Origin of the sequence: Alcaligenes sp. CHO6 (assembly GCF_037120595.1) — a bacterium.
Classification (GTDB): domain Bacteria; phylum Pseudomonadota; class Gammaproteobacteria; order Burkholderiales; family Burkholderiaceae_B; genus Alcaligenes; species Alcaligenes ammonioxydans.
Window position 1 is genome coordinate 1,476,811 of record NZ_JBANCI010000001.1, and the last position, 114,266, is coordinate 1,591,076.

A 114,266-nucleotide genomic window follows, 5' to 3' on the forward strand; every position below is an offset into this window, starting at 1 on the left:
GCTCACCGTGCAGTACAGGTCGGCTGCACTTTTTCCTTTGTCGCTCCGCATTGTATCCGATCGCAGCCGCGCAAAGCCCGGGATTCAATAAATTAGCCACTTGACAATTTATTGCCAAGCATTACTTTGCCCTGCCCTTTTTATCCAAACGCCCACCCCCGTCCTGCCCCCGTCAGGGTCCGACTTTGCTCTAAATAGCCGGACAGGTTAAGATGGCTTTCTTTATCCGCAGGATTTTCTTATGGATGCCATCGTGCAAGCAGGACCGCTTCGGCACTTTCTGCAATTTCGCGACTTTTCTCACGACGAAATTTTATATGTGCTGGAACGCGCACGCCTGATCAAAGACAAGTTCAAACGCTATCAGCCGCACCACACATTGCACGACCGCACCTTGGCGATGGTTTTTGAAAAAGCCAGCACCCGTACCCGTGTCTCGTTTGAAGCCGGCATGTATCAACTGGGCGGCTCGGTCATTCATTTGACCACCACTGACTCGCAGCTGGGCCGCTCCGAACCCATTGAAGATACCGCACGCGTGGTTTCGCGCATGGTCGATATCGTCATGATCCGCACCTTCGAGCAGACCCGCCTGGAACGCTTTGCCTCCCACTCGCGAGTGCCGGTCATCAATGGACTGACTAACGAGTTTCACCCTTGCCAGATTCTGGCCGACATCTTTACCTTTATCGAGCATCGCGGCGATATCAAGGGCAAGACCGTGGCCTGGATCGGAGACGCCAACAATATGGCGTATACCTGGCTGCAAGCGGCAGAAATTCTGGGCTTCACGCTGCATGTGTCGGCCCCTAACGGCTACCACCTGGAGTCGGATCGCACCGGCAACCCGGACTCCAGCATTCTGCGCGAATTCGACGATCCCTTGGAAGCCTGCAAGGGCGCGCACCTGGTTACCACGGACGTGTGGACCAGCATGGGTTACGAAGACGAAAACGAAGAGCGTCGCAAAGCCTTTGCAGACTGGTGTGTGGATCAGGAGATGATGGATGTGGCGGACCCGAGCGCCCTCTTTATGCATTGCCTGCCCGCTCATCGCGGCGAGGAAGTCACCGGCGAAGTCATCGACGGCCCACAAAGTGTGGTCTGGGATGAAGCTGAAAACCGCCTGCATGTTCAGAAAGCATTGATGGAGTTCCTGATTCTGGGACGCCAGCAAGCCTGAACACCACAGAGCCACGCCAACGGCTCAACAATGTAAAAGGGGATACGTTGTATCCCCTTTTTCTTTTTACGCCTGAACTTCCAGACCCGCCAAGCGATACCCTACCTGCAGTTCCGTCAGCAGATGCTTGGGTTGTGCGGCATCCTGCTCCAGCTTTTGACGCAACTGCATCATGTACACCCGCAGATAATGCGGCCGGTCTGAGTAAGCAGGCCCCCAGGTTTCGTGCAACAAATGTTGATGCGTCAATACCTTGCCATGCCCCCGAATCAGGGCCGTCAGGAGACGAAACTCAATAGGCGTCAAATGCACGGCCTGCCCATCCCGCGTCACCTCATGAGACGCCAGATCGACCTGCACCCCTCCAAAGCGGACCCGCGAGGAGGCTACCTGCACGTTTGGCACCAATTGGGAGCGCCGCAACAAAGCGCGTATACGGGCCAACAGCTCCGGCACGCCAAAGGGTTTGGCCAGATAGTCATCCGCGCCGGCATTCAGGGCCGCCACCTTCTCTTCTTCTCGATCCCGGGCAGACAGGACCAGAATCGGAGAATAGACCCAGCCGCGCAGATCGCGAATCAAGTCCTTGCCGTCTCCGTCTGGCAGACCCAAATCCACAATCATCAAGTCGGGACGACGGGTTGCCGCGTCCATACGCGCTTGCGCCAAGGTGCTGGCTTCGATCACGGCCATGCCCTCCTGCTCCAGGGCAATCCGTACGAAACGACGGATATTGGATTCATCCTCCACGATCAGTATCTGGGCTTTGTTCATGTCGGTAGCTCGTCACTCTCCATACGGGGGGCCGCTTTCCAGGGCAGGCGAATCTCAAAGACCACCCCCTGCGGCAAGCGCGGCCTGGCGCTGATCGTACCACCATGTGCAGCAATAATCGTTCGACACAGTCCCAGCCCCAAGCCCACCCCCGCCACGGAGGATTCTTTCTGTCCCCGTGTGAAAGTATCAAACAATCGCTCGGGATCCCCTGGTGGCAAACCGGGACCATCATCGCTGATCAGCAAATACATGGACTGACCCGCCCACACCCCCCTCAGCCAGATCGTGCTGGTATCGGGCGTGTACTTGGCGGCATTATCCAGCAGATTCGTCACCACCCTCTCCAACATGACACCATCGACTTCGACTAACGGCAGGTCCGCAGCGAACTCGGTCACGACCTGACGAGGCTGCAAGGCGGCCGCGCAACGGGCAAGCGCAATCCCCACAATATCGCCCAAGGCATGCCACTCCTTGTGCAGTTTGACTCCTTCATTTTGCATACGGGCCAGGTCCAGCAAGTTGGACACCTGACGACGCAACTCATCAGACTCCACACGTATGGCCCTCGCAATATCGCGCTGTTCTGTTTCACCCAGGCCCTTGGGTTGCTCCAGGGTTTCAGCCAGACCCCGGATCACAGTCAAGGGCGTACGTAAATCATGCGAGACGGCCGACAGCAAGGTGTTGCGCATTTTCTCCCCCTCCATGCGCAGCACCGTGTCTTGGGCGATGGCCACATAGTGAATGCGTTCAAGAGCTTGCGCCAATATAAAGCAGCACGCATCCAGCAAGCGCCGCCCATCGGGTGTTCGTAACGAAGCTGCCGCGCCAGACTGTACCACCAGCACACCACGCGGGGCCATCGGGCCTTTCAAGGGCAAGTACAAGGCACTGGCCCCATTCAGGGTTTCAGTTCCCTTGCCCGCCGCTTCCATGTGGTCGAACACCCATTGCGCGACTGAAAGCTCCACAAAGCTCGTATGGCGAGTTGCGACCAGCTGATTATGCTGATCCGGCACAACCAGCACCATCGGCATCTCAAACAAAGGCTCCAGGGTATCGCGGCACACGGCCAGCACCTGCTCCAATGCCAGCGCCCCGGCCAGATCCCGACTGACACGCGTCAACGCGGCCGCCCGGCGCTCGCCATCGCGCGCCGCTCGTGCCTCGGCCTGCAAACGGGCTGCCAGCTGACCAATAATCAAGGCCACCACCAACATCACGCCAAACGTGAAGACATACTGGGTATCCGTAACCGAAAACGAATAGCGGGGTTCCACAAAGAAAAAATCAAAGAAGGCCACCGACAACAGCGAGGCCCACACACCGGCCAACCGTCCCAAGCGCAAGGCGGTAAAGACCACCGTGATCAAAAACAGCATGATCACATTGGAGAGTTCAAAAAACGGCAACAACTGCTCCGCCAGCAAGGTCGTCACCACACAGATGATGGAGGCAATCGACAGGGCTTTGCCCTGCGCCATGGGGGTCTCCAGCTCAAGGGGGCGGATAGGTCGCTGAACCGTATCCACACGCACGAGCAGCAGGCCAATCTCGGGGTTGCTACGCGCCAGCCGCTCCGACAAGGCAGGCCGCCAGGGCCAGCGCGAACGTGCCGAGGAGTTACCCAGAATCAACTTGGTGGCATTGCGTTGCCGTGCGTAGGCCAGGACGGTATGAGCCACATCCTGACCGGCAATATTGGCAAACTCAGCGCCGGCATGCTGCGCACTGGCCGCCAGGCGCACCAGCGCTTCCTGCGCCTTGATCTGACCGCTTTCCGATGGCGTGTCCACATGCAGCACGATCCAGGGCGTTTGCCATTGCTGGGCCAGCCGCGCCCCCTCCCGAATCAGCGCTTCCTGGGCACTGTCCGCACTGACGCACACCATTAACAGTTCACGAGTAGGCCAGACGGTTCGTATGGCATGGGAGATTCGGTAGACATGCACATCGGCATTGACCCGGTCCGCCACGCGACGCAAGGCCAGTTCACGCAAGGCAATCAGATTGCCCCGACGAAAGAAGTGTTGACGCGCCTGGGCCACCGAGTCCGCCAGATACACTTTGCCGGCATTCAAGCGAGCCAACAGATCATCCGGGGGCAGATCCACCAGCAGCACATCGGCCGCACGATCAAATATCCGGTCTGGAACGGTCTCCCGAACCCGCACCCCGACAATGCCCCCCACCACCTCATTCAGGCTGTCCAGATGTTGCACATTCAACGCGGTATACACATCGATTCCCGCATCCAGCAGCTCTTCCACATCCTGCCAGCGTTTGGCATGACGGCTACCCTCAAGATTGGAATGGGCCAGCTCATCGACCAGCAGCAACTGATACCCCGACACAAGGGCCGCATCCAGATCAAACTCGGTGACCACCCGTCCCTGACGCTGATACTCCTTGCGCGCCAGTACGGGCAGCCCCTGCAGCAACGTCTGTGTTTCCTGACGGCCATGCGTCTCCACAATACCAATCGCAACGGACACTCCCTCGGACTGACGCTGATGCGCTTCCTTGAGCATGGCGTAGGTTTTCCCCACACCGGCGCACGCTCCAAAGAAGATCTTGAGCTGCCCCCGGCGAGGCTGGTGCGGGTCCTCGCCAACCACCTGCAACAGCTCATCCGGGTCCGGCCTATCTTCAAGCGACATGGGTCTGTGTACTCCCTGCAGAAAACTGGTAATGATCTTACGCTCTTATCCAAAAAACGGCGTCAGCAGCAGATCAATCAACTTGATGCCGACAAACGGAGCGATCAGCCCGCCCAGGCCGTAAATCAAGAGGTTTCGCTTGAGTAAACGGCTGGCCGGTTCGGCACGGTATTTCACCCCCCGCAAGGCCAAGGGAATCAGAGCGATGATTATCAGGGCATTGAAAATGACTGCAGACAGAATGGCAGTGGCCGGGCTGTGCAACTGCATCACATTCAAGGCACCCAGAGCGGGATAAGTGACTACAAAAGCCGCGGGAATAATCGCAAAGTACTTGGCCAGATCATTTGCGATACTGAAAGTCGTCAAGGCGCCGCGGGTCATAATCATCTGTTTGCCCACTTCCACCACTCGCAACAGCTTGGTGGGATTGCTGTCCAGATCGACCATATTGCCCGCCTCTTTGGCCGCCTGCGTGCCACTGTTCATCGCCACAGCCACATCAGCCTGGGCCAGCGCAGGAGCATCATTGGTCCCGTCACCCGTCATGGCAACCAGTCGCCCTTCATCCTGATAACGCCGGATCAACTGCAGCTTGTCCTCCGGCGTGGCTTCGGCCAGATAGTCATCCACCCCGGCCTCGGCCGCGATGGCCGCAGCCGTCAACGGGTTGTCCCCGGTAATCATGATGGTCTTGATCCCCATAGCCCGCAGCTCAGCAAACCGCTCCTTGATCCCGCCTTTGACGATGTCTTTCAGCTCCACCACGCCCAGCGCTTTATTGCCTTCGGTCACCACCAGCGGCGTGCTGCCCCGTCGCGCCAGCTCATTGACCAGACCATCCAGTTCAGACGGAAAAATACCTCCCAACGATTCAATGTGAGCGCGCATCGTGCTCGCCGCGCCTTTTCGGATCTGACGACCGTCAATATCAATTCCACTCATGCGGGTATGGGCGCTAAAGGCAATGGTTCGCGCGCCATGCAGCTCACGGCCTCGCAAATGAAACTGTTGCTTGGCCAAGACCACAATGGAGCGCCCCTCGGGAGTCTCGTCCGCCAGCGAGGCCAATTGGGCGGCATCGGCCAGAGCCTGCTCAGACACCTGCGGCGCGGGCAGAAACGCCCAGGCTTCCCGGTTGCCCAGCGTGATCGTGCCGGTCTTGTCCAGCAGCAAAACATCCACATCCCCGGCTGCCTCGATAGCGCGGCCAGAACTCGCCAGCACATTGGCTTGCATCATGCGGCTCATGCCAGCAACCCCCACTGCCGACAGCAAGGCGCCGATGGTGGTGGGAATCAGGCACACCAACAAAGCAATCAGGGCTGTCATCGTGACAGGTGAACCGTGTCCGGTCAGCACCGTCGCAAAGCTGGAAAAAGGCAACAAGGTGACGCACACCAGCAAGAAGATCAGCGTCAAGGCCACCAGTAAAATCGTCAAAGCAATCTCGTTGGGGGTTTTGCCACGCCTGGCCCCCTCCACCATTGCTATCATGCGATCCAGAAAGGCCTCACCCGGTTTGGCGGTCACCCGCATCACGATCCAGTCTGACAGCACCCGGGTACCGCCCGTGACGGAACAGAAGTCTCCCCCGGACTCACGGATCACCGGCGCCGACTCACCTGTAATGGCAGACTCGTCCACCGAGGCGGCACCCTGCAAAATCTCCCCATCGGCGGGGATAATCTCGCCTGCCTCAACCAACACGTAAGCGCCCGGCAGCAGCTCGTCGCTGGGGACCGGCCAGGCACGGCTATCGCGCGCGGGTTCTTTCAATACCCTGGCCATGACCCGCTTGCGGGTGGAACGCAATGCATCGGCTTGCGCCTTGCCCCGCCCTTCCGCTACGGCCTCGGCCGCATTGGCAAACAGGACCGTAAACCACAACCAGGCCGACACCGACCAGATGAATCCGGCCGGAGCCTCACCCTGGCCCAGCAGAGCCTGCATGCCCAGCAAGCTGGTCACAATGCTGCCCAGATACACCACGCACATCACCGGGTTTTTGAATTGCGCCCGGGGCGAGAGTTTTTTGAAGGCTTCCTTGCACACCGTTCCCCACGGTATGGCGCGCAATGACGATGAATGTCCCGCCTCTTGCATGGCTTTCAGATCAGTAATAGACATAATGACACCTGTTCCTAACGCACGGCGGGCTGAACAGGCTTGACCCTGTCCAGTGCCAGATTAAGCTCCAAGACCTGCACACGCGGCTCGCCCAGCACTCCCCATTGACGGGCCTGGGTGTAGCGATCGATCAAGACCTGGACCTGAGCCAGCGGCATGTCCCGCATCCTGGCAATTCGAGCGGCCTGCAAACGGGCATTGGCTACCGAGATATGGGGATCCAGCCCCGATGCCGACGCCGTCACGGCATCCACCGGCACGGGTGCATCCTCTGCCAAACCGTTCATCAGGCGATAGGCCTTGCTGCGCTCCGCCACAGCATCCAGCAAACTGCTGCTTAACACGCCCTGATTGCCAGCCCCGCTGGCCGCGGCGTTATAGGGTTGGGCAATACTTTGGGAAGGATCTGCCGGGTCCACTCCCACAGTCGCGCTGGGGCGGCCGTGAAAATACGCGGGCTGGCTGAAGTACTGGCCAATCTGGCGGGAGCCTACGACCTGGCCATCACGTTGAATCAGGCTGCCCTTTGCCTGCTCCGGGAACAGGGCGGTGCCGATAAAGGTCGTGGCCAAGGGGTAGGCAATGCCCGTCAACAGCATAAAAAACACAGCAGACACCAATACCGGCCGCAACAAGCTTCTCATCGTCGGGGCAGCCAGTGTCGAAACCAAAAAGTGATGGGTAGACATGACGGTCAATCCTCAAAAAGTAATGCCATCGAGCATCAACAGGTGCTCCACAATCGGGCCCAGCGCCAATGCAGGCAGGAACGTCAACCCGCCCACCACCAGAACCACAAAAATCAACAGACCCGTAAATAAGGGGGTAGCCGTCGACAAGGTGCCTGGGCCCGCAGGAACCGCTTTCTTGGCGGCCAGCACACCGGCCAAAGCCAGCAAGGGCAGCAAGGTCAGATACCGCCCAACCAGCATCGCCAGCCCTATCGTCGTATTGAAGAAAGGAGTGTTCGCATTAAAGCCTGCGAAGGCTGAACCGTTATTGGCCGTGCCCGAGGTGTAGGCGTAAAGCACCTCGCTAAAGCCATGCGGGCCCATATTGGACAGACTGTCCAGGGTCGAGGGCTGCAGGCTGGCCAAAGCGGTAAAGCCCAGGATGCTGAAGGCATGCGCCAACATGGCCAGCATCACGTACTTCATCTCCCGCGCCTCAATCTTCTTGCCCAGAAACTCGGGGCTGCGCCCTATCATCATCCCCACCAGAAAGACCGTCAAAATGGCGTAGCTGACCAGACTGATAAAGCCCACCCCGATCCCGCCAAACACATTGTTCAGCATCATTTGGGCAATCGGCACCAGACCACCCAAAGGAGTCAGCGACGAATGCATGGCATCGACCGAGCCAGTGGTCGCGGCCGTGGTCACTGTGGCAAACAGACTGCTTTGCGCCACCCCGAAACGCAGCTCCTTACCCTCCAGGTTGCCTCCACCCTGCGTTCTGCTTTGTGTTTGGTCCACCCCCAGGGAAGTCAGCAAAGGATTGCCTGCCTGTTCGGCGCTATAAATCAGGGCCAGAAAGCCCACGAACATCACCAGAAAAGCGGCAAAAAATGCCCAACCCTGGCGACGGCGGCTCAGCATGGTGCCAAAGGCATAGGTCAGGGACGAGGGAACCAGCAACATGCTGAGCATGTGAATGGTATTGGTCAGCGGGGTGGGATTTTCAAAAGGATGGGCCGCATTCATGCCAAAAAAACCGCCCCCATTGGTTCCCACGTGCTTGATGCTTTCAAGGCTGGCCACTGGCCCCAGAATAATCTGCTGCTTAAGCCCTTCCAGCGTGTTGACCACGACATCAGACGCCAGTGTCTGCGGCATACCCTGCCAGATATAAAGCAAGGCCAGCAAGAAGCTGCACGGCAAGAGCAGGCGATACAAAGAACGAGTGAAGTCCACCCAGTAGTTGCCAATATCAGCCGAACTTTTCCGGCTTAAACCACGGATGAAACCGCCTGCCGCCGCCAGACCTGTTGTGGCACTGATCATCATCAGAAAGGTGATGGCCGCCATCTGGGAAAAATTGGACAGACTGGACTCCCCCGAATACGCCTGCCAGTTGGTATTGGTCGTAAAGGAGATGGCCGTATTAAAAGCCAGGTCAGGAGACTGGGCCACACGCTGCAGGCTGTCTCCCGGTATCCCGCCCTGCACCCGCAAAAGAACATATCCCAAAAGCAACATGGCGGCATTGCTTAACAACAGCGCCAGCGCATATCGCTTCCAGCACATCTTCTCGTCCGGGTTCACCCCCAACACCCGATACGTGCCACGCTCAATCAAACTGTGCTTCGGGCTACAGAAAAAATGGGCAATCCACTTGCCCACCACCACTAACAAGACCGTAGAGACGGCCAGAACCACCAGGAACTGCATCAAATCGTCCAGCATGACAGCCCCTCTTACAGTTTTTCAAGACCGAGCACAAATCCGGTCGCCATCGCAAAGAATGCGAACAGCACCGCTAAGAATAAAAAATCACTCATATGCACACCTGTTCCAAACAATGAACACTTGCCAACCTGAACTTAGAAGTTTTCGGCCTTGAGCAAGGCATAGAACAAATAGATAAACAGCCCCAGCGATACCCCTGCTGCCAGAACCGTAAAAAAGGACGCTGTCATCCTGAACTCCCGATCAATGCTGACTTGCAGCAGACAGAGACAGTCTAGGAGTGACGGCATAAATTCAGAGCAGTGTTTACTGGCCCACGTATAAAGACGGCATATGGATTTGGACCAGGGCGAGGCCGGCACGCTCCATCAACTGGTCTGTCCAGCGTTGATAGGCCTGTCTGGCAATAAGGTGCAAGGGGCTTAAATGCTGATCCAGGCCCCACAAGATATGTTGTGCATCCTGAGCCGCAGGACCGTATACCTGCTCCAGCTCGTGGCGGCCGTGGTCGCACCACTGTCGGATGCTATCGGCGGTCACTTCCAGATGGCCTTGAAAGGCCCAATGCGGACCCAGGCAGAAACCTTTATTCAAGCAATGAGGACCGTATAAAGTCCGGCTGGCCCCCGAGGGAATCTGGAAGGTGTCGTAATGCCAGTTAAACAGCATGGCACGCTTGGGCAGGCCCATGACACGCTGCGCGTAAGGGCTGCTCCAAACCTGGCCCCAACCTATGTTCGGATATGGGTTGCGCTGCACTTGAGCCCCAAGGCAACGAGCCAGCAGTTGCGCCCCAAAGCAATGGCCCAGAACCGGAACATGGCGCCGAACCGCGTCCTGCAATAGTTCGTGCTCCTGCTCTATCCAGGGCAAACAATCATGGACACTGCGATCACTGCCCAGCACGACCACCCCGCTGTAATCACGAGCGGATACCGGCGCCCCGCCCTCCAGCGGCGACATGCACAAGTGATGGGGAAGACCATGGCTCTCCAGATGATCCAGCAGCACTCCCGGCCCTTGCGTTGCCTCGTGCTGCAAAACAAGAATGGGTTTCATGACGTGAATGCCTGACCGCGCAGGCCTGTTGTTCAGGAGAACTCACTGTAGAACTGGCCGTATCAAGACCAGGATCTGTTTGCGATCAGGCTCGTATAAGTGGCATCAAGGGGATGTCTGCTGCAAACAAAAACACAGTTCGTCATTTGCCTGACATATGCCTTTGCTCAAATGTAATCGTTTTCATTTTGACGGCTGGGTGTCATGGCCAATGTAGGAATACTGGATGTCGCCAGAGCAGCCCAGGTATCGGTTGCCACGGTATCGCGCGTGCTCAATGAGCCAGAAAAGGTGGGCGAAAAGACCCGCCTTCGCGTGCAAGCCGCGATCGACGCGCTGGGGTATGAGCCCAATGCCTCGGCACGCAGTCTGCGCAGCCAACGCAGTCGGGTCATCGGCGTCGTCTTGCCTACCTTGCTCAACCCCGTTTTTGCCGAGTGTTTGAAAGGCATCGCCGATACGGCAGCCCGCGGCGGCTATGCCATCTTGCCCTTCTTTACCGACTACCACCTTGAACGTGAATCCCAGGCAGTCGCCTTGCTCCTGGCCAGCAATGTGGAAGGCATTGTGCTGGTGGTCTCCAACCCGGCTCATTCCCCTGCTTTAGTGCGACTGGGCAAGACTCGCTGTCCCTACGTACTGGCTTACAACCAGCACCCCGAGCATCCTTGCGTCACCGTCAACGGCGAGCAGGCCATGATTGAATTGATCCGCCATCTGGCCACACTGGGCCATCGCCGCATTGCCATGGTAAGCGGTCATCTGCATGTGTCTGATCGCGCCCAGCAACGCAGCCATGGCTATCTAAAAGGAATGGACAAGGCGGGTCTGGCGCCCATGCCACTGCTGGAAGTGCCGTTCATGGATCAGGGCGAAGAGGAGCAAACGCCACATTCTGACGGTGTGCATCTTGCCAGCGTCGCCCGACTTTTGCGCCAGCCCGAACGTCCCACGGCCTTGATTGGCTCCAACGATCTGATTGCCATTCGCTGTCTGCGCACAGCGCAACAGATTGGCCTGCAGGTTCCCAACGATATCAGCGTGATCGGCTTTGATGGCATTGCGCTAGGGGCTGAACTGTTTCCGCGTCCGGCCACCATCGCACAGCCCAATGAAGAAATTGGTCGCCAATGCATCGGCCTGCTGCTGGAGGCAGTGGCCCAGCAAAAAACAGTTTCCGCGCAGGCCTCGGTTCTGCTGCCCTACACCTTCGACCGGGGCGAGTCCTGCGCCCCTGCCCCTTGCTCACCAAGGGCCCATACAGGATGAGGCCCCTTTCCTTTGTGGGACTCTTTCCCACCACCCCTGCGTTCAAGCCATTCCCGGCTTTTGCCTGACACCACTTACTAACTGGAGTGATCAACCATGAAACATATGCTGAGCACATTGGCTTGCCGCGTGGCACTGCCCCTGGCCCTGATGACAATGGGAAGCGCAGTCGCCGCGCAGACCGCCATTTGCTACAACTGTCCCCCTGAATGGGCCGATTGGGCCAGCCAGATCGAAGCCATCAAGCAACATACCGGCATTACCGTGCCGCCCGATAACAAGAACTCCGGCCAGTCACTGGCTCAACTACTGGCCGAATCCGCCAATCCGGTCGCTGACGTCACGTATCTGGGCATCACCTTTGCCATCCAGGCCCAGAAAGACGGCGTGACCCAAGCCTATAAACCCGAAGGCTGGGAACAGATTCCGGAAGGATTGAAAGATCCGCAAGGGCATTGGTTCGCGATTCATTCGGGCACCATGGGCATCATGGTCAATAAATCGGCCTTGGGCGATGTACCGGTGCCCACGTCCTGGAACGATCTGCTCAAGCCAGAATACAAAGGTCTGGTGGGCTACCTGGACCCTTCCTCTGCCTTCGTGGGCTATGTCGGCGCCGTTGCGATCAACGAGGCCCTGGGCGGCAATATGGACAACTTTGACCCCGCCATCAACTGGTTCAAGGCCCTGCAACAGAACAATCCCATCGTCCCCAAACAAACCGCTTATGCCCGCCTGATTTCCGGCGAGATCCCCATCTTGCTGGACTATGATTTCAGCGCCTACCGCGCCCAATATAAAGACGGGGAAGATGTAGCATTCGTCATTCCCCAGGAAGGCACGATTGTGGTGCCGTACGTCATGTCGCTGGTCAAGAACGCCCCACATGCCGAAGAGGGACGCAAAGTACTGGATTTCGTGCTCTCCGAACAAGGCCAGGCTATCTGGGCCAATGCCTTCCTGCGCCCGATTCGCAGCAGTGCCATCAGCGAGCAGGCACAGTCACGCTTCCTGCCTGACAGCGACTACGCGCGCGCCAAGGCCGTTGACTACGCACGCATGGCACAAGGTCAGAAGCCTTTTGCTGAGCGTTACCTGGCTGAGGTCCGCTAAGCGGTCCAGACGGAGTTAGCGTATGCAAGCCACCTACCTGCTGCCCCTGTGCTCGGCACCTGCCGTCGCTTTTTTTGCCGCGTTCTGGCTGTTGCCGGCGATACAGCTTCTGGCATTGCCCGCTCAGGAAGGCATAGACACCTACTGGGTCGTGTTGACATCGGGACGGTACTTGCAGGCCCTGCTGCAAACGCTGCTCCTGTCCGCTCTGGTGACCCTGGCCACCTTGGTGCTCGGCGCCATCGTTGGCATCGTGATGGCCCGCCACCGCGTGCCTGCCAAACGCCTGCTGCTCGCCTTGATGACGCTTCCCCTCTCTTTTCCCGGCGTCATCGTGGGTTTTTTCATCATCTTGCTGGGTGGTCGCCAGGGGCTGCTGGCCCAGATCACCCAGGATCTGGGGTTGGGGCGGATCACGTTTGCCTATAGCCTGCTGGGTCTGTTTCTGGCTTATCTGTACTTTTCCCTGCCTCGCGCCATTGCCACCTACACCGCCGCGGCCCAATCCATAGACCGCAATCTGGAGGAAGCGGCCCGCTCCTGTGGTGCCACACGCTGGGATATTGCCCGGGACGTCTGGATACCGGAGCTGGCGCCAACGTCGCTGTCCTGCGGCGCCATCGTATTTGCCACTTCCATGGGTGCCTTCGGGACGGCCTTCACCTTGTCCAGCCGCTACGAAGTCTTGCCCATCACGATCTACAACGAATTTACCAACTATGCGAATTTCACCTTGGCTGCCAGCTTGTCCATATCGTTGGGGCTGCTGACATGGTTTACCTTGTGGCTGGCCCGGCGCGTGGTGCGCGACCCCGCGGTGGTGGTGTGAGGACGTCATGAGCACAAAAATGCTATCCCATCCTCAGCGGCCCGCTCCCCTGCTCCTGGCGCTTACCGGCCTGACCATCCTGTTCCTGCTGGGCCCCATCCTGGTTTCCGTCATGGCAGGACTGGTCAACAACTACCGCATCGGTCTGAAAAGCGGCCTGACGCTGAAATGGCTCGAACAAGTCTGGGCAAACTACGGCGGTACGGTCTGGCTATCGCTGCAACTGGCCCTGCTCTGTGTCCTGGCGGCCATCGTACTGGGACTGCCTTGCGCCTATGCACTGGCCCGTAGCCGCTCCCGCCTGGCTCGCAGTTTCGAGGAGCTGCTGACCTTGCCCGTGGCCGTGCCCGGCATGGCCTCCGCCCTTGCCCTGCTGCTGGCTTACGGTTCACTGCAAGGCTTTCGCCAGAGCTTCTGGTTCATTCTGGTCGGTCACATTGTATTTACCCTGCCGTTTATGGTGCGCACCACCACCGCCGCCCTGCAAAAACGCAGCCTGGTTGATCTGGAGGAAGCAGCCCGATCCCTGGGGGCCAGTTTCACTCAAATCTTTTTCGGGATTTTACTTCCCGCCATCTTGCCCGCCGTTGTCGCCGGCAGCCTGATGGTTTTCACCCTGTCGCTGGGGGAGTTCAACCTGACCTGGATGCTCCACACCCCCCTGACACGTACCTTGCCAGTGGGCTTGGCCGACAGCTACGCCTCCATGCGCATCGAAGTGGGTTCGGCCTATACGCTGATTTTTATGCTTGTCATCTTGCCCGTGCTCTGGGCACTGCAAGCCCTGGCGCGCTTGCTGGAGAAACAATATGGAAACTAAACACGTACCCGTGCGCATTGAACAATGCGCCAAAACCTATGCGGATGGCACACGGGGTTTGCACCCCAGCACCCTGGATATCGCCCCGGGTGAAGTCATGGCGCTGCTGGGCCCCTCGGGCTGCGGCAAGACCACCTTGCTGCGGCTGATCGCCGGTCTGGAAATGCCCGATGCCGGTAGCCGCATCCTGTTCGACGGACAGGACGTTACCCATCTGCCGATTGAAAAACGCGAAGTCGGCATGGTGTTTCAACATTACGCCCTGTTTCCGGCCATGACGGTTGAGGCGAACATCGGCTATGGCCCGAAAATCAAGGGCATGGCCCTAGCGGAGCGCCAGCAACGGGTTGGCGAGCTGGTCGATCTGATGCGCCTGAATGGTCTGGAAAAACGCCTGCCTTCTGCCCTGTCCGGTGGACAGCGACAACGGGTTGCGATCGCCCGCGCCATCGCCAATCAACCCCGTGTCCTGCTCCTGGACGAGCCCCTGGCTGCCCTGGATGCCAAGCTGAAAGTCTCGTTGCGCGATGAACTGGCCGAGCTGCTGCGACGCCTGCGCATTACCGCCGTTCACGTCACCCACGATCAACAGGAAGCCTTTGCCATTGCTGACCGGCTGGCCGTCATGCACGAAGGCCGCATTATTCAGATTGGCGACGGAGAAAGCCTGTACCGGCATCCCGCCCATCCGTTTGTCGCCACTTTCCTGGGGCGCGTCAACGTCCTGCAACGTAACGCACAAAGCCTGTTTCATAACGATGTGCGGCTGGCAGACCTGCGCCTGCCCTGCCCCGAGGCTTTACGCGGGTCACAGGAATTACTATTACGCCCAGAGGACATCCGTGTGTGCATGGAGGCACCGGCTGGCTGGGCACGGGCCCGTGTTCAGCAACGCAGTTTTATGGGCGGGCGGGTCCAGTTGACCCTGGAGGTCGCCGGACAAGCTCCCCTGATTGCCGAGGTAGATCGTGACCATGCCGCCGTGCTCGGCAGCACAGTGGGTATTCAGCTCAACCCGGACTCGCTGATACCTGGCTCGGTGCCGATGTCCTGAGGCAGTCACACCTTCCGGTCAGCCCAGGCCTGGTTCCCTTGGGCCCCCACCTGATAACAACACGGAGCGCACAGCGCGACCTGATACCGATGCTCAACACCCTACTGATTCAAATGACCGACCCGCATATACGGGAAGAAGGCCGACTGGCCTACGGACGACTCAATACCGCCCCCTATTTGCAGGCTGCCATCGACCATGCTCTGGCGCTGCCTCAAAGACCGGATGCCATCGTGCTGACAGGCGATCTGACTGACTTTGGGCGAGCCCGGGAATATGCGCAACTGCGCAGATTGCTCGCGCCGCTGGACTCGATTCCCGTCTACCTGCTGCCAGGCAATCATGATGACCGGCAGCAACTACGGGAAAGCTTCCCCGACCATACGTATTTGGGCAAAACCGGGCCGGTTTGCTACGGCGTCGATATTGGAGGGCTCAGACTGCTGGCGCTGGACAGTGCCGTCGCGGGAGCCAGCGCAGGCAGCCTGGATCAGGCGCAACTGGATTGGCTGGCTGCTGAACTGGCAAAGCACGCTACACGTCCCACTGTCATTGCCCTGCACCACCCGCCGTTCAACACCCTGATCGGTCATATGGACAGGATTGGCCTGCTGCAGGGCGCTGCGCAACTGGAAGCGATTGTTCGTCAGCACACGCAGGTCGAACGGGTCATCAGCGGGCATTTGCATCGTAGTATCCAGATCCGTTTTGGTGGAACAATAGCCAGCACGGCCCCTTCAGTCGCGCACCAGGTGTGTCTGGACCTGGCTGATGATGCCGCCTCTGCCTGGACGCTGGAGCCGCCGGGCTATGCCGTCCACGCCCTCGATAGCCACGGGCAGATTGTCACTCACACCGCTACGGTGGGCCAGTTCGACGGCCCCTTCGCCTTCCATGAACCCAGTGGCAAACTCATCGACTGATTCGCTGCGCAGCACTTTCTCTGGGTAGCGCGGCCTTGCTGCCCCCCTCAACCCCGGTTGAGGATAGATAGATGCAACCCATTGGCCCGGCGCGATCAGCAAACGCTGAAACGCTTAAACAGGATCGTTACCAGACACACCGGGACTCGCCGCATGCACAAAAATACCCCAATGCCTGATCCAACAGGGATTGGGGTATTTTGTTGGCGCTGCCTCAAACCAGGGCGCTCCGTTCAGAGACACCCCGATCTGCAAGGCAGGTCTTACTTCTTGCTGTCTTTCAGCTGAGGCACAGCCGAACCGGCCACAGGAGCCAACAGGCCAGCTTGTGTGTAGGTGAACAGCTTGTCGCGTGTGTCCACGATGTCCAGATTGCGCATGGTCAACTGACCGATACGGTCGCGTGGCGAGAACATGCTATCCACTTTTTCCATGCTCAGACGCTCGGCCTTGTAGGTCAGGTTAGGCGAGACGGTATCCAAGATGGAGTAGTCATTACCGCGGCGCAGTTCCAGCGTCACTTCGCCCGTCACCGCACGAGCCACCCAGCGCTGGGCGGTTTCACGCAGCATGATGGCTTGTGGATCGAACCAACGGCCTTGGTACAGCAGACGACCCAAACGCAGACCGTTGATGCGGTACTGTTCAATGGTGTCTTCGTTGTGAATACCCGTTACCAGACGCTCGTAAGCAATGTGCAGCAAAGCCATGCCGGGGGCTTCGTAAATGCCACGGCTCTTGGCTTCGATGATGCGGTTTTCGATCTGGTCGCTCATGCCCAGACCATGACGGCCGCCGATGCGGTTCGCTTCCAGCATCAGTTCCACAGGGTCGGAGAATTCCACACCGTTCAGAGCAACAGGCTGACCTTCCTCAAAGCGCACACGCACTTGTTCAGCAGGCACGGCCACATCGTCACGCCAGAACGCGACACCCATAATGGGTTTGACGATATTGATGCCGGCATTCAGGTACTCCAGATCCTTGGCCTCATGCGTGGCACCCAGCATGTTGGAATCGGTGGAGTAGGCTTTCTCGGCCGACATCTTGTAGTCGAAACCGTTTTCCTGCATGTACTCGGACATCTCGGCACGGCCACCCAGCTCATCAATAAAGGTCTGGTCCAGCCAAGGTTTGTAAATCTTCAGTTCGGGGTTGGTCAACAAACCGTAGCGGTAGAAACGCTCAATGTCGTTGCCCTTGTAGGTGCTGCCATCGCCCCAGATATGAACATCGTCCTCTTTCATGGCGGCCACCAGCATGGTACCGGTTACAGCGCGGCCAATAGGCGTGGTGTTGAAGTAGGTGACACCGCCCGTGGTGATATGAAAAGCGTTGCACTGCAAAGCGGCAATCCCTTCGGCCACCAGTTGCTGACGGCAATCCACCAAGCGGGCCAAGGTGGCGCCGTATTCCTTGGCCTTGCGAGGGATGGCATCGTAATCGGGCTCGTCGGGCTGACCCAGATTGGCGGTGTAGGCGTAAGGGATGGCGCCCTTATTGCGCATCCACAAAAGGGCAGCGCTGGTGTCCAGGCCACCGGAAAAGGCAATGCCGACCTTCTGGCCGACTGGAAGAGATTCAAGGATGGTTGTCATTATCGCGTCAGTAGTGGTGTGCAAGTACAGTTCCGCCTGTCAGGCTCTCGACAAGAGCCCTGCCCGCGGCCGGATCAATATGTCATTATATCGCCTTGACCGACCCTGGACACCTTTGCGTAGCTGGATTTAATTACCCGATGAACTAGAACACGCTTTTTTACTTGGAGACCTGCCATGCCCGAGACACCCGCTCACGCTGCCATCAGCCGCTACCCCGTCCCTGCCCTGGCCGAAATGCCCGACGATATTCGCAGCCGTATTGAAGCAGTGCAGGAAAAATCCGGCTTCATACCCAATGTGTTTCTGGCCCTGGCTCATCGGCCTGACGAGTTCCGTGCCTTTTTTGCCTATCATGACGCCTTGATGGAAAAACCCAGCGGCCTGAGCCAGGCTGATCGGGAAATGATTGTGGTGGCCACCTCGGCGGCCAATCAATGCCATTACTGTGTGATCGCCCACGGCGCGATTTTACGTATCCGCGCCAAAAACCCGCTGGTGGCAGACCAGGTTGCCGTCAACTGGCGCAAGGCCGACATTAGCGCTCGCCAAAAAGCAATGCTGGCTTTCGCTCTGAAAGTCTCGCAAAACGCCCAGGATATTGACGAGGCCGACTTCCAGGCGCTGCACGAGCACGGGTTTAGCGACGAAGACGCCTGGGACATTGCCGGCATCAGTGCTTTTTTCGGTTTGAGCAATCGCATGGCCAATTTCATGTCCATGCGCTGCAATGACGAGTTTTATATGCTGGGCCGTGTCCCACGCTAAACAATGATGCGCTACGCCCTGTTGTGCGCCGGGGGGATTTGTGTGGCGCTGGCCATTGCCGGCGCTATTTTGCCTTTGCTGCCCACCACGCCATTTGTCCTGCTGGCCGCCTGGTGCTTTTCGCGTAGCTCCCCACGTTTTCACCAATGGCTGCTGAATCAGCGCCATCTTGGCCCTTATCTGCGCAACTGGGAGAACGGCCAGGGGCTGACACGCCAGGCCAAGCGTCGAGCATTGATCATCTTGTGGCTGTCGCTGGCAGTGTCCGCGTGGTTGACCAGCCACTTGGGCTGGTACCGTCTGGGTTTGCTGATTCCCGGCATTTTTGCCACCCGTTATCTGCTCCGCAGCAAAACCCTGGATGACACGTCTTCAGGCCCTGTGCAAAAATAGCCTGCTTGAACCGATCCTGGCTTCCTTTTTTGCTTGAAGATTCCATGTCTCCTCCTGTCATCTTGCTGGCCGCGGCCTATATCACCAATCCTGCCGGACAAATCCTGCTGGTCCGCAAACGTGGCAGCACCTATTACATGCAGGCGGGTGGCAAGCTGGAGGCTGGTGAGACGCCTTTACAAGCCTTGCAGCGTGAACTGGAGGAAGAGCTTGGGCTGACAGCACAGGAAACCGCGCAGGCCCGCTATGAGGCGTACTTTGAAAGTCCCGCCGCCAACGAGCCCGGCCATATGGTTCATGCCCATGTGTTTACCCTATCAGTAGAGCGCGACATCCAGGCGGCAGCCGAACTGGAGGAAGCCCGCTGGGTCAGCCCTCAAGAAATCCGTTCTCTGACCCTCGCCCCCTTGCTGGCCAATCACATTTTGCCGCGCCTGTGCGCTCCGGCAAGCGCCTGAGAGGTGACTGGGTCTGAGGCGAGCTCTCTTGCGCGGCACAAACCACGAGCCGACTATTTTTTGGCATAATGTCGCCCTTGAGTCTCCTCTTGGGGGACGCAGCTATTTGCCCGGCCAGCCCGCCACGGCGGGCTTTTTTTATTGAGCGCTAATTTATGTCCTCTTTGCCCTGTCAAGGCGCAATCGTCACCTTTACCCTTCAGCAACTGCGTGCCGCCACGCAGGCAGGGGGAATTTTGGGTGTGTCCATCAAAGGACAAGGCAATCATTTTTTTGTACAGGTAGCCACGCGTGCCGGACAGGCGGTGCTGGTCACCGCCCGCAGTAAAGATCCACGCAGCTTCAAAAGCCCCCTGCAAGCCATGGTCTTGCTCAAGCAAGTGGGGATTGTGACCGGCCAGTTTGATCTCACCCAATACTCACCGGACCAACACGAAACCGCTCCTCGCAGTCGTCGCCGTCCTGCCAAGCCCAGCAAACTGGGTTTGCGCTGGAACCGGATTGCAGAACGCATCTCCAGCCCGGCGCAGCCATCCTTGGATGACCCCAGCCTGGATATCAGCGAGGAGCAGACACGCCGCCTGATCGCCCGGCAAGAAAACCAGCAATTAAGCCTGCTGGGCAACTAAGCGCAAGCCTACGGAGTTTTCGGACGTTTCCACCGCATAGGCCGCGTCCAGAGCCTGCGCCAGATCCTGCTGTAAGTGCCCGGGCTCCTCCAGCCCGACATGCAAACGCAGCAGTTGTCCTTCGCCAAACAAGGCACGCCCGTTGCGTTTGGGCATATCGATGGGCAAAGCCAGACTTTCAAAGCCGCCCCAGGACAGGCCAATACCGAACAGCTGCAAGGCTTTAAAAAAGCGTGAGAGCTGCTCGTGGCTCAAGGGCTCGAGCACCACGCCGAACAGGCCAGTTGCGCCGGTGAAGTCCCGCTTCCAGATAGCATGCCCGGGGTGCGATTCCAGTGCGGGATGCAATACCTGACGCACCTGCGGATGATGTTCAAGAAAACGCGCAATCTGCAAGGCGCTGGCCTGATGCTGACGCAGGCGCACGCCTAAGGTGCGCAAGCCTCGCAACGCCAAAAAGGCATCATCCGGCCCCGCTGTCTGGCCAAAATCATGTGCCGCACGGCGCAGCAAAGGCCAAGCCCGCTCATTGGCAGTCGCAACCCCCAGCAAGGCATCCGAATGCCCGGTCAAATACTTGGTGGCGGCCTGTATGGACACATCCACACCGTGCTCAAAAGCTTGGAAAAACAAAGGTGTGGCCCACGTGTTGTCCAGCAATACATAGGCCCCGGCTGCATGCGCGCAACGCGCGATAGCGGGGATATCCTGGATTTCAAAAGTGGCAGAACCCGGGGACTCCACATACACGACCTTGGTGTTGGGACGAATCAGACGAGCGATCCCCTCTCCGATGCAGGGCTCGTAAAACTGAACCTGAATACGCATCCGGCCAGCCAGCACCTGCTGCGCAAACGTGCGCATCGGACCATAAATCGAATCAGGCAAGAGCAAATGGTCACCCACTTCCAGCATGCCCAGCAAGGTGTGGGTACAAGCAGCCAGACCGGAAGGAAACACGCTGGCCTGAAATCCCCCTTCCAGCTCGGCCACGGCCTGTGTCAGGGTCTGCAAGGTGGGGTTGGTGAAACGACCATAAGAGGCGTACGGGTTATCAGGCTCTTTGCGCTGGGTCCATTGCTCCAGATTGTCGGCCAAAATGGTCGACCCCCGGCAAATGGGTACATTGACAAAGCCGCCTGACACACGGCTGTCCCGACCCATATGCGTCAAACGGGTATTTTGATAATCGCAATCCTGCATGCTGTTTTCCTGGTCCTGTTCACAAGAGATGAATGGAAACAGTCTACGCAAGAGCAGGCAGGCAATTATTGCCTTTTCACCCTAGGATAGGGAGAATAAATAGAATAAAAATCCTCATCCATCCTTTTTATTGGGAATTTTTTCTTATGCTGGATAAGTTCGACAAGCACATCCTGGAAATACTGCAAAACGACGCCACTTCGCCCATCCAGGACATTGCCGATCGTGTCGGTTTGTCCAGCACCCCATGCTGGCGTCGCATACAACGGTTGGAGCAAGATGGCTATATCGAAAAGCGAGTGGCGCTGCTCAGCCCGGAAAAGCTGAATGTGGGTGTCACGGTGTTTGTGGCCATCAAAACGAATCAGCACAACAAGCAGTGGTACAGCCAGTTTTCCGCCGTGGTCGAGGCCATTCCTCAGATCGTGGAGTTCTATCGCATGAGCGGCGATACCGACTATTTACTACGCGTCGTGGTACCGGACATCAAGAGTTTTGATCGTGTTTACCAGCGCCTGATCTCGGAAATTGAGCTGACCGATGTCAGCTCCAGCTTTGCCATGGAGCAAATCAAGTTCACGACACGCCTGCCCCTGGACTATGCCTGAAGCCTCTTGCCCGCCCCTCAGGCACTCAAGCCCGCCAGCGCCCTAAAAACTGTATTCCACATCCAGGGTCTGACCAATCGTTAGCCTCTGAGCGGGTGACTCGACCAGCATGGCCTGCATGCCGAACAAGGTACCTTGTGCAAACTGGCGACTTTGCGCCAAGGCCAGGCCTGGCTGCGTGCCGATCTCGGCGGTGAGCTGATTCACGTTAGGCATAGGGCAACGAGTACATTGGCGAACGAAGGCAAAACTTAATCCTTCGCTGCTCAGGCCAAGGACATAATCTTCCTCGTAGGCAGGCAGACCCTTGAAAACCACATTGGCACGGAAACGATCGACGGGCACGGCCTGCTCACCGGACTGCTGCACCAGACGATTCAATTCTTCCACGGACGCTTCATTGATAAACAAGAAAGGCAGTGCATCCGCAAAGCCAAAACCCTGTTGCTGATCGCCGATTGAACGCCAGCCCTGTGACTTTTCTTCCCAGGGACGCACACGTTCGGTCAAGACATGACGACGGGCCCGGCTATGCCTGCGCAGCACCCGACATGGGGTTTGCAAAAAATCACTGAACCAGTGTGCGACCAGGTCGCCCTCATCCCGGCCCAAGGTGTCCGAGCTCCAGATACGCACCGACACGGCGACGTTCTCGCCGACCGGCGCGTCCAGAGACCAGGACAAGGTTTCCATACCGGGCGCCTGGACGGTGATTCGCCCATCCTGCACAACAGGGCGAATCAAAGCCATTCGGGGCCAGCGGCGCTGGGTCATGAATACGCCTTGCTGATCGACCACCACCCACTCTCGGTCGTAAGCCAGGCCTGCCACACTCGCCAGCACCCCCTGCGGGTGCGCCTGGGCTGCGCAGGACTTGATGGGATGAGTAAACAAACCGGTAATGGTAATCATGAGTCGCGACAACAAAAGGCAAAAAGACAAGGAATCCATTCTAGATCAGCCAGAACAGGCAGCCCCAAATACCAAGACAAGCACCCCCACGACGTGGGTCAGAAACATCGCCCTCCGATAACTTTGCCGCTTTACATCTTGACAAAGCCATCGAATCATGTCTTAATAGACGACAGATCGCAGCAACACATCCATTAGATTAAAAATATGCGGTCAAATTTTTTTTGGAATGTACCCATCTACTTAGGTCCTGCTGACCTTTTGGCATGTCCCCCAAACATGCGGGTATTCATTCACTACGGCGACGACAGCCACATCCAGACTTATTTTTTGCATCGTAGCGGACTCGCTGCGTCCATTTGCTTGGCAAACGAATAAGGCGCTGTCCATGCCACCACAGAGCTTGTTTGTCTGGCGCATTTGTCGTCCAGTCAGCAAAGATCTACATTGAAATAGTAATGGCTTGGTCTCCGTGTGGAGTCCGGTCCATCATGGTGTCATCAAATCTCAATAAAAAAACGATGTAATGACGCCACACGATAAGGAAAAAAACATGAAAAATATCTATCCAACTGGCTTGATCTCGCGTCCTGAGCATATTGCCCTGAACAAAACCGATATTCGCATTGGCGATACGGTTTATCTACAACCCAAGAACGGCCCGCGCATGGCCGGCACGGTGATCTTCAGTTCACCCGTACATGGCTGCACGACCTACACGGCCGATGCTCACAGTCAGGATGCGAATGTGCGGTTCCGCTTCCGTTTGCAGGACGTGCATCACGTGGCGCCTCGTCATCCTATGCCCGCCTTGAACTAAATCGATGTGTGCCAGATAATGCGGGGTAAGCGGAATACCCCGCATTAATTTCATTTAAGAACATATAATTACAATTTGAAATAAACATTTCCGCTTTCATCCTAAAATAGTAGCGGCTTGAAACTTATCCGACGCTGTAAAGCGTCCACGACGAGCAGGCGCTCCTATGGCAACGGATATGAACCCAAAGCAGGCGTTCTGCTTGCGCCCATCCCGGCGCCACTCCTTTCTCTCTCGTTTTCTTCTATTCAGCCTGGTCTTGGTCTTGACCCTGCTGGGTACCCGCTTGCGCCATTACGACGCTCTGACCATTTTCTGGCCAGCCGAAGCGGTGCTTCTGGGGCTGTTTCTTCGACGCCCGGATTGGGGGCGGCAGGTTCTTAACTGGACCATTGTGGTAGTGGCCTACCTGTGTGCCGAACTGATTGCCGGCAACCCCTTGCCTATCGCCCTATTACTGACCGTGGCCGACGCCAGCGGCTTGGGCCTGGCTTATTGGCTCATCACGCACAACCCTTTGCTGGATCTATCTTTGCGTCGCCCCCAGGCCATGTTGACCCTGGCTGCCTACTGCAGTCTGGCTTGCGTGGTGTCGGCCTTGCTAGGCGGCCTTGCCTTGTATCTGCATACCTCCCAGCCTTTGTCACTGGCCATTTTGTCCTGGATGCTGACGGGCATGATCTCTTACGCGGCGATCCTTCCGGTCATTCTAACGGCCCCTTCCCGTCCCCTACGCCGCTTTCTGCAATACTGGAATGAACCCCACCTGACAAGCCTGGCCCAGTTGGCACCCGCTTTGTCGTTACTGCTGACCAGCTTATTGAGCCTGCTGATTGACGGCCCAGGCTCAATGGCCTTTCCCGTTCTGCCTTTATTGTGGTGTGCGTTGAGCTATTCACTCTTTTCCACCACGCTACTGACCTTGTTCTACGTACTCTGGACACTTTTCGCCCTGAACCCGCCGGTGTACTTTCTGCCCAGCCAGTTACACACATCGCTGGATTTGTTGTCCTTGCGGATTGGAATCGCTTCTATTGCCCTGGCCTGCATTACCTGCGCCAGCCTGATGTCGGCACGCAATCTGGCGGTGGAGAAACTCCAGCGACTGGCGCACCGCGATGCCCTGACAGGTCTGCTCAACAAACAGGCCTTTTACCAGCAAAGCCAGGATGCATTGACCCAATGCCGCCTGAAACATATCCCCGTCAGCGTCATTGTTCTGGATATCGACCACTTCAAGCCCATTAACGACACGCATGGCCATCATGTCGGCGATCTGGCCCTGAGCGCCATTACGCAACGCATTTCCTTGGCGTTGCGCGATACCGACTTATGCGGGCGGCTGGGAGGTGAGGAGTTCGGCATTTTGCTGCCAGACTGCGGGGCCGCTCAAGCGCATGCCGTGGCCGAGCGAGTCCGCAAAAGCATCGCCTTGCTGCCGTTTTCTCTGGACAATCAGCAGCAACTGACCATGACCGCCAGCCTGGGGGTTGCCACTCTGGAGCCTTCCACCCTGGATCTGCATGCCCTGCTTCGCCAAGCCGACAAAGCCCTGTATGAGGCTAAACGGGCGGGCCGGGACCAGAGCTTTTCCTACCCGTTCCCCGAACCCCAAACAGGGACTTGACGTTACCCGTAAGCAAACCGATACTGATGTGTCAAAACGAAACAAACCATCAGGGAGCGGTAATATGGCGTCAGTTTATGCCTCACCTTTGTGCCAGGCGTGTTTGACCTTGCCGCACGGAGTAAGCACCAGCCAAGCGCACGCTGATTTGCGCTTACTCGGTCAGCACCCCCCTTCTGCCGACGGGGCGCACGAAACTCAGTACCGTTGCCTGAGCTGTCAGACTCACTGGCTGTTGCGCACCAACCGCTGGGGCATTCCCGAAGGCTTCCGGCTCAAACCTGTATAGGCAAAGCAGAACACATGCACTACCATGACAGCTTTGTCTGTTAGCGATTGCGTATGTCTGCCCTGCTGTTTGATACTGAAACCACCGGCTCCGCCAAACCACAAGTCATTGAGGCGGCCTGGCTGCGTTTGAGCGACCCTGTCTTCTTGCTGGTCAACGAAGCGTTCGAACAACGCTACCGACCCGATGAGCCCAATACTCTGGGCGCTCTGGCCACGCACCACATTTACGACGAAGAGCTACAAGACTGCCCTTCTCATACCGAGTTCAAGCTGCCTGCCGACACCCAATACATTATTGGTCATAACGTCGATTATGACTGGGGTGTGGCCGCTTACCCGGCGGTCAAGCGCATTTGCACGCTGGCCCTGGCCCGTCACTTGATACCAGGACTGGACAGCTACAGCCAATCTGCCCTGATCTATCATATTGACCGCGCCAACGCGCGTGAGCGTCTGCGTCATGCGCACAGTGCATTGGCAGATGTGCGCAATTGTCTGTCGCTTCTGCAGCATCTGTTGGGCCTGACCCAGAATATTCATACTTGGGAGCAGTTATGGCAGCTCTCTGAACACGCTCGTATCCCGACCACACTGCACTTTGGCAAGCACAAGGGCATGGCCATTGCCGATGTGCCACAAGACTATAAAAACTGGCTGCTGCGCCAGCCGGATCTGGACCCCTATTTAATCAAGGCCTTGAAAGTCTAAGTCTTAAGCTTCGTAAAATCCCTAATGGCTGCCAACCGGCATATGCCCAATGATGAAGGTCCCAACAAGAACTTCATGAGGTGGCAAATGATCGAGGTTGCATACGTCACGAAAGATATGCGTCGGGACCCTTACGAACGAATCACCCATCTTGGAGGCGCAGGCTGGCAACACTCACAACCCGAGGTTGTCCGACATATCGAGCAAGGCCAGCAGGACTACTACATTTTGCTGGATGGCATTCCCGCCAAACTGATCGTGGCGCTTAGCCGTTTTGGTTCCAAGTACCTGAAAACAGAGCTGGAAGTTGAAGAGCCTCACATTTTGCTCAGCCTGCCCAACCAAGCGACTTGAACAGGCTGGCTTGTTCTGCAGTCTTTAACCAGAAAAAACGCGGCCCGAGCCGCGTTTTTTCATCGTAAGGCTTGTTTCTTAGGGCTTGAGCAAACGCCACTGGCCCTCTCGCACCGTAATCAGCTCACGCCCACGCTCGTCAAAGCCACTGTGATCCTCTGGCGTCATCGTATAGACACCTTGCGTAGCGATCAGATCACGCGTTTGCTCCAGAGCATCACGCAAAGCGGAACGAAACTCGGGGGTGCCGGGCTTGGCCTTGGCAGCAGCAACCGGAACCGCCTTCTCCAGCAACAGACCCGCGTCATACACATTGGCGCCAAAGGTAGCGGGAGCCTGACCGTAGCGTTCGGTATAACGCTGGATATAGTCCTGCGCAATGGGTTTGGCTGGATTGCTGTCCGCAATCTCTGGCAAGACCAGCATCAGGCTGGCTGCCAGAATCGTCCCCTCCACCTGTTCGCCGCCCAGACTCAGAAAAGCCGGTAAAGCAGCCCCGTGCGTTTGATAAATCTGCCCTTTGTAACCCTGTTTGACCAGGGTCACCTGGGGCAACACCGCCGCAGCACCCGTACCTGCAACCAGCACCGCATCCGGTTTGGCCGCATAAATCTTCAAGGCCTGGCCGGTGACCGACGTATCCGAGCGCACATAACGTTCGGTCGCCACAATGTCGATATTGTTCGCCTCGGCCAGCTCTTTGAACACCGTCAGCCAGCTCTCGCCATACGCATCGTTGAAACCCAGAAAACCTGCGGTCTTCACACCATTGTCGACCATATGCTTGACCAGGGCCTGCGCAATGATGTCATCATTTTGCGTGGTCTTGAAAATCCACTTTTTCTGCTCGGTCATGGGCAGCACCACCGAGGCCGCACCCACCGGGGCCAATACCGGCGTGCCCGAATCGGCCGCAAACTGAATCAGCCCCATGGCATTGGGCGAGCCTGTCGGCCCGATCAAGGCATCGATCTTGTCCTCGGAGATCATTTTCTTGAACAAGGTCACCGTTTGATTCGGATCACTGGCATCATCCATGGAGATGTACTCCACCGTCAGATCCCCCATCTTGGTCGGCAGCAAAGGAACCGTATTGCGCTGTGGCAAACCGACGACCGCCGTCGGCCCGGTCGCCGAAGCGATAACGCCGATTTTGACTTGGGAATGGGCCGGAGCGGCCAGGGCAGCCAGCGCAACGGATAAAGCAAAGACAGTTCGTGTCAGTTTCATAATATGCAGAGCCAGTTAAGCCCTTCCCCCCTTGATATCGGCGCGCCCGCGCCTATATGGATTGATCTGGACATACGATAGCAAATTCTCCGTGCCGCACGTGTCCTCTTAGGGCATCTCCTTCGGCAGGTCTGCTTACAATTGTACGCGGGCTTACCTAATAAAGTAGTTTATAACGAAGCTACTGTTTACCTCTGATAGAGCGAATCCATGTCACTACAGCAAATGTTGCAACAAATTCTGCAAAGCGGCCAAGGCGCGCTGAAACAGGGCCAAGGTCAGTTGAATTCTTCCGGACTGGGGAGAAAACTGAGTGAGCAGGCCAGCGGTTTTGGCGGCGGCGCCGTAGTTGGCGGCGTTCTGGGCGTACTGCTGGGCAACAAAAAATTTCGCAAAATGGGCGGCTCCATGGCTGCCTATGGAGGAGCAGCCGCGCTGGGCGCGCTGGCCGTCAAAGTCTATCAAAACTGGCAGGAACAGAATGCGGGTAAGCAAGCGACACCCGCGCCAGTGCAAGCTGTTCCGGCCGCGCCGCTACCAGTGGCAGCCACTGGGCAAGCCGACACGCACGCCATGGTCATCCTGGCCGCCCTGGTGTCCGCCGCCAAGGCAGATGGTCATATTGGTGATGCCGAGCGTGAACTGATCGATGCAGAGATCAACAAGATGCCCGCCCCCGAGCAGGCCCGTCACTGGTTCTCGCAAGAACTGCACAAACCTGTCGATCCTCAGGCCATTGCCCAATTGGCTCAGACCCCCGAGATGTCGGCCGAAATTTATCTGACCAGCGCTCTGGTGATTGACGAACAAAGCTATATGGAACGCGCCTATCTGGACGAGCTGGCACGTTTACTATCCTTGCCAGATTCCTTGCGCGAAAGTCTGGATAATCAGGTACAGGCTTTGCCTCAATCTTGAACCAGCAGCGGGGACTGACCGATCCGGCCACTCCCACCCTGACTGCCTATTTTCAACCCAGGGCTACCCCATCCGGTAGCCCGATGACTCATCAAGGAAACCACCCATGACAAAAACCCTCAAGTTGACGATTGGTTCACTGGCCTTAATGGGTCTGGCCGCCTGTGCGGCTCCAAACAGCAGCAATACCGCCCCTTCCGAGCGCCAGATGGACAAAGAAAACTCTTTACAGGCTTACCACTGGCGCCTGTTTGCGACCGCCGACAAAAGTGGCCAGCAAGCCCCTGGAATAACGGGTGCCAACGGAGAGCCAGTTACCCTGAATTTCACCGACAACATGATGTCAGTAGACAATCTGTGCAATGTTCTGGGTAGCGGCTACACCATCAAGGGCTCCAAGATCACGTTTACCTCGCCCGTGAGCACGATGAAAATGTGTTCAGACCCCGAGCTGATGCGCAATGAGCAGGCCGTGGGCAAACTGCTTCCGACGGCAACAGATTGGAGCATGGCCAAGGCGGATTCCGCCCCGGACAACCCCGCCCCCGTTCTGACCCTGAACTTCAAGGACGGTACCAAATGGCGCCTGAAGGGTGAACCGACAGCTTCCACCCGTTACGGCAGCGAACCCACCCGCGTGTTTCTGGAAGTGGCGGCTCAGCGCGAGGCATGTTCACACCCCATGATGCCAAACTATCAGTGCCTGAAAGTACGAGAAATTCAATATAACGATGCAGGCGTCAAAACCCAGACCGGTGAATGGATGTATTACTACGGTGATATCGAAGGCTACACCCATACCCCTGGCGTGCGTAACGTACTGCGCATCAATCGGTATGAACTAAAGAATGTGCCCGCCGACGCCTCATCCAAGGCCGACGTGCTGGACATGGTCGTGGAGTCTGAGCAAGTCAGCCAGTAAGGGGCTCGCCCCGACTGAACGAGCCAGAAATCGGTTCACCTGCCCCAAGGCTGGAGTTTGCTTCGGCCTTGGGGTTTATTGTTGAGGCAGCTTCGGAACTTGTGATGGAGCGGCATGCTTAGACCCAGACCCATTCCCCTGGGTCTGACAACGTTATGCGCATGAGCCACAAATAGTTACTCACTGCTATGCTTTGAACCTAGTCAGCGCCCCCGCCCGTCCGTAGTATGGAATGACCGGATAACATTTTTCACCTCCCTATTTATCCGGTTTGGGGCCTTGCATCATGCGAGGCTTTTTTTTATGCCACAGACACGCCCCCTATGGGCTACTTCAAGGGTCCGTAAAAAATAAAAAATGCCCCCGCACCAATCAACGTAAAGCCCAGCAGATGGTTGAGTGTGAAGCTCTCTTTGAGATACAGCACCGAAAACACGACAAAGACCAGCAAGGTAATCACCTCCTGCATGGTCTTTAACTGGGCTGCGCTATAGACGGTGTGTCCTAAACGATTAGCCGGTACTGCCAGGCAGTACTCCACCAGGGCAATGCCCCAACTGATCAGCACCACTTTAAGCAGGGGGCTGTTGGGATACTTCAAATGCCCATACCAGGCAATCGTCATGAACACATTGGAGACGACCAACATCAAGATAGGAAGGATCTTAGCCATGATGGACACAAAAAAGTAAAAACGGCCGGTGCCGCGACCCCAGCAGTGTAGCGTCACATTCAGACAGCGGATATGGGGATAATCAGGCAGCCCTATTCGCAAGCCGAAAGACTTTTGTTCAACCTACTCTTTTTTTGCACCATGCTTTCTCTTGAACAACTGGGCCCGCGCATCTGCATATTGGGCCCCTCCAATAGCGGCAAATCCACCCTGGCTAAAGCCATCGAACGCAAGCTTGCACTTCCCGCCATCCACCTGGATCCGCTCTACCACCTGCCGCACACGGACTGGGTACCGCGACCCGACGCTGAATTTGCCGCCTTACATGCTGCCGCAATTGCGCGGGAACAATGGGTGATGGACGGCAATTACACACGCTACCTAGCCCCTCGTCTGGAACGGGCCACCGGTTTTATCGTGCTGGAAATATCCACGGCAGCTAGTTTGCTGCGCTATTTTCGGCGCACCCTGTTGGAACGTAAACGACAGGGTGCGCTGCCAGGTAGCAAAGACCGTCTGAAATGGGACATGATCCGACACATCGCCATTGTCACCCCGCCCAATCGCCATAAATACCTGACTGTTTTCGAGAAAAGCAGTTTAGCTAAAGTCAGGCTGCGCAACCCGCGCGAACTGAGCTTGTTTTATCAGGCTAACGGCTTGGAGCGTTAAGGAGATGACATCACTTCGATTCGAGCACACGATGGATGACCCAAGCTAGCAATCGGGTTAAGGCGGGGGAGAGAGGGCCAGACAAAGCACAGACAGAGCATGGGTTTGCATTTCGCCACCCTACTTGTAAGCCCATAAAGGGCCTAGCGTTTTTTCAACTGCTGATCGACCTGCTCCATCCATGCCTGATCACACGGCACGGGGGTTTCAGCTATCTGGCCATACAAACGGAAATGGACTACATTGCACCATTCCTGCGAGGCGTAATCCGGCCCATGTCCCTGGCCATCGGACACGGCCAGTTGACGATCCACCTTTTCCAGCCAGGCGTAACTGCCCACCTTCTCAGTGGGTACGGCACTTTGGCAAGCGGCCAACAAAAATGCGGGAACAAGCATTAAGATTCGCATGAGCTCATCCATGAATAAAAATCTGCTTTATCGCAGAGCATAACAATCATTACTGTATCCGTGTCCTGCCAACCGCCATTGCCAGGGCAAAAAACGGACTTCCAGCGAGAGACAAGTATGAAGTGGCTATTCTTGTGCCTGATCCTGACCCTACTCCCTCTTGATACGCAGGCAAGAAACACCCCTTGTTCGGGAAAAAAAGGCGGCATTTCTCATTGCGAAGGGGAAGTCTTTGTTTGTCGCGATGGCTCAGCCAGCGCCAGCAAACGGTCTTGCCCAGCGTACACAGGTACTGCAGCAAGCAACACCAGGCCCGCCCCTCAAACCCTGCGCTCCACCAGCAGTTGCCCCTGCTCCAGCCAGACTTATTGCACAGGACCGCGAGGCGGACACTATTGCGAAACCAGCACGGGCAGCAAACGATATCAGCGCAAATAGCGCAGCAAACGCGGCACCGTTTACTAGCAATTGCCTTTTTTCGCTTGGCCAGGCGGGCAGTGACGTTGTCCATAGCCGCCATAGCCATCGGGATCGACAATGACAGAGCCTCTGGGCGTATAGACGGCACAGGCAGATAAAATAGCCGTCAAGGTCACGGCCACAAGAAGGGTTCTCATAATTTTATTTCCCCGGGTGAAAGACGCGCTCATTGTGCTACAAGGATCGACAACAAGGTGCTACCAATCGCGAGAAAATACTGTTCATTTTACAAACAGTTGAAAGTCCGGCTCGACAACTGGCCACGCTAGGCACAAACAAGGACTTTATGTAATAATTGCGGACTTGTTGCCCCTCTAGCTCATGCTTGGTTAGAGCAGCGGACTCATAATCCGTTGGTGCCGTGTTCGACTCACGGGGGGGGCACCAAAGAACTTGCGGGTTTCATGAGAATTTGGAATCTCGCGCAAAATAATAGTGGGGGAAAATTTGACGCCCTCGCCGGTAGCCCGCCATCGCGCGGGCTTTTTTGTTGGTACTCGCTCGCTCTGGACAAAAAAAGGGGCCAGGCAAGGCCTGACCCATAGGAAACGTGAACGCGGCACGGGTTCTGTCAGAACGGCGCCAGATGACGTGCTCATCGAGTAGGTTTCGTGTGTTTGGCAGGCGTGTGGCTGGTGGGTTTATGAGCGGCACGAGCCGCGGTCGCCTTGGGAGCCTCCGGAGCTTTGGCCTTGGGGGCCGTCGTCGTGGCAGTATGGGCGGGGGCATGGGGCATGGGCGCTGGCTTTTGGGCCATCGCGCTTGTACCGGCCAAGGCACCCGTCACGCTTATCAGTGCAGTACAAATCAATGTCGAGCGTTTCATGATAAAGCTCCTTGAGTAGGAAAGTCAGGCTTGTTCATACAAGCCTGGCCTTATTATGAGCACCACTATCTGAACCTGTTCTGAGATTTTCATTCAGACTGCGTTCATGAAAAACAGGGTAACGTCGTCGGTATGCAGGCCCCACAGGCTCAGGCCCCGATATTCTCGCACCACTACCTGCCGGGCTTGGCACCCAGTGCTCCTTCAAACCCCGCTCCCATCTGGTTCAGCGCCCATTCCGGCCCTGGCCGGAGGCACTGAAAACCTCATAAAAGCCTTATTTATCCCTTGGCACCAACGAGGAATGGTGACTGACAATTAACCACTGCTTGCCATCCCATTGGTAGGTATAGGTGTAGCGCGCTTTGACGTCCTCGCCGCTATTTCCCATATGGAAGGTATAGGAGCCCGAATCCACGGCCATGTTGCAGCCCAAGGTAATTTGCCTTTCGGTGACCTTACCCTGCGGTCGAGCGGCCAAGAAATGCTCAAAATAGTCTTCTTTCTCTGCGCGGCTGATACGGTTCACCCCAGACAAAGTTGGCAGCAAAATCGAACGCTCTGCGTAATTCTCAAGCACTTCCTCGGGCTGGCCGGTTTGCAGCGACGTGTTCCAGCGCTCAAACAAGGCGGCAACACTGGCCTCGTCAATCGGCGCGCAACGTTCACTGGTCTGGACAGCCGCATGCCGCTCCTGACGGGGTTGAGTCGTACAGGCCGTCAGTGCCACAACCCCTAGTAAGACTATGATTTTTTTACTCATTTACTTGTCCTCCCTGTCGTTTTTGTGAGTTTGATAGTAGCACTGCCCCCTGATAGGCAGCGTTTAAATTCACTCGGATCTGGCTCGCCGAAACTCAAGGAGGTCAAGGCCTGTCATGGTCAGGCCGATCCCCGTGGCCGGCATCACATCAGCCTGCCGGGTACGTTTCAGCGTCTCCTTTCCTTTGTGTAAGCACACCCGGAACAATGTTAAATATTGTTTTATAAGCCACTCCTTAGCCACCTCATCATTAAAATTCCGTCTCTTTGCATAAACAGAAGGGGAAGTTGATGATGTCTCGTATCGGAACATTGGCCGCAATGCTGGCCCTCGCTGGTCTGACAGCGGGCTGCCAAACCATGGACATGGGCGGCATGGTAGGCGCTGGCAGCAAGGCCGTGCAGGCATTCAGTCTGTCCGATCAGGAAGTGATCGCCTTGTCTGATCAATCTTGCCAACAAATGGACGCTGAACATAAAGTGGCCAGTGCCAACAGCAAGTACAACCAGCGCCTGCAACGTGTCGTCAAGCCGCTGACGAAACCGTTAAATGGCCAAACCCCGAGCTTCAAGGTCTACCAGACCCAGGAAGTCAACGCATGGGCCATGGCCAATGGCTGCATCCGCGTCTACGCGGGTCTGATGGACCAAATGAATGACGATGAACTGCGCGGCGTCATCGGCCACGAAATGGGCCACGTGGAACTGGGCCACAGCAAGAAAGCCATGCAAACAGCCTACAGCCTGTCCGCGGCTCGTGATGCGGCCGCCGCCACAGGCAACACCTTGGTGACTCAATTGAACGCCAGCCAGCTGGGCGAGCTGTCTGAAGCTTTTCTGAACGCACAGTTTTCCCAATCGCAAGAGTCCGATGCAGACGACTACTCGTTTGAACTGCTCAGCGAGCGCCAGCTCAAGACCCAAGGGCTGGTGACGGCATTTGAAAAACTGGCTGCCCTGGACGGCGGACAAAGCAGCGTCATGAGCTCTCACCCTGGCTCCAAGGAGCGTGCCCAACGTATGCAGCAGCGTATTGACGCAGCCCAATAAGCCGCTTTAAGGTGATCTGACATCTCGCCCTGACCCGTCCGCTTTTGCGGGCGGGTTTTTTGATACCGGGCTCCGTTACGTTTGGTCGCTGCCATTGCTCTAAAGCCACCGCTGCTTTCAGGTATGCTTGTGCCATTGTTCGATCTTGGCAGTAACGCCCTTGAAAAAGACTTCCTTTTCGAAAAACACCTGCCCTTGCGGCAACCCCAAACCCTACGAAACCTGCTGTGGTCCCTGGCACCAAGGCCCTCTCTATTTGCAAGCCCCGGATGCCGCTGCTTTGATGCGCTCGCGTTACAGCGCTTTCGTACGCGACGACCTGGACTACCTGCTGGCCACTTGGCATAGTTCCACCCGCCCGCACTCGCTTGAGCCCAATGCGGAAGGTTTGCAATGGCTGGGGCTGGAAGTGCGCCGTCATGAGCGCATTTCCGACACGCACGCTCTTGTGGAGTTTGTCGCCCGCAATCGGCTGCACGGACGGGCTAACCGTCTGCACGAGGTCAGCCGCTTTGTGCTGGAGCAGGGGCAATGGTTTTACGTGGACGGTGAGTTCTCATGAACCCGTCCCGCAAGCCGGGCCACCCACAGCAGGTACACGGGTCCAGCCTGCCCCTGTCGTTGCTCTTGCACGCCGACCCCAGCCCGCGTCTGATCGAGACATATCGACACACACCCCATGCCTGGCGTATCGACGATCAGGAGCACACGGCTGCGGCCGCCATTGTGCAGCCCCAGAATGCTCAGAGCTGGGAGTTGATGAATATCGCGGTAGCGCCGTCGCATCAGGGCCGGGGTCTGGGTGCGCAACTGTTATCGACTGTCATTGATTATGTACGTGCTCAGGGTGCCCATACGCTCACTGTTGCCACTGGGACCATCGGGTATCCGCTGTTTTTCTATCAGCGCGCCGGCTTTCGGGTCGTGGCGGTAGAACCTGATTACTTCCTACGCTATTACGACGAGGCTCTTTTTGAGGATGGTTTGCAGCACAAGGACCGTCTGATCCTGAGCCTTGCCTTGAAATAAAGAACGGCCTGTCGCTGTCACCTCTCCCTGATTGATATGCTGAGCACTTTAAGTAATTTTGCAGAGCAAGCCACGGCGCTGATCAGCGCCAACCCCCAATGGGTTGCCCCCGCCGTATTTGCCCTGTGTCTGATCGAATCCCTGCCCTTTTTGGCTTTGGTCATACCAGGCACCGCCATTCTTCTGTCCGTCGGCGCCTTGGTCGGTGCCGGTGAAATGAGCTTGCTGCCGGTTTGGTTATCCGTCACCTTGGGGGCTGGTGTGGGCAACGCCATCTCCTTTTACCTGGGCCAGCGTTACGGCGGCAACCTGTTCCATTTTGAATGGGCGCGCAAGCGTTTACATCTGTATGCCAAGGCACAAGCGTTTTTTGCCCGCTGGGGATGGTTTAGTATTGTGGCTTGCCGCTTTATCGGCCCCTTGCGCTCGACCGTGCCCCTGATTGCCGGCACCTGCTCCATGTCGCCCCTCAGCTTTCATATTTCTTCCTGGGCCTCGGCCGCGCTGTGGGCCAGTGTGCTGCTTTTGCCCGGCTGGCTCAGTTTTCAACCCTGATTTTCAATGACTCCCGCCAGCCTCGCCTACTTGCATTTGTGCTTCGCGATTATTTTTGAGATCATCGCGACCAGCTTGTTGCAGCGCTCTGAGCAATTCACCCGTCTGATGCCCAGCGCCTTTACCATTCTGTTTTACGCCGCTGCCTTTTATTTTCTGTCCCTAAGCCTGCGGGTAATGCCCGTGGGCGTGGCCTACGCCATCTGGAGCGGCGTCGGTATTGTGCTGATTTCCTTGATTGGCTGGGTGTTCTTTAAGCAGAAACTGGATTTGGCCGCTATGATTGGCATCGCCTTTATTGTGGTGGGCGTCTTGATCGTGAACCTGTTCTCTGAAACCGTCGGCCACTGATTTTACTGAAACACAATGATTGCCTTGATTCAACGAGTACGGCGGGCCCAGGTCGATATTGACGGCCAGACTGTCGCAAAAATCGGTGCCGGCATGGCGGTTCTGGTCTGTGCAGAGCACGGGGACACCAGTGAGCAGGCCGCGCGTTTGCTGGACAAACTACTGGCTCTACGCATCTTTTCAGATGAGCAGGGCAAGATGAACCTGAATCTGCTGCAAGCCGGGGGGCAACTGCTGCTGGTGAGCCAGTTCACCTTGGCCGCCGATACACGCAAAGGCAACCGCCCCGGTTTTAGCCGCGCCGCGCCACCGGCCATCAGCCAGCCGCTGTTCGATGAACTGGTGGCGATGGCTCGCGTGCGCGTGCCCGATACACAGTGCGGTGTGTTTGGCGCCGACATGCAGTTGAGCCTGATCAATGATGGCCCGGTCACCATTCCCTTGCATATCATCCCCGAGACCCGCCCAAGCTGACATTTGCCTTAAAGAAACTCCCTCCCTATAATTGCGCAGGGTGTTTTGCTGGCATGGTGCAGCAGGGCAGGTTAAATGCTTACGCAGGGTCGGGCCGCCTTGTGGAGAATTGCCGACCATGTCTCACCCCTCTTCCGGCGCGCCTTTACCGCGCGCCCATGTCCTGACCCGCCAACTACAGGCCCAACTTCAGCGTCTTTTGCACATTGAAGCCCTAGGCGGCGTCATCTTGCTGATGGCCGCCGCTGTCGCCCTGATCTGGGCCAACTCCCCGTTTGCTGACAGTTACTCGGCCTTATGGCATACCCAAATCACCCTGGAGCTGGGTAGCTGGCGTTTTTCGCAAGATCTGCATTTTTGGGTCAACGATATCTTAATGACCCTGTTCTTTCTAGTGGTCGGGATGGAGATCCGTCGTGAGATCCATGACGGGGCCTTGTCCGACTGGCGCTCGGCCATGCTGCCAATCTGCGCCGCCCTATCTGCCATCACCCTGCCCGCACTCATTTATGCGGCAATGAACCCCGAGCCGCAGGTTCTGATGGGCTGGGCTATTCCGACCGCCACCGATATTGCCTTTGCAGTAGGCGTATTGGCTCTGCTGGGTCGCTCCCTGCCCCCCAGCCTGCGCGTCTTTTTGCTGGCTCTGGCCATCATTGATGATCTGGTCGCCATTCTGATCATCGCCTTCTTCTACTCGGGTGGGCTGGACTACAGCGCTTTCCTGATCGCCGCCGTGGGCATTGCGGCAGTGCTGGGCTTACAGAAAATGGGAATAGGTTCGGCCTGGGCCTATGTGCTTCCTGGCGCCATTCTCTGGTTTGGGCTCTTGAAAACGGGTGCTCACCCCACGTTGGCCGGCGTTGTTCTAGGCATGATGAGCCCGGTGCGCACGCTGCCACTGCCGCGCAAGGCTCGCCATCTGAATCTGGAGCTGGCGACCAAGCTGGAGAGCCAGCATGACACACAGGAAATCATGCATACGCTGCAAAAAATGCAACTTGCTCAACGTGAGATCCTGCCCCCTGTGCAGCGTATTCCCGCGCTGCTGCATCCGTGGGTGGCCTTTATCATCATGCCGGTTTTCGCCCTGGCCAATGCCGGTGTCAGCCTGAACGGTTTAGACCTGAATGCAGCCGGTGCACATAGTGCTCTGTTTGGTGTGGCGATTGCCTTGATTGTGGGCAAGCCGCTGGGCGTCTTGCTGGGAACCTGGCTGCCTGTACGCTTGGGGCTATGCACTCTGCCAGCAGGCATGAGCTGGGCCGGCGTCACCCTGATTGGTTTGCTGGCCGGTATTGGCTTTACCATGTCGATCTTTGTTGCCAACCTCGCGTTTGCAGAGCCCGTTTTGCTGGATGCGGCCAAGCTGGGCGTGCTGTGCGGCTCCTTAGTCTCAGCCGTGCTGGGTCTGCTGTGGGGACTGATGGTACGTCGCCGTTATCAACGCTCAGCCGCTGAGCCGGTATACAGTCAGGCGTAAAACACACAGGCCCACGCAAGCGTGGGCCTGTCTGCAGCTTGATCAGGCAGCTTAATCAATCGTGAGAATTCGCTCATTCAAAATACGACGACAATCCATTTCGTATTCCAGATCCTTGACCGGAGGTCGTGCCAAGTGCCAGCCCAGACCATGATTGATCGCGCCGCGCTGGGCCAGCTCACTGGCCATGAAAGGATGCAGATTATGCACGGTGTAAGCATGAGTGGCCGTCGTATCGGCCCACTCATGACCCAGCACTTCCAGGCGACGCTCCATTTCATCGAGCACCCACTGGGCCTTTTTTAACAGGCCTTCGGGCGAGACGTCCTGATACGCCACAATGCTCTCTATGTAATCGTCCGGGGTTTCGGGAACCTCGCAACTGCCGGCGATCACAAAGGTGGCCTCTTCAATATCGGTTTCCACCGTGTAGCTGAAGGCATAAAAGCTGGGCTCGGCCGGAGCCCCCACCAAAGGCGACACATTGCTGCGCGCAACCGGATTATGTTTGCCTTTGAGCAAACCCCACTCTTTCAGGGTTTCCAGGTACAACTCATTGAATTTATTGAAGTCACTGTCGCTGACAGGCTCAGGCGAACGCAATTCACACGCGCACAAAGCCGTCAAAGGACGTTCTTCGGCTTCCAGCACGGCCTGAATCAAATCAAAACCCTCTTTCAGAGGGACGGGCGCGGAGAACACGACCCGACAGATCTCGTAGCCGGGCTGAGCGGCGACCCCGCCCGAAAAGCGATTCACGCCAGTCGGAATGAAGCGGTAGTTGCCTTTATCAAAATTAATTGCGGTGCTCATGGTGGTTCCTGGTCTTGTAGCGGACAAAATCGCCGTGTCCTGAACTTATCCTTTGAGTACAGGGGGCGAGAGCGGGCACTATAGCATCGCCGGCACCATAAAAAAGCCCGCGAACCGGGTCGGCGGGCTTTTTTACATTCAAGATACGCGTTTACCGAACGATAGTGATTGTCTTGACATCCACTTCATTGGTGCCAACGATGGCCTTGTCCATCTCGCCAACGATCTCGACGGTTGTGTTAGCATCCACCGGCTCTTGGGGGAAAATCTTGTCATCGATCTCGACCTGAATTTCGCCGGTTTCATCGGCAAAAAGATACGTTTCATCGGACAGTTTGCGCAGCAATTTGCCCCGCAAGGCGACCGGATCATCGTCCTTGGCGTTGTTCACAAGCTGTTCAACTTTAGTGAATGTTTTCTGGCTGGAGGGACCCACATATTGCGCTTGAGCCATTGGAATAACGGCTCCGCCCATCAATACCGTGATTGTCAGGGCTGTCAGTTTGGCCTTCATGTCCATAAGATGCTCCACTGGTTAACACTATTCGTATCCTAGCACCATTCTGGCCCAGGACAATCAATCCTGGCAGATCGTTACAAGAACCCCGCGCCCAACAGTCACCACGCCAAGCCACGACATTCCGTACTTGCACGTCCACTGGAGTATTGCATGCCCAAGCATCCATCTATTGACCTACTTGGCCCCCCCACTCCGATTGCCGATATTGTCCTGGCCTTGAACCAGCTCGAGCGCGGCCCCGCCCTGCTCGCTGCCCAGGAGCTGGACAATGAGCGACTGCAGGCTTTGCTGGAACGACCCGAACTGCGCTGGGCCAGCGCCATTGCGATGGAGCTGCGTCGGCCAGAACGCCTGCCTGTTCTGGAAACACTGGCTGAAGACCGCATGGCCGACCTGCTGCAAGACCTGGACCCGCAGGATCAGGAGCAGATTCTGAGCCGTTTGAGCCAGCCCACCCGTACCTCCGTCATGCGGCTGATGCACTACCCCGCCGATACGGCCGGCGGCATCATGACCACGGAGTTTCTACAGGTTCCCATGAGCTGGAACGTCGCCCAGACCCTACAGTACATCCGGGAGGTGGAAAGCACGCGCGAGACGGTCTATGCCATTTACGTCGTCAATGACAAGCAGCAGCTCCAATTTGTGGTGCCTTTGCGCAAGCTGGTGTGTGCTGCGCCCCAAGCGGCCCTGACCGATCTGTGGAGCGGTGACAGCCCCATCACGGTGCAGGCACTCACTGACAAGGAGGCTGTGGCCCAGCTTATTCGGCGACACGACTTTCTGGCTATTCCGGTGGTCGACGAGGCCCAGGTCATCATCGGCATTGTGACGGTAGATGATGTCATTGACGCCTTGATGGACGAAGCCGATGAGGACATGAACCGGTTTGGCGGCGCCGAGCATATAGGCAAACCCTATTTGCAGGCCGGCTTCAGCACCATGATCCGCAAGCGGGGGGGCTGGCTGGCCATTTTATTCCTGGGCGAAATGCTCACCGCCAGCGCCATGCAGTATTACGAAATACAGTTGGAAAAGGCTGTGGTGCTGGCCATGTTCATTCCCCTGATCATGAGTTCAGGAGGAAACTCCGGCTCGCAGGCCACGTCCTTGCTGATTCGTGGCCTGGCGCTCGGTGAGGTGCGGGTACGAGACTGGTGGCGTGTGCTATTGCGCGAGCTGCCGGTCGGTCTGGTGCTGGGCACCCTGCTTGGGGCCATCGGCTTTGTGCGTATTGAAGTCTGGCAACATCTGGGCTTGTACGATTACGGCGAACACTCCTTGCTGATTGCTTTTACGATCTGGCTGGCTCTGGTGGGCATTGTGACCTTTGGCTCCTGCATTGGCTCCATGCTGCCCTTTATCTTGCAACGCGTCGGTTTTGACCCGGCCAGCGCCTCGGCTCCCCTGGTTGCCACCTTGGTGGATGTGCTCGGGCTGGTCATTTACTTTTCAGTAGCGGCGCTGCTGCTGACCGGAACCTTGCTTTAAACATGAATATTTTTCGTCAATCCATGTAAAAAGCTGCACAGTAAGAGACAAACTCGATAACCTATCCGGGTTTCATCGTTACATTCCCTCTTGCTATGCAGAGGGAGCCTGACACATTTCGTCTAACTTGGCCCCGTGGGCCGCTTCGGACATCAGCACCTATGCGGATACTCGACCAGTTCTTCATCAGTGCGGACCCCATGGCTCCCTTGTTGGTTGGCAGCTATAACAGTGGCCTGGTCATCCTGTCCCTGCTGGTTGCCATCTTTTCGTCGGGCATGGCTCTGCATACCGCGCATATTGCCCGTATGGCCGATTTGCGTCTGCATCGCCAGATCGCCATTTGCACAGGCGCCATTGCCCTGGGCGGTGGCATCTGGACCATGCACTTTATCGGCATGCTGGCCTTCGAGCTCTGTACCAGCGTGCATTATGATCCGGCCATCACCATGTTGTCGGTGCTGCCCAGCGTAGGCGCGTCCTGGGTGGCCCTGCAGATTCTCTCGCAAGCCCGCGTCCAGCGCTCGCACCTGATTATCGGCGGGGTTCTGGTGGGGCTGGGCATCGGCACCATGCATTACAGCGGCATGGCCGCCATGCGCATGGCTCCCCTGCTGCGCTATGAACCCGTCACGTTCTTCCTGTCGATAGGCGTCGCAGTCATTCTGGCCACCCTGGCTTTGTGGATACGCTTTCGCCTGCACCGTACGCGCCTGACCTTGCTGCAGCGCGTGGTCATCAGTGGCATCGTCTTGGGGCTGGCCATCTCTGGCATGCACTACACCGGCATGGCGGCGGCCCGTTTTATCGGCCAGACTACCCCGCCCGATGACCTGATCATCTTCAACAGCACCTTTGCCTCCATGGTGCTGTCCACGTTCACCATTACCGTAACGGTGCTGGTGGCCGCCGCCAATGGCTTGCTGCGCTACCGTCAACTGTTCCTGAAAATGGAAGAGAGTGAATCGCATAACCGCGCGATTGTAGATACGGCCATTGACGGCATCATCACGATCAGCAGCAACGGCACCATTCTGGATTTCAACCATTCGGCAGAGCGTCTGTTTGGCTGGAAAGCGGGTGAAGTATTGGGGCGCAACGTCAATATGCTCATGCCCGAACCTGACCGCTCTCGCCATGACAGCTATTTGTCCAATTATCTGCGCAGCAATGACCCTAAAGTGATCGGCGTAGGCCGCGATGTCACCGGCTTGCGCAAGGATGGCAGCCTGATGCCCATGCGGCTGGCGGTGGGTCGGGTGCGCCAGCCGGGGGACCCCATTTTTGTCGGCTTTGTGACCGATATGAGCCGCTACAACGCCTTGACGGAATCCTTGCGTCAAAGCGCGGAGAAAGCCGAGCAGGCAGCCCAGGCCAAGAGCTCTTTCCTGGCCAATATGAGCCACGAAATAAGGACTCCGCTCAATGCGATTATTGGGTTTAGCGACTTGATGCTCAACGACGCGCTCACTGCCCAACAGAGCAAACACCTGAACATTATCAATCAGTCAGCGCGCTCCTTGCTGGCCTTGCTCAACGATATTCTGGACACCACCAAACTGGAGCGGGGCTCGGTCGAACTGGAACAGGTGGACTTTTCTCTGATCGACCTGTGCCAGCAGGTCGTCGCTTCTTTACGCTTGGCGGCCGATGCCAAGAACCTGGAGTTCCTTCTGAGCTGTGCGCCCGAGCTGCACCCTTTTTACAAGGGCGACCCGATGCGCATCCAGCAGGTGCTCAACAATCTGATCGGCAATGCCATCAAATTTACTCAAAGTGGTGCAGTGCGGGTCGAGGTCAACCCCGAGCCCGGACGCAATACAGTCTCCATCCGTGTCACCGACACCGGCATCGGCATGAGTCCTGAGCAGTTGCGTCATGTATTTACCCCTTTCACTCAGGCCGACGTTTCCATCAGCCGTCGCTTTGGTGGAACGGGCCTGGGCGTGTCCATCGCCCGCCAGTTGGTAGACCTGATGGGCGGCACGCTGGAGGTACAAAGCACCCTGGGTGTGGGCAGCGTCTTTGAAGTCCGCATCCCCCTGGAGCCGGGCAACGAACCCCGCCCGAGCCCGGAAAACCAAGCCGTGCCCCACCTGCCCCCTCTGCGAATTCTGGTAGCCGATGACATCAACCTTAATCAGGAACTGCTGACCCTGACGCTTGAACAGCACGGCCATTCGGTCACCGCCACCGACAGCGGCCACAAGGTGCTGGAGCTGCTGGACAAAGAAGACTTTGACGTCGTTTTACTAGACGTTCACATGCCTGAACTGGACGGACTGGAGACCGCCCGTCGATGGCGCGAACAGGAACGTCGTGAAGCACGCCTGCCTTTACCGCTGATTGCGCTGACAGCCAGTGTCATGGAGTCCGATCGCCACGCTGCACAGGAAGCCGGCATCAACGGCTTTGCCACCAAACCGCTGGACCTGCCTGCCTTGATGCAGGAAATTGCACGAGTCATGGGCCTGGCCACAACCAGCTCACCAGACGACAGCGTCGAGCCCCAGAAAAGCGGCCTGATCGACTGGGACCTGGGTCTGAGCCTGTGGGGCTCGCCAGTGCGTTTGCGCCGTGCGCTGCTTAGTTTCTTGTCGGATCTGCATACCCGCTACCCACTCGATGAGATCAAACAGGCTTCACCAAACTGGGAAGTTGTCTTGGGCAGTCTGCATGGTATTCGCGGCACGGCAGGCAATCTGGGCCTGCCACAGGTTTCCTTACTGAGCGCCGAGCTGGAAGAAAAAATCCGTCGTGGCCAGACGCGCCAGATGCGCGGACGCATCGAGCAGTTGCAAGACATGTTCAACCGCATTGCCCAGGAGCTCAGCCACCATGGTCCACCGGCCCCCTATACAGATTCACAAGCAGGCGTGGTACACAGCCCCGACGTGGTGTTGAATTACCTGCACATTCTGCATAGCAGCGTGCAACTCAATGAGCTCGATGAGCCTGCCTTGCAGGCGATCTGTCAGTACCTGGAAAGTACCGGACAAAGCGAGACGCTGAATAATCTGAATAAAACCATTGATTTGTTTGACTTTGTGCAGGCAAGCAGCATCTTGACTGCGCTAATCACGGAATTGAGTGCCAGCCTGGCCAAGGATCCGCCACGCCATGAATGAATTTAGCTCGCCACGCCAGACACTGTTGCTCATTGATGACGAGCCGGCCAATCTGCAGATTCTGCGCCACACCCTGCAGCAGGACTTCCGCCTGCTCTTTGCCAAAGAAGGCGCCAAGGCGCTGGAACTGGCTCAACGCGATGTGCCCGACCTGATTTTGCTCGATATCATGATGCCGCAGCTCTCGGGCTACGACGTGTGTCGGACCTTGAAAGCCGACCCCAGAACCCGCCATATACCCATTATCTTTGTCACGGCACTCTCGCAACCCCACGATGAGCAAATGGGCCTGGACCTGGGCGCAGTGGACTATATCTCCAAGCCCTTTAACCCGGCCATTCTCAAAGCACGCATACGCAATCACCTGTCCCTGGTACAGATGCAGGAGCTACGCGACAGCCGTCTGCAAATCATTCGTTGTCTGGGTACGGCCGCCGAGTACAAAGACAACGAAGTTGGCCGGCATGTGATCCGCATGAGCCATTACACCCGCATTCTGGCCCACTGGCTGGGGTATTCCAACGAAGCGGCCGACGAGATGCTGCATGCTGCGCCCATGCACGATATAGGCAAAATCGGCATCCCTGATTCCATTTTGCAAAAACCGGGCAAACTGACCCCCGAAGAATGGGACATCATGCGCACGCATACCCTGATTGGCGCGCGCATTATCGGCCAGCATTCACATGGTCTGCTCAAGCTGGCTCGCACTATTGCCCTGTATCATCACGAAAAATGGGATGGCAGCGGCTACCCCTACGGCTTGAAAGGCGAGAACATTCCCCTGCCTGCCCGCATCGTGGCTGTTGCAGATGTATTTGATGCACTGGCCAGCGAGCGGCCCTATAAAAAAGCCTGGAGTGTGGAGACATGCGTCAGCTATCTGCGTGAGCAGTCCGGTCAGCACTTTGATCCTCAACTGATTGCGCTGCTGGATAAGTGCCTGCCCGAAATGCTGCACATCAAAGAAAAATGGGCGGATGAACCGCAGCACACCACACCCTAGAACACCCAGCCCTCACTAACACGACCCTGACACCCTGGGCACCAGGCCACCGACCTTCTCTGACGTGAAATCCAACGTGCGTGCCCGGACAGGTAACGACGAGCAAAAGCGCGCCGACTAGGTCTGTACCGGATATCAGCGATAGCCTGCACGCCGACAGCCCCGAACTGTCGGCGCCTCAGCTTGGCGAGCTTGTCTTACAATACCGTCTTTCTCACCTATCGCTCGCTTTTCCATGGCCGCATTGCGTATTCGCCAGGTCCGACTTCACAAAAAACTGTCATTGCGCAAGCTGGCCGAGCTGGCGCAAGTCTCCCCTGGCCTGATCAGCCAGGTAGAGCGAGGTCTGACCCAACCCAGCCTGGACACCTTGCGCCAAATCGCCCGCGCACTGGATACGCCCCTGTTTTCCCTCCTGGAAGACGATGTGGAACAAGTGGCCGTGGTGCGTAAGAACGAACGCATGAGCATTCAGTCCGCCTCTGGCGTGCAATACCAGCGGGTGTCGCCGGGCTTTGGCAGTATTGAAATGCTGGCGGGCTTTTTACCGCCGGGCGGCAGCTCGGTTGGGCAGCGCTGGAGCCACCCTGCCGAAGAATGTGTGCTGGTCACCGAAGGCCAGTTACTGGTTGATGTCGGGGATGATCAACACTGCTTGCAAACAGGCGATAGCTGTTACTTCAATTCCAGTCTGCCTCACGCCTATCGCAATCCTTACGAGCAGGATGTGCGTTTTATTGTAGCGATCACCCCGCCCAGCTATTGAGCGCGAGGATCAGCCCCCGCGGTGCAACTGGGCCTGGATCAGATCCAGTTCGGTTTCGTGGCAACGCTGCAAACGCAACCACCGATTTTCATCCATATCCGTAGCGCGTGTGGCCAGCAGGATCAAGATGCAGGTCTGCTCATCCAGCGCCTGCACCATGGCGCTGATGCGCGGCGTACGTTGTATCGCGCTGCCCACCCAATAGCGGATCAGGCCTTGCTCAGCAAGAACCTCGACGCTGACGTGCGTCTGCCCACCATCAAACAAGGAAGTGCCCACCACCAGCCCAGGCCCCACACCTTGCGTATTCAAGCATCCTAAAGACCAGCGCCCCAATGCATCCAGATCGGCCATATAGTCCATTACGACCTTGGCTGATCGCTCGATACGACGGCTGGCCTGATGCGCCCAAGTTTGACTATCCATAGCCCTTCCTCCTTTACCAGCCGGCTTGCAAGGTGTCGCACAAGCGCAGCACATCCTGCTCGGTGCAGACATTGCCGGGGGACAGGCGCAAAACGCCATCACGCTGATCGCAATACAGTTCCTGCTCGCGCAACCGATCAACCATGGCCTGCGCACGCTGGGCACTGCTGGCACGCAACATGATGCTGCCGCCACGTTCACTTTCGGCCAAAGGCGTCAGCACCGGCCACTTGGCCTTGGCGGCGCGATCCAGCAAGATAGCCGTCAATGCCCGGTTTTGTTCCAGCAATTTTTCCACGCCGGTTTCCAGCACGAAACGCAGGCCGGGTAACGAGGCAATACTGCCCAAAACAGCCGGTGTGCCATGGTCGAAACGACGCGCACCGTCAGCATAGCTGAACTGGTCCAGATTCCAGTTAAAGGGATTTTCCTGGCTGAACCAGCCACGAAACTCGGGCTCGCACTGCTCGATCAAATCCGCACGCACGTGCAAAAGGCTGGCTCCCGACACACCACAAGCCCACTTCAAGGAAGCAGACAAGGTAAAGGCGACGCCTTCATGCACGGTAAACGGCACCAGACCTGCCGCTTGCGTCAAATCCAGCGCCATCAGGCTGCCATGCTCTGTCGCACACTGCGCCATACGGTCCACATTGACGCGGTGCGAGGAGGTAGAGCTGACCCAGGTCACCAGGGCCAGGCCCACGTTGTCATCCCAGGCATGGATGAAATCATCATCGGTCACATAGGACAGACCGGCGCTCAAAGGCACGGTGCGCAAGGTGAAACCCAGACGCAGGGCCAGCTTTTGCAGCAGGAAATGCAGGCTGGGAAAGCAATCGGCCGCCACCAGCACAGTACGTCCTTTCAGCACGTGCGCTGGCAAGGAGCCCAGAATGCTGTACAGGCCGCCGGTCACGTTTTCACTAAGCGCAATATCGTTGGAGTCAGCGCCAATCAGGCTGGCCCAGGCATCCATGAAAGCCTGTTTCTGGCCCAAGGCGTAGCCCCACTGCGCATCATCCGGTGCCGACCAGACCTGACTGAACTGATCCAGCTCGGCACGCATGGCGGCTTCCTTGCCCTCGAACATACCAATGGAGTGATACAAAAAATACCCAGACATCGTTTACATCCTTGAAAATCAATCAGCCAATTGGCGACCCGAGGTTTCTTGCACCGTGCTCAAGGCAACCATCCCGATCAATGCCACCACCATCACATAGAACGCAGGTGCCATGCTCGAACCAGTCAGACCTGTCAGCCAGGAGGCGACAAAAGGGGCCGTCGCTCCACCCAGAATGGTGGCGATGTTAAAGCCCAGCGACACACCGCTGTAGCGCACTCGTGTAGGAAACAATTCGGCATACAGGGGGTAACCCACGGCCTGGACCACAATGAACGGCAGAATAGACACGGCCACCGCAATGACGGCCAGCGGGAAGCTGCCCCAGGAGGCCACCCACATCGTCAAGGGAACCAGCACCAGATAACCGAGCAGGCCAATCGTCAGCAAGGGCTTGCGACCGAAACGGTCAGACAGGCCGCCGGCAAAAGGCATGATGAAGGCCGAGCACAAGGTGACCAGGGAAATCAGCCAGAACACCGCGGTGCCGTCGTATTTCAGGGTATGGATCAAATGGGTGCTCAGATACACCACGCCAACATAGCCGGCCGCATTCTGGGCAAAGCCAATGGCGATCACCTGCAATAAGGGGCGACGGTAATCACGCACAATCAGGGACAAGGGCGAATGCTCAGGGTGATGGCGCTTGAGCATCTCTTTAAATCGCGGTGAATCCTCAATACGCGAGCGAGCCCAGACACACAACACGATCAGGGGAATGGACAACAAAAAGGGGATCCGCCAGCCCCACTCCAGCATGGCGTCCTTGCCGACGATACTGGTGACCAGGCCCGCCACCCCCGTAGCCAGGGACAGACCCAGAGTCGCCGCGGCCGGATTGAATGCGCCGAAAAAACCGCGTTTGCCCACTGGCGAGCATTCCGCCACATAGGTGGCGGCCCCGGTAATCTCTCCCCCGGCAAAAAAACCCTGCAGTAAACGGCACAACAGCAACAAGGCGGGAGCAGCCAGCCCCAAGGTGGCATAGGTCGGCAGCATGCCCATCAAGGCGCTGGCGACCCCAATGCCCACAATTGTGAACATCAGAGCAGCGGTACGGCCATGCTTGTCACCAAACCAGCCAAAAAAGATGCCCCCCAAGGGGCGGGCCAGAAAGGCGCCGCCAAATACGGCCAGCGTGGACAGCAAAGCAGCGCTTTCATTACCCGTCTGGAAAAACAGCACGCTAAGCGTCACGGCCAGCACGCCATAGAGCTGAAAATCGTAGTATTCGATCATGGTGCCCAAGCCGGCTGCACTGGCAGCACGCCAGGGCGAAACGGGGGCCGTACCCTGAAGGGGCTGTTGCTTACTCATGTCTCATCCATCCTGATGCGCGTCACGCGCTTTTTTGTTTAGTGTGGCTAAACAAATTATACGGATGAATATTTCAGCTTTCAATCACTGGGAAAACCCTAGAAATCTGGCTCTTGCGCCCTGTCTTTATCCATGGCCTGTTGCACCCAGCGTTGTGCAGGGTGCAAGGTAATGCCCTGCTGGCGCAGGCGACGCAAGATCTCCAGCATCAGGTTGCTCCGGACCCGGCGCTGTACCCGCATGCTGTTGATGAAACAGCGCATGCTAAAAGCCAAACCATCGCCAAAAATCCCGTCACACGACAGGACGGGGGCCGGCTCGTCCAGAATTTCCGGTTCGGACATGACGGCTTCACGCAGAATCTGCATGATGGCATCCGCATCCACATCCAGCGGGAACAGCAGCCGGGACTCAATCGCCCCCAGGGAGCTAGGGGTGTAGGTCAGATTGCGAACCTGCTGACCCATCATCTGAGAGTTGGGAACCATCACCATCGTGCGATCAAAACGTTCCACATAGGTGGCCCGCAGGCGAATCTGGCGCACATTGCCTTCACTGCCCTGTACTTCCACCCAATCCCCCACTTTCACGGGGCGCTCGACCATCAGCATCAGACCCGACGCGATATTTTGCACAATGCCGCGCAAACCAAAACCCAGGCCCACCGTCAGGGCGGTGAAAACCCAGGTTACGGACTCAATCGGCACCCCCAGCATAGACAGGCAGATCACCAGCAGAACAAAATAGGCGATATATCCCACCACACCGACAATCGCATTTTGCAGGCCGGGCTCCAGCGTGGTGTTAGGCATGTAGCGCTGACGCAGCCAGACCCGCAAGCAGTGGATCAAGACCGCACCCACCAACATGACGCCCAAGGCAATCAGCCACAAATCCAGGCGCCACTGCACAGCGCCCAGTCGCAGGACATCGCGTGAAACGCCCAGGCCGGACTCCAGCATCTGTTTGGGTTCGTTCAACCAGTCCCCACTACCCATCCAGATGGCCAGACCCAGCACGGTCATACGCGCGAGCGCAAAGAAGACCACAACGAGCTGGCTTTGCACGCGAATCGGCGCCGCTTCCGGGTCACGACTGCGATTGCGCAGATAGGCCAGCAAGGAATCGGACATGTCCTGCAAACAGACCATGAACACATAGGCAAGCAGACCCAACACCAGCGGCATCGTCATGAAATGAGTCATCAAATCATCAGACAGGACTTGCCAGCCGCCAATAAACAAGCCCAAGACCAGAACATAAACCACGACAGCGCCTTTAAAGGCCAGACGTGCCCAACTGCGCCCCGTGCGAACCGCGCTTTGCCCCTGTATCTCGGTACGATCAAACAGCTCATCGCGCATGACCCACAAGCCATAGGCATACAACAGCAGATAGAGCACACTGCTCACCCCATCGAGCAGGGCCTGAAACGCATCCGACACGCCGATGGAACCGCGAAAGAAGCTCTCCGCCACATCCAGATAGGCGACCAGAAAAAAAGCGTAGGCAAAATAACGCAAGCGACCTTGGGTTTGGGCCGACACGGGTATCAAGCGCCAGGAAGAGCGAGGCTGTATGACAATGCCCTTGATCGATGCCAGCACCACCGCGGCAAGCCATGCCGCCAAGTTGAGATAGGCCAGCAGTTCATACTGTATGGTCGACAGGCCAGGCCGCTCCATCACCAACTCGACCAGTTGATCGACCAGAACCCAGCTGAGAATAAACCACAGAAAAAAATTGACGATCGTCAGACTGGATCGACGTAAACGTCCGGCTGGCAGGTAACGACTGATCCAAATGGGCGTCATGCGAAACAGGACCATCCCCAGCATCAAAACAGCAGCCACCAGCCACAAGGAGGCGCTGCTTTGCTGCCAACTGCTGTTTTTCCAGGTTTGCCGCCACTGCCCGGCCAGATCGGACAGCTTCTGACGATCCTCGGGCCAAGCCGCCCTTAGCTCGGGCAAACTTTCCAGCAAAACCAAGGAGGGACTGCGTTGCCAGCGTTTTTCTTTGGCATAACGAGCTGTCGCCTCATGCAGCAACTGACGGGTCTGTTGAGACTCCAACTGCACCAGGCGGGCGACACGCAAGTCCGCGCGCAAGGCGGCATCCGCACGTCGCAGGCGCATACGCTCATTGTGCAGTGTGAGTTGATCGGCCTCATCGCCGGCGTCCTCGCCCAACTCCTGAAGACGGGCCTGCAACAAGCGACTGCGCCGCTCCAGCGATTGCACCACGCGGCTGGACAAGTCCTGCGTTCGCTGCAGTTTCTGATCCTGCTCATAACTGCGCTCAGGTCGTATCGAGGCCTGATTGCCTTCCAGGCCATACTGCATCAGGCGCAGCTCGTCCTGGGCCTGCTGCAACTCGCGCATCATCTGACGCTCTTGCTCGGACTCGGACAGGGCTTGCGCCTGGACCATCGGCACCCAGCCCACCATCAAGCTCAGCAAAACGAGCAAGACCTGCGCACATCGTCGTAGCGGCTTCATGGCTTTTGCCTCCCGGGGACCGATCTGTTTTTTTAACGTTCAATTATTGAACAAGGGATTGCCGCCCTCGGTCTGGCTGGCCACCGGCAGGGTCGGCAATACCGTCATGGTTTGAGTGTGATGCAGCGCCAGACCTTCTTTTCGCAACCCATCCAAAATGTCGAACATCAGGACGCTGCGCACCCGGCCACTGACACGCGGCGAGGATACATAACAAGTGGCGGTGAACTGCAAACCGTTGGCATCAAATCCGTCCAGCGTCACTTCTGGCGCAGGATCGGCCAACACATCGCTGTAATTCTGCATCACCTCCAGCATGATAGAACGCACCCGTTTAGCGTCTGTGTCAATGGGCATATTGATCTTGACCTTCACCACACCCAAGGGGTTGCTCAAGGTCACATTGCGCACGGTCTTGGTGATGAACTCCGAGTTCGGCACAATCAGGGTCGAGCGGTCGAACATCTCAATTTCCGTGGCCCGCGCATTGATCTTGCGCACATTGCCCTCCACGCCGTTCAAACTGACCCAATCGCCAATCTTGATGGGACGTTCAGCCAGCAGGATCAACCCCGACACGAAGTTCTGCACGACTGCCTGCAGGCCAAAACCAATCCCCACCGACAAGGCAGAGATCACCCAAGCCATCCGCTCCAGGCCAATGCCCAAGGAAGAAATGGCCGTGGCCACCACCACAAAATAGCCCACATAGCTGAACAGATTCGCGGTCGAGACCCGCATTCCAGGGTCAATACGGGTGGCAGGCAAAAGCTGGTTAGCTACCCAGCGCTGCAGGGCTTTGACAAACAACACACCCAATACCAGAATCATCCCGGCCAGCAGCACGGAACTGGGCTTGAGCTGAACCTGCCCCAACGAAAAACCCGTGACCAAAAAGCCCAAACGGCGTTGCAGCCACTGCGTGGGGTCTTCGCCAAACGGTAGCAATACAAGGGTAACGGCCATAATGATCAGGCACAGGCGCAGCGCCCCCGACAGAACAATCACGATCTGGCTGCTGCCCCGCACCTGGGCGCTGGTCCACTCGTTGGAGGCCCGCTTTTCCTTGAACTGCAGCAACAGGCTCTGGCCAATATCGGCAATCAGCGCCACCAGCACATAGCAGGTACAAATGACCAGACTCAGCCACAGGACTTCCTGCACAATCAGACTGCTCAACGCGATGTACCCGAGCAAGAAGGCGATCATTCCCAGCCCGATCACCACTCCCAGAGTGATGGGAATGGCACGCAGCCAGGTCGACCCTTGTTGTACCGGGACGGTTTTCTGCGGGTCGTCACCCTCTTGAGGCACAGGGGGCTTTTCGCGCCCTTGACTCAAATTCCAGGCGGCGATGGCAATAAAAATGCTCAGGGTCAGCGTATTGAAGCTGTTGACCAGCAAGGTGGTACTCAGCGTCGCATTGACCAGCCCCAACAATTGCTGTGACATCCAGGTCAGGGCCACCATTACGCCCAGCGCAAGCGGCAGCCAGGCCAGTTTCAGCGCCACATTGCTGGGGATCGGAGGCAAGCGCCAGCTAGGCCGCTGTGCGGACAGCAGCACCCGCCCCATGCCGGTCACGAAGCCGCCCAGATACAGGGCAAACACCGATTTGGACACGAAGCTGGACAAGTCGGGAGCCAGATTTCCGTTCCAATAAAACAGGCCCGCCGCCAAGGAGGCCAGAACCCCGGGCACCAGGCTATAGAGCACAATCAGGGCCGCAGCGTAGAAAGAACGCCGCAAACGTGAGGGTTTGGTATGGCTGATGGTAAAGCGCTCCAGCCCGCGCACCGCCCAGACCGCCAGACCCAGCCAAACCAGCGCCAGGCCTGCTGCTGACCACAGCACATACGTGGGCAAGTCCAAGAGCCGTTGTGCCAGATCCTTGCGCATGCGATCGACCCGGGCCAGATCGCCGGGCAGGTCGCGCGACACATTGCTCCAGAAACGCGGCGTCAAAACCGACTGTGACTGCAGGCCCAGCTCGGCCTGAAAGATCGCCCGACGCTGCTTGGACACCAAATCCAGCCCTTGGGTGGTTTCTACGCCGATCAGGCGGGCCAGCTTGATCATGCCATCCAGCTCGGTGACCGACTGCTGCAGCTGCGCCCGCTGGCGTGCGATGTCATCGGACTCGCCCGCCGGGTCGTCCACCGGCCCCAACTGATTCAAACGGGCCGTCACACTGAGCAGTTCAGGCTCCAGCCGCACGCTCATTTCCTGGGCCTGTTCCTGTGCCGCCAGCAACTGATTGCGCAAGGCGACCAGATCAGAATCTCCCAAGCCGTCCTTTTTCTGCAAACGCTGCTGCACCGTTTGCAGCGTGTCCCGCAATTCATTCAGGGATTCACTGGCCTGTGCAGGCGTCCAGGCCGCAGTCTCGGCTGCTGCAGGGATAGGGGTAACAGCCAGCACCACGGCCAGCAGCCACAAGGCCAAAAAGGCACACAGGCGCGAACAGCGAAAAGCGCGCATTAATAAAACTCCGGCTAAACAATCAGGCCACGCCCCGACAGGGATACGGGCAGCACAAACATGCACAGAATACCGAAAGAATCATCCTCTTGGCACAAAACACAGAAGGGACAAACGAAAAATCCCTCTCTCTCAACCGGCTCAGATCGCCTTGCACTGCATGCCCTACCCATTCTGCCACGGTCAACTTCGAGTCGCCCCGGACAACAGACCGCTCAGTACGCGCAACCAAGCTCAAAAAACCACCCTTAAAACCAAGCGCAAAAAATATGAAACCCAAAAAAATAATCAAGGAAAATTAAAAAAACAAAACCCCCATAAAAAAAGAACTATCAACAATCATTATTTTGATTAAAAACCAAGTTATTCTTCTAGCATTTCTTAACTATAAGACGGCAAGAAAAAACACAGGACACAAGGAAACAGGCAATTAGATAGCAAACAGCAAAACGAAGATTAAAAAATTAGCCCTTAAATAATCAGGAAATGTGAAATAATTTTCTTAAACACAAAGAAAGAAATCATTGCGCCCCCTCTCGAACACAGCAACGCAACCAAAATGACATTCATCGTGTTTTTTAAGACCGTCACTTAGCCTCACTCTTTTATCTGCGGTGGCAGACCGCTTCGGGAGTTGGGGGACACTGAATAATGTCGATATCACCTGGGGCGGAATGAACCGGTTCCATCCAGATGTCGCGACCCTGACTGCCTGGCTTCTCTTAAGCGCCATTCTCACGCCAAGCTGCTCAGCCAGCACCTTTCTGTTACGGCAACTCGAAAACTACCGAACCTGCCCTGACGATAGTAAAACCCAAGGCTAAAACCGGCGTATTCACATGCTCGCCCCGACCCTTTTCCCACTGACAGGAGATCCCGTGTCTAAGACTCGACTTAACCCATCTAATTTGTCCCCCAACATCTACAAGACCCTCGTCAAGTACGACGCCCAGATCTACAGCGAGACTACGCTGAACAAAGAGTTGATCGAGCTGATCAAGGTCAGAATCTCGCAACTGAACGGTTGCGCATTTTGCATTGATGTCCATAGCAAACATGCACTGAGTCTAGGCATTTCCGAACGAAAACTCCTGCTTTTAAATGCCTGGAAAGAAGCCCCCCTGTTCACCGAGCAGGAGCAGGCGGCGCTGCGCTGGGCTGAGCAAGTGACTTTTATTCAGAATCTGGACGATAAGCAGACGCCACTGCATGAACTCAAGGCCCACTTCAATGACAAGGAAATCGTCGATCTGACGTATCTGGTCGGTTTGATCAACGTCTGGAACCGCTTGGCTATCAGCATGAACTACGAAATCAGCCTCTAACTAACGGAGCATTTTCCATACGCGACGCTGTGCTAGCACCTGGCGACCGTATTTCCAAAGCAGGTTTGAAGATGATCCTGCTGACCTGGCTTGCCGCCGATCCCGAGCGGCACGCCTTCCTGAGCCGGGAAAAAATGGCTCCGGTTGTGACGCGGTCCAAATCTGAGGCCGGCCAGGGAATCAGTCTGGCTGCAAAATTGCTGTGGCAGGAAGGAGCCGGACACTCGGCCGTCATCCACAGCAAAGATCAGGACGAGATTCATCAGTTTGCCAGCACCCTGCCCGCCGGACGCATTCTGGTCAATATGCCCGCTACCCAAGGCATGTTGGGCATCAGCTCGGATATTGCGCTCTCATTCATGCAAGGGTCGGGTTTTTGGGGAGGCAATATTTCCGAACCCGTGCATTGACGGCATCTGGTCAACATCAAGCGCGTGACATTCAAGCCATAAGCCTCAGGGCTGCAAGGCGCCCGCTTCTTCGGTGATCCGGCGATCGCCTTTCGGGGAGGATACGATGCCTGGACCGCCAAGCCTACCCCATGCAAACAGGCCAGACAGACCGCACGACGGTCTGTCTGGCCTGTTATGTTTTCCGAAACGTGCTTCCCTAACGAATCTGCTCCGCCACCATGAATCCGGACGCCCCTGCCAAGCCTGGACCTGGGTGAGTAGACGCACCGATGTGGTAGACGTTTTTGTACGGGGTTGCGTGGGAGCGCGCACCGTTACTGGCCGCAAAGGGGCGCATCCAGAAGAACTGGTCGGGCGAACAGATGCCCGAGTACGGGTCGCCGCCCACCAGATTGCAATTGATGGATTCCAGGTCGGCGGGCGAAAGCACTTTCTGGCCCACAATTTGTTGACGCAGACCGGGCATGACGCCTTCCAGTTGGTCGATAATGCGCTCGGCCACGGCCTTGCTGACTTCTTCGGACCATTTTCCGTCTTCCGGCACGTCGATCTTGCCAGCCGCATCGCCACGCAGCTTCGATGGCATGTCCTGCATCTGCATCCACAAAATCCATTTGCCTTGGGGTGCTCGGCTGGGGTCCACCGCGCAAGGCTGACCAATCGCCACGGTGAACCTGGCCGGAATCAGGCCGTTATTGGCCTGGGCCACGCTCATGCTGACGTCTTCCAGGCTGTCGGACAGGTGCAGCAACGGTACTTTCAGCAGCTCCGGATCGCTCCAGTTCGGCATGCTGTCCAGCGCCAGATGAATTTGCATGTCGCCACGGCCAAAGCGGTAGGCATTGGCTTGCTTACGCACTTGGGCAGGAGCGCCCGGCAACAGACGGCCATAGAGCTGTGGCGGAGTGACGTTACACACCACATGGCTGGCTTCGTAGACTTGGCCACCGGCACGCACGCCACGGGCTTTTTGTCCTTCCAGCACAATTTCTTCTACTTCGGTGTTCAGTTGAATGCGGCCACCGGCTTTTTCAATAATGGCGCATAGCGCACGCACCAGATTCTGGCCACCGCCTTTCACCACCGGCATACCACCGGCCACCACGGCGGCAAAGGTCAGCTTGCCGATCAGGGCCGAGCAGGCGTCGTCAGGGCCCAGGCCCGAGTGCAAGACCCAGGGAGCCATCATGCCGCGCACCCGGTCATCTTTCAGTTCACGATCGGCCCAGCGGCGGAAGGATTCCAGGGACTCACGTCCGTACTGAACCATGCCGTCCATGCGACGCTTGCGCCATTGCGAGAACAGCAAACCCAACAAGCCACGGCTGTAAGGCTCGGTGCCCAGCAAGCCAAAGGTCAGACCGGCATCGCGCTCGAACAACTGGCTGCACATGGCACCGAAGGCGTCGCCATCGCCTGCTTGCAAAGCATTGATACGTTGAATCGAATCGCCCACATCGTGACGCAGGGCCATGCCCTTGCCATCGCTGCCCACCACGCCGGTGGTATAGCCGTTTTCCAGAAACTCGACCCCTTGGGCAGCCAGATCATCCTTCAGGCGTGCATACGCCGCCCCGGAGGTAAACAAGGGATACCAGGATGACAGCAGCTCATGGGTAAAACCGGGGAACAGTTCCTCGGTGCGGATACACCCACCCGCACGGTCGTTACGCTCCAGCACCAGAACCTGCTTGCCTTTTTGCGCCAGCAAGGCCGCACACACCAAGGAATTAATGCCACTGCCCACCACAATGACGGCATATGACTTGTTATTTGTTGAATCTGTCATCCCACACCTTTTTGTAAATTGCCCTGAACGGGTTCAGGGCTTGTAAACATGCCGCAAGAAACAGCTGTCAACAAGCCCTGGGCATCTTTTACCGCACTTTTCTATTTATGAGCCAGACGACTGCGCCTGCCAGCGTTCAAACCAGTGACGGGGCGACTTGCCCTGCTCTGGCCCAAGCACGGAAAAGCCACCGTCGACGGGCAGGTCGATCCCTGTCATCCAGGAAGCGGCACCCGACACAGCAAACAACACCACCTGGGCAACCTCTTCGCCGGAACCGACTCGGCCCAACGGATGAACTTGTGCGCCCACCTGATTGGCCAGTTCACGCGAGCCACCGCTCATGCGCTCAACGGACGGCGACCAGGTCCAGGCGGGCGAAACCGTCAGGACACGAATCCCCGATGGAGCCAATTCCACCGCCAAGCTTTTAGTGAACTGCAAAATGGCCGCTTTGGACGCTGGGTACAGCGCGCGTCCGGCCACGCCAAACTTCCCACCGGTACTGCCCATATTGATGATGACCCCGCCTGGGCCCATATGCGGCGTGGCTTTCTGGGCCAGAATCGCGCTGGAGATCAGGTTCACATCCAAAGTCTGATGCCACAACTCGCGGCTGGAAGCCAGCCCTTCGTCCCCGTAGGAGCAGGCATTGTTCACCACAATGTCGATGCGTCCGGTTTGTGCCAATGCGGCCTGCACGCAGGCATCGAGCTGCGCATCATCACAAATATTGGCAGCCAGAAACTGGGCCTTGCCCACAGCCTGCAGGCGCACTTCAGTGCGCTGTCCCTCTTCCTGACTGCGACCCACCACCAGCACCCACGCACCGGCGGCACACAGAGCCAGAGCGATATCCGCTCCCAGCCCTTGGGTAGCTCCGGTCACAATGGCGACCTTACCGTGTAAATTCACCTGCATATCCTGTTGCATGGGCTTCTCCTACTCTGCTTGTGGCGCGCCAAAGACGGCTGCCCAATCTTCGTCACGATCAATATGCGCTATCAGGCTCATGCTGGCCAGGGAGGCTTCATGCGTGGCGGGCGGTGCGCCGCAGGCGCTGGCCACCACCGCCACTTCATAGCCCATATCCACCGCATGGCGCACCGTGCTTTCCACCACGGAATGGGTGGCCACACCGGCAATCACCAAACGCTCCACGCCCAAACGACGTACCACCGGCTCCAGCGCGGAACCAAAGAAAGCGTTGATGCGCGTGTGATGGACTTCAAACTCGTTGGGCAAGGGAGCCAGCCCGTCAAAGAACTGAGCTCCCCAACTGCCAGTCTGCATGGCGCCGATGCGTTTCACATTGTGCAAAATCGGGGCGTTGCACAGCAGATCGGCATAGTCTGGCCGGTAGCCCACCCGCACATGCACAATGGGCACGCCCTGTGCACGCGCCTGTGCCAGCAGACGGCCTGCGGCCTCGATCAGCGCCTGACGCTGGGGGCTGTCAGCCTCCACCCCCACACGAATCAGGCCATCAGCATGCAGGACGTCGTTTTGGTAATGCAGGGCCAGCAAGGCGGTGTGATGGGCTGCCGACATCAGATGTACACCTGAATGGCGCCGTGGACCGCATCACGATCGACCAGATTCACCTGCTTCATGCGCAGTTTCCAGCCACCCCCCTCCTGGGCCTGCAGCTTGTGAATCAGGCTGCCCACCCGGTGGACCGGATCTTTGCCGCGCCATTCCATGGAGTGAAAGCTGGAACGCACCACCAGATAACCTTCAGGATCGGTCCCGTCTATCATCACATTACCCAGCACGCGGCAGGACTGGGTAATCGGCTGCTGGGACCAGTTGCGGTGGTTTTCCAAGCGACGAATACGCAATTCACGCAGCAGCTTGTTTTCCCAGCACAGGGAAATGTGCTCGTACGGGCTTTGCTGATCGTAGCTGTGAGGAATCCAGTACATGCCTTCCTCGGTCCACAGATCCAGCCATGCTTGCCAGCGGCGCTCGTCCAGCAAGCGGGCCTCGTGATAGATGAACTGCTCCACTTCGCGGATGGCTTCCAGGCTCAGGTTCACAGGTGTGACCTGATCCACGCTGACGTCAAAATCAATATCAAACAACATAAGAATTCTCCTTGGCTCGGACAGCAGCCCGCTTAAGCCTGTGAGGCGGGGGCGATAGGCTCACCGGAAGCCGAACGCACCGTGGCTTTACCACTGTCTTCCGACTGCGCTGGCGCGTCGTACAGGCTGGTAGTCATGAAATGCTTCCAGGCGCGGAACTGGTTACGCATGGGCAGTTCACTGGTGCCATTGGTCGCCACCATACCGCCTTCAATTTCCTTGTCAGTGCCGTCATAGCGATGCATGCTGATCCAGTCGCCACCGTTGGTTTTATTACCTTCCTGGCAACGACCATAGACCTCAATGTCGTCCGGCATCACGTTGGACGAGGGGGAGTTGATCAGGTTGGCATACATCAGGCCGCGTTTGTAAATTTCATCCGGCGCCCCTTTCAGGCGGAACAACTGAATTTCGACATGTGTGCGATCCACCGCCACAGGACGAATCACGCGAAACTGCTGGAATACGGTATGGGGCGAGCCACTGCCGTAAATGATGCTGTTGTGGCGGTTCTCGCCCAGAATGTTCAGGGCTTTTTCTTCGCCATAGGCTTGTTTCAGGGTCTCGTAGTGCGCCTTGGTGACAGGATCAGTCTCAATGGCACCGGGATTGAAAATGCCTTCCATGTAGCCATGTCCGTTATCAAAGGCGTACAAGTCCAGCTTTTCCCAGAAACCGTAAGGCTCGCCGTTGCCGTCCATGATGTGCAGCTCCAGCGGCATGGAGCCATAATCTTTGGCCTGCTCGCGGGCCGCCACGTAGGATGACTCATGCGTGACATTCGCGTGCATGGTGTCGTGCAGATTCTCGTAGAACACTTTCCAGTTGGACGGCTGCCAGACCTTGAAGCTGCCGCCGGCCACTTCCACTTCCCCCACCGGCGAGCGATCGCACAGATTATCGATGGAACTAATGATGGGCCCCAGAAACTCCTTCAAATCCGGGCCGTGGGCACTTTGACAGGCAAACACAAAACCACGGTACGTTTCCACACGAGCCACACGGCGCATGGAAAAGTCCGGATGTTTGGGGTCGAAGCAGGTGCCCTCAAAGCCATTTTTCATGGGCGCAGCCAAATGCTGACCGTCCAGCTTGAACGTCCAGGCGTGGTAGGGGCAACGGAAGAACTTGCCGGCATTGCCACACCCATCGGCCACCACTTTGGCACCCTTATGGGGACAGCGGTTGTACAGCACGTACACCTTCTTGTCGCTGCCGCGAACCATGATGACGTCCTGACCACCCAACAAGGTCGTGTGGTAATCGCCCGGATTGGGCACCTGGCTGTCGTGACCAATGTAAATCCAGGCACGGCCATAAATGCGTTCCATCTCCAGACGGAAGATTTCAGGGTCGGTATAGACCGATTTATGTACGCTGTCTCCCCGCACCAGTGCGGCCAGCTGTTCGTTGCTATAGCTCATCATTAACCTCCTTGCTGCCGGATGCTTGACGCATCCTCTTTATGACTTTTCCATCTTGCACTGCGGCGCAAAATGATCCTGGAATTGCTCAAATACGGTGGACACAATCTTGTTGCTCATCTGGCCCTTGTCATTCGGGGCCACTTCGCGCATGTAATAGGTCTGCACCGGATATTGGTTGTTGTTGAAAGCAAAGGCCCCGCGCACAGACTCAAACGGTGCGCTGCGCAAGGCTTTACGCAAGGCCTCACGATCGGTTGCCGCTTTCGGGTCGGCCTTCAGTGCGCCATCGAGCAACAGGGCAGCGTCATACCCCTGAGAGGCATACATGGACGGCAAGCGGCCATAGGTTTTTTCAAAATCCGCTACAAAGCGTTTATTGACCGGATTATCCAGATCCGGTGACCATTGGGCGGCATTGGCCATGCCTTTCATGGACTCACCGATGGCAGCAATGGTGTCCTGATCGGCCGAGAAGCCGGGGGTGTACACCGCCAATTGCGTGGACAGGCCCGAGTTGATCAGCTGCTTGATAAAGGACACACCCATGCCACCGGGCAGGAAGAAGAACACCGCATCCGCGCCCGACGCACGCATTTGCGCCAGCTCGGCCGCATAATCCATCTGACCGACCTTCACATAGACTTCGTCGGCAATCTCGCCCTTGAACAAGCGCTTGAAGCCTTCAATGGACTCACGGCCACCGGGATAGTTGGGGGCGATCAAATAGACTTTCTTGTGCGCCTGATCGGTCACGTACTTGCCCATGGCGGCGGGAATATCCTCGTTCTGCCAGGACACGCTGAAAAAATTGGGGTGGCAACGCTCGCCTGCGTAATCGGCCGGGCCGGTGTTGGCGGAAATGTAGACCGTGTCACTGTTCAAAATCGTCGGCATCACGGGCAGCAGCACATTGGAGAAGGCCATGCCGGTGATCACGTCGACCTTGTCGCGCTTGACCAGACGGTCCACGGCCTGACGGCCTTCCATCGGTTTTTGCTGATCGTCCAGCACCGTCAGGGCCACATCCACGCCACCGAGCTTGCCGCCCGAGTGCGTCAGGCCCAGCTCGAACCCATCGCGAATTTCTGCGCCAATGGCCGCTCCGGGACCGGACAAGGTCGTGAGCAAACCGACCTTGAATACTTCCTGACTGGACACCGGGCTACAGGCCAGGGCCAAGGCCAGCGTGCTCATGCAAAACGCCACTTGCTTTTTCATGTTTGTCTCCGTCCTCTGTCTTTCAAAAAACTGGACTTTAGGTCTGCCTGGGATCACCCCCAATACGCCGGAAACTGTGTATCACTGACGCCGGTGGTTTGTGCGGCGCTTGTCCTGCAGGCCTGGGGAAACGGGCCCAATAGACTACGTGAATACAGCAATTCCCAGTCGTATCCCAATCTGCTAAGGTGCCGGGACAGGATTACTGTTTTAGGTTTGAAATACATTAGACCGGCTCAGAACAGGCGGCTATCCAGATATGGCAAGCCTTATCCCTAACCGGCAAAAATTTGGAGACACCCATCATGCAAGCGTGGTTTATGTCAGGCTTGGCCCCCTTGCAACACAGTGCGCCGCGTTTTCAATCGCGCTGCCCAGACCAGACTCGCAGCGAGACTGCCGGCTTTTTGACCGAGCATCGCCTGACCTGGAATGACGGCCCGGTCGATGCCTCGCTGCGCTATGCGAGCAGCCACAGCTTTTCCTTTGTCTTGCTTAAATATGGTGCGGCCGTGCAGGTGTCGCCGGGGATTCTGGAAGATTTCCTGCTGTTTCAGGTGCCGATACAGGGACGATCCTGTATCCGGGTTGGTCGGGAGTACGTCCAGGCCAACCCCAAAGTCGCCAGCGTCATCTCCCCTTCTTTGCAAGTCGAGCTGGACTGGGAGCAAGGCTGTGAACAGTTTTTGGTGAAGATCCCGCGCTACAGGCTGGAAGAGGTGGCCCGCCAAACCTTGGGCCTGAGCCTGGACCGGCCCATTGAGTTTGCCGCTGGCATGCCCTTGGACTCACCGCAAGGCTGTGCCTGGCAGCATCAAATTGGCAGCCTGCTGGCTTATGGCGGACATCTGCCTCCGGAAATGGATCAATGGTCGCGCCAGGCCGAGGACAATCTGTTGCTGCATCTGTTTCATACCCAACCCGGCAATTACAGCCGGCAGTTGCAGCAAACTGTGCGCCCGGCCAGTTCGCGCCGGGTACAACGGGCGGAAGATTTCATGCGCGCCAGTCTGGACCAGGCCCTGACGCTGGAACAAATCGCTACCGCAGCCTGTGCCAGTGTCCGCAGCCTGACGCTGGCATTTCGTACGGAACGGGGCCTGAGCCCCATGCAATTTTTAAAGCAGATTCGTCTGGAAGCGGCCCAGCAGGCTATCCGCACCGCCACACCTGGCACCCAGGTCAGCGAGATTGCCTTGCGCTGCGGTTTCAACCATTTCGGCCGCTTCTGTGCCGACTACAAGTCCCGCTTCGGGCGTTCGCCCTCGCAGGACTTGCGCATCATCGATTAGTCTTTCAAGGCCTTGCCGGGAACCCAGACACGGCCATCAAACAGACGGCGCGCCGTACGGTAGAACGAACCGGCCTTGGCAAACCACTGTCCGTCTTTCTTTTCCACTTCCGCGCCTACGGTCAGCACGCCGGAAGGCATGCCCAGACGCAAGGGGCCTTGAGGAGCGACGGAGTCGGACAGACATTGTGAGGGCAGGCTGCCCGTCAGCCGAGCGGCCACCGCGGTACACAGCGAGATCGTCAAGGGCAAGGCGCGGTGCGGCTGACCATTGGAAATCACACGGGCCACCAGATCAATATCCTTGGCAGGCACCACCTCACCCGACAGCGTGGGGTTGTCCTGGGCAGGCGACACAATGCAGACAAACGGCACGATGCGAATCTGACGCGCAGCTTCCACATCGGGCGCAATGCCCATGCGTACCGAAGCCTGCACGCGGATGGCGTCCAGACGCTCCAGCACGTCAGGATGCGCCTCCAGCCAATCAGGCAGTTCCAGACCAGTCAGACCCACATCGGCAGCGCGTACAAAAACAGCGGCATTGGCAGCATCCACCAGCGAGACTTCAATACGGCCCACGCCCGGCACATCCAGCCATTCGGTCAATTCACCGCTAGGCAATAGGGAGCCGGTCGAGGCACCGCCCGGTTCCACAAAGTCCAGACGGATAGGCGAACCGGTACCACCTACGCCGGGAATGGACAGATCACCGTCATACCGGGGCTGGCCATCTTCGACGGTGAAATGCGCATGGATGATCTTGTTGGTATTGGTGTTCAGGATGCGCACACACGCTTCGCCATCCTCCACCTTGACCATGCCTTGTTCAACGGCATAGGGGCCGACTGCCGAGCTCATATTGCCGCAGTTGCCGCGGTAATCCACCTTCTCTTCCTTGATCGCCACTTGTGCAAAGGTGTAGTCCACATCGGCGTCCGGATGGCTGGACGGGCCAATAATACACACCTTGGACAGTGAGGAGACCCCGCCACCCATACCGTCCAGTTGACGACCGTACGGGTCGGGCGTGCCCATGGCCGCCGCAAACAACGGTGTCCAGTCCTCGCGCTTGGCAGGCAGATCTGCGATATTGAGCATCAAGGCTTTGCTGGTGCCACCACGCATGAACACGGCGGGAAGGGATTTTTGTTTCATCACGTCATTCCTGGTTCTTGGCTTGCGCCATTAAAGAAAACTGCGCCGTCTCCTGCATGGGTTCGGCGTGAGAGACTATCGGTTCACTAACAAAGTCTGATCGGATCGTGCGCTGTTGTCGTTCCAACTGCTGCACTTTTTCCTCACTGGCATTGCCCAGATGGCGGGCTAGCAAAGCTGAGGCCTGGGCGCGTTCGCCCTTTTCCAGCAAATCCAGAATCGCCAGATGCTCCAGACACTGACGACGAATACGTTCCCGATCCAGCGTTTCCTGGTATTCCAGCAGGCGCCGCAACTGGTTCTGACGGGTGACGGTCTGAGCGATAAAACGATTGCCCGACAAGGAGGCCAAAGCCTCATGGAACGTCGCATTGGCCTGATACATTTCAGCATGTCCCGCATATCGCCACCCCCCATCGGCCAAGGCTTGCTGTTGCAGACGCACCCGGCGCAAGACGGCCGAGTCAATTGCAAAGCTGGGCAGCAGCATGGCCGCCGGCTCCAGCATCTGCCGCAAGGTATAGCTCTCCTCACAAGCCTGGGGGCCGTCAATCATGGGTAGAAACGACCAGCCCTTGCTGGCACGCTGTTCCATCCAGCCTTCATTGGCGGCGCGGGCCAGAACACGACGCACACGCTCACGCGTCAGGCCATAACGACGCATGGCATCGTTTTCCGACAAGGTGTCGCCCCAAATTCCGGAGAGCTTGTCTCGAGCCAGCTGCAAATAGATCTGGTCATCCTGGCTGGTGCCCAGCTCTTCTTCGATCACACCGAGCTGATCGGCCCCTTTCAACAGGTACAAACCCCGCCGGGGCGGCTGGGCGCCCACAATGCCTTTTTCCGCCAGATAGGCCAGCGCTCCCCGTATGGGCGAGCGCGATGCACCCAGCGCGTGGGCCAGCGATTGTTCCGTCAAGTGATGCCCGGCCTGCAAATGCCCTGCCCGCACGTAGTCCAGCAGGCGATGCGCCAAGGTGACATGCAAAGAATTGGACTGGCCTTTCATGCCGGTTTTCCTAAAAATCAACGCGATTCTCGATCATTTTATTGTACTATATACAAACAAAATACAATTCAATTGTTTTTTCAAGGCCCCAGACGCATAACTTTATTGATTACTCTTGCCCAGGCGGGTCCTGTCTGTCTGGCTACTTACTACGGATGAATCGTTTGCCATGTCCCAGTCTCTTGCCCTACAAACGCTGTCCCTGAACGGACGTTCCGTGCGTTACGTTCCCATTGCCGACATACCCGGTATTGAAAAGCTGCCCTATTCGCTGCGTGTCTTGCTGGAAAACCTCTGTCGTCAAAAGGCCGTGCGTCACGCCGACGTGGATCAGGAAATCGATTCCCTGCTCCAGCGCAAGGTGGGCGATGGCATCACCTTCTACCCTGCCCGCGTATTTGGTCAGGACATTCTGGGTTTGGTAATGTTGCTGGACATGGCGGCCTTGCGCGAAGGCGTACAAGCGGCCGGAGGCGACGCCAGCCGCGTGCGCCCCCAAGTCCCTATCGACGTCATTATCGACCACTCCCTGCAAGTGGACAGCTGGGCCAACCCCAAGGCAGCCGACATCAATCTGGCCCGCGAGTACGAGCGTAATGGCGAACGCTTTGCCTTTTTGCGCTGGTGTTCGAGCAACTTTGACGGCGTCAAAGTGGTTCCGCCCGGCAAAGGCATCATGCACCAGTTGCACATTGAGCATATTGGTCAGGTCGTCTGGACCGAAGAAGGCAAGGATGTGGATCTGGTCTACCCCGATAGCTGCGTGGGCACCGACAGCCACACGCCCATGGTCAACGGCCTGGGCATTCTAGGCTGGGGCGTGGGTGGCATTGAAGCTGAAGCGGTGATGGTGGGCCTGCCCGTGGCGATTGCCTTGCCAGCGGTGGTCGGCATTGAACTGAGCGGCAAGCTAAATGACGGCGTATTGCCTACCGATCTGGTGCTGGTCATTACCCAGAAACTGCGCGAGCTGGGGGTAGTGGGCAAGTTTGTCGAGTTCTTTGGCCCCAGCGTGGACGAGCTGTCCCTGGGCGACCGCGGCATGATCGCCAATATGGCACCAGAATACGGCGCCACTGCGGTGTTTTTCCCGATCGATGACGCGGCACTGCATTACATGCACATGACAGGCCGCCCACAAGAGCAGATTGATCTGGTCGAGCAGTACAGCAAGGTACAAAAGCTGTGGCGTGATCCGGCCGCTCCCGCTCCCGTGTACGACACCGTGCTGAAGCTGGATCTGAGCAGCATCAAACCCAGCTTGGCCGGCCCCAGCAATCCTGAAGATCACCTGGATCTGGATACCGCGGCCCAGTCCTTCCCCGCCCATCACCAGAAAATTGCCGGCCGTCCTTACGATCCGCAACGCGCAGTGCCCGTGGAAGGCGAGGACTTCGTGTTAAATGATGGCGATGTGGTCATTGCCGCCATTACTTCCTGTACCAATACGGCCAACCCCGCCAATATGATGGCCGCCGGCCTGCTTGCGCGTAACGCTGTCGCTCGTGGCCTGCGCAGCAAACCTTGGGTCAAGACCTCGCTGGTGCCAGGTAGCCAGGTGACCGCCGACGTGCTGGAACGCGCCCAGTTGCAGGATGATCTGGACGTGCTGGGTTTCAACATTGCCGGTTTTGGCTGCACCACGTGTAACGGTGGTTCGGGACCGCTACCTGCCAATATCGTCAACGCGATTGAATCGGAGAAGCTGATCGCCACCGCCGTACTGTCCGGCAACCGCAACTTTGAAGGCCGCATTCACGCCAACGTGCGTGCCGCTTACCTGGCATCGCCCGCTCTGGTCGTGGCCTACGCCCTGGCCGGCAATCTGAATGTGGACCTGACCCGCGACCCGCTGGGCAAAGATCAGGACGGTAAAGACGTCTACCTGAGCGACATCTGGCCCAAATCCGCCGAAGTGCAAGAAGCCATCCACGGCGCTTACGACCGCGATCTGTTCATCGAACGCTACGCCGAGCTGTACGACGGTGGCGAGCCTTGGGACGCCCTGGCCCGCGAAAGCAATGGCGGTCACTACCCCTGGGAAGCCGACAGTACCTACATCCGCAAACCACCTTACTTTGACGGCCTGCAGCGCGAGCCTGCCCCCGTGGCCAACTTGCACGGTATGCGCCCACTGGCCATTTTGGGTGATTCCATCACCACGGACCATATCTCGCCCTCCGGTTCGATCAGCCTGGGCACGCCTGCCGCTGACTTCCTGCTGTCCAAGGGGGTGGAGCAAAAAGACTTCAACAACTACACCACGCGCCGTGCCAACCATGAAGTGGTCAAGCGTGCGACTTTCGCCAACATCCGTCTGCGCAACAAGATTGTTCCCGGCGTGGAAGGCGGGGTCACCAAGGTGATGCCCGAGGGTGAAGTGATGCGCATTTTTGAAGCTGCTCAAACTTATCAGGAACGCCAGGTTCCGCTGCTGGTCATCGCCGGCAAGAACTACGGTTGCGGCTCGTCCCGTGACTCGGCGGCCAAAGGTCCGGCACTGCTGGGGGTGAAAGCGGTGGTTGCCGAAGGCTTCGAGCGTATCCACCGCACCAACCTGGTCGGTATGGGTGTGCTGCCCCTGCAGTTTCAGGAAGGCACCAATGCCGACACATTGGGCCTGGATGGAACCGAAACCTTTGACGTCAAGGGTCTGGAAGAAAACCTGGGCGTACGTTCGCAAGCCCAGCTGATTATCCACCGTCTGGATGGCAGCACCCAGTCCGTACCGGTCACTGTACGACTGGATACTGTCGAGGACATGGAGTATTGGCGTCACGGCGGCATCCTGCCCCGCGTCTGGCGCAAGTACCTGGAGGACTAAGCCTACCCTGGCTTAGGCCAACAGGCTGTCGCTTCTCTCAAACGCCAGGGCCCACGCCCTGGCGTTCCTGTTTGGCCAGCCCCAGCCAGTGTTCTATGCGGCCCAGGGCATAGCGCGCGCTTTGCTGACGGATTTCATCCCGTGTGCCGTCAAACACAATCGTCTCGGTATACACGACCAAAGGATCAAACTTGTCCTGCGGCTTGAACAGCCACGCAAAGCACTGCGTTCCGGCGGGAATCTGTGGCTCGGCAATATCATCGGCCACGCCGGTATTGGCAATGATCAGATTGGCCGGAGTCAGTTGCGCTGCGCCTTTGGCCATGGCTCTGGCTACCGCTTCACTGCACAGATTGTTTTCCGACAGCACGCTTTGGTCCACGCCCAGACAACGATACTTGGCTTGTGGCGAATAGGTCACAAACGCGCAGTCGAGTACGGCTGCCGCCCCCTTCTGGTCGGCCAGGGTGGATGCAATCAAACCCGCCGTGCATGATTCCGCCGTTGCCAGCGTCAGCTTGGCATCGCTCAGGATATTGACCAGGCTAGCCAGATCCAGATCTTTCATGACAAACCCTCCTTATCAGGACACAAGGACGGTTTATTCAAACATAAAGAAATACGGCAGGAAATAAAGTTCCGCGTTCTCTCACCATCTGGAACATGCGCTTACGTGTCAGCAACCTGCCCTGAATGCTGTCCAAACAGGCTGCTCATATCGCTGGCTTTCAGGCCCAGATTGCTGGCCAACATGTCAAAACAGCGCAAGGCCGCCTTAATATCCTGTTCGGGAATGCCGGCAAACAAGGGGGCGCGCGACTGGCGCAACAGTTCCAGCAAATGCGCATGAAAGTCACGTCCTTTGTCCGTCAGACACAATAGCCGCGCCCGTTTGTCCTGCTCGTCGGGCACACGTTCGAGCAAACCCGTCGATTCCAATTGATCAATCAGACGAACCAGTGTCGGGCCCTCCAGACGCATCATGCGCGCCAACTGGCCTTGACGTATGGGTTCGCCCAGCTGAGCCAGATAACGAATAGGCAGGATGGTGGCCTCGGACACACCGTAACGCCCCAGCGTCTGGTCCAGCTCACGACGGTAAAGACGCGCCAGCACAATCATGGACAAGCCAAACCGTTCATACAGTTGGTGATTCATCAGGTCGACTCCACAGCACGAGGCACCGTATTAGGGGGGTAAGCATAAACCAGAACGGGAGTAGCCCCCAGCAAGGACTGAGCAACATCCCGGATCGCCTCTGCCAGCACAGGATCGGCACAAGATTGACTGATACGCAGCAACTGTTGAGCCAGCTCCTGCGGCTGGCTCTCAAACCCCTCCAGCAGTTCACATACCAGACTGACGCAAGTCTGCTGCGGCGCGCCCCGCCTGCCCAGACGCTTCAATGCCACAATCCCATGCCCCAGATTGATCAGCGACACCAGACCCTGCGGCGCTTGCTCCCCCATCCAGTGCAGCAGGCGCACCCACTGCCGGGCCACCCGTGCCCGCCAGACGCGAAACAGGCGTGGCCGGGAACGACGGATCAAGGGATACAGCTCGCGCACCACCCGCCGCACCAAAGCCTGCCCACGCGGGTGGGTACGACGCGGCAACAGAAAAAAGGCGCTGCATACCACCGCAGAACCCGCCAGCAAAGGCACGGACTCCTTGATGATGAGCGGCCAGCTAACGGCTGCCATACCCGCCTGACTGGCCAGTTGGAAACACATATTGGCATCCAGCGCCCAAGCAGATGTGGGGCGATTGGCCCGCAACAAACCACCCACCACCACAAAAGGCAGCACTGAAACGATGACCTGCCAGTCCGTCACCAAATAGCCCTGAATCAGATAGCGATAGAGGCTGGCCACCAGCACGCCCACCGTAATTCCGGTGAACATGGTGCGACTCATCAGCTGCGGACGTGGCATGGAGCCCAAAATAATGGAGAAAGTACATACCCCCATCGCCATCAGCTCCAGTGCCGGACTGGACAAGGCAAAGGCAAGCGCCCCTGCACTGAAGGTAGCCAAGGCGCTAATCAAGCCGGTACGTGTTGCCAGAGGCCAGTCCACCGACCGTGCCGGGGTGGCCAAGAACCGGTGAGGGCCCCGACGGGCTGGTGTCCGAGCGGCAAACAGACCCGTTTCAGCCCGCCGAATCTGCCCCATGGCTCGACGCAACCGCGCCAAACTGATTTGCTCGGGCGGCCTGACGCCGGTTTTTTCCAACACCGTCAAAGAATGCCCCTGCTCCAGACGCTGCGCCTGCTCCAGCAAGAACTGCGCCTCATCGGCGGCGGGCAAACGACCCCGCTCTCTTTGGCGCACAATCAGCTCACTGGCGGCCAACAGCTCGATCACGGCATATAAAAACGCGTCCACATAGGGCAGGCGACGATAAGCATCCCAGGAACCGGCAGCCGTAATACGGGCCTGAGCATCCAAGTCCACTATTTCCTGCCTTATCCGTGCGGACAGGGCCGGGTCCGACTCTTTATAAGCAGGGCCCAGCGCATGCGCCGCCAGACGCAAAGCGTCCGCCGCCAGAACACGCACCCGTTGGTAATACGTTTGGCGCTGGCTATGCGGCGTCGTGCGGGAGCACAGGACGGTAGTGACCACTACCCCGATCAGGGTGCACTGCACGCGCGACAACGCCAGATCCAAGGAGCTGTCTGGCGAGAGCACCGAGGGCAGGACCACCACGCCAATCGTGATGCCCGCCAACATGGGCAAATATGACAAGGCACCCCGCAACACATGGGTCAAGGCGGAGGCCACCCCGACTACCAGGGCCATGCCCAGCAATTGCCAATAAGGGTGGGGCAAATGCAGAAAGGCCAGCCCCAGCCCTGCCCCTGCCAGGGTTCCCACTATTCGCCACAAGGCGCGCTCATACACCAGTCCCCGATAGGGCTGGGACAGAACCCACACTGGCATGGCGGCCCAGAACGGGTTGTCGACAGACAGCAAAACCGCAATCGCAAACGACAAGCCGGCAGCCAACGCCATGTTTAAACCATGCAGCAGCGCAGGCCTGTCCAGCTGGAGCCAGGGAAAAGAAACAGACATAAAAGAAAGGGACGTCTAAACGAGCGAAACTTCAATTATATAGATAGCTCACCTATCTATTCAATTGTCGAGTCGTGGCGCAGAGTGCCACTTGCGCTACGGCTTGTCTCAAGGACCTGGCGCTCGAATGCAAACCGCTGCTCGCCGTGGCGGCACAAGCCTGTCTGCCCCGTTTCCAAGGCTTTTTCTACGTCAACCCTTTGCAGCAAATCGGGACTTTTTCTGCAAGGTCGCCTTTCATTGTCAGTTTTCATTAACTATCGCAGCCCAGGCATAGTCAAACCGTACGGGGCCGTTCTATGATGTGGGCATCCTGATGGGCAGGTACCCGAAATCCTGTTCCCTCACCCCGTTTTTATGGCAGGAGTCTTTATGCAAAAGTGGCTGACACGCTACACCGCCTTCTACATCATCATTGGTCTTACCGCCTTTTTCTTGCTGTTGTCCCTGTTCAAGAGCGCGAGCTGGTTATGGCTGGCCATTCCCGGGCTGGCCCTATGCGTGCAAGGTTTGGTCGATATCACTCAGACTCGTCATGCCATTCGTCGCAATTACCCGGTTATTGGCAATCTGCGCTTTATTTTTGAAGCCATTCGACCTGAAATTCGCCAGTACTTCCTGGAAGGCGATGAGCAGCAACTGCCCTTCTCGCGTGCCGATCGCTCCTTGGTGTACCAGCGTGCCAAACAGCAGATCGACAAGCAGCCCTTTGGCACCCATCAAGAGGTCTATAACAACGGCTACGAGTGGATCAACCACTCCATGACGCCCAAACACATCAAGGACTCGCAGTTCCGAGTGCAGGTGGGCGGGCCAGACTGTACGCAGCCCTACTCGCTGTCTGTGCTGAACATCTCGGCCATGAGTTTTGGGGCGCTGTCGGCCAATGCCATTCTGGCGCTGAACAAGGGCGCCAAAATGGGCAACTTTGCCCACGATACAGGCGAAGGCGGAATCAGCACGTATCATCTGCGCCATGGCGGAGATCTGATCTGGAACATCGGGTCGGGCTATTTTGGTTGCCGCGATGAGCACGGCAACTTCTCACCCGAGCGTTTCGCCGAGCGTGCGACCCAGGATCACATCAAGATGATTGAAATCAAGCTGTCGCAAGGGGCCAAGCCTGGCCACGGTGGCATCTTGCCCGGCACCAAAGTGACGGCCGAAATCGCGCTGGCGCGGGGCGTCCCGGAGGGCGTGGATTGCAACTCCCCGGCCAGTCACAGCGCGTTCCGCACACCCGTGGAGCTATTGGAGTTCGTCGCTCAACTACGTACCTTGTCCGGCGGCAAACCGGTGGGCTTTAAACTGTGCATCGGACACCCCTGGGAATGGTTTGCAATTGCCAAAGCCATGCTCAAAACCGGCATTACTCCCGACTTTATCGTCGTCGATGGGGCCGAAGGCGGAACCGGAGCTTCTCCCGTCGAGTTCATTGACCATGTGGGCACTCCCTTGCGCGAAGCCTTGCGTCTGGTTCATAACACCTTGGTCGGCATCGGCCTGCGTGAGCAGATTCGTCTGGGCGCCTCGGGCAAGATCATCAGTGCTTTTGACATGGCACGCATCATGGCCCTGGGCGCGGACTGGTGCAATAGCGCCCGCGGCTTCATGTTTGCGGTGGGCTGCATCCAGGCCCAGGCTTGTCATACCGACAAATGCCCGACAGGCGTGGCTACCCAAGACCCGCAGCGTCAAAAAGCGCTGGTGGTTGACGACAAATCCTTGCGCGTGGCCAGTTTCCACGGCAATACGCTCAAAGCGCTGGCCGAGCTGCTGGGTGCTGCCGGGCTGGAGCACCCTGACCAGCTGCGCCCCCACCATATTGCCCGCCGCATCAGCAACGGCGAAGTCCGGGTTCTGTCGGCCCTGTTCCCCGATTTGAAGAAAGGTGAGCTATTGCGCGGCCACTACCGCCAAACCATTTTCCGGGTGGGCTGGCCCATGGCCAACCCCGACTCTTTCGAGCCGGCTTACAGCCTGAGCAAAGCCTTGTCGTACCTGAACGATGAGGCCGAGCCGGACGACATCATCAAAAAACAGGATATGGCTGACAGCGCGGGCCAGGCGCTGGCCTGAGCAGCGATGGCGGCAGTCTCCCTAACGAGACTGCTGCACTGTCCCTATTCCGGCATCCACTTCTCCATACACCTGCACGCCGGATGACCGACTCCAGCCTGTGTCAGAGGAACGATCCGCAGTTGAGCACGCCATCAGTCCGCCGACCATGAGCAAAGCGCCCAGCACTCCATAAATCTGTCGCATATCAAGCTCCTTGATGATAGGCAAATACTGTGCCACAGAATCTGGGCAAACAGATTTCCATCTGTACTAGAATGCTGAGATCATGATCAGGCACTGCGCACTTTCCTTCTCGGGTACTCGCAGCCGGTTTTTACTGGTGCTGGCACTGTGCGCCCTGCTGCTGCGCGGACTGATCCCCAACGGCTACATGCCGAGTGCCAATCCGGACAACGCCGCCGCCCTGAGCCTGTGCGTTCAAGGCGGCCCCTTCCTGGCGCAATGGAGCGCTCAGCTCCCCGACCCAAAACACGATGAGCAGCACAGCCTGCATGCCGCCTGTCTGTTCGCGCAGGCCCAGGCGCAAAAAGCCCTTAACGATGGGCCCAGTCCCGCCTGGGATCTGGCACCCACGCTCCCTCATACCTGGGACACTGCCCAACAGGCGGCGGCTCCCGTTCTTCCCCTAACGGGCCCGCCCCTGAGTGCGCGCGGCCCGCCTTCCTCGCTCGCTTGCTGACCTGCCCCGGCTGCCCGACGCGGCCACCTTATGTTGTCAATTAGCGGGATATTTCTATGAACGCCTCCTTCTCTCGCCGCCAGCTTTTGCTTGCCATGCTGGCGACTCCTTTGGTCCTGAGCGCCTGCGGCGACAAGACCCCCAAGCAACCAGCCTTCCGTAACCTGGAAGGGGTGGACATGAGCAGCGCCGACTTTGCCAAGGATTTCAGCTTGCTGGATACCGAAGGCCAACGTCGTACGATGGCGGACTACCGTGGCAAGATCGTGCTGATCTTTTTTGGGTTTACCCAATGCCCTGACGTCTGCCCGACTGCACTGACTCGTGCCGTCGACATCAAGGAGCAGCTCGGTGAGGATGGCGACAAGCTGCAGGTCTTGTTTATCTCCATTGACCCAGAGCGCGACACGCCCGAACTGCTGCGTGCCTACATGCAGGCTTTTGACCCCGGTTTCGTGGCTCTGCGCCCCACCGAAGAAGAGCTGGCCAAAACCGCCAGCGACTTCAAAGTCTTTTACCAAAAGGTTCCGACCGGCTCCAGCTACACCATGGACCACAGTGCCTTGACCTATGTGTATGACACCCAAGGCAAGCTGCAAATTGCCCTGCGCCATACGCAAACGGCTGACGAAGCCGCGGCTGATATCCGCCAGGTGCTGGCTTTGAGCAAGTGAACCCCAACAGGATAATCAATATGAAACGTACGATTGCGAGCTCTCTATTCTCCCTGGCCGCTTTGTTGAGCCTGCCCACTCTGGCGCAGGCCGAAGTCACTGTGACTGATCCCTGGGTGCGCGCCACCGTTCCTGGCCAACAGGCGACCGGCGCCTTCATGGTGCTCAAGTCCACTGACAACGCCCAATTGCTGGGTGCCAGCAGCAGCCTGAGCAAACAGGTTGAAGTGCACGAAATGGCCATGGAAAACGAGGTCATGCGTATGCGTCAGGTTGAGAAAATCGACCTGCCCGCGGATACAGCGGTGGACTTGAAACCGGGCGGCTACCACATCATGCTGCTGGGTTTGGACAAGCAGCTTGAAGTGGGCAGCTCCGTGGATCTCACTTTGGAGATCCTGAATGCCGCCGGCCAGAAAGAGGAGCTGAAGGTTCATGCCCCCGTACGCGCCTTGAACAGCAAGGCGGGCCAAGGCCACCACGGCGCGCACGGCGGCCATTGAGCCCGTGTCATCCGGCCCGATAGCCGCTTCGTTCATGGAAGAAAAGGCCGGGTTTCACATTTGCGGGTTTTCCATAATTGGCAGGTTTTGATTAGCTGACGTACAGTGAAATCACTGACAAAGTGTCAGTAAGCTGCCTGAAACGCAGCTTTCCAAAACTGCCATCATGGTAGTTCACCGCCGCCAGAGCGGCCACAGGCCCTACCGCAACGGTAGGGCCTTCGTCTTTTGGCCGTCGCCCTTCAGACACAATGCCCCCTGCCTTTGCGTATCACTAGGCCCCTGCCCGGGTCTGGAGTACAGTTAAAACCGTAGCGCCGGTTTAACCTTGCAAGGAGTATGCAGATGGCCTCACGTCCTCATGACACCAATCGCTCTGAATTGCTACGTCAACTACCTTTGAAGCCAGGATGGTTTATTGGTCTGGGCATCGCCCTGATTATTCTGGGTCTGGTCGCCTTGATCTATGTCGTAGGTGCCACGGTTGCCAGCGTCGTTTACATCGGTATCCTGATGAGCATAGGCGGGGTGCTGCATCTTATCCATGCCTGGAGCTCCAAAGGCTGGCGTGGCTTTCTATTCTGGAGTTTGAGTGGCATTTTGTACTTGTTCGCCGGTCTGATTGCCATTAGCAATCCTCTGATGGGCGCAACAGTGCTGACCCTGGTTTTTGGCGCTTTCCTGATCGCATCCGGAGCATTCCGGCTGTGGATCTGGTTTCAGAATCGCGCCCAGGCTGGCGGCGGCTGGATGGCCTTTTCCGGACTGATCACGCTGGCGGCGGGGCTGATCATTGCTGCTGGCTGGCCAGGCAATAGTGTCTGGATTTTAGGCCTGATCCTGGGGATCGACCTGCTCACTCAAGGTTGGGCCAGCCTGTTGCTGGGCATGGCCATCAAACGCAACGAAGCCTGATGTCACCTGAGCCGACCCTGAGTGCTCGCCGCCCTGAACACGACGAGCGTCTTTGACCTGACTGACTCATCTCACCATGCCCGTCCCGCAACACATGTGGGTCGGGCATTTTACGATCTCGCCGTGGGCACCTAGATTGTCGGCCCCGAAAGCAGCCGCCTCTGTTCAGCCCTCCAGTCTCGGCAGTGCCGCATCACGCCCCCGCAACCAGGGCTGGCGCGTATGCGCCAGCATCGGTCCGTCACCTGGGCTGTCACCATAAGCCATGTCCAGCTCCACGGGCTTGTCACCCAGCCATGCCTGAAGGCGACGCACTTTTTCCTCTCCCCAGCAATTAGCGCTGGCCAGGCCCCTACAACCTTTGTGCTCATCAAATGCCAAATCGGTCGCCAGCACCTGAGCCATCCCCTGCTCGTGCGCCCAGAGCTGTAAATATATGGACGGCGAGGCACTGACCAACAACACCGTGTCCCCTCGCTCACGATGCGCACGAACCCGTTCCATCATCTCCAGGCGTAGAATCCGTGGCAGATAATCCCGTACATAAACGTCTGCCAAGGCCTGAACCTGCGCACGGCTCAATCCACCCAGGGCACTGCGCAGAAAACAATGCTTGATCGCCTGACGACGCAGCGGCCCCCGATCCCAAACGAGAAAGCGCGGCACACAAGCCAGGTAGGCCCGAATACAGACCGGCCAGCCTCGCATGCGACGGATGAAGTCCTGCAAGCTGTCCCGGTCTGTAATGGTGCCATCAAAATCAAATGCGACCAGCACACGCGCCCCTTTCATTGTGGAAAAAAAGAGCTAGTGTACGGGGGAAAGCCATGCTGCCCAAGTCAAGCTTTACAAGGCCCAACCACCCAGATAGAAGACGGCCAAGGCAAGGGCAATCAGCACGGTACCTACATTGAGGCGGCGCAGCTCACCTGAAAACAGGCGCCCCAGCACCAACGTACAAAAACCCAGCATGATGCCCGTGACAATATTGACAGTCAGCACGATAAACACCGCGCACACCAGGCCTGCCATCGTATCGACCGTATCGTCGGTATTCAGATGACGCACGCCACCCAACATCAGCAAGCCCACATACATGAGGGCCGGTGCCGTTGCATAGGAGGGTACCAATGCAGCCAGAGGCGAGAGGAAAATCAGCATCAAAAAGCCCAGCCCGACCACCACCGCGGTCAAACCAGTCCGCCCCCCTGCCGCGGTACCGGCAGCAGACTCAATATAGGCAGCAGCGGGCGACGCCCCCAGACTGGCCGACACCAGGGAGCTGAGGGAGTCCGTTGTCAAGGCACGACTGCCATTGATGATCTGGCCGTCCTTGTCCAACTGTCCGGCATTGCCTGCCACCGCGCGAATCGTCCCTGTCGCATCAAACACCGCTGTCATCACCAAGGCCAGCACACTGGGCAACACAACCGCGTTCAAAGCGCCGCCAATATCCATGGTCCCAATCAGAGAGTGCTCCCCCAACAAGCTGGGCATGGCGAACAGGCCTGTAAAACGCACATTGGGATCGAACACCAGGCCGATGGCAGACAAGCCCAGTATCACCAGCAAAATGCCCCCGGTTACGCGGCGTCGCTCCAGTCCAAAAATCGCTGCCAGACCCACGACGCTCAGCCAGACTGGCATGGAAGTTACATCCCCCAAAGCAACTGGCAAACCGGCGCCCGTATTGCGAGTGACCAGGCCCACTTCATTGGAGGCAATCATCAATAGGAACAGACCAATGCCTATGCCCGTGCCGTGCGCGATTCCCAACGGCAGATTGCGCAAGATCCAGGTACGAATGCCAGTGGCCGAAATCAGGGTGAAGATCAAACCCATCAGAAAGACCGCGCCCAGCGCCACGGCTGGACTGAGCTGCTGCCCCAGAACCAGATCGAAAGCCATAAATGCCGTCAGAGACAGGGCGCAGCCCACGGCAATAGGCAGATTCGCCCAGAACCCCATCAGCAAAGAGCCCAGGGCGCTGGTCAGACAGACCGCCACGAAAACAGCGGAAGTATCAAAACCCGCCTTACCCAGCATGGAAGGCACGACAAATACGGAATACACCATTGCCAGAAAGGTGGTCAGCCCTGCCAATACCTCCTGACGCAGGGAACTGCCGCGCTCTGTATACGCAAAATGTTGTTGCAACCAACCACCCGTAAGCGGCGGAGCCAAGGCCTCCTGCCCTGGCCGCAATGCGGATTCTTGCTCAGCCATACTCCATGCTCCTTTATCAGTATTGTGATGTCTGAAACGGTGCGTTGCCGTCATCAGGAATCAGTAATGGACAGGTCCCGCCCCCCCAGGGGCAAGGCGCCTCTCACGACCTGAATCAAAAGCGGGCGTTGAGCAAAGACAAGTCCTGCCCCTGCCCGCAACAGAATGCAGACATGGGCAGAAAGAAGAGGTATACGGGGGTGTCTCCGACCGAACCGAGGCCTTTGCGGCGCTTCTTTTGATCCCGATAATGGGAAGTGAGGCTCATTCTACGAGCCGTCCGGGACAGGAAAATCACCTCTGGGTAATGAGGGTTATCAATCGCTTTGCCGGTCCGATACCGGCACATACGCCTGGCCGATGAACTGCTGTCGCAGCTCCTGCCACTGGGCCTGCATCGCCTGAATCTGCGCGGGCTCGGGGCGCAGGCGTCCCGGTTCAAGCTGCATGAGGGCCAGCCCATATTTGGCTGCCGACAACTCCTGGGCCACGCTGGCCGACTGCTGCACGGCCTGGGCCGGGCGCGTTTGCCACATGGCTCCCAAACCCACCAGACCTTCCGCTGCCTTGCCCAGGCGCTGACGCACCGGCCCCGCGATACTGACAGGCCAGACCTGGGTAAACATCAGATACATCACCGCATTGCCCAGCAAAATACCAATCACCCGGTCACGGGCCGAGTCCAGATCGAAGCTGGGGCCAAAGCCCTGCAAAACCACCAGATAAAAGGCAAAAGCAATTTGAATACCGGCATAAGAAATACGTTCGGGCCCGTAAAACACCCAGGCACCCAGCAAGGACACCAGAAACACCAAAGCCATCAAGGCGCCAATATCCTGCAAATACGGCATGATGAACAAGATCGTCACAAAGCCGAGCGCCGCCCCAAGCAGGCATCCTACAATCCGCAAGGCCAGCTTGTGAACGGTTTCCCCGGTCGAACCCAAGGCAGCCACATAACAGGTAATCATGGCGGTATGAATGCCCTGCCAGTCCGCCGCGCTGTAGATCAAATAACACAATACAGCGGCTGCCGTCGCCTTCAGGGCATGATGCTGATAAACCGGGTTGCGGAACGCATCAGGGACCATGAACGACTCCTTCTCGGGTTCCGCCTTGCCAATGGACACGGCTCCCGACAAGGCCAACAAGGCATCGCGCAAGTCCTGCACGGCCAAGGCACTGGAAGCAGACAGCTCGGGCAAGTCCTGACCTGACGGCAGGCGCCCCTGCTCGATGGCTTGAGCACTGCGTTCACAATACGGAGCAAAGACGGCCGACTGCTCCGTATCCAGACCTTGATCCCGCAAGACAGCCACCGCCAGCAAGGCTCGGTACACATTGAGAATAGCTTGCTCCAGCTCTGCCTGCTCATGAGCAGGCCGCAAGTGAAACAATCTGATCCATCCCAATCGCTTCTGTTGGGCGCTGACGCCCAACGCCAGTTCATCCCACAAATCCTGTGTATCGGCCTGCCCCTGCAAGCCCTGCGCGGCCAGTCGCAAACGAGCAGCCAGTTCGCGACGCAACACCTTGTGCGGGTACAAACCAAAACACAGATTGAAGATCAGTACCAAGGCCATGGGCGAGGCGGTCATCAACCAGGCATAGAGCACCGCACGGGTAGCAATTTCGCCAAAAGGCACATAACCGAGCAAGGTCAGTACAAAAGCGATGACCAAGGCAATAATGCCCCCCAGCGGCCCCAGCTTGCTGGCCACGCCCAGAAACAGCAGCACAAAGGAAGTGAGCACCATGGCCAGCAGACGCCAGGCCGGGAACTGGATCGTGACCTGAATCAACGGCACCATCAACAGCACCACCACCGACACCAGCACGACCAGCGCCAGGGCCAGCACCGAACTTTCACCCGCATCGGACTTCATCACAAAAAAGATGACGAAGCAGCTGACGGCCGACTCGGGAATGCCGTAGTTCATGGCCAACAACACCATCAGGGCGCACAAGACTGCTACGCGCCAGCTCAGCGCCAAACGGCCGGGAGTGGGCTGCAGATCCTGCCAGACCAGCCGGGCCAGACCCAGCGAGCCGGTTTCAGCAGTTGCCATCGCGATGAATGATGGTGGTGGCCGAGGCGCCCATGCGCATCAGATCCGCAGGGGGGGCATCCAGACGAATGCGCACCGGGAAGCGTTGCGCCACCCGTACCCAGTTCAGGGATTTTTGTATGTAAGGCAGGCTGCGCGGCAGGTTGATCTGCTCCTGACTACTCACGCCCCAGCCGATTTCCTCGACTTTGCCCGAGAGCTTGCGCGAAGGGTCCGACAGCACGTAGACCGTCGCGCAATGGCCAGGCTTGATCTCTTTCAGGTCGGTTTCACGGTACATGCCAGTGACATACCAGGAGTCGGTATCAAGCAAGGTGAACACAGAAATGCCCGGCATCAAATGCTCTCCCGACCCGACACGCAGACCGACGATACGGCCATTGTGCGGAGCCTTGACCTGGGTATGTTCCAGATCGCGCTGGGCCATCGCCAAGCCGGCCTGGCGCGCTTGCACCATCGCTTCCTCGGCCTGGGTATTGCCCACCAGCGCCTGGGCAGCACCCGACTGCTCTGTGGCCTGTTTCAAGGTGACCTGGGCATCGCGCAGCAAGGTATTGGCCTCATCCAGCTGCTGCTGAGAAACGTAGCCTTTGGCCGCCAGGTTCGCCAGGCGGCGCTGGCTTTGCGCAGCCATGGCCAGATTGGTCTTGGCGCGGGTGATCTGGTCGCCGGCAATGACCGCATTATGTCCTTCTGCCCGCACGGCCCGCTGCTTCATGTCCAGCGTGGCCTGAGCCAGCGCCAGCTCTGCCTGGGCCTGCTCCAGACGCAGCTGATAAAACACCGGGTCTACGGTAAAGAGCAAGTCATCGCGGCTGACATACTGTCCATCCTGCACCGCCATGCGCTCAATGCGCCCGGGCAGGGAGCTGGAAATGTGAACAACGTCAGCGCCAATCACCGCATCTTCAGACAGGGGATTATTGGCCAAACGCTGCAAGTACCACCAGGCCAGGATAAGCGCGGCAACAACAATCAGCACGCTCAATACACGGGCGAGGCCTTTACGAGAAGAAGATGTCTGTGCCTGGGTCATGGCTCAGTTACTCGAAGAAAAGAAGAAGTGCGGCAAACGTCAATGCCAGCGTCAGACAGGCGTAGACGGGCAGGCGCATGGGCAGGGCATCGTCCACACCCACACGGATCAACCCCCAACGAATCAACACGGTCAACAGCACGGCAAGCAACACGCACACCAGCCAGGCGGGGAAATACGAGCCTGCCATATAGACCGAAGGCGCAAGAGAACATCCGCCCAACAAAGGCAGCACTGTCAGACTGGCTGTAAGCGCACGCATGCGTGGCACCCCCCCGATTATTTTTAATACGATCCCCGTATCTTGCTCAGATAACTGCGAGGAATTGTACCTGAGCCCTTTCAGGCATAGACCTTTTATTCCTGCCGGATCGTACATCTGTGTCTCTCGCATTTTTACGCGTATAGTGACAAGCAACTTTCTGATAGGGCCTCAATGACCACCGTCATTTATACAGAATCGCCATGGACGACGTAAACCTGACCTTGAGCATGCTGGCTGCCGTTTTAATCAGCAACAGCATGGTAAAGATGATTCCCGTTGCCATCCCTGCCCCTTTGGTGCAGATCCTGATCGGCTTTTTGATCGCAGGTTGGTTCAATCACGGCATCACCCTGAATCCGGACCTGTTCTTTTATCTGTTTCTGCCGCCCCTGCTCTTTCTGGACGGCTGGCGCATTTCCAAAGAAGGTTTAATTCGAGATCGGATCGGCATTCTGGTTCTGGCCTCCATCCTAGTATTTTTGACCGTGTTCGGCTTGGGGCATGTTTTGCACTGGCTTATTCCCGCCATGCCCTTGCCAGTCGCTTTTGCATTGGCCGCCATTGTTTCGCCAACCGACCCGGTCGCCGTTTCCGCCATTACCCGGCGCGTGCCCTTGCCGCCACGACTGCAAGCCCTGCTCGAAGGTGAATCCCTGTTCAATGACGCCAGCGGACTGGTGGCGTTTCGGCTTGCTGTCGCCCTGGCTCTGGGCGGCTCTTTTTCAGTCACGGCAGCCAGCCAGAACTTCCTGTGGCTAACGCTTGTCGGCCTGGCCGTGGGTGTGGCAACCACGCGCGCCCTGCTGCTGGTGCGCAATCTCTTTGTGCGCCGCTGGGGCGAGGAGCCCGGGGCCGAAGTCCTGTTCAGCCTGCTGCTGCCCTTTGCGTCCTACTACCTGGCCGAGCAATGGGAAGCGTCCGGCATTCTGGCTGCTGTAGCGGCGGGCGTTACCATGAGCTATGCCGAACTCTCGGGCAATGCGCTGGCCGCCACCCGCATGCAGCGCAAGACCGTGTGGGACACCGTGCAACTGAGCTTGAACGGCATGATGTTTGTCCTGCTGGGCGAACAGTTGCCAGCCATTTTTCGGGGCGCGGTACAGGTGGTCCAAGAAACCGGCCACCACAATCCTGCCTGGCTGCTGGTGTATGCGGTGGCCATGTGTACCACCTTGATTGCACTGCGGTTTTTATGCGTGTACGGCTATTTATGGCTGCGACGAGGCCTTTCACTACTGGGGCTGCGTCATCACGACGAAACCGCTCAGGCCAATCCGCTGCTGGTGCTGGTCCTGTCGGTTGCGGGGGTGCGGGGCGCCGTCACCCTGGCCGGTGTCATGACCTTGCCGCTGACCTTAACGGACGGCAGTCCCTTCCCGGCCCGCGACCTGGCGATCTTTCTGGCCTCGGTCGTCATTATCGTCTCGCTGCTGACCGCCAGCCTGGTTTTACCTCCCCTGATGAAACGCGTCTCCTTTCCGACTTTGCGACGCCGCCAGGAGCAGGAAGAACTGGCCGAGCAGGCCGTGCGACACGCCAGTGCGCAATCGGTCGCGCAAACACTGAATGAACTGATTGCCCACAATCCCGAGTCCTCCGGAACGCGCTACACCGCCATGGCCGACCGGGTCCTGAGCGCCATTGCCCATAGCCCGCCCGCCGAAGGGGTTGACCAGGATCTGGCCGAACAGGAGTTGGAGAAAAACATGCAAATCCAAGCCATCCGCGCGGCTCGCAACGCCGTTTACACCCTGGCGCGTACCCGTCAGATATCCGATGAAATCGCTCGCGAACGGGTCCGATTACTGGACCTGATCGAATTGCGCATGTCTTGAGTCCGCTCTTTCTCTTTCCCCTACCTTTGATTTTTCAGGACGCCATGCAGACCTATTCTTACCTGGGCCATTCCCCTGCTCTGCGCCAACAACGTCTGGCTTATCGCCACGGTGTGCCGGCCTGTGTTTGCGCGCACCCCTCCATCCCTTTCATTCACAAGCGTCTGAGCGCAGCGGCCAGCTTTGCTCCCAACGCCACCCCAACAGGTCCGGCCTTCCAGTCCAACAATGCCTTGGAGCAAAAGCCGCTCGCCCTGTCCCCAAAACTCATTCTGAGCAATCTGCGCCTGTTCGATGGCCAGAGCACCGAGTTGAAAAACGGTCTGGCCGTTCAGATTGATCAGGGTCGAATCACAGCGGTCATGCCGGTAGCCGAGATTCCCGCCGATGCCACCGTCATGGATTGTCAGAATAAAGTGCTGATGCCCGGGCTGATTGACGCACACTGGCATAGTCTGCTGTGTGCAGTAGACCAGATGACCGCCATGATGGCCGACCCGGCTGATCTGCATTTGATTGCCAGCAAAGAAGCCGAGCGTACCTTGCTGCGCGGCTTTACCACCGTGCGCGATGCCGGTGGCCCCAGCTTCTCGCTAAAACGCGGTATTGATATGGGCTTGCTGCACGGTCCCCGCATCTACCCCAGCGGGGCGATGATTGCGCAAACCGGGGGGCACGCCGACTTCCGGATGCGTTACGAAGTCCCCCGGGCGCAGGGCGATCTGAGTCACACCGAACGGGCCGGGGTCACCTGTATTGCCGATGGGCCCGACCAGGTTCTGCGTCGCGTGCGTGAGCAACTGATGTTGGGGGCCAGTCAGATCAAGCTGATGGCTGGGGGCGGAGTAACGTCCTTGTACGACCCCCTGGAGGGATTGCAGTTTAGCGATGCAGAGCTGCGCGCCGCCGTCGGCGCCGCCAGCGACTGGGGCACCTACGTAATGGTGCACGTTTACTGTGCGCGCGGCATCCAGCGTGCCATCAAGGCGGGAGTCAAATCCATCGAGCATGGCCAACTGGCAGACGACGAAACGGCCCGCATGATGGCCGGCGAAGGCGTGTGGTGGAGTTTGCAACCATTCCTGGCCGACGAGGATGCCAACGTCCAGCGCGACCCACACAGCAAAGCCAAGCAGCAGCAGGTTGCCGTGGGCACTGTACGTGCCTACGAACTGGCCGACAAATACCAGATCCAGACCGCCTGGGGCACGGATATTTTGTTTACCCCCGCTCATCTTCCCCATCACGGCCGGATGCTGTCCAAACTGACCCGTTTTTATGAACCGCTCAAGGTGCTGAAAATGGCGACAGGAGACAATGGCCGCCTGCTGCAACTGTCCGGCCTGCGCCAGCCATATGAAGGCGAGCTCGGCGTCATTCGCCCTGGCGCTCTGGCCGATCTGCTGCTGATCGATGGCGAGCCCGAACACAGTCTGGACTTTCTGGAACAGCCCGACCAGAACCTGCTGCTGATCATCAAGGATGGCAAAATCTACAAGAACGCCCTGCCCGCCTGACCCTCACCCCCAGGAGATCCCATGCCAGACGACATCATGCAGCTATTCAAACTGATCGGCCTGGGGCTGGCATTTTTGCTGCCCATGGCCAACCCCTTAACCGCCATGGTGATGTACTTGTCTTTAGGCGAGAGCCTGAGTGCAGAGGAAAAAAAACAGCAGCTGCGCCAGGCAACGCTATGCGTGATCCTGGCCCTGCTGGTGACCTATTACGCCGGGTTGTGGATTACATCGGCCCTGGGCATTTCCATGGTGGACATACGTATCGCGGGCGGCCTGATCGTGGCCTACGTCGGTTTCCGCATGCTGTTTCCTCCCGCTGTCAGTGACATGGTGTCCCAGGCCAACGATCAACATACGGCCTCGCACAACAATATCGCGTTTGTGCCCTTGACGCTGCCATCCACTGTGGGGCCCGGCACCATGGCTCTGGTCCTCAGTGCCTCGTCCCAAATGCATGGCATGCGCGGACAGTATGCCCAATGGGTCCTAATGGTGGCCCCTGTGATTCTGGCGGTTCTGATCGGCCTGATTTTTTTCATCTGCCTGCGCTCCTCCTTGAGCATCGTGCGTGTCATTGGTCATGGCGGCGTCGATGCCATCTCACGCATCATGGGGTTTTTATTGGTTTGCATGGCCGTGCAGCTGGTCCTGGAAGGCGGTCAGCAGTATGCTGCCACGCTGCTAACCCATTCTGCCGCCTCCTGAGTGTATGTTTATGTCTTGTTTGCCTGCTCTGCGTCTTAGCCTGAGCGTGACCGCCGTCCTGATCCTGACGGCCTGTGCGGCTCCGGACCACCGGTCCGTCGCTTCACCCGCCTCCGGTCAGGATGCCCCTGAGCCGCCCCGACTGACACTGGCCAACGAGCCGGGCCCCGACTCCAGCCAGCCCATCCCTACGATCCGGGCGGGTCACGAATACAGCCTGCCTGAACTGATCGATCTGGCGCAACGCCTCAATCCCAGCACCCGTATCGCCTGGGGCGAGGCCCAGCAAGCTGCGGAAGCCGCCGGCATGGTGCAAAGCGCCTACCTGCCGCTTATTTCTGCCAGTGTGGTGGGCGGCTATATACGCAGTGATCGGGATGACAGTGTTCACATTCTGGGCAGAGAAATCGATGTGGACTACGACACCCATTTAAGTGGTGCCGTCCCTTCGCTTACCTTGAAATGGCTGCTGTTCGATTTTGGCAAGCGGGCAGCCTTGCAAAAGGCGGCGGACAAACTGGCCATGGCCAGCCGGATCACCTTCAGCGGTGTCCACCAGGCCGTTATTGCCGAGGTGTCCATCAGCTATTTCAACTACAACTCGGCCCGTCAGCGCGCGCGCATCTCTGCTCAAGGTCTGAAAAATGCCACCTTGATCGAAGACATTGCTCTGGAGCGGCAACGCAATGGCCTGGGCACCCAGATCGAAGTGGCCCAGGCGCGGCAACTCAAGGCACAGGCCCGTTTGCATCACGTCAATGCCAGCACACTGGCACGGCAGTCCTATCAGACGTTATTGGGGGCCATTGGCCTGTCGCCCGAGGCGGAGCTTTCGGTCGCGGACAGCGCCTCGCGGCCCTTGCCGGAAGACCTGGACATTCCCGGCAACGCAATCCTGAAAAAAGCCATTGCACAGCGCCCTGATGTTCAGGCATTGCAAGCCGCGCATCAAGCCAGTCTGGCGGGCATCGAATCTGCCGAAGCGAGCTTCATGCCCAAATTGGCACTCATGGGCTTCATGTCCAAGCGCATGGGCTCACTGAGCGTCGGCAGCCTGCCAGAGATCAGCCCCCAAGCCTCCTCCCGGGGGGCCGTGCTGGCCTTAAGCATCCCGCTTTACGATGCAGGATTGCGCAACAAGCAAGTGCGCGAAGCCCAGTTACGCGCTGACACTGCGCGCGAACGTGTCGTCAAGACCGAGCAGGATGCCTACAAGCAACTGATCATCGCCGCCGATGCCTTGCGCGCAGCTCTGGAATCCCACCAGGCCGCCAGCAGTCTGGTCGAGGCCGCCCAGATCACCTACCAGGGCGCGCTGGAGTCTTATCAGGAAGGTCTGACCGGCATGACCTTGCTGACCGAAGCCCACACGGGGCTGCTGGGCGCCCAGGAGGCCCAGACTCTGGCCCATACGGCAGGGCTGGTGGGCTCCGTCAATCTCGCTTTTGCCATGGGTGAACTCAACCAGGCGCCCAAAGAGCCCTAAACCCTCAATCTTAAGCAGCGGCGGCTGGCCAACCCTGCCATCCGGCTGGGCCTGCCTCGAATGCCGGCCCAGTCAATCGGGGCAGGGGCTCCGGCCGAGCCCAGTCATCCACGAAGGGAGCCTCTCGCGGCTCCCTTTTCATGGGGGCAAAAAAGGTGTGCACCCACGCCTTACAGCGCCTCAATGGCATCCAGGGCTTGGGCCAAGCGTTCTACAGAACGCTCGATATGAGTCAGCTTGTCCAGGCCAAACAAACCAATGCGAAAAGTCTTGAAATCGGCAGGTTCATCACACTGCAAAGGCACGCCCGACGCCGCTTGCAAGCCAGCCTTGGCAAACTTCGCCGCCGAATGAATCCCGTCGTCCGTGGTGTAGCACACGACAACGCCCGGGGCCTCAAAACCCGGCGCGGCCACGCTGCGAAAACCGTGCTCACTCAACAGAGCGCGCACTTTGCGACCCAGCTCAAGCTGACGATTGCGGACCCAGTCAAAACCCAGCGCTTCGGTCTCGGCCATCGCCTCTTGCAGAACCTTCAACGAATCCGTAGGCAAAGTCGCGTGGTAGGCGTGAGCCCCATTTTCATAGGTTTCCATAATCTGCAGCCACTTGCGCAGATCGCAGACAAAACTGGTGCTGGTTGTACTGTCAATGTGCTGACGAGCCCGCTCGCTCAACATCACCAGGCCGCAACACGCTGAACCGGTCCAACCTTTTTGTGGCGCGCTAATCAAGACATCCACGCCCACATGCTTCATATCCACCCAGACGGTGCCAGAGGCAATGCAATCCAGCACAAACAGTCCGCCGACCGCATGCACCGCATCTGCTACCTGACGCATATAGTCATCTGGCAGCATAATGCCCGAGGCCGTCTCCACATGCGGGGCAAACACCAGGGCCGGCTTTTCAGCCTGAATCGCGGCGATCACTTCCTCGACAGGCGCAGGCGCGTAGGCCGCCTGCGTCCCTGGCTCGATCGGACGAGCTTTCAGAACCGTCGTGCTGGCAGGGATGGAGCCCATATCGAAAATCTGCGTCCATCGGTAGCTGAACCAGCCGTTACGAATCACCATGCACTTGCGATTAGTCGCAAACTGACGGGCGACCGCCTCCATGCCGAACGACCCGCTGCCCGGCACCACAATCGCCGAGTGAGCCTGATAGACCAGCTTGAGCGTGCGAGAGATTTCGCGCATCACTTCCTGGAAGGTTTTCGACATGTGGTTTAGCGCGCGATCGGTGTAGACCACCGAATACTCAAGCAGGCCGTCCGGATCAACAGGCGTATTGGTGTGAGACATGAAAACCTCGGAATTCAGAGAGAAAAAATAGTAAGCTCCAGGGATTTTAGACCAAGCCATCCAACACGGTCTGCTTGTCCCATCGCGTAGTCTGCTCAGACTAAGGTTTATCGGAAGCAGGCCGATCAACCCTGACGCTACCCGGATGCCTGGCGGGCGTGACCGCTTGTCCAACACGCAAGGTTACGCCAGGCCGTGCCTTTCTTGACTCCAGTCCCGGCTATGAGTACCGTGATGGGCACGTATCACCCAGCCCGAACATGACAATGCATGTAGCCCGCTTTAAGCCAAATACCTTGGGACGCGATATTGCCGTGGGAGATATTCACGGTTGCTTCACCAAGCTGAAGAAGTCTTTAGAACGGATTCGGTTTAATCCCTCCAAGGACCGGCTTTTTTCAGTGGGGGACTTGGTAGATCGCGGCCCGGAGTCGCACCAGGTTCTAGACTGGCTTGACCTGCCCTGGTTTCACGCAATTTGTGGCAATCACGAACAACTGACCTGGCGGCGGGCGATTGGACAAGCGATTCAAGAAGTAGACCATCGTGTGCATGGCGGGCTATGGCTGGACGACTGCACACCGGACGAACAATCCCTTATCGCGCAACGCCTGCAAGCCCTGCCTTTGGCAATGGAAATTGAAACGCCCCTGGGTTTAGTGGGTATGGTGCATGCCGACTTCCCCTACGAAGACTGGCAACACATCCATACCCAGGCTTTCGATGCCAATGACCGCTATGTTTGCATGTGGTCCAGAGACCGCTATGTGACGGGCTACGACGGTCTGGTCGGTGGCGTGCGGGCCTTGGTGCATGGGCACCAGACAACGCACAAAATGCGGCAATTGGGCAATGTGTTTTTCATTGATACCGGCGGGTGGCTGGATCATGGGCATTTCACCTTGCTGGACTTGAAGCGCTTGGTGGCTTTGTAGGCGTTTTTCGTCAATGCTGGTGCGGGCTTCTTCCCTCACGCTGTCTCTGCACCGGCTTGAACATCGGTCATCCCCCAGAAAAGAACAGGCGGATGACCACCCCATCAAGACATCGCCCTAACTCTGCTGTCTGTAATGATGTCTCTAACGCAGAGGATCTTTGAACTGCAGCAGAAAGCCGGGTTTGTAGGCGCTGCCGTCCAGATACGATTCCATTTTCCGGCATTTGGCGTTGCGGGTTTTATTGACCTGGAAGTCGGTCACGATTTGCGTGGCTTCGTCATACACCACTACCACAGAGCACTTGCGAGGCAGTTCGCGTTCATAAAAATACAGGCCTGTGGTCATACCAGGCCGATCGGTGTTGTGATAGGCGTAGCTATCTGTGAATGTCACCGTTTCAACTTCGTCAAATATCCAGTAATAGTAGGGTTTGCCATCGTTGGTTATTCCAGACTGTTGCAAACGTTTGGGCATGGCGTTCACGGCTTCCGATACAGGTTTGCCCTCAAAGCGGGAAGGAGCCCGATGTGCGGCACAGCCTGCCAGCACGAGAGCAAAGGCGCAGATGCCAAGTTGTTTAAAGGGAATCATTCGAAAAAAGAGGTCAAAAAAGTTGGAACAGGTCGGCGAGTGCCAAGCAGATAAGGTATGGTTTTTATCTCTTTATGATATTAATAACAACCATATGCTGGATAATCCGCCGTTTAATGGGGTGCTTTTCAGCCCAGTCCATCAAGGTCACTGGACAGCCGGATGCTGCAACTGCCGATAACTGCTTGTGCATAACATCCATCGACCTGATTTCATTGGGTGTTTACGGCACAAACCGCTGCCCAATTACTTTGCTTATGGGTCCAAGGAAGCAATCAATCGGCAAATCCCCAGTACCGGCGTCCTACGACCTCGCTTTCCAACAGCCCAACATTTACTTGTCCACGCCCCCACCCAACACAAGGCCGTTCACTTTCTTGCCGTAGTAGCTTTCCTCTCCATCGTGAAATTCCACGCGAGCCTGCTCCAGCGTCCCTGTCTGACGGGGATCTTTGGGACGCTCATGACTGTTGATGTAAGCGGCAACATCCCAGGTTTCTTGATCGGTCAGGGAAAATGGTTTACCCAAAGGCATATTGGCCTTGATGAAACCCGCTGCCGTATCAATACGTGCCATCCCCGCTCCCCAGTTGTAGGAGTTATTCCCCCATAAAGGCGGGAAGACCACGCCACTTTCAGCATCCTTCTGTCCCTGACCATCCACCGCGTGACACAGCACACAGTTATTGGTGTAAACCTCTTTACCCCGCGCGACGTCATAGCCCAGCTCCGTCTTTTTCACCTTGGGAAAGCCGGCGCCAGGCAACTTCTGACCGGTCGGCGCCCCGTCAGACATCCAGTACATATAGGTCATCAAATCACGGTAGACGTCGCTGCCTGCCGGTGGCGCCACGCCCGTAGAAGAAGCCTGGGCATTCATCGAATAGGTAAAACAACCAATAATGCGATCTTCCAGGGTACTGATGGCCTTGGTCTTGGAACGGTACGCCGGGTAGCTGACATAAGCCCCCCACATGGGCGCTGAATGCTCACGGCGCCCGGCATCCAGGTGGCAGTTCACACAGGCCAGTGTGTTGCCCACGTGATCCGACACTGTCGTGGAGGTTTCCATAAAAATCTGTTGTCCACGCCGAACGGCTTCCCCGTATGGTGTGTCGGGAATGCTGCTCTCGGCAGGCGGCACAAAGTAGCCGTCCGGGCCCACCGGCATTCCCGCCGTGACCGCGAGCTTGTCCTTGCTTTGCGCCTCTCGATCGGCTTGCATGGCCTCACGGCTGTAACCGACATCGCCCACCTTAATCGTCGCCGAATCGGGCGAGCCCAGGGAAAAAGACAACCAGCCCCTGGCGTTCAGACCATATCCGATGGCAAACAGCAATACCCCTATACCGGCCCCCCAGGCCAGTCTGCGTCCGCCCGACATGACGGGTTTGCCACGACCCTGCTCTTGCGTATCTTTCATAAAAAACTCTCTGTTCTGATCTTATTTCGCCTGCGTGCCAGGGGCTGGCAAGGAGGCGGCGTAGTAGGAAACCGCATACAGGTCCTCGTAGGACAGGCGCGAGGCAATATCATCCATCAGCGTTTGCGGCGAATTGTGACGATGACCGCCTTTCCAGGCCGACAGCTGACTGAACAGGTAGTCCGCCTGTTGAGCCGCCAGCGGCGGGAACGCAGCCCCTACCCCTTCACCTTGGCTGCCGTGACAGCTGATGCAGGCGGGCACGTTCTGCTTCCAGTCTCCTTTCTGGAACAAGGCCTGCCCACGCGCCAGATCCGCGTCCGAACTGGGTACTGCAATAGCGGGGACAGGCAGCTTGGCGTAGTAGCTGGCCAGCTCTTTCATATCCGCCGGTTGCAAGCCACGAGCCACATACTGCATGGACTCATTCAAACGTGCGCCACTGGCAAAATCCTCGAGCTGCTTGAGCAGATATGCCTCTGAAATACCGGCCAGACGAGGGGTGATACCCGCGCCTTCACCCGCCTCACCGTGACAGGAGGCGCAGCTCCACACACTGCCCTGCCCCGAATACACCAGCACCGGTGCATCCCTTGAAGCAGCCATTGCCGGCACGACTGGCGTACCACCGCCGTGAGAGCCGATGACAGTGGACTCATCTGGCGCGGCATGCGGGGCCAGATCATGCAGATAAAGGCCCACGCCCGCCAAGGCCAGCGCCACCAGCACGGCCAGCAGAAAAATCGGAATGGGACGCGGTGGCTCCCATGGCTCAAAACTAGGGTCAATATTCTCGACCAGAGGCGAACTCGAATCTTTTTTCTTTGTCATGACATGTCCTATTGAGCGCCCGAGTCCATCAAGGTCTCGCCAGGGCGGCGGTCGTAGCCGCGGTCGCGTTTATCCAACTCCTGGCTTGTAGTCGCGTAGGTGCGATCCAAGGCCAGCAAATACTCGACCAGATCCAGGGCTTCCTGGCGGGCAACCACATGCTTGCCCTCTGGCTGCAAGGATTCGGGAAGACGCACAAGCACATCGCCCGGTTCGAGCTGAGCTTTCAGTTCGAACATATAAGGGTAGGATGGCATCAGGCTCCAGTCGAAAATCGCACGCGGCTGGTACAGGTGAGTCAAGTGCCAATCCCGACTTTTCATGCGCGCTGCGACGTTGAACAGGTCCGGACCGGTACGCATCGTTCCCAGCAAGTGGGGCGAGTCGTAAAAATAGTCACCGGGCGTAGAAGCACGCCCCCAGCCACGGGCGGTGTCAAACAGAGTCTGACCGCTCGAGCGGGGCTGCTGGCTGTGACAGTACAAGCAGCCGTTCGCCACGTACTGATCACGGCCCTGCAACTGCTGGACGGTATAGGGCTTCAATGGCGCAGGAGGCTCCGAGGTGCGCAATTGCCAAGCCGGCAGAATCACCAGCATGAGAGTGGCCAGCAGCAAAACGCCAATGGCTCCGATGAGTAAAGGTAAGAGTCGGTTCATGATGCATCTGCCCGAGCAAGTGGAGGAGTCGCATTAACAGCGGTGTCTTTGCGCAACAACAGCAAGGCAAAGTGAGCCGCAAAAATGAAATGACCCAAGGTCATCATGGTGCCGCCGATCGAGCGGGCCTCCAGATACGGAACCATCTTGCGAGTGATCTCGCCGAAACTGGCGCCCGGGTCCATCAGACCCATGCCCTGCACGACCCCGGCAACGCTCAAGGCCAGCACATAAATCGTGAAGCCTGCCGTCACCAGCCAGAAATGGGTCTTGATCAGCGCCGGAAAGGGCCAGCGACGTCCCAGAATGTGCGGCATCATGTAATACAGGGTGCCAAACATCACCATGGACACAAAGCCGTAGGCGCCCAGATGGGCGTGACCGACGGTGTAATGCGTAAAGTGCGTCACCGAGTTCACCGAACGGATGGCCTCCAGCGACCCCTGGAAAGAGGACAGGGTGTACATCAGTGCGCCAATCCAGACAAAACGCAAGGCCATGGATTGCTTGAAGGCCCACAAGTTCTGCGCCACCGTGACGTGCTGGTTGATGGCTACCGCAATCACAGGCACAAACATCATGATGCTATGCACCACGGAAAGGGTGACGGCCCAGGTCGGCACCGGCCCCCCCATCAAGTGATGCATGCCCACCTGACTGTAGAACAGCGCCAGGCTCCAGAAACCCAGCAAAGACACGTTGTAGGAATACACGGGCTTGCCAATGATTTTAGGGATGATGTAGTACGCCGCCCCCACGCCCATCGGCGTCAACCACAGACCCAGCACATTGTGAGCAAACCACCAGTTCACGGTAGCTTGCTGGGCACCGATGTGCAGGCCCGGGATATTCGATACCAGGAAAAGGAAGGGAAACCACACCATGCCAGCCAGAAAGTACCAGCCTGACACATAGATATGGCGCGACTTGCGCTTGGCCGCAGTTTCAATAGCCGGCCAGGCCAGGAAAAAACCGCCTACCGCCAGCAAAATATCGATCTGCCAGGGGAACTCCAGCCACTCAATGCCATCGGACCAGCCACTGGCAACGGCCAGCGTGCCGCCCAAGACCCCCAGGGTCCACAAGGCCGCACCGAAGTACACCATATTGGGCCGTCGCAAGGGCGTATGAAAAATGCGTGGCAACAGCCACAAGGCCACACCGATTCCGGTCACCGACAACCAGCCATAGGCCACAATATTCAGGTGCAAGGTGCGCGCCCGTCCAAACGTCACCTGGGCCACATCGGCCAGCCAGTCGGGCCAGTGCAGTTTGAGCGATGCCATCACGCCAAACACCGAGCCTATCAGCAGCCAGGTAATTCCGACCGTCACCAACAGCAAAACCGGCCCTCGGCCACTGCGATCAATGCCGGCACGCAACACGTCAAAACGATGCGCCTGCGCCTCGCTCTTCTCCCCAAAGGAAGCGCTATCGTCAGGCTGGCCCAACTCCCCTTTCATGAAGATGGTTTCAGCCTCGTTCTTGCCGACGAAAATCAGTTTGTTTGCAACGGCCCAGACAAGAATGCCCAGTGCCACCAAAGAGGCGACAAAACTGGTCGCCAGTAATATTCCCAATATAGGAGTCATGTGAATAAATGCCCGAGATCGATCATGCGGCTAAGCCTGGAGAAACGTCATTGCCCCAGCCGGTTTTATTAAAAAAGTAAGTACCGAGATGCAAATGCAATGCAATCTAGCTCACAGTAGAGGATCAGGATTAAGGCCAAATTAAGAGAGAGGCGCCTTTTGCCGCCCGCCTCTAGACTGCTAACATGAACGCCGAAACGTAATGAACATCAGGCTTTGCCTGAACACGCCGCATTCGCGACAAGGGGGGAGAATGCACGTCTTACTGGTTGAAGATGACGCGCTGGTCGCCAGCGGAATTGTGGCCGGCCTGCGATTGCACGGCTTGACGGTGGACCACGTAGGCACCGCCAGTCTGGCCGATACGGCCTTGCTGTCCTCGCACTTTGATGTCTGTATTCTGGATCTGGGCTTGCCCGATCAGGACGGACTGACGCTGCTGCGCCGCTGGCGCGATCAGGGCCGCAAACTGCCCATTCTGATCCTGACCGCCCGCGATGCGCTGCATCACCGGGTCGAGGGCTTGTTGGGCGGAGGCGATGACTACGTCATCAAGCCTTTTGACCTGGACGAGCTGCTGGCGCGTCTGCATGTGCTGACACGACGCTTGGCCGGTCACGAAACCGACTGCATTGAATATGGACGATTAAGCTTCTGTGCGTCGACCGGCCATGTCACTCTGGATGGCAAGCCAGTCAGCCTGGCCCGGCGCGAACTGTCCCTGTTGCGCGCCCTGCTCAACAAACCCCATGCCATTCTGAGTGCCGAACAGCTGTGTGACAGCGTCTACGGGTACGACCAGGATCTGGAAAGCAATGCCATCAATGTCCATATCTACCATTTGCGGCGCAAGCTGGGCAGCCATATCGTTGAGACCGTTCGCGGTCTGGGCTACCGACTGGGGCCGGCGGGCTAGGAAAGAAACAACATGAGTTTGCGCCTGAGGTTGCTGCTGGTGATCGGCATTTCCCTGACCGTGCTATGGAGTGCCGTGGCGGCCTGGATGCTGATGGATGCGCGCCATTCCCTGCGTGAGGCGCTGGACAGTCGTCTGGCGGCCTCGGCGCGAATGGTGGCCGGGCTGGTGGCCCAATTTCCGAATCTACAGGAGCTGGCCCAGTCAGCCGAGCGCCCCTTGGACATCATTGCCCGCGACGGGGTTGCCTGCGAGATCAGCGTGGTGCGCAGTGAAGTGGAGATTCAGGCAGTCAGCCGTACCGCCGGCAGTCCGGACATGTCGCAAGTGGCCTTGGGCTTTGGCACCCATATCCATGGCGGCAAGCGCTGGCGCACCTTTGTCCTGCGCGAGGGGCATATCCAGATTGCCGCCGCTGACAGCATCGAGATACGCGAATCCCTGGTACGGGAAATCATGCTCTCGGCCGGGCTGCCTTTCGTAGTGGCCCTGTTTGGCAGTCTGCTCCTGTTGTGGATAGGGATCGGTCACGGGCTGGCCCCTCTGGAGCGGATTCGGGATTTGCTGGCCCGCCGCCGTCCCGGTGACGACAGCCCGCTTCCCCAGGTCAAAGCCCCGGTGGAGCTACAGCCGCTGCTGCGTACGATTGAGGCGCTGCTGGAGCGGCAACAGGCCGCCATCATGCGTGAACGCCGCTTTACCGATAGCGCAGCCCACGAATTGCGCACCCCGCTGACAGGCATCAAAACCCACCTTCAAGTGGCTCATCTGGCGGCCCAACGTCCTGGCGAGCGTGACACGCTCGATGCCGCCTTAAGTCAGGCCGATCAGGGTGTGCAGCAACTGCAAAATATCCTGCAAAGGCTGCTGGAGCTGGCTCGGCTGGACGGCCAGGGTGCGAGTCAGGAAAGCAGTCAGGCCGATGAAGCCGTCTATGCAGCTTTACATGCGCTCAAGGCCATCCATGGTGACACCATCGACGCCATCACGCTGGACACACACACTCAACCCGGACCGGTGCAAATTGAAAAGTCCTTGCTGACAGTGGCCATACAGAACCTGATCGATAATGCCCTGCGCTATGCCAAGGCCTTGGCAGCCATCAGCCTGCGAATTGAGGCGGGAGAACCGGGTTACCTGCGTATCAGCGTATTGGATAATGGCCCTGGCTTGAGCGAGAGCGAACGCGATCTGGCTATGAACCGCTTCTGGCGTGGCTCACAGCAACAGGCCGGTTACGGGCTGGGCTTGTCCATCGTGAACGCCATCGCCACCCAGCATGGAGGAACGCTGGAGCTGCTGAACCGGCAAGGTGGCGGTCTGGAGGCTCGGCTGACCGTACCGCTAAGCGCGTCAACGCCGCTCTAAAGCGACGTGTCGCTCCAGTTGCCCGACATCGGACCTACTGCTGGTAGAGCACGCAGCGCCCATCTCTGGATTGCGGGTGGCAACTTGCCAAGCATTAAAAAAGGCCGGAACCTTGACGGGTTCCGGCCTTTTCAGTTTGACGCGGTGCTTGCCGGTTCAGGCAAGCCCATCATCAAAGAATTTGGATTTTAGTTGCGCATGGGCCTTTTTGGCCTGCACCTTCGATGAAGGAAACGCGTTGGTTCTCTTCCAATGTTTTGAACCCGGTTCCCTGAATTTCACTGTGGTGTGCGAAGAGATCCTTGCCGCCGTTCTCCGGCACGATGAATCCGAAGCCTTTTTCGCTGTTGAACCACTTCACAATACCAATTTCTGTCTTCAAAATAAGTCCTAAATGTAAAAACGAACAGAGAAAAAATTTCTCTCCCTGCACTATCCTCCGATTTTGTGCACAAAGATAGCGCCGTTACGTTTTAATCCAAAAAATCCGGTTTTTCTGTTGTTTCCTGAGCATTTCCGAGTGTTAACCCTTACCCGCAGTCCGACGTTTCCACCGCACGACCAGCCCTCCCCCCCACTTCGTTCTTCCCCCACCCGCACTGAACTGCGCTGCTGCACCGTGCCTGAGCGGCCTCTAACCTTGGTTTCAACGCCTTGGCCCGGCAAAAAACCCCACGCAGCCCCGACAGTCTTGGCTATACTGGCTCGCACCAAGCGGTCTACTTACCAGGATTGACGTGTGTCATGTCATGATCACGAGGAACATAGCAATGAATCGTAGAAATTTTCTGCTGGCCACCCCAGCCGCCGCACTCGGAACAATTGTTCTTCCTTCCACCAGCCTTTCAGCCCCCGCCATCATCACCAACACCAGTCAGATCCTGCCGCGCCACACCAAAGGCCCGCGCATTGTGATTTGTGGCGGCGGTTGGGGCGGGATGACCGCTGCCAAGTATCTGTCCAAGCTGGTTCCCCAAGCTCAGGTTGTGCTGATCGAGCGCAACCCCACCTTCTGGTCGGGGCCCATGAGCAACAAGTGGCTGATTGATATCGTCAACACTGATTTCCTGAACCATGACATGCTGGCGCCTTCGATCAAGTATGGGTACAGCCTGGTGCATGCCGAAGTCACAGCCATCGAACGCGACAAGAAAACCGTACGTACCACCCAGGGCGCGCTGGAATACGACTACCTGATCCTGTCGGGCGGCATACGCAATGCCTATGACGCCTGGTTTGGCAATGACACCTACGCCGCGGAATACACACGCCAGCACTTTCCCAATGCCTACATCCCGAACGCCGAGATGTTTGCTTTGAAGAACAAGCTCAAGGCCTTCAAGGGCGGCACCATTGTCATGACGCTGCCCCCGCCGCCCCACCGCTGTCCGCCCTCGCCCTACGAACGCGCTTGTTTGATGGCCTGGCACATCAAGACCAACAAGATTCCAGGCAAGATCATCATTCTGGACCCCAAGCCCAATATCGCCCCGATTGGCGAGGGCTACCGCGCCGCGTTCCAGGAGCTGTACCCGGACATCATCACCCATGTCCCCAATGCACGGGTGCGTGAAATCGACCCCTTCAAAAAACACATCAAGACCACTGCAGGCGACTTTGATTTCGACGATGCCGTGCTCATGCCTCCGCATCAGGCGGCCGACATGGTCTGGAACGCGGGTCTGGTGGGCACAGGCCCTGACGGCAAACCCACCGGCTGGGCCAATATTGATCCGCGCCTGTTCACCGCACGCGACGACGACAATGTCTATGTGGTGGGTGACTCGATGGGCTTTATTTCCGATCAGTTCGGCCACTATCCCAAGAGCGCGCACGTTGCGCATGCCGTGGCGAAAATCGTTTCCCAGAACCTGGCCGAACGGATTGCAGGCAAGGAAGTCGTGCCGGTACTCCCCGACAACCTGTGCTACATGATGGTGAATGGGGACCCGCAAGAAGAAATTTCGGTCAAGTTTGAGTACGAGCTGGATGCCAGCGGCAAGGTGCTGCAAACACAGATTGATATGGATGTTCGCACCCCCGACCTTGTTCAAGAAGATTTTCAGTGGATCCAGAGCCGTTTCAATGACTTCCTCTAAACTTCCCTCCCGTTTCGTGCGTCGTCGCCAGCTGTTGCTGGGCAGTGCGGCAGGGCTGGGCGCCGCCTGGCTGCCCGTCAATCTGCATGCACAAGTCGCTTTTGATCAATTGCTCAAGCCGGCCACCGCCGCCCAGGTCCAGGCGGTGGTGAACGAGTTCCTGGACGGCGCGACCCCTGAGGAAAAAGGCTTGAAACTGGACATGCCCGCCCTGGGAGACAACCCCGCCGCAGTGCCCGTCAAGGTCGTGCTGGACCTACCCGTCAATGACGAGCTGTATTGCCAGGAACTGATCATTCTGGCCCAGGGCAACCCACACCCCCTGGCCTGCCGCTTTCGCTTTACCGCCCTGGCAGGTACAACGGAAGTCGCCGTGCGCCTGCGTCTGATTGAAACCCAAACCATCCGTGCCCTGGCACGGTTGAGCGATGGCCGCGTTCTGAGCGCCCAGCATCACATCACCGTGACCGCTGGCGGCTGCGGCATGTAAACAAGAGCCCCTCATGAGTAAACCCCGTATCTGGATCAGCAACGCCACGCCCAAGACAGGCGAGATCGTGCGCGTGCGTGCGCTGGTAGAACACCGCATGGAAAGCGGCCTGCGCCTGAACAAAGAAGGTCAGGTTGTGCCACGCAACATCATCCACGACTTCAAGGCCACCTTTAACGGTGAACTCTTGTTCAATTGGCAACCGGAAACCGCCATTTCCCAAAACCCCTACCTTGAATTTACTTTTGTCGCACGACGCTCGGGGGTTCTGGAGATGAGCTGGACGGACGACCAGGGCGCTGTCATCACCGGCCAGACCGAGCTGAGCATCAGCGACTGATTATTGCTCGGTTCCCGTCAGACTCCCTACCCCCATCTCAGCGCCCCTATTGGGCGCTGAACTCATAACAGCGTTCTATATAGTCATACAAAGTGGGCGTAAGGAGAATGCTACGCTGAGCGTCTTTTCCTGCAACGAAGCACATTGACAAGAAGAATGCCCATGTCCCTCTCTCTGGTAGGTCGTCTCCTTTTCGCCCCCGCCTTGCTGGCGGCCAGCAGTGCCGCGGCACCGGCCTGGGCCAGTTCCACGCTGGATATCAAGACCGTAGCCAGCTCCTGTGCGAACTGTCACGGCTCGGATGGACGTTCCACCACCATCATTCCCTCGCTGGCAGGCCGTCCCCAGGCCGCCTTGCTGGAACAGTTGCGTGCCTTTGCCTCTGACAATCCCCCGGCTGGCACCACCATCATGAACCGTCTGGTCAAAGGCTACCAGGATGCGGATCTGCAAGCTCTGGCCCAGTACTTCTCGACACTTCCCTCCACCCCTGTCAGCATGGCGCAAGGACGTTAAGCATGAGCACACCCGTAAACTCCTCCCGTCGCCAATGGCTGAGCCGTGTCGGCAAGACCAGTGCCGCTGGCCTGGCTCTGAGTGCCTTGCCGGTGTATGCACGCAGCCGTTCCGCCCATGTGATTGTGGTCGGTGGCGGCTTTGGCGGTGCCACTGCGGCCCGCTACCTCAAGCGCGGCGATCCATCCCTTAAAGTAACCTTGATCGAACCGGCCACCACCTTCTACACCTGCCCATTCAGCAATCTGTATCTGGCCGGTCTGCGCCGCTTTGAACAGCAGGGCCACGGCTTTGAGGACCTGCGTGCAGCGGGTATTGAGGTGATCCACGATCGGGCAACGGCAGTGGACTCCCAGGCCAAAACCCTGAGCCTGTCCAAAGGCCAGACGCTGTCCTACGACAAGCTGCTGCTCTCGCCTGGCATTGATTTTCGCTGGAACACCCTGGAAGGGTATGACGAGGCCGCCGCCTTGTTGGCGCCGCATGCCTGGAAAGCCGGTGAGCAAACCCGGCTGCTCAAACGCCAGCTCGATGCCATGCCCAACGGCGGCACTTTTATTATGGTGGCCCCCGAAAACCCATTCCGCTGCCCGCCTGGCCCCTACGAGCGCGCCAGCATGGTGGCTCACTACTTCAAGCAGAACAAACCCAAGTCCAAGATTCTGATTCTGGATGCCAAAGACAGCTTCTCCAAACAAGGCCTGTTTCAGGACGGTTGGAAACACGTCTATGGCGACATGATCGAATGGGTGCCCTTCTCCAAGGATGGCAAAGTCACCCGCGTGGATGCCGCCAAGCTCAGCGTGGAAACCGAGTTTGGCGAAATCCACAAGGCCGATGTGCTCAACGTGATTCCGCCTCAGAAAGCGGGAGCCATTGCCGAACAGGCCGGGGTCACCAACGCCAGCGGCTGGGTGCCCATTGACCCGCATACCTTCGAATCCGAGCAGGTCAAAGACATCTATGTGGTGGGCGATGCCACCATTGCCTCGCCCATGCCCAAGTCCGGCTTCTCGGCCAACACACAAGCCAAGCTGGCAGCGGCTGCCATCATCAATGCCTTGAACGGCAAGCCCGTGCCACAGGCGACCCTGAGCAATACCTGCTACAGTTTGATCGCTCCTGACTATGGCATTTCCGTGGGGCATTTGTACGCCTTTGCCGATGACAAGTTGGCCGAAGCCTCCGGCGGGGTCAGCCCCAAAGAAGCCAGCCCGGCCTTTCGCAAGCAGGAAGCCCAGTATGGCGAGGCCTGGTATGCCGCAATCAGTCGCGACATCTGGGGCACCCAAGGCTAAGTGGTTTCAATCCCGTTCCCTCTCCAGCGCACATGATGAATACAGAACTTGTACTGTGGGTCAGCTTGGCCATTGGTCTGCTCTTTGGCATGAGTGGCCAGCTCAGTGGTTTTTGCTTTTATCGTGGTTTAACCGAGCGCTGGTCCGGGCGCAGCGGCTACAAGCTCCAGGGCTTTGCCCTGGCGCTGGCCGTGGCCCTGGCCGGTACACAACTGGCTGCAGGCAGTGGGCTGATCAGCCTGGACAAGGTCTTGTACCTGAATCCGACCTTTTCCTGGCTGCTGGTGCCGGTCGGTGGCGTGCTGTTTGGTATAGGAATGACCTTGGCCAATGGCTGCGGTGCCCGCGCTCTGATTCTGTTGGGGCAAGGTAATTTGCGCTCTTTTGTAGTGCTGTTATGCCTGGGTATCGCCGCTTACATGACCTTGACCGGACTGCTGGCCCCGCTACGCATGAACCTCGCCCAAGTCAGCAGCATCACCCTGCCTGCCGTCACCCTGCCCGCAGGCCCCGTACGATCCATCGTCATTGCGCTGCTCGTTGCCGCTTTAATCGCCTTTTCCCTGCGCCCCCGTCTGGACGGCCAGCGGCTGAGTGATCTGCTGGCAGGCGCCTTTATCGGGCTGCTGATCGTAGCAGGCTGGCTGACCACCGGTTGGCTGGGCGATGACCCCTTCGAGCCTGTGCCCGTCAGCTCGCTGAGCTTTGTGGCCCCGATTGGGGAAAGTATTCAATACGCCATGATCTCCACCGGCATGAGTCCACGCTTTACCATCCTGATGGTGGCGGGTGTGCTGGCCGGTTCCTGCCTGAGTGCTCTGCTGCGCCGACGCTGGAAACTGGAAGGCTTTGAATCACCGCGCCACATGCTGCGTGCCATGACCGGCGGCACCCTGATGGGCGTAGGCGGTGTGCTGGCCCTGGGCTGCACCATCGGCCAGGGCTTGAGTGGCCTGTCTACCTTGTCCGCCACCTCCTTGCTGGCGGTGCTGGGGATCGTGATTGGCTCGCGCCTGGTCTGGGCACGCCCCAACTCCTGAGCCCGTGTTTCAATAGGGGTTTGATGGACCACCCTGCAGGCTGCCCGACGCTCCTGAGGCTAGCATTGCTGCAGGCGCTTATTGAGGCTCGTGCAATGCGACAGATCCTGCTTGTTGTCGATGTGCAAAGCTGTTTTGCTCCTCCCTTGTGGCTGATCGAAGGGATTAATAGGCTCAGCCGCCGCCTGCCCTGTGTGGCGCTGATCGAGCAGCATGACGAGTCCCAAACCCCTTTCCTCAGTCAGCTCGGCTGGTGTCCGCCGCGCGATGATTGCTGCCTGATCGATGCCGACGCCATCTTCATCAAGCATGGTTACACACCCAGCCCTGCTGCAATGGAGTATCTGCGGCAGTATCAGGCCGATCGCATTCTGGTCTGCGGTATTCAGACCGATACCTGCGTGCTGGCTGCGGGTTTTGCCTTGTTTGATGCTGGGCTGCATCCCACCCTGATTACCGATCTAACCGTGGGTTCATCGCTGGATCGATCCGGCGCGATGGGCATCAAGCTGTGGAAACATCACTTCGGTCGCACGATTCATAGCCGCGAGCTGCGGCTTGAGCAGGACCCGCCATAACCTTAGTCACTCCCCTTGCGTTACGCCTTGCTTGTCATTGACACCCGCTTGCTAAACGCTCTTAAGCCTGTCGACCCTCTGATGCATCGCATCGGCCCGCTTCAGTGCCCAGCTGCCAAGCGTTCTGCGCCTCATGTCTGCGGTCCCACATAGCCACAAAACCGGCCAAGAAACAAGAATTACCCGTCTTAAAACACTACAGGTTAACGCTAGTAGTCATCGCTTTTTGCCTGTCTATACAATAGCGGCGTCAATAACGGTTCAGGTGAGAGTCTTCACATTGATGAAGCGCCGACGGAGCAACGACCCCGGAATCTCTCAGGCAAAAGAATCCTGAACCTTTGACCATCTGGAGAGAGGCACACCCGTGCCCACCGAAGGGGACCATCGCGAACCGATGGATAAGCTCTCAGGTAAACGGACAGAGGGGGTACAGAGACCATATGGTCTTTGTTCACCTATTTGTCCGGAGTCTATCTATGAGCAGATAGTCAGGTGCCTTTTCTGGACGCCTGACCCACCACTACTTTATTTCTATTTTTAATCGCACACAGGTCTGTTCTGACATTTCATGTCATCAGAACAAGGAGGACTGTTGTGCGCTCCCCATCATATTTAGATCGGTATCAAGAAAACCGTCCTTGAGGACGGGTTGTACCCTTTGTTTTCTCGCAGCACAGTCATAATTACGCATTTGAACGAATAAAAATCAGGAGAACAGTGTGTCTCAGCAACATTCATCTGGACTGCAGCGCTCGTTGAAAAACCGGCACCTGCAACTGATAGCAATTGGAGGCGCTATCGGCACAGGGCTATTTATGGGATCAGGCCGCACGATCAGCCTGGCCGGCCCCTCGGTCTTGTTTACGTACATGATCATCGGGTTCTTTTTGTTTTTTGTTATGCGGGCAATGGGAGAATTGCTTCTGCATAATCTGGAATACAAATCTTTTGTCGATTTCGCCGCCGATATTCTAGGCCCGACCATGGGCTATTTTCTGGGCTGGAGTTATTGGTTTTGCTGGGTAGTCATTGGGATTGCAGATATTGTGGCCATTACCGGCTATACCCAATTCTGGTGGCCGGATATTCCATTGTGGTTACCAGGACTGGCCTGCATTGCTTTTTTGCTGGTCTTTAATCTGCTGTCGGCCAAATTATTTGGTGAGCTGGAGTTCTGGTTTGCACTGGTCAAGATTATTGCCATTGTGGCCCTGATTGGCGTGGGTGCGTATCTGCTGTTTACCGGCTTTGTGGGCCCAACCGGTGAAAAAGCCAGCCTGACCCACTTGTGGGATCGGGGCGGGATGTTCCCCAATGGCCTGGGTGGCTTTTTTGCTGCCTTCCAGATCGCCATCTTCGCATTCGTGGGTATTGAGCTGGTGGGTACGGCCTCGGCTGAAACAGCGGACCCTGCCAAGAACCTGCCCAAAGCCATCAACAAGATTCCCGTTCGCGTGATTGTGTTTTACGTGCTGGCCCTGACCGCCATCATGACCGTCACTCCCTGGGATATTGTGGCCCCCAACAAGAGCCCCTTTGTAAACATGTTCTTGCTGATCGGCGTAGGTGCAGCCGCTGCCATCATCAACTTCGTGGTGTTGACCTCGGCCCTGTCCTCGGCCAACAGCGGCATGTTCTCGACAGGCCGCATGTTGTACGGTCTGTCCAAGAACAAGCTGGCTCCTGAAGCATTCAGCCAGCTGTCGCGCAATGGTACCCCCCGCAATGGCCTGATCTATTCTTGCGCCCTGTTGCTGTCCAGCCTGTTCCTGCTGTATGCAGAAGGCGATGTCATGCGTGTGTTCACCATCGTGACCACCGTGGCCAGCATCTGCTTTATCTTTGTCTGGGCCGTGATCCTGATCACCTACCTGAAGTACCGCCGGGTTCGCCCCGAAGCCCATGCCGCATCGAGCTACAAAATGCCCTTTGCGATTCCCATGTGTTACCTGACCCTGGCTTTCTTTGCCTTCGCGCTCTATCTGTTCAGCCAGGAAGAAGAAACCCTGATCGGCCTGATTGCCACGCCGTTCTGGTTCCTGGCGCTGTTCATCTGCCTGCCTTTCTACAAGAAACGCATGAAACAGCATCTGGCCCTGGGCCTGGCGGCGCAAAGCGTCCGTTAAGATCCCCTGCGCCCAACACGGCCCTGCCAGGGGCCGTGTTGCCGCAGCCAGGGGCTGGCTCCACAGGCGTAGGTCCGCACCCACAGACGACCTCTCATCCTGCAATCGTGGGAGAGTAGACCTGGAGCAAGGGCTGAAGCCCGGCACTCGAAAGCCACCCTTTGGGGTGGCTTTTTCTATGTGCAGACAAGCGGTAGCCGCGAGCCCCCAACCCTTTAGGCCCCCGATATTTCACGCCAATAACACAGATTCAGACGGAAAAACCTTTTACACGCCCTCATTTACACCTTATTACCCTTAATGCCTTCTCTCAGGTTGACGTAAGGGTAAACCCAAGTTGTGACGCGGCAAAGCTTACTCATAGACTAAACCCGATGTGTAGCCAATAAGAATGTACAAAAGGGACAAGCATGGTTTTACGTCTAATCGACTCGCTCAATGAATGGATAGGGAAGCTTATTTCCTTTATCGCCATCATTTTTTCCACCATCATTATTTACGAAGTCTTCATGCGCTACGTGATGAACCAGCCCACACGCTGGACTTTTGACGTCACCAAGCAGCTATATGGGTTTTACTTTCTGATGTTGGGCGCCTACGCACTCAAGCACCAGGCCCACGTCCGCGTCGATCTGCTCATCCAGCGCTTTTCTCCTGCCGTCCGAAAATGGACGGAAATTGCAGGTTACCTGATTTTCTTTTTCCCCTTCGCCTGGGTTTTCCTGACCCGCAGCTATGACTTTGCCATGCGCTCCTGGGCTCAAGGCGAGACCACCTACGGCGCGGTCCAATTACCTGTTTATCCACTCAAACTCTCCATGGTTCTGGCGGCCGCCTTGCTGCTGCTCCAGGGAATTGCTGAAGTTATCCGTTTGCTCAGTCAGAAGGACGCCCCCCGCCATGACGCCTGAATTGATTGCACTTGTCATGGGTGGCCTGCTGTTGCTGGGGCTGTTCATGGGACACCCCTTGGCCTTTGTTCTGGGCAGCACGGCTGTCATCGGCGCGCTGGTGGCGGGCAAACCCATGGTTCTGGGCATTGTGGTTAACCGCATTTACGGCGATGTCCTGGACAACTACACGCTGATTGCCATCCCGCTGTTTATTCTGATGGCACGTTTTCTGTCCGACTCCGAAGTCACCGACAAGATGTTTGAGGCCTTGCGCCTGCTGATGTCTCGCGTTCGGGGTGGGCTGGCGCTGGCTGTGGTATTTATCTCCATCTTGCTGGCAGCCACCACCGGCATTATCGGCGCCTCGATTACGGTTACCGGCATGATGGCACTGCGCCCCATGCTGCGCTATGGCTATTGCCCCAAGTTGACCACCGGTGTGATTGCCGCTTCGGGCTGCCTGGGCATCCTGATCCCGCCGTCCATCATGCTGATCCTGATGGCCAGCTACTCCCCACTGTCGATTGGCGAGCTGTTTGCCGGCGCGCTGATTCCTGGCGTGCTGCTGGGCCTGCTCTATGCCCTGTGGGTCGTGTTTGTTGCCTGGCGTCATCCTGAACGCGCCCCTTCCGTGGAGCCCGATGAAAAGATCTCCAGGCCCGCCTTGATCCGCATGCTGCTGGTGGAAGCCGTGCCACCCATCTTTCTGATTCTGGGCATTTTAGGTTCCATGCTGGCCGGCATTGCCACGGCCACCGAAGCCTCCGCTATCGGGGTGCTGCTGTCCTTGCTGATCGTGATTTTCCGGGGCAAGTTCAAATGGTCCATTTTTCTCAATGCCCTGTATGAAACCGGTCGCACCTCCTCCATGATTCTGTTCATTGTGGTCGGTGCCACGGCCTTTACCGGGGTCTTTAACATCACCGGCGGTTTGGGCGCTGCCCAGGACATCATGCGCGGTTTAGACATGGAACCCTGGCTGCTGATCGTCGTCATGCTGCTGATCATCTTTATTCTGGGCTGCTTTCTGGACTGGACCGGCATCGTCCTGCTGTCTTTCCCCATCCTGCTGCCGATTGTGCAGGAGATGGGCATCAGCCTGCTCTGGTTTGTGATTCTGGTTTCGGTTGTCCTGCAAACGTCCTTTTTGACCCCGCCTTTTGGTTATGCCCTGTTCTATTTGCGGGCCATCACACCCAAATCGGTCAAGACCATGGAGATCATTACCGGCGTCATCCCCTTTATCGGCCTGATTATTTTGATGTGCATCTTGCTGGCCATTTTCCCTGGTCTGGCCACTTGGTTACCCACCGTGCTGTACGGAACCTAATACAACAAGGAGACATAATGAAACTGACAAAAAAGGCAATTGGCGCCTTGACCGGTCTGGCTTTGCTAGGCATGACGGGCCTGAGCCAGGCCGCCCAGAAATGGACCATGACCAGCACCTGGCCAGCCTCGATCGAATTGGTGGAACTGGACAAAAAATGGGTCGATCTAGCCAATAAACTGGTTGGAGATGAACTGAAAATCGAGTTCTACGAAGGCGGCGCCCTTGTCCCTACCGGCGAGGTCTTTAGTGCCGTTGAGTCCGGCACCATCCAGGCAGGGGCTGATTGGCCAGGGTACTGGGCAGGCCGCAACCCGGCCTTCTCCCCCTTGGGGACTCACTCCAGTCTATTCAATGCGGTGGACTACGCCAACTGGATCAAGGAATGGGGAGGCGCCGAGCTTTATAACGAGATTTATGGCAAATATGGCATGGTCTACCTCCCCTACGCCATCACCAATAATGAATCCGGTTTCCATACCAACGTTCCGATTCGCAACCTGGAGGAAATCAAGGGTAAGCGCCTGCGTCTGTCCGGACTGGAGCAAGGCAAGGTACTGGAAAAAATTGGCGGCACTCAGGTTTCCATGGCTGGGCAAGAGCTGTATCAGTCACTGGAGCGGGGGGTGATCGAAGGCGCCGAATTCTCCACTCCTAACGTGGATGTGTCTGCCGGCCTTCATCAAGTCACCAAGCACTGGACAACGCCCGGCTGGCACCAGTCTGCATCCGTCTTTGGCGTCATGATCAACAAAGCCGCCTGGGATGCCCTGAGCGACTCGGCCAAGGAAAAACTGAAAATCGCAGCCGATGCCACCATGATGTGGTCCATCGCTTTTACTGAAAAGAAAGCGACCGAAGGCTTGCGCACCTTTCAGAAAGCCGGGGTGGAAATCCACCGCATGGACGATGAGAGCCTGAAAACCATTCAGCAAGTCACCAATGAAGTCATGATTGCCATGGCTTGCAGCAACCCGGATGCCGCCAAGGTGTATGCCAGCCAGATGGAGTACCTGCACGACTACAAAGACTGGCGCGAAACCTCTATGCCGTTCAATCTTGGCCGTCCCATCGAGGGGCCCGATCTGGACAAAATCAAAGCCTGCCTGAAATAAAGCCGACGTCCTTGCCATGGCAGAGGAACCCGGTCCTGAGATCAATCGGAACCCCTCGCCGCGGCAACTACCTCCAAACGATAGTGGTCTGCCACTATCGTTTTTTTATGGGCCCACGGCTCGCTTCTTGAGCCACACGTGTCACAGCACCTGTAAAAACGCCAACAAAGCCTGGATTTCCGCCTCACTCAAATTCAGCTTTCGTATGCGTGGTGACTTACGTGGTATCAACGGACCGGCTTGCCCAGCGTCAGGGATCATGCCCGCATCGTACATGCGTACGACACCCTCCAGACTCGGGAACAAGCCATTGTGCATCCAGGGTCCCGCCCGCGCGACGTTGCGCAAGCTGGGGGTACGAAACAGCCCCAGGTCGGCCGGGTCGCGAGACCACTCAAACCGGCCCAGGTCCTGCAGGCGACGTCCATAGAAAGACAGGCCTATATTGTGAAAGCGGTTGTCCGTCAGCAAGGGGCCGTTATGGCAGTTCATGCAGCGCGCCTTGGTGCGAAACAAGTGCAGGCCAGTGAGCTCCTGATCATTCAAGGCAGCCACATTACCCGCGAGAAAATCGTCAAAACGCGTTGCGGCCGGTCGAAGGGTGACCACATAGGCGGCCAGCGCCCGTGCCAGTCCTTGGGCATCCACCCCAGCGTTCCAGGCCGGTCCAAAGGCCTGTTGAAACGCCTGGGGATAATCGTCCAAGGTACGCAGGCGCACAATCAGATCGCGCAAGGCATGATTCATTTCCACCGGGTTTTCAATCGGACCGAGCACCTGATCCTGCAAAGTCTGCACCCGACCATCCCAGAACAAGTCTTTGGCAAATGGCGCAGCGAATAAGGGTGGCGTACGACGCTTGCCCATCAGACCGTCCTCCCCAATCGCCAATGCCTTGCCATCGCTAAATGATTTGTCGGGCTGATGACAGGATGCGCAGGAGATCTGTTGCCGACGCGAGAGCCGCTTATCAAAAAACAGGCGCGCGCCCAAGGCCACAATCTGCTTGTTACTGGCATCCTGGGCTGCCTCATGCTGTGCGTCCGAGCCTGGGCCTGGTATCGGCCCCCACTCCAGCCACCGCTCTGCCTCATCCATATCAGGGGCCGGCCATTGACGCGGAACATGCTCATAGCGTGTGCGCAGGCAAGCGGCATCAAGTTCGCCCTCCTGCCAGCAAGATGGGGACGTCGCTTCCAGACCGGGCGACCAGCGGGCAAGCTCCACCACGGGATCATCGCCCCCTGCATTGGACGTAGTCGTAACAGAGGCCGCGCAGGCCGCACCGGACAACAGGGTTCCCAGCGCCACCCTCAGCCAGACGACGCCGCGCCGTTTGATCTTCAATAACGGTACGAAGCGCGCAACCACAGCTCTCTTCCTGTCCGATAAAGGTTCTGGCTGCTTGCCGAGTTCGGCGTGCTGATCACCAAAGGCGCTTGCTTGTCCAGCACATTCAGCACATCCAGCCCCACGCCCAAGCCTTTGAACATCGTCGGCTCCCAGTCCAGACGCATATCCCAGGTCCAGTAAGAACCTACCCGGCCAGACTCGTATTTTTCCCGCCCGTCACTCCGATTCAGGCCCAGATAATGCACATCCTTACGGGCGCCATTCCAATGAATGCGGTTACTAAGTTGCAGACCATACGATGCCCACCTTCCTGTAAGGCCCGCACTGACAAGCCACGGCAGGTTGTAATCTCCTACGGGACGGTCACCTCGACGGATCAGGTCGCCATTGTAGTAAATGTCGTCGTCCATCTCCTCGGCGGCGCCCTCATAACCATCGGCCAGTTTGGTATTGCGCTTGCTGCGCTGATGGGTGATATCCAGATGCGCCGTCCATCGACTCGGCCCCACCGCCCAGGGTGCAATGCTCTTTACACTCAAGGTGAAGGCATCGGTTTTGGCGTGTCCCTTATTGGTGTAGAGGTAGCCAGTTTTGCTCGTGCCTTCGATAGAGACCTGTTGGCGGCCATAACGACGCACATAGCCCAACTCGGCGACCACCGTGCTTGACAACTGTTGCTGCACACGCAGAGCCCACTCGTCGTCATAGGGCGTGCGCAAGCCGTCAAGCGTATAGGCGGTATGGGAAGGTCGATCTACCCGATTACCTCCGGTGATTAACAAGGTGTGCAATTGGCTCTTGCGCTCACGCATGGCGGTCCCAAGAATGTCCATGCCGTAATAACGGGACCAGCCGCCCGACAAGCGCGTTTCCCCTGTCCCGAGCACATCCCACTCCAACAAGGTACGTGGCGCCACATTGGTGTTGCCGAAATAATTGTCCCTGTCCACACGCAAACCGCCGGTCAGGGCCAGCCGCTGCCATGACAAACGATCAGACAGGTAAACCGACGCAGCGGTATAGCTGACCCCCACATTGCCGGCCTGGTAGTAGTTCAAGGTCTGCAGCTTATCGGGCTGACCATTGCTGAAATGGCGAGTATTACCGCCGTAAGCATCCTTCTGACGCACGAATTCGCCCTGGGTATGGGCCAGCTCAACACCGGCATACGTAGCATGTTCAATTGCCCCGGTCTGAACCGGCTTGAACTCCAGTCGGGACTTCAAGGTCAGATTGCGCTGTTCGGTCGATTCCTGTCCAAAGCCACCGGTGATATAGGTGTAATCCAGGCGACCCGTGGGCTGATACATCATGTGGACCATATAGTCGGTACCGTCAGAATGGCGGTAACTGTTCATCTGGTCATAACCCAGTTGCACACGCGCCTGCCCCCAGCGCAGATCATGGTTCAGATCAAACCCCAGACCGTAGGATTGTTGCTGGTGCTGCCACTGAATCTGGTCGGCCAAACTGCCCGAGTCCACCAGATCCTCACGACGATCCGCATACTTGAGGGTCAAGGCGGAGTCGGTGTCGGCACTCCAGCGAGTATGAATTTTGACAAACCCATTATCGACCCGGTCTATGGAGCGCGTCTTCAAGTCCGTGAAGACCGTATCGTGGCGCACACGCATGGACCGATCAATCGTGGACTGACGTCGGGAGAGATGGATCAGGGCTGCCGTATCCTGTGTCCATCCCACGTCAAGCATTGCCGAGGTGAACCGTTTGGTCCAGACCGGAGAAAAACCGGGTTTGCCCGCCTCAAAATTCTTCTTTTGTTCGGGCGCAATCTTCTGCGCAGTCAGCCCCGAGGAGTTGTAGCTGAAATCAAACCGGACACTATTGTCGCCTTGGGGATTACGTACCCTGGCATCAACCACACCCCCCGTGAAACGACCATAGTCCACAGGGATACTACTATCGAGTACCGTCACGCTTTCCAGCAGGTGCGTATCCAGGTTGTAAGCCTGGGCATAGGCCGGTACATTGCCCACCTGCAGATTCAAATTGCGGCTGGCAGGGTCGATCTGGTTGGTGGCGCTAATGCCGTCAATCTGGAACTGGTTCTGAAAAGGGCTGGCCCCGTAGAAACTGATATCTTGCAGCGCCAGGGAACCTCGATTCACACCGCTTTGCGCGGCATCATCCTGACGCACCGCGGGGTGATCGGCCAGCAAACTGGACACGTCCCGATTGCCGGCGGGCCGCTGATCCATATCCCCTCGGGAGTAAACACGTTCGCCGATGCGCTGGCCCTGAACACGCACAGGTTCCAGCACCGACAAGCCCTTGGGCACCGTCGCCGTCACTACCGTATAACGACGCGCCCCCTGCTGGCGCGCGGCCAGCCCCCAGGGGGCCAGCAAATTGTCCAGTGCCTGCTCGACCGTCAGCTCACCCTGCAGGGCCACGGCCTGTTTCTCCCGAACCTGCCCAGGTGAGAATGCGATTTCCACCTGAGCCTGACGCCCTATCTGCAAAAGCGCGTCTGCCAGCGCTTGAGGGCTCATGTTCAACACCAAAGCGTCGTCAGCCCGCACCTGTGCAGGTGGAAAAACCAGCAGCATGCTGGCAATCCATAACACCAACGGCCCTGGTTTCAGACGTCCTGGCCGATGTGAGGGACCGAGGTCGGCCGCCATCTCAGCAAGCGTTTGCCTGCGCAGGGCAAGAACAGACGGCGTGTACTGCAAAGCGCACTTCATGATTGAGCATCCTATTTAAACAACTATTATCAGGACGCTGTGCTATCCGTCTCCCCTCACCCCGGGTTGCCATCGTATTTTTTAATTGATAATAACTATCATTAGTAAATAACTATGACTCCCGGCAATTCCCTGATACTCACGTCACTGCCGGCAAGCAACAGACTCAAGGCGGCGGCAGGTTGAGCAGCTCGCACCACCCCGGACACACGGGTGGAACCCGCACGCTCATTCACCACCCAGATAAGGCGCTTCGTGTACTGGCCCAACTGACGGGCCAACTCATGCACACTCATATCATCAACACTGAGCAAGCCGCGTGTCCAGGCCGGGGCTGTGTCCGCCTGTCCCGGCGGTGAACTCAGCGTCTGCAGCCGTCTGCCAGTCACGGTGGCACGCTCACCGGGCTGCAGGATCACAGCTTGGGCGGTGTCACAAACGTGGCACTGCACACGTACCGTGTGTTCGTAAACCGCAACGCGGCTGAGCTGGCCGTTCAGACTGACCTCATACTGTGTACCCAAGGCCGTCGCCTGCGCCGGGCCCGCCACCACCGTAAAGGGACCTGTCTTGTCATTGCTCGGCACTACCTGGAAAAAGGCCCGGCCCGCCTCCAGCTGAACGTGTCGCTGCCCCTTTTCAAAGTGCAAACGTACACGCGTGTGCGCGTCCAGAATCGCTAAGGAACCATCTGGCAAAGTCAGCCGGGTCAACGCTATCCCGCTGCTGATCGTTCCGTGTTGCTGCCAGGTTTGCCAGGCAAGCAAAGACGCAGCCACCATTGCACAGGCCCCCAACAAGGCCTTGAAACCAGGCTTGCCTCTCTTGCGCGCCACCGGCAACACCTTCAACTGCCCCAGTCGTCGCCAACTTGCCGCCAGGGCATCGTAGGTTCGCGCGTGCAAGGGATCGGCCGCGTACCAGGCCTCAAACTCGGCCCTGCCCCCTGGCGGCAGCCGGTCCTGGGCGTTGCGCAATACCCAACGGGCCGCGTCCTCATCGACTGGGCTCCAGGTCGGATCAGGCAGCGCGCTCATGCCGTCGTCATCAGAACATGATGGGCCACCAGCAAGATGCGCATCATATGCTTCTCAATCGTACTTTCGGAGACGCCCAGCTTTTGGGCAATCTGGGC

107 protein-coding genes, 1 tRNA gene and 1 riboswitch (1 of these 109 running past the window's edge) are annotated in these 114,266 nt (G+C 57.6%); of the genes, 58 read left to right on the plus strand and 50 right to left on the minus strand.

The genetic code is table 11. The features are described from left to right. Positions 1 to 241: 241 nt before the first annotated feature. Positions 242 to 1,183 carry an ornithine carbamoyltransferase gene (gene argF, locus V6936_RS06905; RefSeq protein WP_039943281.1) on the plus strand — a complete coding sequence of 314 codons (942 nt, stop codon included), beginning with the start codon at positions 242 to 244 and terminating at the stop codon, positions 1,181 to 1,183. A gap of 66 nt (positions 1,184 to 1,249) precedes the next feature. Here argF and V6936_RS06910 read toward each other — a convergent pair whose 3' ends face one another. From V6936_RS06910 to V6936_RS06940, 7 genes are all read right to left on the minus strand, one after another. Further along, on the minus strand, positions 1,250 to 1,957 hold the full coding sequence (locus V6936_RS06910) for a response regulator (RefSeq protein WP_336579633.1): 708 nt from the start codon (positions 1,955 to 1,957) through the stop codon (positions 1,250 to 1,252). Next, positions 1,954 to 4,623: a sensor histidine kinase KdpD gene (locus tag V6936_RS06915; protein WP_336579634.1), complete on the minus strand. Its 2,670-nt coding sequence runs from the start codon at positions 4,621 to 4,623 to the stop codon at positions 1,954 to 1,956. The genes V6936_RS06910 and V6936_RS06915 overlap by 4 nt, the downstream gene beginning before the upstream one ends. Positions 4,624 to 4,668: 45 nt before the next feature. After that, positions 4,669 to 6,729 carry a potassium-transporting ATPase subunit KdpB gene (kdpB, locus tag V6936_RS06920; protein ID WP_240208850.1) on the minus strand — a complete coding sequence of 687 codons (2,061 nt, stop codon included), beginning with the start codon at positions 6,727 to 6,729 and terminating at the stop codon, positions 4,669 to 4,671. A gap of 38 nt (positions 6,730 to 6,767) precedes the next feature. Beyond that, positions 6,768 to 7,442, minus strand: coding sequence for a potassium-transporting ATPase subunit KdpC (gene kdpC, locus V6936_RS06925; protein ID WP_240208823.1), 675 nt, complete (start codon positions 7,440 to 7,442; stop codon positions 6,768 to 6,770). A gap of 12 nt (positions 7,443 to 7,454) precedes the next feature. Further along, positions 7,455 to 9,158, minus strand: coding sequence for a potassium-transporting ATPase subunit KdpA (gene kdpA / locus V6936_RS06930; RefSeq protein WP_240208824.1), 1,704 nt, complete (start codon positions 9,156 to 9,158; stop codon positions 7,455 to 7,457). 137 nt (positions 9,159 to 9,295) lie between these two features. Further along, on the minus strand, positions 9,296 to 9,391 hold the full coding sequence (kdpF, locus tag V6936_RS06935) for a K(+)-transporting ATPase subunit F (RefSeq protein ID WP_100214825.1): 96 nt from the start codon (positions 9,389 to 9,391) through the stop codon (positions 9,296 to 9,298). Positions 9,392 to 9,467: 76 nt separating this feature from the next. Continuing rightward, a complete protein-coding gene (locus tag V6936_RS06940) occupies positions 9,468 to 10,220 on the minus strand; it encodes a type 1 glutamine amidotransferase (RefSeq protein ID WP_003801529.1) in 753 nt (250 codons plus the stop codon). Between the two features lie 204 nt (positions 10,221 to 10,424). Between V6936_RS06940 and V6936_RS06945 the strand changes: the two genes are divergently transcribed. The 6 genes from V6936_RS06945 to V6936_RS06970 all read left to right on the plus strand — a co-directional run bounded on the left by V6936_RS06945 (position 10,425) and on the right by V6936_RS06970 (position 16,228). Next, on the plus strand, positions 10,425 to 11,489 hold the full coding sequence (locus tag V6936_RS06945) for a LacI family DNA-binding transcriptional regulator (RefSeq protein ID WP_240208825.1): 1,065 nt from the start codon (positions 10,425 to 10,427) through the stop codon (positions 11,487 to 11,489). A gap of 105 nt (positions 11,490 to 11,594) precedes the next feature. Next, positions 11,595 to 12,602 (plus strand): ABC transporter substrate-binding protein, encoded by a 1,008-nt coding sequence (locus V6936_RS06950; protein WP_051010425.1) that lies wholly within the window; start codon positions 11,595 to 11,597, stop codon positions 12,600 to 12,602. Positions 12,603 to 12,624: 22 nt separating this feature from the next. Then, the gene (locus V6936_RS06955) at positions 12,625 to 13,431 is read left to right on the plus strand and encodes an ABC transporter permease (RefSeq protein WP_003801534.1); all 807 of its coding nucleotides are present in this window, start codon (positions 12,625 to 12,627) and stop codon (positions 13,429 to 13,431) included. A 19-nt stretch (positions 13,432 to 13,450) separates the two neighbouring features. Further along, entirely contained in the window at positions 13,451 to 14,251 is an 801-nt protein-coding gene (locus V6936_RS06960; RefSeq protein WP_131071902.1) for an ABC transporter permease, read from the plus strand. Continuing rightward, entirely contained in the window at positions 14,241 to 15,305 is a 1,065-nt protein-coding gene (locus tag V6936_RS06965) for an ABC transporter ATP-binding protein (protein WP_059317776.1), read from the plus strand. The genes V6936_RS06960 and V6936_RS06965 overlap by 11 nt, the downstream gene beginning before the upstream one ends. A gap of 89 nt (positions 15,306 to 15,394) precedes the next feature. Beyond that, entirely contained in the window at positions 15,395 to 16,228 is an 834-nt protein-coding gene (locus V6936_RS06970; RefSeq protein ID WP_240208826.1) for a phosphodiesterase, read from the plus strand. Positions 16,229 to 16,491: 263 nt separating this feature from the next. Here the strand turns inward: V6936_RS06970 and argG are convergent, their stop codons facing one another. Further along, positions 16,492 to 17,826 carry an argininosuccinate synthase gene (argG, locus tag V6936_RS06975; RefSeq protein WP_240208827.1) on the minus strand — a complete coding sequence of 445 codons (1,335 nt, stop codon included), beginning with the start codon at positions 17,824 to 17,826 and terminating at the stop codon, positions 16,492 to 16,494. A 177-nt stretch (positions 17,827 to 18,003) separates the two neighbouring features. Between argG and V6936_RS06980 the strand changes: the two genes are divergently transcribed. From V6936_RS06980 to V6936_RS06995, 4 genes are all read left to right on the plus strand, one after another. Further along, on the plus strand, positions 18,004 to 18,594 hold the full coding sequence (locus tag V6936_RS06980) for a peroxidase-related enzyme (RefSeq protein WP_003801546.1): 591 nt from the start codon (positions 18,004 to 18,006) through the stop codon (positions 18,592 to 18,594). 3 nt (positions 18,595 to 18,597) lie between these two features. Next, entirely contained in the window at positions 18,598 to 18,987 is a 390-nt protein-coding gene (locus V6936_RS06985; protein ID WP_336579637.1) for a YbaN family protein, read from the plus strand. Between the two features lie 44 nt (positions 18,988 to 19,031). Next, positions 19,032 to 19,445: an NUDIX hydrolase gene (locus tag V6936_RS06990; RefSeq protein WP_240208828.1), complete on the plus strand. Its 414-nt coding sequence runs from the start codon at positions 19,032 to 19,034 to the stop codon at positions 19,443 to 19,445. A gap of 155 nt (positions 19,446 to 19,600) precedes the next feature. Beyond that, positions 19,601 to 20,074, plus strand: coding sequence for a hypothetical protein (locus V6936_RS06995; RefSeq protein ID WP_003801553.1), 474 nt, complete (start codon positions 19,601 to 19,603; stop codon positions 20,072 to 20,074). Here V6936_RS06995 and metC read toward each other — a convergent pair. Beyond that, entirely contained in the window at positions 20,054 to 21,277 is a 1,224-nt protein-coding gene (gene metC / locus V6936_RS07000) for a cystathionine beta-lyase (RefSeq protein WP_003801555.1), read from the minus strand. The two genes, V6936_RS06995 and metC, sit on opposite strands and share 21 nt — an antisense overlap. Positions 21,278 to 21,426: 149 nt before the next feature. Here metC and V6936_RS07005 point away from each other — a divergent pair, with 149 nt between their 5' ends. Next, positions 21,427 to 21,885 (plus strand): Lrp/AsnC family transcriptional regulator, encoded by a 459-nt coding sequence (locus V6936_RS07005; protein ID WP_039943352.1) that lies wholly within the window; start codon positions 21,427 to 21,429, stop codon positions 21,883 to 21,885. Between the two features lie 42 nt (positions 21,886 to 21,927). Here the strand turns inward: V6936_RS07005 and V6936_RS07010 are convergent, their stop codons facing one another. Continuing rightward, on the minus strand, positions 21,928 to 22,797 hold the full coding sequence (locus V6936_RS07010) for an MOSC domain-containing protein (RefSeq protein WP_100214826.1): 870 nt from the start codon (positions 22,795 to 22,797) through the stop codon (positions 21,928 to 21,930). 553 nt (positions 22,798 to 23,350) lie between these two features. Here V6936_RS07010 and V6936_RS07015 point away from each other — a divergent pair. From V6936_RS07015 to V6936_RS07030, 4 genes are all read left to right on the plus strand, one after another. Further along, positions 23,351 to 23,617, plus strand: coding sequence for a hypothetical protein (locus V6936_RS07015; RefSeq protein ID WP_003801561.1), 267 nt, complete (start codon positions 23,351 to 23,353; stop codon positions 23,615 to 23,617). Positions 23,618 to 23,795: 178 nt separating this feature from the next. Beyond that, complete coding sequence (locus V6936_RS07020; protein WP_100214836.1) at positions 23,796 to 25,244, plus strand: diguanylate cyclase; 1,449 nt, start codon at positions 23,796 to 23,798, stop codon at positions 25,242 to 25,244. Between the two features lie 342 nt (positions 25,245 to 25,586). Next, positions 25,587 to 26,243, plus strand: coding sequence for a 3'-5' exonuclease (locus tag V6936_RS07025; RefSeq protein ID WP_240208830.1), 657 nt, complete (start codon positions 25,587 to 25,589; stop codon positions 26,241 to 26,243). Positions 26,244 to 26,330: 87 nt separating this feature from the next. Beyond that, the gene (locus V6936_RS07030) at positions 26,331 to 26,597 is read left to right on the plus strand and encodes a DUF3892 domain-containing protein (RefSeq protein WP_221081945.1); all 267 of its coding nucleotides are present in this window, start codon (positions 26,331 to 26,333) and stop codon (positions 26,595 to 26,597) included. 78 nt (positions 26,598 to 26,675) lie between these two features. Here the strand turns inward: V6936_RS07030 and V6936_RS07035 are convergent, their stop codons facing one another. Next, positions 26,676 to 27,827: an ABC transporter substrate-binding protein gene (locus V6936_RS07035; RefSeq protein ID WP_131071540.1), complete on the minus strand. Its 1,152-nt coding sequence runs from the start codon at positions 27,825 to 27,827 to the stop codon at positions 26,676 to 26,678. 210 nt (positions 27,828 to 28,037) lie between these two features. Between V6936_RS07035 and V6936_RS07040 the strand changes: the two genes are divergently transcribed. Next, positions 28,038 to 28,745, plus strand: coding sequence for a tellurite resistance TerB family protein (locus tag V6936_RS07040; protein WP_240208831.1), 708 nt, complete (start codon positions 28,038 to 28,040; stop codon positions 28,743 to 28,745). A gap of 106 nt (positions 28,746 to 28,851) precedes the next feature. Then, entirely contained in the window at positions 28,852 to 29,667 is an 816-nt protein-coding gene (locus tag V6936_RS07045; protein WP_059317779.1) for an META and DUF4377 domain-containing protein, read from the plus strand. Positions 29,668 to 29,995: 328 nt separating this feature from the next. On the opposite strand, the gene V6936_RS07050 is transcribed toward V6936_RS07045, so the two are convergent. Then, positions 29,996 to 30,343, minus strand: a complete 348-nt coding sequence (locus tag V6936_RS07050) for a DMT family protein (RefSeq protein ID WP_100214837.1) — start codon at positions 30,341 to 30,343, stop codon at positions 29,996 to 29,998. A 138-nt stretch (positions 30,344 to 30,481) separates the two neighbouring features. On the opposite strand from V6936_RS07050, the gene V6936_RS07055 reads away from it, so the two are divergent. Next, the gene (locus V6936_RS07055) at positions 30,482 to 31,012 is read left to right on the plus strand and encodes an AAA family ATPase (RefSeq protein WP_219235896.1); all 531 of its coding nucleotides are present in this window, start codon (positions 30,482 to 30,484) and stop codon (positions 31,010 to 31,012) included. 143 nt (positions 31,013 to 31,155) lie between these two features. Here the strand turns inward: V6936_RS07055 and V6936_RS07060 are convergent, their stop codons facing one another. Next, complete coding sequence (locus V6936_RS07060; RefSeq protein ID WP_100214838.1) at positions 31,156 to 31,422, minus strand: hypothetical protein; 267 nt, start codon at positions 31,420 to 31,422, stop codon at positions 31,156 to 31,158. Positions 31,423 to 32,210: 788 nt separating this feature from the next. Here V6936_RS07060 and V6936_RS07065 point away from each other — a divergent pair. Further along, a tRNA-Ile gene (locus V6936_RS07065) sits at positions 32,211 to 32,289 on the plus strand. 208 nt (positions 32,290 to 32,497) lie between these two features. Here V6936_RS07065 and V6936_RS07070 read toward each other — a convergent pair. Next, the gene (locus V6936_RS07070) at positions 32,498 to 32,728 is read right to left on the minus strand and encodes a hypothetical protein (protein ID WP_157784345.1); all 231 of its coding nucleotides are present in this window, start codon (positions 32,726 to 32,728) and stop codon (positions 32,498 to 32,500) included. 277 nt (positions 32,729 to 33,005) lie between these two features. Beyond that, on the minus strand, positions 33,006 to 33,491 hold the full coding sequence (locus V6936_RS07075; RefSeq protein ID WP_003801612.1) for an SgcJ/EcaC family oxidoreductase: 486 nt from the start codon (positions 33,489 to 33,491) through the stop codon (positions 33,006 to 33,008). 290 nt (positions 33,492 to 33,781) lie between these two features. Here V6936_RS07075 and V6936_RS07080 point away from each other — a divergent pair, with 290 nt between their 5' ends. The 7 genes from V6936_RS07080 (at position 33,782) to nhaA (ending at position 38,432) form a co-directional block, all read left to right on the plus strand. Continuing rightward, a complete protein-coding gene (locus tag V6936_RS07080) occupies positions 33,782 to 34,540 on the plus strand; it encodes a M48 family metallopeptidase (RefSeq protein ID WP_039943293.1) in 759 nt (252 codons plus the stop codon). 160 nt (positions 34,541 to 34,700) lie between these two features. Beyond that, positions 34,701 to 35,102, plus strand: a complete 402-nt coding sequence (locus V6936_RS07085; RefSeq protein WP_003801617.1) for a YchJ family protein — start codon at positions 34,701 to 34,703, stop codon at positions 35,100 to 35,102. Next, positions 35,099 to 35,569 carry a GNAT family N-acetyltransferase gene (locus V6936_RS07090; protein ID WP_059317847.1) on the plus strand — a complete coding sequence of 157 codons (471 nt, stop codon included), beginning with the start codon at positions 35,099 to 35,101 and terminating at the stop codon, positions 35,567 to 35,569. Before V6936_RS07085 ends, V6936_RS07090 begins: the two co-directional genes overlap by 4 nt. A gap of 36 nt (positions 35,570 to 35,605) precedes the next feature. Then, positions 35,606 to 36,124, plus strand: coding sequence for a DedA family protein (locus tag V6936_RS07095; protein ID WP_131071486.1), 519 nt, complete (start codon positions 35,606 to 35,608; stop codon positions 36,122 to 36,124). A gap of 6 nt (positions 36,125 to 36,130) precedes the next feature. Beyond that, complete coding sequence (locus V6936_RS07100) at positions 36,131 to 36,475, plus strand: DMT family transporter (protein ID WP_003801624.1); 345 nt, start codon at positions 36,131 to 36,133, stop codon at positions 36,473 to 36,475. Positions 36,476 to 36,490: 15 nt separating this feature from the next. Then, positions 36,491 to 36,949 (plus strand): D-aminoacyl-tRNA deacylase, encoded by a 459-nt coding sequence (gene dtd, locus V6936_RS07105; RefSeq protein WP_059317849.1) that lies wholly within the window; start codon positions 36,491 to 36,493, stop codon positions 36,947 to 36,949. A 118-nt stretch (positions 36,950 to 37,067) separates the two neighbouring features. After that, positions 37,068 to 38,432 carry a Na+/H+ antiporter NhaA gene (gene nhaA / locus V6936_RS07110; protein WP_301607139.1) on the plus strand — a complete coding sequence of 455 codons (1,365 nt, stop codon included), beginning with the start codon at positions 37,068 to 37,070 and terminating at the stop codon, positions 38,430 to 38,432. A gap of 51 nt (positions 38,433 to 38,483) precedes the next feature. Here the strand turns inward: nhaA and cnbZ are convergent, their stop codons facing one another. Together cnbZ and V6936_RS07120 are read right to left on the minus strand one after the other, a co-directional pair. Continuing rightward, positions 38,484 to 39,245, minus strand: coding sequence for a 2-amino-5-chloromuconate deaminase CnbZ (cnbZ, locus tag V6936_RS07115; protein ID WP_003801629.1), 762 nt, complete (start codon positions 39,243 to 39,245; stop codon positions 38,484 to 38,486). Positions 39,246 to 39,396: 151 nt separating this feature from the next. Continuing rightward, positions 39,397 to 39,765: a NirD/YgiW/YdeI family stress tolerance protein gene (locus V6936_RS07120; RefSeq protein ID WP_003801631.1), complete on the minus strand. Its 369-nt coding sequence runs from the start codon at positions 39,763 to 39,765 to the stop codon at positions 39,397 to 39,399. A gap of 150 nt (positions 39,766 to 39,915) precedes the next feature. On the opposite strand from V6936_RS07120, the gene mgtE reads away from it, so the two are divergent. The 4 genes from mgtE to V6936_RS07140 all read left to right on the plus strand — a co-directional run bounded on the left by mgtE (position 39,916) and on the right by V6936_RS07140 (position 46,156). After that, positions 39,916 to 41,256, plus strand: coding sequence for a magnesium transporter (gene mgtE, locus V6936_RS07125; protein WP_059317851.1), 1,341 nt, complete (start codon positions 39,916 to 39,918; stop codon positions 41,254 to 41,256). A 161-nt stretch (positions 41,257 to 41,417) separates the two neighbouring features. Then, positions 41,418 to 44,384, plus strand: a complete 2,967-nt coding sequence (locus tag V6936_RS07130; RefSeq protein ID WP_336579639.1) for an MHYT domain-containing protein — start codon at positions 41,418 to 41,420, stop codon at positions 44,382 to 44,384. Continuing rightward, the gene (locus V6936_RS07135; RefSeq protein ID WP_003801637.1) at positions 44,377 to 45,390 is read left to right on the plus strand and encodes an HD-GYP domain-containing protein; all 1,014 of its coding nucleotides are present in this window, start codon (positions 44,377 to 44,379) and stop codon (positions 45,388 to 45,390) included. Before V6936_RS07130 ends, V6936_RS07135 begins: the two co-directional genes overlap by 8 nt. 235 nt (positions 45,391 to 45,625) lie before the next feature. Further along, complete coding sequence (locus V6936_RS07140; RefSeq protein WP_003801641.1) at positions 45,626 to 46,156, plus strand: helix-turn-helix domain-containing protein; 531 nt, start codon at positions 45,626 to 45,628, stop codon at positions 46,154 to 46,156. A gap of 9 nt (positions 46,157 to 46,165) precedes the next feature. On the opposite strand, the gene V6936_RS07145 is transcribed toward V6936_RS07140, so the two are convergent. The 5 genes from V6936_RS07145 to V6936_RS07165 form a co-directional block, all read right to left on the minus strand. Next, entirely contained in the window at positions 46,166 to 46,582 is a 417-nt protein-coding gene (locus V6936_RS07145; RefSeq protein ID WP_003801643.1) for a hypothetical protein, read from the minus strand. Positions 46,583 to 46,595: 13 nt separating this feature from the next. Next, entirely contained in the window at positions 46,596 to 47,708 is a 1,113-nt protein-coding gene (locus V6936_RS07150) for an aminotransferase class V-fold PLP-dependent enzyme (RefSeq protein WP_003801645.1), read from the minus strand. 18 nt (positions 47,709 to 47,726) lie between these two features. Further along, positions 47,727 to 49,025, minus strand: coding sequence for an MFS transporter (locus tag V6936_RS07155; RefSeq protein ID WP_240209311.1), 1,299 nt, complete (start codon positions 49,023 to 49,025; stop codon positions 47,727 to 47,729). Between the two features lie 98 nt (positions 49,026 to 49,123). After that, the gene (locus V6936_RS07160) at positions 49,124 to 51,526 is read right to left on the minus strand and encodes a mechanosensitive ion channel family protein (protein ID WP_131071479.1); all 2,403 of its coding nucleotides are present in this window, start codon (positions 51,524 to 51,526) and stop codon (positions 49,124 to 49,126) included. Between the two features lie 39 nt (positions 51,527 to 51,565). Next, positions 51,566 to 54,007 (minus strand): DUF3772 domain-containing protein, encoded by a 2,442-nt coding sequence (locus V6936_RS07165; protein ID WP_059317857.1) that lies wholly within the window; start codon positions 54,005 to 54,007, stop codon positions 51,566 to 51,568. A gap of 878 nt (positions 54,008 to 54,885) precedes the next feature. Here V6936_RS07165 and V6936_RS07170 point away from each other — a divergent pair. Then, entirely contained in the window at positions 54,886 to 55,332 is a 447-nt protein-coding gene (locus tag V6936_RS07170; protein ID WP_165477543.1) for a carboxymuconolactone decarboxylase family protein, read from the plus strand. A gap of 71 nt (positions 55,333 to 55,403) precedes the next feature. After that, positions 55,404 to 55,742, plus strand: coding sequence for a hypothetical protein (locus tag V6936_RS07175; RefSeq protein WP_131071478.1), 339 nt, complete (start codon positions 55,404 to 55,406; stop codon positions 55,740 to 55,742). Positions 55,743 to 55,941: 199 nt separating this feature from the next. On the opposite strand, the gene V6936_RS07180 is transcribed toward V6936_RS07175, so the two are convergent. From V6936_RS07180 to V6936_RS07205, 6 genes are all read right to left on the minus strand, one after another. After that, on the minus strand, positions 55,942 to 57,534 hold the full coding sequence (locus V6936_RS07180) for a phytoene desaturase family protein (RefSeq protein WP_240209313.1): 1,593 nt from the start codon (positions 57,532 to 57,534) through the stop codon (positions 55,942 to 55,944). 105 nt (positions 57,535 to 57,639) lie between these two features. Then, entirely contained in the window at positions 57,640 to 58,467 is an 828-nt protein-coding gene (locus V6936_RS07185; protein ID WP_059317860.1) for an SDR family oxidoreductase, read from the minus strand. A gap of 9 nt (positions 58,468 to 58,476) precedes the next feature. After that, positions 58,477 to 59,085, minus strand: a complete 609-nt coding sequence (locus tag V6936_RS07190; RefSeq protein ID WP_003801661.1) for a cysteine hydrolase family protein — start codon at positions 59,083 to 59,085, stop codon at positions 58,477 to 58,479. Next, a complete protein-coding gene (locus V6936_RS07195) occupies positions 59,085 to 59,621 on the minus strand; it encodes an aromatic-ring-hydroxylating dioxygenase subunit beta (protein WP_003801662.1) in 537 nt (178 codons plus the stop codon). Before V6936_RS07195 ends, V6936_RS07190 begins: the two co-directional genes overlap by 1 nt. A gap of 32 nt (positions 59,622 to 59,653) precedes the next feature. After that, positions 59,654 to 61,045 carry an aromatic ring-hydroxylating dioxygenase subunit alpha gene (locus V6936_RS07200; RefSeq protein WP_003801664.1) on the minus strand — a complete coding sequence of 464 codons (1,392 nt, stop codon included), beginning with the start codon at positions 61,043 to 61,045 and terminating at the stop codon, positions 59,654 to 59,656. Positions 61,046 to 61,084: 39 nt separating this feature from the next. Next, positions 61,085 to 62,266: an ABC transporter substrate-binding protein gene (locus V6936_RS07205; RefSeq protein WP_131071475.1), complete on the minus strand. Its 1,182-nt coding sequence runs from the start codon at positions 62,264 to 62,266 to the stop codon at positions 61,085 to 61,087. 305 nt (positions 62,267 to 62,571) lie between these two features. Here V6936_RS07205 and V6936_RS07210 point away from each other — a divergent pair, with 305 nt between their 5' ends. Then, positions 62,572 to 63,558 (plus strand): AraC family transcriptional regulator, encoded by a 987-nt coding sequence (locus V6936_RS07210; RefSeq protein ID WP_336579641.1) that lies wholly within the window; start codon positions 62,572 to 62,574, stop codon positions 63,556 to 63,558. Here V6936_RS07210 and V6936_RS07215 read toward each other — a convergent pair. Together V6936_RS07215 and V6936_RS07220 are read right to left on the minus strand one after the other, a co-directional pair. Next, complete coding sequence (locus V6936_RS07215) at positions 63,555 to 64,715, minus strand: 2-methylaconitate cis-trans isomerase PrpF family protein (protein ID WP_003801669.1); 1,161 nt, start codon at positions 64,713 to 64,715, stop codon at positions 63,555 to 63,557. The two genes, V6936_RS07210 and V6936_RS07215, sit on opposite strands and share 4 nt — an antisense overlap. A 4-nt stretch (positions 64,716 to 64,719) precedes the next feature. Continuing rightward, positions 64,720 to 65,724: a GntR family transcriptional regulator gene (locus tag V6936_RS07220; protein WP_003801671.1), complete on the minus strand. Its 1,005-nt coding sequence runs from the start codon at positions 65,722 to 65,724 to the stop codon at positions 64,720 to 64,722. A 169-nt stretch (positions 65,725 to 65,893) separates the two neighbouring features. On the opposite strand from V6936_RS07220, the gene acnA reads away from it, so the two are divergent. Beyond that, positions 65,894 to 68,548 (plus strand): aconitate hydratase AcnA, encoded by a 2,655-nt coding sequence (gene acnA, locus V6936_RS07225; RefSeq protein WP_059317864.1) that lies wholly within the window; start codon positions 65,894 to 65,896, stop codon positions 68,546 to 68,548. A gap of 37 nt (positions 68,549 to 68,585) precedes the next feature. On the opposite strand, the gene V6936_RS07230 is transcribed toward acnA, so the two are convergent. The 3 genes from V6936_RS07230 to V6936_RS07240 form a co-directional block, all read right to left on the minus strand. After that, the gene (locus tag V6936_RS07230; protein ID WP_059317865.1) at positions 68,586 to 69,116 is read right to left on the minus strand and encodes a CinA family protein; all 531 of its coding nucleotides are present in this window, start codon (positions 69,114 to 69,116) and stop codon (positions 68,586 to 68,588) included. A gap of 101 nt (positions 69,117 to 69,217) precedes the next feature. After that, positions 69,218 to 69,706 (minus strand): MarR family winged helix-turn-helix transcriptional regulator, encoded by a 489-nt coding sequence (locus V6936_RS07235; protein ID WP_003801677.1) that lies wholly within the window; start codon positions 69,704 to 69,706, stop codon positions 69,218 to 69,220. Continuing rightward, positions 69,706 to 71,625 carry an FUSC family protein gene (locus V6936_RS07240; protein WP_059317866.1) on the minus strand — a complete coding sequence of 640 codons (1,920 nt, stop codon included), beginning with the start codon at positions 71,623 to 71,625 and terminating at the stop codon, positions 69,706 to 69,708. Before V6936_RS07240 ends, V6936_RS07235 begins: the two co-directional genes overlap by 1 nt. Before the next feature lie 372 nt (positions 71,626 to 71,997). Between V6936_RS07240 and V6936_RS07245 the strand changes: the two genes are divergently transcribed. Next, positions 71,998 to 73,704 (plus strand): FMN-binding glutamate synthase family protein, encoded by a 1,707-nt coding sequence (locus V6936_RS07245; RefSeq protein WP_003801681.1) that lies wholly within the window; start codon positions 71,998 to 72,000, stop codon positions 73,702 to 73,704. A gap of 21 nt (positions 73,705 to 73,725) precedes the next feature. Here V6936_RS07245 and V6936_RS07250 read toward each other — a convergent pair whose 3' ends face one another. After that, entirely contained in the window at positions 73,726 to 73,890 is a 165-nt protein-coding gene (locus V6936_RS07250) for a hypothetical protein (RefSeq protein WP_157784347.1), read from the minus strand. Between the two features lie 82 nt (positions 73,891 to 73,972). Between V6936_RS07250 and V6936_RS07255 the strand changes: the two genes are divergently transcribed. The 4 genes from V6936_RS07255 to V6936_RS07270 all read left to right on the plus strand — a co-directional run bounded on the left by V6936_RS07255 (position 73,973) and on the right by V6936_RS07270 (position 76,478). Continuing rightward, positions 73,973 to 74,386 (plus strand): hypothetical protein, encoded by a 414-nt coding sequence (locus V6936_RS07255; RefSeq protein WP_039943297.1) that lies wholly within the window; start codon positions 73,973 to 73,975, stop codon positions 74,384 to 74,386. Between the two features lie 56 nt (positions 74,387 to 74,442). Then, entirely contained in the window at positions 74,443 to 75,060 is a 618-nt protein-coding gene (locus tag V6936_RS07260) for an SCO family protein (protein WP_003801684.1), read from the plus strand. 20 nt (positions 75,061 to 75,080) lie between these two features. Then, positions 75,081 to 75,563, plus strand: a complete 483-nt coding sequence (locus V6936_RS07265; RefSeq protein WP_003801686.1) for a copper chaperone PCu(A)C — start codon at positions 75,081 to 75,083, stop codon at positions 75,561 to 75,563. Positions 75,564 to 75,908: 345 nt separating this feature from the next. After that, positions 75,909 to 76,478: a DUF308 domain-containing protein gene (locus V6936_RS07270; protein WP_059317868.1), complete on the plus strand. Its 570-nt coding sequence runs from the start codon at positions 75,909 to 75,911 to the stop codon at positions 76,476 to 76,478. A gap of 165 nt (positions 76,479 to 76,643) precedes the next feature. On the opposite strand, the gene V6936_RS07275 is transcribed toward V6936_RS07270, so the two are convergent. The 5 genes from V6936_RS07275 to V6936_RS07295 form a co-directional block, all read right to left on the minus strand. Then, entirely contained in the window at positions 76,644 to 77,255 is a 612-nt protein-coding gene (locus tag V6936_RS07275; protein WP_235587638.1) for an HAD-IB family hydrolase, read from the minus strand. A gap of 69 nt (positions 77,256 to 77,324) precedes the next feature. Further along, positions 77,325 to 78,704 (minus strand): NCS2 family permease, encoded by a 1,380-nt coding sequence (locus V6936_RS07280; protein ID WP_003801691.1) that lies wholly within the window; start codon positions 78,702 to 78,704, stop codon positions 77,325 to 77,327. Between the two features lie 317 nt (positions 78,705 to 79,021). Continuing rightward, a complete protein-coding gene (locus V6936_RS07285; protein WP_336579642.1) occupies positions 79,022 to 80,773 on the minus strand; it encodes an FUSC family protein in 1,752 nt (583 codons plus the stop codon). Further along, positions 80,760 to 81,809: a multidrug transporter subunit MdtN gene (gene mdtN / locus V6936_RS07290; protein ID WP_336579643.1), complete on the minus strand. Its 1,050-nt coding sequence runs from the start codon at positions 81,807 to 81,809 to the stop codon at positions 80,760 to 80,762. Before mdtN ends, V6936_RS07285 begins: the two co-directional genes overlap by 14 nt. 7 nt (positions 81,810 to 81,816) lie before the next feature. Further along, positions 81,817 to 82,071, minus strand: a complete 255-nt coding sequence (locus tag V6936_RS07295) for a YtcA family lipoprotein (protein WP_003801698.1) — start codon at positions 82,069 to 82,071, stop codon at positions 81,817 to 81,819. Positions 82,072 to 82,274: 203 nt separating this feature from the next. On the opposite strand from V6936_RS07295, the gene V6936_RS07300 reads away from it, so the two are divergent. From V6936_RS07300 to V6936_RS07315, 4 genes are read left to right on the plus strand one after another with little or no spacing between them, the layout of a single operon-like run. Beyond that, positions 82,275 to 83,909 carry a Na+/H+ antiporter gene (locus tag V6936_RS07300; RefSeq protein ID WP_336579645.1) on the plus strand — a complete coding sequence of 545 codons (1,635 nt, stop codon included), beginning with the start codon at positions 82,275 to 82,277 and terminating at the stop codon, positions 83,907 to 83,909. Between the two features lie 44 nt (positions 83,910 to 83,953). Then, on the plus strand, positions 83,954 to 85,426 hold the full coding sequence (locus V6936_RS07305) for a metal-dependent hydrolase family protein (protein ID WP_003801702.1): 1,473 nt from the start codon (positions 83,954 to 83,956) through the stop codon (positions 85,424 to 85,426). Between the two features lie 21 nt (positions 85,427 to 85,447). Next, positions 85,448 to 86,134 (plus strand): MarC family NAAT transporter, encoded by a 687-nt coding sequence (locus V6936_RS07310; protein ID WP_336579646.1) that lies wholly within the window; start codon positions 85,448 to 85,450, stop codon positions 86,132 to 86,134. Between the two features lie 10 nt (positions 86,135 to 86,144). Beyond that, on the plus strand, positions 86,145 to 87,620 hold the full coding sequence (locus V6936_RS07315) for a TolC family protein (protein WP_235587639.1): 1,476 nt from the start codon (positions 86,145 to 86,147) through the stop codon (positions 87,618 to 87,620). 170 nt (positions 87,621 to 87,790) lie between these two features. Here the strand turns inward: V6936_RS07315 and V6936_RS07320 are convergent, their stop codons facing one another. Further along, complete coding sequence (locus V6936_RS07320; protein WP_003801707.1) at positions 87,791 to 88,924, minus strand: aminotransferase class V-fold PLP-dependent enzyme; 1,134 nt, start codon at positions 88,922 to 88,924, stop codon at positions 87,791 to 87,793. A 260-nt stretch (positions 88,925 to 89,184) separates the two neighbouring features. On the opposite strand from V6936_RS07320, the gene V6936_RS07325 reads away from it, so the two are divergent. Continuing rightward, positions 89,185 to 89,859 carry a metallophosphoesterase gene (locus tag V6936_RS07325; protein WP_100214829.1) on the plus strand — a complete coding sequence of 225 codons (675 nt, stop codon included), beginning with the start codon at positions 89,185 to 89,187 and terminating at the stop codon, positions 89,857 to 89,859. 144 nt (positions 89,860 to 90,003) lie between these two features. Here the strand turns inward: V6936_RS07325 and V6936_RS07330 are convergent, their stop codons facing one another. The 5 genes from V6936_RS07330 to V6936_RS07350 form a co-directional block, all read right to left on the minus strand. Further along, positions 90,004 to 90,453 carry a hypothetical protein gene (locus V6936_RS07330; RefSeq protein ID WP_131071466.1) on the minus strand — a complete coding sequence of 150 codons (450 nt, stop codon included), beginning with the start codon at positions 90,451 to 90,453 and terminating at the stop codon, positions 90,004 to 90,006. 334 nt (positions 90,454 to 90,787) lie between these two features. Next, positions 90,788 to 91,876, minus strand: a complete 1,089-nt coding sequence (locus V6936_RS07335) for a c-type cytochrome (protein WP_336579647.1) — start codon at positions 91,874 to 91,876, stop codon at positions 90,788 to 90,790. A gap of 21 nt (positions 91,877 to 91,897) precedes the next feature. Next, positions 91,898 to 92,707, minus strand: a complete 810-nt coding sequence (locus tag V6936_RS07340; protein WP_336579648.1) for a c-type cytochrome — start codon at positions 92,705 to 92,707, stop codon at positions 91,898 to 91,900. Positions 92,708 to 92,715: 8 nt separating this feature from the next. Beyond that, complete coding sequence (locus V6936_RS07345) at positions 92,716 to 93,366, minus strand: cbb3-type cytochrome c oxidase subunit II (protein WP_003801717.1); 651 nt, start codon at positions 93,364 to 93,366, stop codon at positions 92,716 to 92,718. Next, positions 93,363 to 94,958 carry a cbb3-type cytochrome c oxidase subunit I gene (locus V6936_RS07350; RefSeq protein ID WP_336579649.1) on the minus strand — a complete coding sequence of 532 codons (1,596 nt, stop codon included), beginning with the start codon at positions 94,956 to 94,958 and terminating at the stop codon, positions 93,363 to 93,365. The genes V6936_RS07345 and V6936_RS07350 overlap by 4 nt, the downstream gene beginning before the upstream one ends. Positions 94,959 to 95,211: 253 nt before the next feature. Here V6936_RS07350 and V6936_RS07355 point away from each other — a divergent pair, with 253 nt between their 5' ends. Together V6936_RS07355 and V6936_RS07360 are read left to right on the plus strand one after the other, a co-directional pair. Next, the gene (locus V6936_RS07355; RefSeq protein ID WP_003801720.1) at positions 95,212 to 95,874 is read left to right on the plus strand and encodes a response regulator; all 663 of its coding nucleotides are present in this window, start codon (positions 95,212 to 95,214) and stop codon (positions 95,872 to 95,874) included. A 12-nt stretch (positions 95,875 to 95,886) separates the two neighbouring features. Continuing rightward, complete coding sequence (locus V6936_RS07360; RefSeq protein WP_131071464.1) at positions 95,887 to 97,242, plus strand: ATP-binding protein; 1,356 nt, start codon at positions 95,887 to 95,889, stop codon at positions 97,240 to 97,242. Between the two features lie 172 nt (positions 97,243 to 97,414). Here V6936_RS07360 and V6936_RS07365 read toward each other — a convergent pair whose 3' ends face one another. After that, positions 97,415 to 97,624 (minus strand): cold-shock protein, encoded by a 210-nt coding sequence (locus V6936_RS07365; RefSeq protein ID WP_009461028.1) that lies wholly within the window; start codon positions 97,622 to 97,624, stop codon positions 97,415 to 97,417. A gap of 388 nt (positions 97,625 to 98,012) precedes the next feature. Between V6936_RS07365 and V6936_RS07370 the strand changes: the two genes are divergently transcribed. The 11 genes from V6936_RS07370 to dctP all read left to right on the plus strand — a co-directional run bounded on the left by V6936_RS07370 (position 98,013) and on the right by dctP (position 109,070). Then, positions 98,013 to 99,341, plus strand: a complete 1,329-nt coding sequence (locus V6936_RS07370) for an FAD-dependent oxidoreductase (protein ID WP_336579652.1) — start codon at positions 98,013 to 98,015, stop codon at positions 99,339 to 99,341. Further along, positions 99,328 to 99,831 carry a thiosulfate oxidation carrier protein SoxY gene (locus V6936_RS07375; RefSeq protein ID WP_336579653.1) on the plus strand — a complete coding sequence of 168 codons (504 nt, stop codon included), beginning with the start codon at positions 99,328 to 99,330 and terminating at the stop codon, positions 99,829 to 99,831. The genes V6936_RS07370 and V6936_RS07375 overlap by 14 nt, the downstream gene beginning before the upstream one ends. A gap of 13 nt (positions 99,832 to 99,844) precedes the next feature. Then, positions 99,845 to 100,171, plus strand: coding sequence for a thiosulfate oxidation carrier complex protein SoxZ (gene soxZ / locus V6936_RS07380; RefSeq protein ID WP_240209320.1), 327 nt, complete (start codon positions 99,845 to 99,847; stop codon positions 100,169 to 100,171). 162 nt (positions 100,172 to 100,333) lie between these two features. Beyond that, positions 100,334 to 100,687 carry a c-type cytochrome gene (locus tag V6936_RS07385; protein WP_336579654.1) on the plus strand — a complete coding sequence of 118 codons (354 nt, stop codon included), beginning with the start codon at positions 100,334 to 100,336 and terminating at the stop codon, positions 100,685 to 100,687. A 2-nt stretch (positions 100,688 to 100,689) separates the two neighbouring features. Beyond that, complete coding sequence (locus V6936_RS07390) at positions 100,690 to 101,985, plus strand: NAD(P)/FAD-dependent oxidoreductase (protein ID WP_059317875.1); 1,296 nt, start codon at positions 100,690 to 100,692, stop codon at positions 101,983 to 101,985. A 32-nt stretch (positions 101,986 to 102,017) separates the two neighbouring features. After that, positions 102,018 to 103,025 (plus strand): YeeE/YedE family protein, encoded by a 1,008-nt coding sequence (locus tag V6936_RS07395; protein ID WP_051010417.1) that lies wholly within the window; start codon positions 102,018 to 102,020, stop codon positions 103,023 to 103,025. 95 nt (positions 103,026 to 103,120) lie between these two features. Beyond that, positions 103,121 to 103,603 carry an isochorismatase family protein gene (locus V6936_RS07400; RefSeq protein WP_059317876.1) on the plus strand — a complete coding sequence of 161 codons (483 nt, stop codon included), beginning with the start codon at positions 103,121 to 103,123 and terminating at the stop codon, positions 103,601 to 103,603. A 254-nt stretch (positions 103,604 to 103,857) separates the two neighbouring features. Continuing rightward, positions 103,858 to 103,947: riboswitch (glycine riboswitch) on the plus strand. A 414-nt stretch (positions 103,948 to 104,361) separates the two neighbouring features. Beyond that, on the plus strand, positions 104,362 to 105,732 hold the full coding sequence (locus V6936_RS07405; RefSeq protein ID WP_275694131.1) for an amino acid permease: 1,371 nt from the start codon (positions 104,362 to 104,364) through the stop codon (positions 105,730 to 105,732). A gap of 410 nt (positions 105,733 to 106,142) precedes the next feature. Continuing rightward, positions 106,143 to 106,643, plus strand: coding sequence for a TRAP transporter small permease subunit (locus tag V6936_RS07410; protein WP_003804547.1), 501 nt, complete (start codon positions 106,143 to 106,145; stop codon positions 106,641 to 106,643). Continuing rightward, complete coding sequence (locus tag V6936_RS07415; protein WP_003804548.1) at positions 106,633 to 107,955, plus strand: TRAP transporter large permease; 1,323 nt, start codon at positions 106,633 to 106,635, stop codon at positions 107,953 to 107,955. The genes V6936_RS07410 and V6936_RS07415 overlap by 11 nt, the downstream gene beginning before the upstream one ends. A 17-nt stretch (positions 107,956 to 107,972) precedes the next feature. Beyond that, positions 107,973 to 109,070, plus strand: a complete 1,098-nt coding sequence (dctP, locus tag V6936_RS07420; RefSeq protein WP_336579655.1) for a TRAP transporter substrate-binding protein DctP — start codon at positions 107,973 to 107,975, stop codon at positions 109,068 to 109,070. Positions 109,071 to 109,211: 141 nt separating this feature from the next. On the opposite strand, the gene V6936_RS07425 is transcribed toward dctP, so the two are convergent. The 4 genes from V6936_RS07425 to V6936_RS07440 form a co-directional block, all read right to left on the minus strand. Then, a complete protein-coding gene (locus V6936_RS07425; RefSeq protein ID WP_003804552.1) occupies positions 109,212 to 110,441 on the minus strand; it encodes a cytochrome-c peroxidase in 1,230 nt (409 codons plus the stop codon). Next, the gene (locus V6936_RS07430) at positions 110,414 to 113,131 is read right to left on the minus strand and encodes a secretin and TonB N-terminal domain-containing protein (protein WP_336579656.1); all 2,718 of its coding nucleotides are present in this window, start codon (positions 113,129 to 113,131) and stop codon (positions 110,414 to 110,416) included. The genes V6936_RS07425 and V6936_RS07430 overlap by 28 nt, the downstream gene beginning before the upstream one ends. 101 nt (positions 113,132 to 113,232) lie before the next feature. Then, the gene (locus V6936_RS07435; protein WP_336579657.1) at positions 113,233 to 114,168 is read right to left on the minus strand and encodes a FecR family protein; all 936 of its coding nucleotides are present in this window, start codon (positions 114,166 to 114,168) and stop codon (positions 113,233 to 113,235) included. Beyond that, positions 114,165 to 114,266 carry the 3' end of an RNA polymerase sigma factor gene (locus tag V6936_RS07440; protein WP_131071460.1) on the minus strand. It continues 393 nt past the right edge of the window, so only the last 102 of its 495 coding nucleotides appear in the window; its start codon lies off the right edge, out of view; it ends in the stop codon at positions 114,165 to 114,167. Before V6936_RS07440 ends, V6936_RS07435 begins: the two co-directional genes overlap by 4 nt.

What these genes read in the sequence shown, in the direction of transcription:
- argF (WP_039943281.1), top strand. Translation starts at nt 242, where the DNA reads ATGGATGCCATCGTGCAAGCAGGACCGCTTCGGCACTTTCTGCAATTT.
- V6936_RS06910 (WP_336579633.1), bottom strand. Translation starts at nt 1,957, where the DNA reads ATGAACAAAGCCCAGATACTGATCGTGGAGGATGAATCCAATATCCGT.
- V6936_RS06915 (WP_336579634.1), bottom strand. Translation starts at nt 4,623, where the DNA reads ATGTCGCTTGAAGATAGGCCGGACCCGGATGAGCTGTTGCAGGTGGTT.
- kdpB (WP_240208850.1), bottom strand. Translation starts at nt 6,729, where the DNA reads ATGCAAGAGGCGGGACATTCATCGTCATTGCGCGCCATACCGTGGGGA.
- kdpC (WP_240208823.1), bottom strand. Translation starts at nt 7,442, where the DNA reads ATGTCTACCCATCACTTTTTGGTTTCGACACTGGCTGCCCCGACGATG.
- kdpA (WP_240208824.1), bottom strand. Translation starts at nt 9,158, where the DNA reads ATGCTGGACGATTTGATGCAGTTCCTGGTGGTTCTGGCCGTCTCTACG.
- kdpF (WP_100214825.1), bottom strand. Translation starts at nt 9,391, where the DNA reads ATGACAGCGTCCTTTTTTACGGTTCTGGCAGCAGGGGTATCGCTGGGG.
- V6936_RS06940 (WP_003801529.1), bottom strand. Translation starts at nt 10,220, where the DNA reads ATGAAACCCATTCTTGTTTTGCAGCACGAGGCAACGCAAGGGCCGGGA.
- V6936_RS06945 (WP_240208825.1), top strand. Translation starts at nt 10,425, where the DNA reads ATGGCCAATGTAGGAATACTGGATGTCGCCAGAGCAGCCCAGGTATCG.
- V6936_RS06950 (WP_051010425.1), top strand. Translation starts at nt 11,595, where the DNA reads ATGCTGAGCACATTGGCTTGCCGCGTGGCACTGCCCCTGGCCCTGATG.
- V6936_RS06955 (WP_003801534.1), top strand. Translation starts at nt 12,625, where the DNA reads ATGCAAGCCACCTACCTGCTGCCCCTGTGCTCGGCACCTGCCGTCGCT.
- V6936_RS06960 (WP_131071902.1), top strand. Translation starts at nt 13,451, where the DNA reads ATGCTATCCCATCCTCAGCGGCCCGCTCCCCTGCTCCTGGCGCTTACC.
- V6936_RS06965 (WP_059317776.1), top strand. Translation starts at nt 14,241, where the DNA reads ATGGAAACTAAACACGTACCCGTGCGCATTGAACAATGCGCCAAAACC.
- V6936_RS06970 (WP_240208826.1), top strand. Translation starts at nt 15,395, where the DNA reads ATGCTCAACACCCTACTGATTCAAATGACCGACCCGCATATACGGGAA.
- argG (WP_240208827.1), bottom strand. Translation starts at nt 17,826, where the DNA reads ATGACAACCATCCTTGAATCTCTTCCAGTCGGCCAGAAGGTCGGCATT.
- V6936_RS06980 (WP_003801546.1), top strand. Translation starts at nt 18,004, where the DNA reads ATGCCCGAGACACCCGCTCACGCTGCCATCAGCCGCTACCCCGTCCCT.
- V6936_RS06985 (WP_336579637.1), top strand. Translation starts at nt 18,598, where the DNA reads ATGATGCGCTACGCCCTGTTGTGCGCCGGGGGGATTTGTGTGGCGCTG.
- V6936_RS06990 (WP_240208828.1), top strand. Translation starts at nt 19,032, where the DNA reads ATGTCTCCTCCTGTCATCTTGCTGGCCGCGGCCTATATCACCAATCCT.
- V6936_RS06995 (WP_003801553.1), top strand. Translation starts at nt 19,601, where the DNA reads ATGTCCTCTTTGCCCTGTCAAGGCGCAATCGTCACCTTTACCCTTCAG.
- metC (WP_003801555.1), bottom strand. Translation starts at nt 21,277, where the DNA reads ATGCAGGATTGCGATTATCAAAATACCCGTTTGACGCATATGGGTCGG.
- V6936_RS07010 (WP_100214826.1), bottom strand. Translation starts at nt 22,797, where the DNA reads ATGATTACCATTACCGGTTTGTTTACTCATCCCATCAAGTCCTGCGCA.
- V6936_RS07015 (WP_003801561.1), top strand. Translation starts at nt 23,351, where the DNA reads ATGAAAAATATCTATCCAACTGGCTTGATCTCGCGTCCTGAGCATATT.
- V6936_RS07020 (WP_100214836.1), top strand. Translation starts at nt 23,796, where the DNA reads ATGAACCCAAAGCAGGCGTTCTGCTTGCGCCCATCCCGGCGCCACTCC.
- V6936_RS07025 (WP_240208830.1), top strand. Translation starts at nt 25,587, where the DNA reads ATGTCTGCCCTGCTGTTTGATACTGAAACCACCGGCTCCGCCAAACCA.
- V6936_RS07030 (WP_221081945.1), top strand. Translation starts at nt 26,331, where the DNA reads ATGATCGAGGTTGCATACGTCACGAAAGATATGCGTCGGGACCCTTAC.
- V6936_RS07035 (WP_131071540.1), bottom strand. Translation starts at nt 27,827, where the DNA reads ATGAAACTGACACGAACTGTCTTTGCTTTATCCGTTGCGCTGGCTGCC.
- V6936_RS07040 (WP_240208831.1), top strand. Translation starts at nt 28,038, where the DNA reads ATGTCACTACAGCAAATGTTGCAACAAATTCTGCAAAGCGGCCAAGGC.
- V6936_RS07045 (WP_059317779.1), top strand. Translation starts at nt 28,852, where the DNA reads ATGACAAAAACCCTCAAGTTGACGATTGGTTCACTGGCCTTAATGGGT.
- V6936_RS07055 (WP_219235896.1), top strand. Translation starts at nt 30,482, where the DNA reads ATGCTTTCTCTTGAACAACTGGGCCCGCGCATCTGCATATTGGGCCCC.
- V6936_RS07060 (WP_100214838.1), bottom strand. Translation starts at nt 31,422, where the DNA reads ATGCGAATCTTAATGCTTGTTCCCGCATTTTTGTTGGCCGCTTGCCAA.
- V6936_RS07070 (WP_157784345.1), bottom strand. Translation starts at nt 32,728, where the DNA reads ATGAAACGCTCGACATTGATTTGTACTGCACTGATAAGCGTGACGGGT.
- V6936_RS07075 (WP_003801612.1), bottom strand. Translation starts at nt 33,491, where the DNA reads ATGAGTAAAAAAATCATAGTCTTACTAGGGGTTGTGGCACTGACGGCC.
- V6936_RS07080 (WP_039943293.1), top strand. Translation starts at nt 33,782, where the DNA reads ATGATGTCTCGTATCGGAACATTGGCCGCAATGCTGGCCCTCGCTGGT.
- V6936_RS07090 (WP_059317847.1), top strand. Translation starts at nt 35,099, where the DNA reads ATGAACCCGTCCCGCAAGCCGGGCCACCCACAGCAGGTACACGGGTCC.
- V6936_RS07095 (WP_131071486.1), top strand. Translation starts at nt 35,606, where the DNA reads ATGCTGAGCACTTTAAGTAATTTTGCAGAGCAAGCCACGGCGCTGATC.
- V6936_RS07100 (WP_003801624.1), top strand. Translation starts at nt 36,131, where the DNA reads ATGACTCCCGCCAGCCTCGCCTACTTGCATTTGTGCTTCGCGATTATT.
- dtd (WP_059317849.1), top strand. Translation starts at nt 36,491, where the DNA reads ATGATTGCCTTGATTCAACGAGTACGGCGGGCCCAGGTCGATATTGAC.
- nhaA (WP_301607139.1), top strand. Translation starts at nt 37,068, where the DNA reads ATGTCTCACCCCTCTTCCGGCGCGCCTTTACCGCGCGCCCATGTCCTG.
- cnbZ (WP_003801629.1), bottom strand. Translation starts at nt 39,245, where the DNA reads ATGAGCACCGCAATTAATTTTGATAAAGGCAACTACCGCTTCATTCCG.
- V6936_RS07120 (WP_003801631.1), bottom strand. Translation starts at nt 39,765, where the DNA reads ATGGACATGAAGGCCAAACTGACAGCCCTGACAATCACGGTATTGATG.
- mgtE (WP_059317851.1), top strand. Translation starts at nt 39,916, where the DNA reads ATGCCCAAGCATCCATCTATTGACCTACTTGGCCCCCCCACTCCGATT.
- V6936_RS07130 (WP_336579639.1), top strand. Translation starts at nt 41,418, where the DNA reads ATGCGGATACTCGACCAGTTCTTCATCAGTGCGGACCCCATGGCTCCC.
- V6936_RS07135 (WP_003801637.1), top strand. Translation starts at nt 44,377, where the DNA reads ATGAATGAATTTAGCTCGCCACGCCAGACACTGTTGCTCATTGATGAC.
- V6936_RS07140 (WP_003801641.1), top strand. Translation starts at nt 45,626, where the DNA reads ATGGCCGCATTGCGTATTCGCCAGGTCCGACTTCACAAAAAACTGTCA.
- V6936_RS07145 (WP_003801643.1), bottom strand. Translation starts at nt 46,582, where the DNA reads ATGGATAGTCAAACTTGGGCGCATCAGGCCAGCCGTCGTATCGAGCGA.
- V6936_RS07150 (WP_003801645.1), bottom strand. Translation starts at nt 47,708, where the DNA reads ATGTCTGGGTATTTTTTGTATCACTCCATTGGTATGTTCGAGGGCAAG.
- V6936_RS07155 (WP_240209311.1), bottom strand. Translation starts at nt 49,025, where the DNA reads ATGAGTAAGCAACAGCCCCTTCAGGGTACGGCCCCCGTTTCGCCCTGG.
- V6936_RS07160 (WP_131071479.1), bottom strand. Translation starts at nt 51,526, where the DNA reads ATGAAGCCGCTACGACGATGTGCGCAGGTCTTGCTCGTTTTGCTGAGC.
- V6936_RS07165 (WP_059317857.1), bottom strand. Translation starts at nt 54,007, where the DNA reads ATGCGCGCTTTTCGCTGTTCGCGCCTGTGTGCCTTTTTGGCCTTGTGG.
- V6936_RS07175 (WP_131071478.1), top strand. Translation starts at nt 55,404, where the DNA reads ATGATCCTGCTGACCTGGCTTGCCGCCGATCCCGAGCGGCACGCCTTC.
- V6936_RS07180 (WP_240209313.1), bottom strand. Translation starts at nt 57,534, where the DNA reads ATGACAGATTCAACAAATAACAAGTCATATGCCGTCATTGTGGTGGGC.
- V6936_RS07185 (WP_059317860.1), bottom strand. Translation starts at nt 58,467, where the DNA reads ATGCAACAGGATATGCAGGTGAATTTACACGGTAAGGTCGCCATTGTG.
- V6936_RS07190 (WP_003801661.1), bottom strand. Translation starts at nt 59,085, where the DNA reads ATGTCGGCAGCCCATCACACCGCCTTGCTGGCCCTGCATTACCAAAAC.
- V6936_RS07195 (WP_003801662.1), bottom strand. Translation starts at nt 59,621, where the DNA reads ATGTTGTTTGATATTGATTTTGACGTCAGCGTGGATCAGGTCACACCT.
- V6936_RS07200 (WP_003801664.1), bottom strand. Translation starts at nt 61,045, where the DNA reads ATGAGCTATAGCAACGAACAGCTGGCCGCACTGGTGCGGGGAGACAGC.
- V6936_RS07205 (WP_131071475.1), bottom strand. Translation starts at nt 62,266, where the DNA reads ATGAAAAAGCAAGTGGCGTTTTGCATGAGCACGCTGGCCTTGGCCCTG.
- V6936_RS07210 (WP_336579641.1), top strand. Translation starts at nt 62,572, where the DNA reads ATGCAAGCGTGGTTTATGTCAGGCTTGGCCCCCTTGCAACACAGTGCG.
- V6936_RS07215 (WP_003801669.1), bottom strand. Translation starts at nt 64,715, where the DNA reads ATGAAACAAAAATCCCTTCCCGCCGTGTTCATGCGTGGTGGCACCAGC.
- V6936_RS07220 (WP_003801671.1), bottom strand. Translation starts at nt 65,724, where the DNA reads ATGAAAGGCCAGTCCAATTCTTTGCATGTCACCTTGGCGCATCGCCTG.
- acnA (WP_059317864.1), top strand. Translation starts at nt 65,894, where the DNA reads ATGTCCCAGTCTCTTGCCCTACAAACGCTGTCCCTGAACGGACGTTCC.
- V6936_RS07230 (WP_059317865.1), bottom strand. Translation starts at nt 69,116, where the DNA reads ATGAAAGATCTGGATCTGGCTAGCCTGGTCAATATCCTGAGCGATGCC.
- V6936_RS07235 (WP_003801677.1), bottom strand. Translation starts at nt 69,706, where the DNA reads ATGAATCACCAACTGTATGAACGGTTTGGCTTGTCCATGATTGTGCTG.
- V6936_RS07240 (WP_059317866.1), bottom strand. Translation starts at nt 71,625, where the DNA reads ATGTCTGTTTCTTTTCCCTGGCTCCAGCTGGACAGGCCTGCGCTGCTG.
- V6936_RS07245 (WP_003801681.1), top strand. Translation starts at nt 71,998, where the DNA reads ATGCAAAAGTGGCTGACACGCTACACCGCCTTCTACATCATCATTGGT.
- V6936_RS07250 (WP_157784347.1), bottom strand. Translation starts at nt 73,890, where the DNA reads ATGCGACAGATTTATGGAGTGCTGGGCGCTTTGCTCATGGTCGGCGGA.
- V6936_RS07255 (WP_039943297.1), top strand. Translation starts at nt 73,973, where the DNA reads ATGATCAGGCACTGCGCACTTTCCTTCTCGGGTACTCGCAGCCGGTTT.
- V6936_RS07260 (WP_003801684.1), top strand. Translation starts at nt 74,443, where the DNA reads ATGAACGCCTCCTTCTCTCGCCGCCAGCTTTTGCTTGCCATGCTGGCG.
- V6936_RS07265 (WP_003801686.1), top strand. Translation starts at nt 75,081, where the DNA reads ATGAAACGTACGATTGCGAGCTCTCTATTCTCCCTGGCCGCTTTGTTG.
- V6936_RS07270 (WP_059317868.1), top strand. Translation starts at nt 75,909, where the DNA reads ATGGCCTCACGTCCTCATGACACCAATCGCTCTGAATTGCTACGTCAA.
- V6936_RS07280 (WP_003801691.1), bottom strand. Translation starts at nt 78,704, where the DNA reads ATGGCTGAGCAAGAATCCGCATTGCGGCCAGGGCAGGAGGCCTTGGCT.
- V6936_RS07285 (WP_336579642.1), bottom strand. Translation starts at nt 80,773, where the DNA reads ATGGCAACTGCTGAAACCGGCTCGCTGGGTCTGGCCCGGCTGGTCTGG.
- mdtN (WP_336579643.1), bottom strand. Translation starts at nt 81,809, where the DNA reads ATGACCCAGGCACAGACATCTTCTTCTCGTAAAGGCCTCGCCCGTGTA.
- V6936_RS07295 (WP_003801698.1), bottom strand. Translation starts at nt 82,071, where the DNA reads ATGCGTGCGCTTACAGCCAGTCTGACAGTGCTGCCTTTGTTGGGCGGA.
- V6936_RS07300 (WP_336579645.1), top strand. Translation starts at nt 82,275, where the DNA reads ATGGACGACGTAAACCTGACCTTGAGCATGCTGGCTGCCGTTTTAATC.
- V6936_RS07305 (WP_003801702.1), top strand. Translation starts at nt 83,954, where the DNA reads ATGCAGACCTATTCTTACCTGGGCCATTCCCCTGCTCTGCGCCAACAA.
- V6936_RS07310 (WP_336579646.1), top strand. Translation starts at nt 85,448, where the DNA reads ATGCCAGACGACATCATGCAGCTATTCAAACTGATCGGCCTGGGGCTG.
- V6936_RS07315 (WP_235587639.1), top strand. Translation starts at nt 86,145, where the DNA reads ATGTCTTGTTTGCCTGCTCTGCGTCTTAGCCTGAGCGTGACCGCCGTC.
- V6936_RS07320 (WP_003801707.1), bottom strand. Translation starts at nt 88,924, where the DNA reads ATGTCTCACACCAATACGCCTGTTGATCCGGACGGCCTGCTTGAGTAT.
- V6936_RS07325 (WP_100214829.1), top strand. Translation starts at nt 89,185, where the DNA reads ATGACAATGCATGTAGCCCGCTTTAAGCCAAATACCTTGGGACGCGAT.
- V6936_RS07330 (WP_131071466.1), bottom strand. Translation starts at nt 90,453, where the DNA reads ATGATTCCCTTTAAACAACTTGGCATCTGCGCCTTTGCTCTCGTGCTG.
- V6936_RS07335 (WP_336579647.1), bottom strand. Translation starts at nt 91,876, where the DNA reads ATGAAAGATACGCAAGAGCAGGGTCGTGGCAAACCCGTCATGTCGGGC.
- V6936_RS07340 (WP_336579648.1), bottom strand. Translation starts at nt 92,707, where the DNA reads ATGACAAAGAAAAAAGATTCGAGTTCGCCTCTGGTCGAGAATATTGAC.
- V6936_RS07345 (WP_003801717.1), bottom strand. Translation starts at nt 93,366, where the DNA reads ATGAACCGACTCTTACCTTTACTCATCGGAGCCATTGGCGTTTTGCTG.
- V6936_RS07350 (WP_336579649.1), bottom strand. Translation starts at nt 94,958, where the DNA reads ATGACTCCTATATTGGGAATATTACTGGCGACCAGTTTTGTCGCCTCT.
- V6936_RS07355 (WP_003801720.1), top strand. Translation starts at nt 95,212, where the DNA reads ATGCACGTCTTACTGGTTGAAGATGACGCGCTGGTCGCCAGCGGAATT.
- V6936_RS07360 (WP_131071464.1), top strand. Translation starts at nt 95,887, where the DNA reads ATGAGTTTGCGCCTGAGGTTGCTGCTGGTGATCGGCATTTCCCTGACC.
- V6936_RS07370 (WP_336579652.1), top strand. Translation starts at nt 98,013, where the DNA reads ATGAATCGTAGAAATTTTCTGCTGGCCACCCCAGCCGCCGCACTCGGA.
- V6936_RS07375 (WP_336579653.1), top strand. Translation starts at nt 99,328, where the DNA reads ATGACTTCCTCTAAACTTCCCTCCCGTTTCGTGCGTCGTCGCCAGCTG.
- soxZ (WP_240209320.1), top strand. Translation starts at nt 99,845, where the DNA reads ATGAGTAAACCCCGTATCTGGATCAGCAACGCCACGCCCAAGACAGGC.
- V6936_RS07385 (WP_336579654.1), top strand. Translation starts at nt 100,334, where the DNA reads ATGTCCCTCTCTCTGGTAGGTCGTCTCCTTTTCGCCCCCGCCTTGCTG.
- V6936_RS07390 (WP_059317875.1), top strand. Translation starts at nt 100,690, where the DNA reads ATGAGCACACCCGTAAACTCCTCCCGTCGCCAATGGCTGAGCCGTGTC.
- V6936_RS07395 (WP_051010417.1), top strand. Translation starts at nt 102,018, where the DNA reads ATGATGAATACAGAACTTGTACTGTGGGTCAGCTTGGCCATTGGTCTG.
- V6936_RS07400 (WP_059317876.1), top strand. Translation starts at nt 103,121, where the DNA reads ATGCGACAGATCCTGCTTGTTGTCGATGTGCAAAGCTGTTTTGCTCCT.
- V6936_RS07410 (WP_003804547.1), top strand. Translation starts at nt 106,143, where the DNA reads ATGGTTTTACGTCTAATCGACTCGCTCAATGAATGGATAGGGAAGCTT.
- V6936_RS07415 (WP_003804548.1), top strand. Translation starts at nt 106,633, where the DNA reads ATGACGCCTGAATTGATTGCACTTGTCATGGGTGGCCTGCTGTTGCTG.
- dctP (WP_336579655.1), top strand. Translation starts at nt 107,973, where the DNA reads ATGAAACTGACAAAAAAGGCAATTGGCGCCTTGACCGGTCTGGCTTTG.
- V6936_RS07430 (WP_336579656.1), bottom strand. Translation starts at nt 113,131, where the DNA reads ATGAAGTGCGCTTTGCAGTACACGCCGTCTGTTCTTGCCCTGCGCAGG.
- V6936_RS07435 (WP_336579657.1), bottom strand. Translation starts at nt 114,168, where the DNA reads ATGAGCGCGCTGCCTGATCCGACCTGGAGCCCAGTCGATGAGGACGCG.